The following is a 115,343-nucleotide window of genomic DNA, read 5'->3' on the forward strand; positions in this document are numbered from 1 at the left end:
GGAGTACCACCGTGTAACTCAATATCTCTTCTTTAAACAATGGTTGGAACTCAAGAAATATGCCAATGACCATCACATCGAAATCGTTGGTGACATGCCAATCTATGTAGCTGCTGACAGTGCAGATGTCTGGGCTCAGCCTCACTTCTTCAAGACAGATAAGCAAGGTCGTCCAGTTAAAGTTGCTGGCTGCCCACCAGATGAATTTTCAGAGACTGGCCAATTATGGGGTAACCCAATTTATAATTGGGATGCCATGGATCAAGATGGCTATGCTTGGTGGATTGAGCGTCTTCGCGAAAGCTTCAAGATTTACGACATTGTTCGGATCGACCACTTCCGTGGCTTTGAGTCTTATTGGGAAGTGCCAGCTGAGTCTGACACAGCGGCTACTGGTCACTGGGTCAAAGGTCCAGGTTATAAGCTGTTTGCCGCAGTGAAAGAAGCTTTAGGTGATTTGAACATCATTGCAGAAGACCTTGGATTCATGACGGATGAAGTCATTGAATTGCGTGAACGAACTGGCTTCCCAGGTATGAAGATTCTGCAATTCGCTTTCAATCCAGATGATGAAAGCATTGATAGTCCACACTTGGCTCCACATAACTCTGTGATGTACACTGGTACTCACGACAATAATACTGTATTGGGCTGGTATAAGGATGAGATCGATGATCCAACCCGTGAATACATGGCTCAGTATACCAACCGCAAAGAATACGAAACGGTGCCACATGCAATGCTTCGTACAATCTTTGCTTCCGTTAGCTACATGGCTATCGCAACGATGCAAGATCTGCTAGAGCTAGATGGCTCTGCCCGCATGAACCTGCCTTCTACAATTGGCGGCAACTGGGCATGGCGGATGACAGCTGAAGAGCTAAACCCTATCGTAGAAGGTCAGCTTTATCATTTGACTAAGGTCTATCGTCGTCTGAATACGGACTTACTTTCATAAGACAATAAATTTCAATACTTTCTAATACTAGGAGAAATCATGTCAAACTTACAAACATATATCCAAAAAACTTATCAAAAGCAAATTGCTGATTGTAGTAATGAAGAGCTTTATCTGGCTCTCTTGAACTACACAAAATTAGCGAGCGCCCAAAAGCCAGTTAATACTGGTAAAAAGAAACTCTACTACATCTCTGCTGAGTTTCTGATTGGTAAACTCTTGTCAAACAACTTGATTAACTTGGGTCTTTATGACGATGTGAAGCATGAATTGGCAGCGGCAGGCAAAGACCTGATCGAAGTCGAAGAAGTAGAATTGGAACCATCTCTTGGTAATGGTGGTTTGGGCCGTTTGGCAGCCTGCTTCTTGGACTCTATCGCAACACTTGGATTGAACGGTGACGGTGTGGGCCTTAACTACCACTTCGGTCTTTTCCAACAAGTCCTTAAAAACAATGAGCAAACAACTATTCCAAACTTCTGGTTGACTGAGCAAAACTGGTTGGTTCGCTCAAGTCGTAGCTACCAAGTGCCATTTGCGCACTTCACCTTGACATCAACTCTTTACGATATTGATGTTCCTGGTTACAAGACAGCTACTAAAAACCGTTTGCGCTTGTTTGACTTGGATTCAGTTGATTCTTCCATCATCAAAGAGGGAATCGAATTTGACAAGACAGATATCGCTCACAACTTGACTCTTTTCCTGTATCCAGATGATAGCGACAAGCAAGGTGAATTGCTCCGTATCTTCCAACAATACTTCATGGTTTCAAACGGTGCACAATTGATCATCGATGAAGCGATCGAAAAAGGAAGCAACTTGCATGACCTTGCAGACTACGCAGTTGTACAAATCAACGATACTCACCCATCACTGGTTATTCCTGAGTTGATCCGTCTTTTGACTGCGCGTGGTATCGAGCTTGATGAAGCGATCTCAATCGTACGTAGCATGACTGCCTACACAAACCACACTATCCTTGCTGAAGCCCTTGAAAAATGGCCTCTTGAATTCTTGCAAGAAGTGGTTCCTCACTTGGTACCAATCATCGAAGAATTGGATCGTCGTGTCAAAGCAGAATACAAAGATCCAGCTGTTCAAATCATCGATGAGAGCGGCCGTGTTCACATGGCACACATGGATATCCACTATGGCTACAGCGTCAACGGGGTTGCAGCACTCCACACTGAAATCTTGAAGAACTCTGAGTTGAAAGCTTTCTACGATATTTATCCAGAGAAATTCAACAACAAGACAAACGGTATCACATTCCGTCGTTGGCTCATGCACGCTAACCCACGTTTGTCCAGCTACTTAGATGAACTTCTTGGTCGCGATTGGCACCATGATGCTGCTAAGTTGGAAGGTCTACTTGACTTTGCTGGCAAGCAAGAAGTGAAAGAAAAGCTGGAAGGCATTAAGTCTCACAACAAGCGTAAATTGGCTCGTCACTTGAAGGAAGCTCAAGGTGTAGAAATCAATCCAGATTCTATCTTTGATATCCAAATCAAGCGTCTACACGAGTACAAACGCCAACAAATGAATGCATTGTATGTCATCCACAAATACTTGGACATCAAGGCTGGTAACATTCCTGCTCGTCCAATCACTGTCTTCTTTGGTGGTAAGGCAGCGCCTGCTTACACAATTGCCCAAGACATCATTCACTTGATCCTTTGCTTGTCAGAAATCATCGCGAATGACCCGGCAGTGGCACCACACTTGCAAGTGGTTATGGTTGAGAACTATAACGTTACAGCATCAAGCTTCTTGATTGCAGCTGGTGATATTTCTGAGCAAATCTCACTTGCTTCTAAAGAAGCTTCAGGTACTGGTAACATGAAATTCATGCTCAACGGTGCTTTGACACTTGGTACCATGGACGGTGCTAACGTGGAAATCGCTGAGTTGGTTGGCAAAGACAACATCTACATCTTTGGTGAAGATTCGGAAACTGTTATCGATCTTTATGCAAAAGCAGCCTACAAATCAAGCGAATTTTACGCTCGTCCAGCTATCAAACCGTTGGTTGACTTTATCATCAGCGATGCTGTTCTTGCAGTAGGTAAGAAAGAACGCTTGGAACGTCTTTACAATGAATTGATCAACAAAGACTGGTTCATGACGCTTCTTGACTTGGAAGACTACATCAAAGTTAAAGAGCAAATGCTTGCTGACTACGAAGACCGCGATGCATGGTTGGATAAAGTGATCGTTAACATTGCAAAAGCTGGCTTCTTCTCAGCAGACCGTACAATCCAACAATACAATGATGAAGTATGGCATTTGGAGAACTAATTATTTAAAATAAGGGAAAAAGCCTAGACGGGACTGTCTTGGCTTTTTTCGTGTTAGAAGACTAGAGTAAGTAGCCTTGGAGGATAAGCTTTTCTGGTAGATAGAGCTTTTAAAATCGTAGCAGACCTTGTCTCTTGTCAGTCTTTTCTTTTGGGTGTATAATAAGAAAAAGTATTTCTTTACAGGAGGTTGTTATGAAAAAGAAACCGATTTATCTCTATGTCTTACTGGGGTTAGCAACAGCTGGCAGTTTATGGGGGCTTGTGTCGAAGTTCTCCTCTTCTAATGATGCAGTGGAATCCTTGCTTAAAGGCATGGAAGAGCCAGTAAAATCTCAGTTTGCAACTTATTTTAGCAAAAGCGCGGAACTGTCCGGTTCGCTACTAAGTAATGTTTTCTTTTATGCTAGCCTGCTCCTTTTGATAGCAGCATGGTTCTTCGTTTTTAAGAAAGACATCTTTAAAGCAAATCTTATTTACATCGCGAACGTTCTTATTGGCTTGATTGGAACAGCGTATGGTTATGTGGTAGCAAAAGGGATTGCAACTTCTTCCTTCTCGGATCCAACATTACTTTCAACTCAGATACTGGGGTTGAATATGAGTGTCGGCTTCTCTGTCGTTCTTAGCCTCATCTTCCTTTCGATTGTTGTCTTTAAGCTGATCAAGCAGCAAAAGGAAGCTGAAACTGTAGAAGTAGCTGAAGAAGAATAAGATTTGACAAATAACATTTACCTGCTACAATCTAGATGGGCAGATAAATGTTATTTTTTGGAATGGAGCAAATAAACATGAAAGTTTCCTTAGTTTATATCAGCTTGAGTGGCAATACAGAGAGTTTTGTCCGTCGTTTGAGTGACTATTTATTAGAGCAGCATCCGAGTCTAGAGATTGAGAAAATCCATATCAAAGACTTAGTGAAAGAGGGGCATCCGTTCTTTGAAATGGCCAATCCCTTCATCACTTTTCTACCGACCTATCTGGAAGGTGGTAATGGTGTGGATAATGGCGATGTCGAGATTCTTACGACAGATGTGGCCGATTTTATAGCTTATGGACAGAATGCTAGCAAGTGTTTGGGAGTTATCGGAAGTGGCAATCGTAACTTTAACAACCAGTACTGCCTGACTGCTAAGCAATACAGCCAACGTTTTGGTTTCCCCGTTTTAGCTGATTTTGAAATGCGTGGTATGTTAGGCGATATTAAAAAAGTAGCTGGCATTATCGAGGAATTGTACGAAATAAAAGCATAAATAAAAAGCCGTTCGATCAACATTTTTGATCGAACGGCTTTTGTTTCTATTCTTGACTTGCATGCTCGCTGGCGATCGTTTCGACCAGCTCTTTTGAATATAAAATTCCTAAACGGTATTTTTTGTTAATGTAAGCAATAAGGTCATTTTGGTTTTCACTAGTGGCCATTTTTTCTTGGAGTTCTTGTCGAAAATGATCACTTTTTAGGAGTTCCTGCTGCAGCAAAATCTGCAACTTTACCTTTTCTCTTTTGTTGTACAAAAAGAGAATGACCAAGCTAAGGACAACTAAAATATAAGCAGTTTCATTCATAAAATATCTCTTCCTAAGAAAACCTCCCAAAACTGGAAGGTTTGTGTAGGGTTACATTTTTTCTGGTGCTTCTACACCAAGCATGCGGAGAGCTTCCTTCAGCACAACAGCAGTAGTGTAGCTGAGAGCTAGACGGCTGTCGCGTTCAGGATTTTCATCCAAGATGCGAGTGTGAGCATAGTATTTATTGAAGGCTTGAGCTAGGCTGATCGCGTATTTGGCAATCAGAGATGGCTCAAAGTTATCAGCTGCACGTTTAACTACGCGAGCGAAGTCTTGGATCAGTTTGATAATTTCCCAGCTTTCAGCATCGTTGAGGTTGTAGTTGGCATCAAGACTTGGCTTGAAGTCTGCCTTGCGTAGGATAGACTGGATACGTGCATAGGCATATTGCACATACGGTCCAGTTTCACCTTCAAAGGAAACCATCGCTTCCAAATCAAAGTCGTAACCATTGCGGCGGTCAGTTTTAAGGTCGTAGAATTTAACGGCACCGACACCAACTGCATGGGCAACAGCTTCTTTGTTTTCCAGATTTGGATTCTTCTCTTCAATTTGAGCTTTTGCACGGCTGATTGCTTCTTGCAGAGTTGGTTCCAGAAGGATGATGTTTCCTTTACGTGTTGAAAGTTTTTGGCGGTTTTTCGTAACCAGACCAAAGTCCACGTGGATCATATCATCGCTCCAGTCAAATCCCATCTTCTTAAGGACGGCCTTGAGCTGACGGAAGTGGTTTGATTGTTCTTGACCAACGACATAAACATTCTTGACGAAGTTGTAAGTGCGTGCACGGTACATAGCAGTGGCAATATCACGGGTGATGTAAAGCGTAGCACCGTCTGATTTTTTAATCATAGCTGGTGGCAGGTTGACATCATCCAAGTCCACAATGCTAGCGCCTTTTGATTCTTTCAGGAGACCCTTGTCTTCCAGAATTTTCACGGCCTCGTCCATCTTGTCATTGTAGAAGGCTTCTCCGTTTAAGCTATCGAATTCAACGCCGAGCAATTCATAGATGCGGTTAAATTCAACCAGACTTTCGTCACGGAACCATTGCCAAAGTTCTGTTGCTTCTGGATCGCCATCTTCCAGTTTCTTGAACCAGAGGCGACCTTCTTCATCCAAGGCTGGGTCGTTTTCGATTTCGGCATTGATGCGAACGTAGAGTTGCAAGAGTTCATCGATTGGGTTAGCTTCAACGGCTTCCTTGTTGCCCCATTTCTTGTAGGCAACCATGAGGAGACCGAATTGCTTGCCCCAGTCACCTAAGTGGTTGATCTTGATGGTATTGTAGCCCATCTTGCGGAAGATATTGGACAAGGCATCACCGATAACGGTTGAACGCAAGTGACCGACAGAGAAAGGTTTTGCAATGTTAGGACTGGAAAGGTCGATGGTGATATTTCCGCCCTGACCCTCGTTCTGTTGACCATAGTCAGCGCCTTCCTTGATGACTTCTTTGATGACTTGATCAGAGATTTTAGCTTTGTTGAGGAAGAAGTTGACATAAGGTCCAGTTGCGACAACTTTCTCAAAGTGACTTGGGTCGATCTTTTCAGCAATATCTGCAGCGATAACTTGAGGAGCCTTGCGTTCTACTTTTGCAAGTGAGAAAGCTGGGAAGGCAATGTCTCCAAGATCGGAACTTTTCGGTTGCTCTAGTAGGTTAGAGATAGCGCTTTGGTCCAAGCTGTCAATAACTTTGGCCAACTCGCTAGCGATTAATTGTTTATTATCCATATTTGCTCCTTTGGGTCTTTTGTTACTATTCTATCATATTTTATGAGGAATCTTCAATTTTTTTGGTATAAGATAGATTTTTTGATATAATTGAGAGTATAAATATTCAGTCAATGAGGTCGAGTATGAGAAAAAGCGAGCGTCATCAGCTTATTAAATGGATGATCAAGGAAGAAAAGTTAGGAACACAAAAGGATATTCAAAAAAGACTGGAAGACGAGGGGATATTTGTAACCCAAACAACCCTCTCGCGGGACCTAAGAGAGATTGGCCTGACCAAGCTGAAGAAAGACGGGCAAGTCTACTATGTGCTGGCTCATGAAGCAGAGGAGTTGGACTTAGCTGGATTTTTGGCCAGTCATGTTCAGGCTGTTTCTAGAGCGGAGTTTACGCTGGTTTTCCGTACAGGACTGGGCGAAGCGACGGTCTTGGCAAATGTGGTAGATGGTTCTCTGGATAGTCGGATTTTAGGAACCGTTGCAGGGGCCAATACCTTGCTGGTGATTTGCCGGGATCAGGAAGCGGCTAGAGAAATCGAGACGAGTGTCAAAGAAGGCATGGAATAGCCAAAAAGCTTAGAATTGACGGAGAGGTTTGAGACAGAAGTCCTGACCTCGTTTGTTTTTAGAAAGGATAGAGATGGCAGTAGAAAAGTTATCGCCAGGCATGCAGCAGTATTTGGATATCAAAAAGGACTATCCAGATGCTTTCTTGCTCTTTCGGATGGGGGATTTCTATGAGTTGTTTTATGATGATGCGGTCAATGCCGCCCAGATTTTAGAGATTTCTCTCACCAGCCGCAATAAAAATGCAGAAAATCCCATTCCCATGGCTGGAGTTCCCTATCATTCGGCACAGCAATATATTGATGTTTTGGTCGAATCAGGCTATAAGGTAGCGATTGCGGAGCAGATGGAAGATCCCAAGGAAGCCAAGGGAGTTGTTAAGCGGGAGGTCGTTCAGGTTATCACGCCGGGAACGGTGGTGGACTCCAGTAAGCCGGACTCTGCTAATAACTTTCTGGTGGCTCTGGATTACTCAGACGGCCTCTATGGTCTGGCTTATATGGACTTGGTGACTGGTGAGTTTCAGGTGACCAGTTTGGAGGACTTTGCCCTGGTCTGCGGGGAAATTCGCAATTTGAAAGCTAGGGAAGTTGTGTTGGGCTATGCCTTGCCAGAAGCTGAGGAGCAGGTCTTGGCTGGACAGATGAACCTCTTACTGTCCTATGTACAGACGGCCTTGGACGATGTCCAGCTGCTGGGCGAGGAGCTGTCTCCTATGGAGCGTCAGGCAGCAGGGAAATTGCTGGAGTATGTGCACCGGACCCAGATGAGGGAACTCAGCCATTTGAAGAAGGCCCAGCATTATGAAATTAAGGACTTTCTGCAAATGGATTATGCCACTAAGGCGAGTCTGGATTTGACAGAAAATGCTCGTTCAGGCAAGAAGCACGGCAGTCTTTATTGGCTGATGGACGAGACCAAGACGGCCATGGGCAGTCGCATGCTGCGCTCTTGGATCCAGCGTCCGCTGATTGATGAAGCGCGAATTAGCCAGCGGCAGAATGTCGTCGAGGTTTTTCTGGATCATTTCTTTGAGCGGAGTGATTTGACGGAGAGCCTCAAGGGAGTCTATGATATCGAGCGGCTGGCTAGTCGAGTTTCTTTTGGTAAGACCAATCCCAAGGATCTGCTGCAGCTGGCAGCTACATTGGGCAACGTGCCTCAGATTAAGGCTATTCTGCAAGGGATCGACAGTCCGCATCTAGCTCGTTTGATTGAGGGCTTGGATCCTATTCCAGAGTTGGCGGGCTTGATTAGCTCGGCCATTTCGCCAGATGCACCTCATATCATCACCGAGGGCAATATCATTCGGACAGGTTTTGATGAGACCTTGGATCAATATCGGCTTGTGCTGAGGGAGGGGACCGGGTGGATTGCGGAGCTGGAAGTCAAAGAACGTGCCAACAGCGGCATCAGCAATCTGAAGATTGATTACAATAAAAAAGATGGTTACTATTTCCACGTGACCAATTCCCAGCTGGCTCATGTGCCTAGCCATTTCTTCCGCAAGGCGACCCTGAAAAATTCGGAGCGTTTCGGAACGGAGGAGCTGGCACGAATTGAGGGAGAGATGTTGGAGGCGCGTGAAAAATCTGCTAATCTGGAATACGAAATTTTCATGCGGATTCGCGAGGAAGCTGGCAAATACATCCAGCGCTTGCAGGCCTTGGCACAAACGCTGGCAGCTGTGGATGTCCTGCAGAGTTTTGCTGCGGTGGCAGAACAGCAGCATTTGGTGCGTCCCGTCTTTACTGCGGAGCGCCGTCTGCAGATTGAAAAAGGCCGCCATCCTGTTGTGGAAAAGGTGATGGGTGCCCAAAGCTACATTCCAAATAGTATTCTGCTGGACCAGGAAACGGACATCCAGCTGATTACTGGGCCTAATATGAGTGGGAAATCGACCTATATGCGCCAGCTGGCTATCATCGTTATTATGGCGCAGATGGGCTCTTATGTGCCCGCCCAGTCTGCCAGTCTGCCAGTATTTGACGCGATTTTCACTCGCATCGGTGCAGCGGATGATCTGGTGTCTGGCCAGTCCACCTTTATGGTGGAGATGATGGAGGCCAATCGGGCCATTCGACAGGCCAGCGATCGTTCGCTCATTCTCTTTGATGAGCTGGGGCGTGGAACGGCGACTTATGATGGGATGGCGCTGGCTCAAGCCATTATCGAGCATATTCATCATTATACTGGGGCCAAAACCCTCTTTGCCACCCACTATCACGAGCTGACAGCCTTGGAGGATAGTCTGGAGCATTTGGAAAATGTCCATGTGGCAACCTTGGAAAAGGACGGGCAGGTGACTTTCCTGCATAAGATTGAGCCGGGTCCGGCTGACAAGTCCTACGGAATCCATGTAGCGAAGATTGCCGGACTTCCTGAGAAATTACTGGAGCGGGCGGATAGCATTTTGAGCCATTTGGAGAGTCAGAATAAAGGACTTGACTCAGAGCTTCCTGATGGAAGCCTACAAAAGCAGCCGCAAGTGGCGGAGCAGATGTCTCTTTTTGCAGAAGGATCGGAAAATCCAGTCCTGACTGAACTACGAGACTTGGACATCTACAATATGACTCCCCTGGAAGTCATGGCGGCGGTAGCCGAGCTCAAGAAGAAGTTGTAAAAACAAAGAGGCTGGGACAAAAGTCCTAGCCTCTCAATTGTCTTTGGATTGTCGAGCAAGACGCAGTGGTTGAGTGGGCTCTACTACGCTGATTTCATCAGCTTTTACAGCCCTACTCAACTGTGCGGAGGTGGGACGACGAAATCGAATTCTAACGAATTACCGATTTCTGTCCCACTCTCTTTTTATTCTCACGATTTGCTAGACAAACCGCTATTGATTTTTTGAATGTTGCGGTAAGTGCGGTAGTAGATGGCACCTGAAATAATCAGATAAATGAGGGTGAATTCCCCGACGGCAGTCAGTGTCAGGCTGAGTATTTTTTCTCTTGGGAAAAATCCAGCTAGATTAGCCAAAAGTGCAAAGGTCAGAATCATCACACCATAGTGGCTGATGATGGAGCGCAGAATGCTCCAGTCTCTTTGGAAGAAGCTTCCGCTCCATCTGAAAATAGCTCCCATGATAAACCAGATAAGCATGCAGTAGAGCATGATGAGAGAAACATGGACATGCTGGCTCAAAAAGAAGTGGCCGATAGGCGAGCGAGGATGAAGCGGTAGATAAGCTGGATTGTAAAAATAAGAAACAATCATGGAGAAGAAGAGACCGATGAAAATCCCTCCAATTCCTCCGAAAAAGAGTTCTTTAAGACGAGTTTTCATAATTGCAACCTTTCTTTAATGGATTTGAGATAACGGCGGGACGAGTAAGTCTGATCACCGTTTTTCAGAAATATTTGAATCAGACCATTTGGAGTCAGCTTGAGGTGGCTGATTTGTCGGCTGTTGATAATCTCTGACTGAGAAATCTGCAGGAAATACTCCGGCAGGACCTGCAGCAACTGATAAAGAGCTTGTTGAGCTCGATAGCCGTCTTTTGCTGTTCGAACCTGAACCTGACGATTTTCTGTATAGACTCGATGAATTTCCTTAGCATCCAGCAAATAGATTTCGTCCTCTTTCTTGACATGAATCTTGTCTTCTTTGCCTAGATGTTGAGCAAAGTGGACCAATTCCTGGATGCTTTCTGTCATGAGGCGAGCCTCAATGCTGACGGAGTCTTCGGTGACTTGAGAATCGATTCTTAGCTTAACTTTCATAACTTCCTCCTTTCACCTTTATTAAACCGCAACTTGGCAGCGAAAACAAGCCCTTTTGTCTATGTGGCAGCTATTTGTGTCTATATGGTTTGTCTTGTGAGCAGAGCGGGCAAGATAAGTCTGCCCTCTGCTAGAAAGAGCCCAATGTGTTATAATAGATAGCAGAACAAATACGGAGAAAAAGATGTCAAAAATTATCGAACTTCCAGAAATTCTAGCCAATCAGATTGCGGCAGGTGAGGTCATTGAGCGGCCTAGCAGCGTGGTCAAGGAGCTAGTGGAAAATTCAATTGATGCGGGTGCTAGTCAGATTACCATCGAAATCGAGGAGGCCGGACTCAAGAGCATTCAGGTGACGGATAATGGCGAGGGCATAGACCACGAAGATGTCCCTCTGGCCCTCCGCCGCCATGCTACCAGTAAAATCAAGAAGCAGGCGGATCTCTTTCGGATTCGGACATTGGGTTTCCGAGGCGAGGCCATTCCTTCCATTGCTTCTGTCTCGCGTTTTACCATTGAGACAGCGACGGAAGCTGGCCAGCACGGGACTCTGCTGGTTGCGCAGGGTGGCGAGATAGAAAAGCACGAACCTACCAGCAGTCCGGTGGGAACGAAAATCAAGGTAGAAGATCTCTTCTTTAATACTCCAGCCCGGCTCAAGTATATGAAGAGCCAGCAGGCTGAGCTATCCCACATCGTTGATGTGATTAATCGGCTTAGTCTGGCCCATCCGGAAGTGGCTTTCACCCTTATCAGCGACGGCCGCGAAATGACACGGACTGCCGGCAGTGGTAATCTGCGTCAGGCTATTGCAGGAATCTATGGTTTGGCAACAGCTAAGAAAATGGTGGAAATCTCTGCTTCAGATTTGGACTTTGAAGTGAGCGGCTATGTCAGCCTGCCTGAGTTGACTCGTGCGAATCGGAATTATATTACGATTCTCATCAACGGCCGCTACATTAAGAATTTCCTGCTCAATCGAGCTATTTTGGACGGCTACGGCAGCAAGCTGATGGTAGGTCGCTTTCCACTAGCGGTCATCAATATTCAGATTGACCCCTATCTAGCCGATGTCAATGTCCATCCGACCAAGCAAGAGGTGCGCATTTCTAAAGAACGCGAACTCATGGCCTTGATTTCGCAAGCCATTGCGACTAGTCTCAAGGAGCAGGACCTTATCCCAGATGCTTTGGAAAATCTAGCCAAATCAACTGTTAAGCGTGCGACTAAGCCCGAACAGACTAGTCTTCCCCTTAAAGAAAATCGCCTCTACTACGATAAGGAGCAGAATGACTTCTTCCTCAAGCCGCAGGTGGCCGAGCAGCAACTATCCTTTGAAGAATTAGCAAAGCCTGTTCATCAAGCGACAGATGAAAAAGCAGAACCGCAACCGACTTCGGTCAAATTTGCAGAGAGAAAGCCAGTTAGCTATGACCAACTAGACCATCCAGAGCTTGACCAGGCTAGTCTGGAGCGGGCTGTGGATAAGTTGGAGCAGGAAGAGAAATCAAGCTTCCCAGAGTTAGAATATTTCGGTCAGATGCATGGTACTTATCTCTTTGCTCAGGGCAAGGGCGGTCTTTATATTATTGACCAGCATGCTGCCCAAGAGCGGGTCAAGTATGAGTATTATCGGGAGAAGATTGGGGATGTGGACAATAGCCAGCAGCAGCTTTTAGTGCCCTATATCTTTGAATTTCCAGCGGACGATATGCTGCGAATCAAGCAGCGGATGGAGCTATTAGAAGATGCTGGTATATTTTTAGAAGAGTATGGAGCCAATCAGTTTATCCTCCGTGAGCACCCCATTTGGTTTAAGGAAGAGGAGATTGAGGCAGGCATCTATGAGATGTGTGATATGCTGCTCTTGACCAAGGAAGTTTCCATCAAGAAATATCGAGCAGAGCTGGCCATTATGATGAGCTGCAAACGCTCCATCAAGGCCAATCACAGTCTGGATGACTATTCTGCGCGTGACTTGCTCTTTCAGCTGTCCCAGTGTGACAATCCCTATAACTGCCCACACGGCCGGCCGGTCTTGGTCAACTTTACCAAGTCGGATATGGAAAAAATGTTCCGCCGCATTCAGGAAAATCATACTAGCCTACGGGAGTTGGGGAAATACTAAACTTTATAGAAGATAAAACAGCCCTAGTCATAGAACTAGAGCTGTTTTGAATTTTTGAGCTGAACTTGTGTCCCAGCAAGTAAATCAGCTGGATGGCGTTTGTCCTTGCGAAGCAGTCCCATCAGCAGAAAGATCAAGAAGAGAATCCCTGCTGAAGTTGACAAGAAAATTGACAGGGCATCTGCTTGATAAGCACTACGGATAGCTCCCATATGTCCCAGCTGCCAAGGGAAAAACTTGATAGCAGAGCGCAAAAGGCTGTGGGAAAGGCTCCTATGTTTGTAAACCAACTGTAAACCTGCCCAACGCTTGCCAAAACTTCCTTTTCTATAGTCTAACCAAGCAAAGATAATAGTTAGAGACAGGACTGAGGTAGAAAAAGCCAGAAGTTGGCTCTGGACTTCAGTGAATGCAGGAATGCCTCCTAAAACCAGATAGTAAAAACCCATAGCCAGTAAAAAAAGAGCAATGAGGTAGCCCGAGATGAAAAGCCAGTCTCCAAACAGCTCTTTTAGACGAGTTTTGACTGGTAAGGGATTATCAGTTTTTAGTTTCATCTTGAGCATCTTCTTTCTTAGAATCCTCATCAAGGCCTATAACCTTGTCCAGATACTTTTCCTTCATCTTTAGCGCCTTGTTAATAGCCATTGCGGATGCGACTAGGAGGAAAAAAGTTAACCAGACCAGGCCAGTGAATTTTGCTGGAAAGATAGAACCTGCGGAAAAGAGATAAATAGCCAAGGCTAATACAAAAATATACAAAACATGCCAGAAGCCATAAGATTTTACTTGCTTATAGTAGCGATCTTTTTCGTCTTCTGAGAGGACGGGTTTTATTTCCGGCTTGTTGCTGTCTTCTAAAAGCAGATAATCTGTCGTCACCTGGAAAATCTTGCTCAGCTCTACAATTTTTTCCAGCTCTGGCAACGCTTGGCCAGACTCCCACTTAGAAATGCTCTGGCGAGAGACATTGATTTGTTCAGCCAGTTTTTCTTGTGACCAGCTTTTTTCTTTTCTTAGTTCAAATAATTTATCAGAGAGTTTCATAATCGCAGCCTCCTTTTCTTTGCTAACTCTATCCTAACAGCTTTTAGTTATCTTGAGAATACAGCTTCCTGTACATTTTGTCAACCGCTGGTTGCACTTCTGTTTGCAGTTTCCAGGCAGAAAATATGATATACTAGATAGGCAAAATGATACAAAAAGAAGGAAGATTATGTACGAATATTTTAAAGGAATCATCAGTAAAATCACAGCCAAGTACATTGTATTGGAAGTCAACTCGATCGGCTATATTCTTCATGTGGCCAATCCTTATGCATACTCAAGTCTAGTCAATCAAGAAACGCAAATTTATGTGCATCAGGTTGTCCGTGAGGATGCGCAGCTGCTTTATGGCTTTCGCTCAGAAGAGGAGAAGCAACTATTTCTCAGCTTGATTTCAGTCTCAGGTATTGGGCCAGTGTCTGCCCTGGCTATTATTGCGGCTGATGATAATGCTGGCTTGGTACAAGCTATTGAGCAGAAAAACATCACCTACCTGACCAAGTTTCCTAAAATTGGCAAGAAAACAGCCCAGCAGATGGTGTTGGACTTAGAAGGCAAGGTAGTGGCGGCGGATGGACCGGCAGCAAGCAAGGCGCCCGTCCAGACTGTGGATAATCAGGAGCTGGAAGAAGCCATGGAAGCCATGTTGGCATTGGGCTACAAAGCTGCTGAGCTCAAGAAAATCAAGAAATTCTTTGAAGGAACGACGGATACAGCTGAAAACTATATCAAGTCTGCTCTCAAGATGTTAGTGAAATAGGAGAAAGTTATGACTAAACGCTGCGGCTGGGTAAAAATGAACAACCCCTTGTATGTAGCCTATCATGATGATGAGTGGGGTAAGCCCCTCCATGATGATCAGAAATTATTTGAATTGCTTTGCATGGAGACCTATCAGGCTGGACTTTCTTGGGAGACCATTCTCAATAAACGCCAAGCTTTTCGAGAAGCTTTTCATTTCTATGATGCCCAGAAAATTGCCCAGATGACGGATGCAGACTTGGATGCTCTTTTGGACAATCCTAATATCGTCCGCAACAAGATGAAAATTTATGCGACTAGGGCTAATGCCCAAGCTTTTCTGGCTGTTCAAAAGCAGTTTGGCTCTTTTAACGACTATATCTGGTCCTTTGTCGATTTCAAAACGATTGACAATCAAATTACGAACTACAAGGAAGCTCCGACGAAGACAGAGCTGTCAGAAAGCATGTCCAAGGCACTGAAAAAGCAAGGCTTCAAATTTGTCGGTCCCGTTTGTGTCTATTCATTCCTAGAAGCCGCTGGTCTTATCAATGACCATGAAAAGAATTGTGATTGGAAGTAGAACAATGAAAACAAGAAAATTTCTCCTTATTTTTATCACCCTCTATACTATTTTATTTCTAGGTAGAGGCTTGCAGCTGATTGGAATAAATTGGCTGATTTACCCAGTTTATTTCCTTTTATTTATCTTAGGAATCTTAGCTTATCGTGAAGAATTAAAGGAGCAGTTGGCCTTGATTCTGACCAAGAAGAAGGAATTTCTAAAAACGATCTCTTTATATATGGTCTTCGTTTTCCTCCTGTCCATTGCCTGCAACCTGCTTTCAGCTTTGATTAAACAGAGTCTGGGCTTGCCGCTGCAGGGGCAGAATGAAGCCAGTATTCAAGGTGCCTTGTTGAAAAATCCATTTTTAATCTTGGTTATCGGTTGCTTTATCGGGCCAATCGTTGAAGAGTTTTTCTTCCGTCGCTTTTTCCTAGGCACTTTCTTGGCAAAATTCTCTAACTGGCTCGGTATTGTCTTAACAACCTTTCTATTTGCCACCCTTCATATGCACAGCTGGGCCTTATCAGAGTGGGTGACAGCTATTTCCTATATTGCCGGAGGTCTTCTTCTCTCGCTCCTGTATCTGAGAAAGGACAAAAATATCTGGTATCCAATTGCCCTTCATTGCTGTAACAATATCATTGCTTTTGTGATTACAATTTTTTTAATGTAGCAGTAGAGTGGTAAGTAAATAAAGCGAAAGTCTAGTGGCTACTTTTTAACTATTTTGAAGATTTTTAATAAAGGAAATGAAGGATGGACAATAGAGCTTTAGTATATTTGGCAGAGAATCGTATCTTGGAGACGGAGCGCCTTCTCCTACGTCCCATGACCATGGATGATTTGTTGGATTATCATGAGTATACTTCAGATGGAGAATTATTGAAATATGATTATCCAGAGCACCAAAGCATAGAAGAGAGCCGAGAGAGTCTTGTTTTATATAATTTAAGTGCTCCTTTGGGTCGCTACGGTATCGAGTTGAAATCTGAAGGCAAATTAATTGGCAATATCTCTCTTCGAATAGATACGGAACAAGAAACGGCGGAAATAGGCTATACAGTCAATGCTAACTATCACAGAAAAGGTTACGCAAATGAAGCAGCCTTAGTCTTAAAAGAATTGGCTCAGAACATGCCGGGGGTAAAGATATTTCTTGTCCACACGACTAAGCCCAATCTTGCTAGTCAAGGAGTTTTAGAAAAAATTGGGATGACCCTGATCTGGGAAAAGGAAGGATTGAGCCTTCGCGGAGAGCCGACCATCCGTCTCCGCTATGAAAGTCAGTTAAAGAATGACGAAAAAAAGGCCTAGACAAGATAGTTGTCTAAGCCTTTTCTGTAGAGTGCGGATATTTTCACTCCTCTTCTTGCATCCAAATCTTTTCCTTGGTAAAGATGCGTAGCTCGAAGAAGAGCATAAAGAGGGTGGAGATGAGGAAGCCAGCCATAAAGATATGGTGTAAGTAAGCAGAGACACCAATGTAAACCAAGATAGACAAAAGGTAGAGGATGACTAAATAATGCCATTTTTTAGCCTTGCTGTCTTCGAGGGCCTTTTTCTCCAAACGCTCGTCCTCCTTGATGAGCTGGTCCAAGCTGAGATCAAACTCCCGACTGATAGCAATGAGATTGCCAATATCAGGGATCCCTTTTCCACTTTCCCAGCGGGCAATGGCAGAGCGGGAAACCCTGAGTCTTTCTGCTAAGGCTTCCTGAGTGAGTTGATGTTGTTGACGAATGTCCTTGAGAACTTGAGAGATTTTCATGATGATTCCCTTTCTAACGAAATGAATAAATTACTTTTTACATCCTTTTCATGTTTATTATAAAAAGAAAAAGTTTCTTTGCCAATAGCATCTGCCTAACAATCCAGTTATTCTCCATAACAAACAGATTTTCAAAAGTTATCCACAGGATGTTGACAACTTTGTCAATCAAGTTGACAGCTCTTTTTATTTCTTGAAATGAAAATCAACTTTTTTACCCTTTTTTGTGATAAAATAAAGCCAATTCCGAATAGTAAGGTAGGAGGTTCTATGAAAGCAGAAATTATTGCTGTGGGCACCGAGATTCTGACAGGTCAGATTGTCAATACCAATGCCCAATTTTTATCTGAAAAACTTGCGAGTCTGGGGATTGATGTCTATTTTCAGACGGCAGTGGGGGACAACGAAAATCGTCTCCTCTCCGTCCTAGAAATTGCCAAAGAGCGCAGTGATTTAATTATCCTGACAGGAGGCTTGGGGCCAACAGAGGATGATTTGACTAAGCAGACCTTGGCTAAGTTTGTAGGTCGAGATTTGAGCTTCGACCCAGCGGCTGTGGAAAAGTTGGATCGTTTTTTTTGCCAGCCGACCAGACTATGCCCGAACGCCCAACAATGAGCGCCAGGCCCAGCTGGTGACAGGTTCGACTCCGCTACCAAATGCGACAGGTCTGGCCGTTGGTGGTTTACTAGAGGTTGATGGAGTGACCTATGTTGTCCTGCCAGGTCCGCCTAGCGAGCTTAAGCCTATGGTCAATAACGAGCTGGTTCCCCTCTTATCCACAGGCCAGAAATTGTATTCACGAGTGCTCCGTTTCTTCGGTATTGGCGAGAGTCAGTTGGTGACTATTTTGGCTGAGATGATTGATCAACAGAGTGATCCGACCATTGCACCTTATGCAAAGACGGGCGAAGTGACTCTGCGCTTGTCCACCAAGGCTTTGAGTCAGGCAGAAGCGGATGTTAAGTTTGAGGCTGTGGAAAAGTCTATTTTGGCACATCAGACTTTTGAGGGACAGTCTTTGTCCGAGATTTTCTACGGTTATGGAGATGACAATTCCTTGGCTCAAGTGGCTTTTGATTTGCTCAAGAGTCAAGCCAAGACGATTTCGGCGGCGGAGAGTTTGACAGCTGGCCTCTTTCAAGCAACCTTGGCGGATTTTGCTGGTGCATCCTCTATTTTTTCAGGTGGCTTTGTCACCTACAGCATGGAGGAAAAGAGCCGGATGCTGGATATTCCGTTGGGAGATCTGGAGAAGCACGGCGTTGTTTCGGCTTTTACGGCTGGGAAAATGGCAGAGCAGGCTAGAAAGCTGACTCGGAGCGACTTGGCTGTCAGTCTGACAGGTGTGGCAGGCCCAGATTCGCTGGAAGGCCATCCAGCTGGGACAGTTTTTATCGGCTTAGCGAGTGAATCAGGAACGGAAACCATTAAGGTAAATATTGCTGGACGTAGCCGACGGGATGTGCGGAAGATTGCCGTCATGTACGCCTTCAACCTCGTACGAAAAACTTTATTAAAGCGCTGATTTTTGGTATAATGAACAGATGGCCAAAAGACATTTTAGAAAAAAATAGGAGAAATAAATGGCAAAAAAACAGAAAAATTTGGATGAAATCACAAAGAAATTTGGAGATGAACGCCAAAAAGCTTTGGATAACGCTCTGAAGAATATTGAAAAAGACTTCGGTAAGGGAGCTATTATGCGTCTGGGCGAGCGAGCGGAGCAAAAGGTTCAAGTCATGAGTTCAGGCTCTCTGGCTTTGGATATTGCTCTCGGTGCGGGTGGCTATCCTAAGGGACGGATTATTGAGATTTACGGTCCAGAGTCTTCTGGTAAGACAACCGTTGCTCTTCATGCCGTTGCTCAGGCTCAAAAAGAAGGCGGCATCGCAGCCTTTATTGATGCAGAGCACGCTTTGGACCCGTCATACGCTGCAGCTTTGGGCGTAAACATTGATGAATTGCTGCTGTCACAACCAGACTCAGGGGAGCAAGGTCTTGAAATTGCAGGAAAATTGATTGACTCTGGTGCAGTTGATTTGGTCGTTATCGACTCAGTTGCAGCCCTGGTGCCACGTGCAGAAATCGATGGCGATATCGGTGACAGCCACGTCGGCTTGCAGGCTCGGATGATGAGCCAGGCGATGCGCAAATTGTCTGCTTCTATCAACAAAACCAAGACGATTGCCATCTTTATCAACCAACTTCGTGAAAAAGTTGGTGTTATGTTTGGAAATCCTGAAACAACACCAGGTGGACGTGCTTTGAAGTTCTACGCATCTGTTCGTCTGGATGTCCGTGGCAATACCCAAATCAAGGGTACGGGTGATGCGAAGGATACCAATGTCGGTAAGGAAACTAAAATCAAGGTTGTGAAAAACAAGGTGGCTCCACCATTCAAGGAAGCCTTTGTGGAAATCATGTATGGAGAAGGTATTTCTAAGACAGGCGAGCTGATTAAGATTGCGACTGACTTGGATATCATCAAAAAAGCGGGTGCTTGGTATTCTTACAATGATGAAAAAATCGGCCAAGGTTCTGAAAATGCGAAGAAATACTTGACTGATCATCCAGAAGTCTTTGACGAAATCGACCGTCAAGTCCGTGTACGTTACGGCTTGATTGAAGATGATGAGCCAGCAGAAGCAGTGAAGGGTAAGGCTGAGGCTCCTCTTGAAAAATTAGAAGAAGTGACTCTTGATCTAGACGATGCCTTTGATATTGAGGAATAATTTTTCAAAATAGGTCGCAAGACCGATGGTTTTTGTGGTATAATATACTACGATAGTAGTATCGTGTAGCGAAAGGAGTACTTGCATGATCACAATTTATACGGTTTCAAGTTGTACTAGCTGCAAAAAAGCAAAGACCTGGCTAAACGCCCATCAATTGACTTACAAGGAGCAAAACCTTGGTAAGGAAGGAATTACCAAAGAAGAAATTCTTGATATTTTAGCAAAAACTGAAAATGGCATTGCCAGCATTGTATCTTCAAAAAACCGTTATGCAAAAGGACTCGGTGTTGATATTGAAGATTTGAGTGTAAACGAAGTCATTGACATCATCATGGAAACACCGCGGATTCTGAAAAGTCCGATTTTGGTGGATGACAAGCGTCTCCAAGTTGGTTACAAGGAAGATGATATCCGTGCCTTCTTACCTCGTGCAGTGCGCAATGTTGAGAATACAGAAGCTCGCTTACGAGCAGCTCTATAATTAGATAAGGAAAGGCGCCTTTTAGGCTGCCTTTTTTCTGTATCATTACCTAAAAATGATTGACAAGCGGTTAAACTATGATACAATATCTCTGAGGAGGACGGAACGTGAAGAAATTTTTACTAATTTTTGGCTTAGCAGCTGTGATATTGACTGGCTGCGCTCATAAGAAAGCGGACAAGCCAAAGGGGAAAAAAGAGGAAATTACAACTAATCTTCCCATTATCAGTCAGGCTGAAAAGCAGGAAGTTATCACCAAAAAACTAGTTTTCCCCAAAGATGAGCAAGGAATTCAATCTAGTCAAATTATCACTTATCAAGGGAAACGTTTTATCAAGGTGATTATGGAGAGAATTACTCCAACGGATGATAGTATCAAAAATGCTATTAAAGAAGTGGGTCTGGAGGAGACTCAGCGGCTCTTGGATGAATCAATGCAAAAGGATACGGACTATACTCAAGCAAAAACTGTTGCGGGTTTCACCGGAACCGTTCAGATTCTTAATGAAAATGAAATGAAAATCACGTCAACTTATGATTTTGACAATTTGGATATTGAAAAGGCACTCACTTTAAATTATTTTAAAAACAGCAATCTAAAAGAAATGACAAAGATGCCACCTGAAGAATATATCAATAATTTATTGATGAACGGGGCTGAGGAGCAACAGTAAGGAAGCTTCTTGTCAATCATAGAAAACCAAAAAGGAGAAAGAAATGAAAAAATCAGTAGTACTTTTAATGGCTAGTTTGGCGGTGTTGACAGCTTGTGGACAACAATCACATAGTGGAAAAGCTGGTAGCAACCAGTCTGTCCAAAGCAAGGCAAAAGATAAATCGGTTACCAAGTCTTATCAGTTAAATCAAAAGGTACAAGGCCTTGATCAAACGATGACCTTGACAGTTACCTACGCGGGCAAGAAGTATGAAAAAGTGAATATTGCTATTTCACAAAATTTGCCAGAAGAAGCTAAGTCTGCCTTAGCTGGTCAAGACTTGTCCTCTCTGCAAGAAGAGGTGAGCAAGAGCTTTAAGCAAAGTTCAGGAGTGGATAAACTTGAACAAGTAAAAGGTATTCAAGTGAATGTTAAAGTGACCGAAAAAGGCACTGTTGATATTGATTTTATTATCGATCCGACAAATCTTGATTATGATGCGGCTTCTAAAGTACCGACCTATGGGCCAATCTTTAGCCAAATGAAGTCTCAGACTCCAGAAGAATTTATCAAGTCCTTCCAAGATGAAGGGGGCAAGGAAATTAGCAATCCGTCCTAATATTTTCGATGAAAACTAGTCTTTGAAAAGGGCTAGTTTTTTGATGGGAAGGAGCGGTAAATAGTTGAAAAAATGTCGAAAAAGTAGAAAATTTACATGGATTAAGTTTGTGAAACTGCTGTAACTATGCTATAATGATGGTATTCTTAAAGAAAGAGGGTGTAATTGTGGGATTTACAGACGAAACTGTACGTTTTAATCTTGATGATTCAAACAAAAAAGAAATTAGCGAGACTTTGACCGATGTCTACAAGTCACTCAATGATAAGGGCTACAATCCAATCAATCAAATCGTAGGTTACGTGCTGAGTGGAGATCCTGCTTATGTGCCTCGTTATAATAATGCTCGAAATCAGATTCGTAAATATGAACGCGATGAAATCGTAGAGGAATTGGTGCGTTATTATCTGAAAGGGCAAGGCATTGACCTCTGATGAGAATTATGGGACTAGATGTTGGCTCGAAAACAGTGGGCGTCGCAATTAGCGATCCACTTGGCTTCACCGCTCAGGGACTTGAAATCATTCAGATTGATGAAGAGAAAGAGCAATTCGGTTTTGAGCGTTTGACGGAGCTTGTCGAGCAATATAAGGTGGACAAGTTTGTGCTTGGCCTTCCTAAAAATATGAACAATACCAGCGGTCCACGAGTGGAAGCGAGTAAGGCTTATGGTGAGAAGATTGCCCAGCTTTTCCAAATTCCGGTCGAGTATCAGGACGAGCGTCTGACGACAGTGGCTGCTGAGCGCATGCTGATTGAACAGGCAGATGTCAGCCGCAGCAAGCGCAAAAAAGTGATTGATAAATTGGCGGCTCAGCTAATTTTACAAAATTATTTAGATAGAAACTTTTAGAAAGAATTGAGGAAACAATTATGGCACACGATCATAATCATGACCACGAACAGGCACAGCCTGAATTGATTACCTTGGTAGATGAGCAAGGGAACGAGAATTTATTTGAAATTCTTCTGACCATTGATGGTAAGGAAGAGTTTGGAAAAAATTACGTACTTTTGGTACCAGTAAATGCTGAAGAAGATGAGAACGGCGAAGTTGAAATCCAAGCTTACTCATTTACAGAAAATGAAGACGGAACAGAAGGCGAATTGGAACCAATCCCAGAAGATTCTGATGCAGAGTGGGATATGATTGAAGAAGTCTTCAACAGCTTTATGGAGGAGTAAAAAGGTCCGGGGGACCTTTTTAGCCCGAGCTTGAAAACTAGAAAGCGAGAAAGGTCTGGGAGACCTTTTTAGCCCGAGCTTGGAAACCAGAAAGCGAGGGAGGTTCGGGGGACCTTTTTAGCCTGAGCATAGAAATTAGGAAGCCAGCCAGTTGGAGAACTTATCACGGCTTGGCCACAGCTAGTTTCTTTACGAAGAATAGAAAAGAGAGGGAAGCGAGTGGTGATTCACATTTGAAGTCCGCTTCGCTTCTCTTTTTATGTAGGAAAATGATGAATGAGATTGAAAAATGGTTGAATGGTCGTATTGGCCTAAATTTTCGTTCAGGTCTGGAACGGATGCAGAGAGCGGTAGATTTGCTGGGGAATCCTGAAGGGGCCTACCCCGTCATTCATGTGACGGGAACGAATGGCAAGGGCTCCACTATTGCTTTTATGCGGAATTTATTTGCCGATCAGGGAAAGAAAGTAGCCAGCTTTACATCGCCGCATATGGTCAGCGTTCATGACCGTATTTGTATCAATAGTCTGCCGATTTCGGATGCTGATTTTGTTCGCTTGGGGCGGCAGATTCAGGAGATGGAGAGAGAATTGGTCAAGACTCATGACCAGCTATCCTATTTTGAAATCTTGACCTTGCTAGCCTTTCTTTATTTCAGAGAGGAGAAGGTTGATCTGGCTCTCATCGAGGTGGGTATTGGTGGACTTTTGGATACGACCAATGTCTTGGATGGGCAAGTTGCAGTGGTCACATCGGTGGGCTTGGATCATCAGGAAACGCTGGGGCAGACGCTTACAGCGATTGCGGAGCAGAAGACTGGCATTTTCAAAAAAGGTCGTTCGGCAGTCATTGGCCCCTTGCCGGAGGAGGCTCGTCAGGTCTGTGAGCAGCGGGCAGCAAGTTTGGACTTGGATTTGTATGAATACGGGCGAGATTTTTCGTTTTCTGATGGCTCTTTTAAGAATCAAGATCTTCTTTTATCGCATTTGGTCTTGGGACTGCAGGGTGCTTACCAAGAAGAAAATGCAGCGCTGGCTTTGCAGGCTTCTCTGCTTTTTATGAAACAAATGGGCTGGGAAATTGATTTTTCTCTGCTTCCTTCGTCTTTGCGGAAGACCCATTGGGCGGGACGGCTAGAGGAAGTTCGTCCGAATATCTATCTGGACGGTGCCCATAATTTGCCAGCTCTGGCGCGTTTGGTCGAGTTTATCAAGGGACAGAAGGGCAAGACATGCAGCCTGCTGTTTGGAGCTTTGAAGCGCAAGGATTATAGCGGTATGCTGGCCTATTTGCAGGAGGCTCTGCCGGAGGTTCAGGTCACGGTGACCAGCTTTGACTACGGGGAATCTGTGGGGCAGGCAGAAGCTGCGGACTTTGACTATGTGGCGAATTATAGAGCCTTTATTGAGAATTTCAAACAAGAGCAGACGGCCGACCAAGTTCTTTTTGTAACGGGCTCACTTTATTTTATTGCAGAGGTTCGAGCCTACCTCCAGAGTGTATAAGTTGACCATAGAAAGCCCTGTTTGGTAAAATAGAAGTGGAACAAAGAAAGGAGAAACGATATGAAGGTTTCAAAAAAATTAGTTCTTTCAGCCCTTACGGCTATGACCGCTTTTGTATTGGTAGCTTGTGGCAATTCTGGTCAAAATCCATCTAATCAGGCAGCTCAATCTCAAGCGAGTTCCTCTGTTTCTCAGTCATCTGAGACAGTGTCATCAAATAGCAAGGCAAGTAGCAATACAAGCAATAGCGCAAATACTAGTAGTTCAGAGGTTTCTGCTTCCAGTCAAACGGCAGCTAGTGACTTAGATGGGACTTATAAGGCCACTCATGAAGGCGATGCCTTAACCCTAGAAGTTTCTGGAAATAAAGGAACCTTGACCAAAGTCGAGCGCGACGGTGAGCAGGAAATTGAACAGGTGCAGGTTGATCCAACTAATCAAACTATGATCGTTGGAGATGACGTTAAGCGTTATCGAGTAGAGGGAAAACAACTGACTCTGGAAGATTTATCGCAGGAAAACGATGATGACGACACAATCGTCTTCACCAAGCAATAATTTTCAAAAAGGAATATCCTACAAAAGGCTGGACAGATGCTCCAGCTTTTTGTGTATGTGGATAATGGAGTGCTAGGACTTCCTTTACCATTAGACTATGAGTCATTTTCTTTGAAAAAGTTTTGAAATTACTGCTAATTATTGTTATACTAGATGAAATATGAGACGAGGGAGGATTAGGATGAATCTGGGCAAGTTTCGTTTGCTGATGTCCAAGTATGGTTTCAGCATCATTATCATGTTACTGGAATTATTTCTTGTTTTTGCGGCCTTTTTCTATTTTAATCAATTGGTGCCTAATTGGTTGTCAGCCCTTGTCATTGTTTCTTTATATATTGGGACTATCTTGGCGATTGTCAATCGGAATATGCCTCCCGAAAGTAAGGTAACTTGGCTCTTGTTTGCAGTTGTGCCCGTTTTTGGCTTCTTGCTTTATCTGATGATTGGTGAGCGGCGCCTTTCCAAAAAAGAAATTCAGCAGCTGGAAAAAATGGACTCAATGAAGTTTCGAGAGGACAACAGCTATGACCTGCGAGTCGAGCTCAAGCAGGAAAATAAATCAGCCTTTGGCATTGTCAAGTCTTTGCTGAGTATGGATCATAATGCAGATGTCTACGATGGCACGGCTTCTCAGTATTTTCCCCTTGGTGAAGAGATGTTTGAGGCCATGCTGGATGATTTGCGCTCAGCCAAGAAATTCATTTTTCTGGAATTTTATATCATTGATCCAGGTGTGATGTGGAATCGTATCCTTGAGATTTTGGTAGATAAAGTCCAGCAAGGGGTTGAGGTCAAGTTGCTCTACGATGACATTGGCTGTATGGCGACTCTACCAGGAGATTATACGAAAAGGCTGCGCAAAATGGGAATTGATGCCCATAAGTTTAATAAAGTGATTCCGCGGATGACGGTAGCCTATAATAATCGTGATCACCGCAAGATTTTGGTGGTGGATGGGCAAGTCGGCTATACAGGCGGAATCAATCTGGCAGACGAGTATATCAACCATATCGTGCGCTTCGGGCATTGGAAAGATGGCGGTGTCCGTTTGGAAGGTCGAGCAGTGAAGGCTTTGACACGTCTTTTCCTAATGAATTGGTACATCAATCGCGGGGAAATTACGGATTTTGACCGTTATCATTTTGATAGCCAGCGAGTGGAAGGTAAGGGACTTTATATCCCTTACGGGAGCGGGCCTAAGCCAATTTACAAGGAACAGGTGGGCAAGGCTGTCTATCAGAATATCATCAATCAAGCCATCGATTATGTCTATATCACGACCCCTTATTTGATTATTGACTATGATTTGACAGAGGATATCAAAAATGCAGCCATGAGAGGGGTGGATGTTCGCATTGTGACGCCATTTATTCCTGATAAGAAGCTGATTCAGATAGTCACTCGTGGTGCTTATCCAGACTTGCTGGAGGCTGGTGTTAAGATTTACGAGTACACTCCTGGTTTTATCCACAGTAAGAACGTTATTTCGGATGATGAGTTAGCCGTGGTCGGAACTATTAATTTTGACTACCGTAGTCTGGTGCACCATTATGAAAATGCCGTTCTTATGTATCAGACAGAAACGATTGCAGATATTAAGCAGGATTTTGAAGACTTGTTTGATGTTTCCGAAGAAATCTCCCTTAAAACCCTCCAAAATAGCTGGTACCAGCGTTTACTGAAAGAAATCATGCAATTATTTGCTCCGCTACTTTAAAGAGAGTGGGACAGAAATCGGTAATTCGTTAGAATTCGATTTCGTCGTCCCACCTCCGCACAGTTGAGTAGGGCTGTAAAAGCTGATGAAATCAGCGTAGTAGAGCCCACTCAACCACTGCGTCTTGCTCGATAATCCAAAGACAATTGAGAGGCTAGGACTTTTGTCCCAGCCCCTTTTTTCTGTCTTTTGCTGAGACATTAGCTACAAATCCTGCTTTCTTGTGATTACTGCCTTTATTTTACGAATAGTAAATAGGGGACAGAGAATTAGAGGAGAATTATAGATGGAAATAGCAAAAATAATTTATCGGCTTCCTTGTCCAGAAAAGCGGCTAGTTTACCTAAGATTCCGCGATTTGGAGCGCTTGGCAAAGAAGAGACAGGAGGAGAAAGGGGGGCCAAGATAAGGCTGACAGAAAGAGTGCTTTTTGATATACTATAGAGTATGGAAATCAAGGAGAACTTTTATGAACGATAGAAATCAACAGGAAAACGTGGAAATTTTAGTATCTATGTCCGCAGAAACCTGGCAAAATACGAGTGAGAGACGACGGTTAGAGAAAATAATCGAGCCAGTTCCTTCTTTACAACTATTTTTTTGGAGCGTTTTGGTCAGTTTGACCAGTGTCATCAATCCTCTACTAACCAACTTAGCCACCAATTTGCAATCTCAAAATCTATATGCTGGCTGGGCCTTGACTCAAGGAGAAGTTGCCTATGCAAATATTTATGGAACTAGCGGTCTTCTCTACTACTTGGTGAGCTGGTTGGGGAATTTATTTTTGGGTCAGCTATTATTTTTACTTTTCCAAGTAGTGGCTTTGACCTTGGCAGGAATATATCTCTTCCAGACAATTTCACAAATAACGGTTAGAAGTGGTCTAGCTCGCCAGATTACAATCCTGTTTTATTTATTTGTACTAACACTGGGATTTGGCGGAACTTATTCTATTATTTTTGCTTTTCCATTTATCTTTCGGAGTTTGTACCATCTTGTGAAGTACTTACAAGGGCGTGTCCGCGATGAGTCTTTTATTCGTTTTGGGATGGTTGGAGCCTTGGCTTTTCTAATCGAGCCAGCTTTTAGTCTGCTCTTTTACTCATTGACGACGCTGTTCTTGCTCTTGTACAATATCGCTGACAAGCGAAAAGCGCGTGGTTTTTATCAGTTGCTGGCAGGTCTATTAGGTTTTTCTTTAGTCTTTTATCCACTGGGCTACTATACGGTTTTGAATGGTTCCTTTGGTGTGGCGATTAGCCAAGTGACTTATGTTCTAGAGGCTTTTCGTCTCAATAGCAGCTATTTATTAGATCATTTGCTCTATTATGGTTTGCTCTTCCTAGGTTTAGGTTTTCTGACAGCGCTGATGACGGCTTTTGCTTTCAAAGAAGAGCCAACCGCTGCGCGTGGCATGCGCTTTATTGGGCTACTAGGCCTCCCTATCAGCTTTGTTGGAGTTTTAGGTCTACCAGAGAAGGGTGCTTATCAATTGTTGACAACTCTGCCTTTTGCCCTACTATTACTAGCCTTGTGGCTAGATACAGGTGGAGACAGGGATGGACATGAAAGACGCCACCGTAAGCCTACCCAGACTTCTAGCTGGAATCGTTATTTGGGTAAGCAACTCTTTCTACCTTTGCTTGTGATGCTTTATCTCGGAGCTTATCCGTTTGTAAATGAGTATATTCTATCCAACGGAGTTTCAGCAGAGAGAAATCTGGCTGCCCAACATATTCGTGAAAACAGCACTAGCAAGGATAGCATTTATGCTTGGGACAATACAGCAAGCCTCTATCAACGAGCGCAACGTTTATCAACTATTTCTCTACTGAGCCCGTCGCTCTATACAGGAACGGAAGAGAATCGTATTTTCTTGCGCAACGCTTTAAACGAGGCGAGTCCGAAGTTTATTTTAGTCAATAAAGATGTGCAACTCTTTTCAGATATAAAAAAGAAAATTTCTCAAGATTATGAAGAAGTGGACCTAGAACTCAATCACTTCAAGCTTTATCAAAGCAAGTAATCAAATCAATATGTTGTGTGTAAAATAAAAAAATGACATTTTTGCCACAACATATTGATTTTTTGTTTTGGAGTGATATAATGTTTGGTAGATGATTAATTGAGAAGAGGAAGTGTTTGTGATGATTTTAAGAGAAGCAAAATTTGATACAGCGCCTACCATCTACGTTGAGAAGCGAGACGGCCGGAGAGTAGCTTTTGATGTGACTAAGATCTATAAGGCTATGGTGCGGGCAGTTCAGGAAGTCGGTCCGCTGAATCCGATGTTGGAAGCTAAGCTCGAAACCATTACAGACCGTGTTGTGGCAGAAATCAGCAGCCGCTTCGCTAAGTATGTCAAAATCTATGAGATTCAGAACATCGTTGAGCATGAACTTTTGAATGCCAAGGAATATGCCATTGCGGAGAATTACATCACTTACCGCACCCAACGGGATTTTGAGCGCTCAAAAGCGACGGATATCAACTTTACCATTGACAAACTCCTCAACAAAGATCGTACGGTGGTTAATGAGAATGCTAATAAGGACAGCGATGTTTTCAATACCCAACGGGATTTGACCGCAGGGATTGTTGGTAAGTCCATTGGGCTTAAGATGTTGCCGCCTCATGTGGCCAATGCCCACCAGAAGGGGGACATCCACTACCATGATTTGGACTACAGCCCTTATACACCGATGACTAACTGCTGTCTGATTGATTTTGACGGCATGCTGAAAAATGGCTTCAAGATTGGAAATGCAGAAGTAGAAAGCCCCAAGTCTATCCAGACCGCGACAGCGCAAATCTCGCAGATTATTGCCAATGTAGCTTCCAGCCAGTATGGTGGCTGTTCGGCCGACCGAATTGACCAAGTCTTGGCGCCCTATGCTGAGCTTAATTATCAAAAGCACCTCAAGGATGCAGAGCAATGGGTTTTGCCGGATAAGCAGGAAGAGTATGCCTGGGCGAAGACCAAGAAGGACATCTACGATGCCATGCAGTCGCTGGAGTATGAGATTAATACTCTCTTTACCTCAAATGGTCAGACTCCGTTTACTTCGCTGGGCTTTGGTCTGGGCACCAATCGTTTTGAGCGGGAAATTCAGAAGGCCATTCTCAATATCCGTATTAAGGGATTGGGAAGCGAGCACCGCACAGCGATTTTCCCTAAGCTGATTTTCACCCTTAAGCGTGGGCTTAATCTTGAGCCAGGAACGCCTAACTACGACATCAAAGAACTGGCTCTGGAGTGTGCCACTAAGCGCATGTATCCAGATGTGCTTTCCTATGACAAGATTATCGACTTGACTGGATCGTTCAAGGTGCCGATGGGCTGCCGTTCTTTCCTGCAGGGCTGGAAGGATGAAAATGGGCAGGAAGTCAACTCTGGCCGTATGAATCTAGGTGTCGTTACTGTCAATCTGCCGCGGATTGCGCTTGAATCCGAGGGGGATTTGGACAAATTCTGGGAAATCTTTAACGAGCGGATGAATATCGCTGAAGATGCTTTGGTCTACCGTGTGGAGCGGACCAAGGAAGCCAGTCCAGCCAATGCACCGATTCTCTATCAGTATGGGGCTTTTGGCAAACGATTGGGCAAGTATGATCAGGTTGACCAGCTCTTTACTCACCGTCGTGCGACGGTTTCCCTAGGTTATATCGGTCTGTATGAAGTGGCAGCAGTCTTTTATGGCGGTAATTGGGAGACCAATCCAGAAGCCAAGGACTTTACGATTGCTATCGTCAAAGATATGAAGCGCCGGGTGGAAGAATGGTCAGAGCAGTACGACTATCACTTCTCTGTTTACTCGACACCATCTGAAAGCCTGACCGACCGGTTCTGCCGTTTGGATACAGAGAAGTTTGGGGTCGTTCCGGATATTACTGACAAGGAATACTATACTAACTCCTTCCACTACGATGTTCGGAAGAATCCAACGCCTTTTGAAAAGCTGGACTTTGAGAAGATTTATCCTGAAGTGGGAGCCTCAGGCGGATTTATCCACTACTGTGAATATCCTGTTCTTCAGCAAAATCCAAAGGCACTGGAAGCTGTCTGGGACTATGCCTATGACCGAGTTGGTTACTTAGGTACAAATACGCCGATTGACCGCTGTTACAAGTGTAACTTTGAGGGAGATTTCACGCCGACCGAGCGGGGCTTCACCTGTCCAAACTGTGGCAACAGCGATCCCAAGACGGTTGACGTAGTCAAGCGGACCTGCGGTTACTTAGGGAATCCGCAAGCCCGTCCGATGGTCAATGGCCGACACAAGGAAATATCAGCTCGGGTCAAGCACATGAATGGCTCAACTATTAAGTACGAAGGAAATTAAGATGGGAAAGTATCAATTGGACGACAAAGGAAAGGCTCAGGTGCAGCGTTTCCATGAAAAGCATTCGCGGGGAGGCAATGGCAAAAAAGAGCGATTGGCCAAACTGCGTCAGCAATTTTTAGAAAAGAACAAGAAATAATAGAAAGAAGTCAGAGTGGGGCGCAAGGCGATCTCACTCTCTTCGTATCAGGAGGTACTATGGAGCTGAGACGACCGAAACTAGAAGACAAGGAAAAGATTTTAGAGATGCTGGCTGACTTTGAAGCAGCTGGTAGCCGACAGGACGGCTTCTTTGGAGGAGCGGATTTTGTTTATGAGGACTGGCTGGAGACCATTCAGCTAGCTGAGGCAGGTCTAGGCTTGCCGCAAGGTTTTGTGCCTTACATCCAACTGGTCTCTTTTGCTGCGGATGGTCAGGCTGTGGGCTTTCTCAATCTGCGCTTACGGCTCAATGACCATTTGCTCCAAGAAGGCGGGCATATCGGTTATAGTATCCGTCCCTCTGCGCGTGGGAAAGGATTGGCAAAAGAGCAGTTGCGACAAGGCTTGCAAGTAGCCAAAAGTAAAAATATCAAACGTGCTTTAGTGACTTGCGATAGTGACAATGCTGCCAGTCGAGCAGTGATTTTGGCTAATGGCGGAGCTTTAGAGGATATTCGAGCTGGTAAAGAGCGTTATTGGATTGATTTAGATTGAGGATAGTTTATGAAGTTACGACGACCAACTTTGGAAGATAAAGATGCGATTTTAGAGATGATTGCGGAGTTCGATGCAGCAAAATCCTATATGCACGGTGGCATGGGCTCAACTTGGAAGCGAGCAAAGGATTATGAGGATTGGTTGCGAATTGTAGAGCAGCAGGAGGATACTGAGAATCTGCCAGCAGGTTGGGTTCCCGCCATCCAATTTTTATCCTTTGATGAGACTGGCTTGCCTCTGGGTTTTTTAGCTCTGCGCTTGTCTTTGAATGACAAATTATTTGTGGAGGGCGGGCATATTGGCTATTCTATCCGGCCTAGTCAACGCAGAAAGGGATTGGCTAAGTTGCAGCTAGAGCTCGGGCTAGCAGAGGCTCGCAAGCAAGGATTGGAACGAGTGCTGATTACCTGCGATGAAGACAACGAAGCCAGCCGACGCACCATTCTCTCTGCTGGCGGTGTTTACGAAAATACAATCGACAGAAGTCAGCGCTACTGGATTGATATCAATTAAGGAGGGAACATGGATCTAAGACGACCAACTTTGGAAGATAAAGACGCAATTTTAGAGATGATTGCTGAGTTCGATGCTGCAAAATCCTATATGCACGGTGGCATGGGCTCTGCTTGGAAGCAAGCAAAGGATTATGAGGATTGGTTGCGAATTGTAGAGCAGCAGGAGGATGCTGCCAACCTACCAGTAGGCTGGGTTCCTGCCATCAAATTTTTATCCTTTGATGAGACAGGCTTGCCTCTGGGCTTTTTAGCCCTGCGCTTGTCCTTGAATGACAAATTATTTGTGGAGGGTGGGCATATTGGCTATTCTATCCGGCCTAGTCAACGCAGAAAGGGTTTGGCTAAGTTGCAGCTAGAGCTAGGACTTGCAGAGGCTCGAAAGCAAGGACTGGAACGAGTGCTGATTACCTGCGATGAAGACAACGAAGCCAGCCGACGCACCATTCTCTCTGCTGGCGGTGTTTACGAAAATACAATCGACAGAAGTCAGCGCTACTGGATAGATTTGGAGGATGACGATGAACAATCCCAAACCTCAAGAATGGAAAAGTGAGGAGCTGAGCAAGGGACGCATCATTGACTATAAGGCCTTTAACTTTGTGGATGGCGAAGGCGTCCGCAATTCCCTCTATGTCAGTGGCTGTATGTTTCACTGTGAGGGCTGCTATAATGCAGCAACTTGGTCCTTCAACGCTGGCATTCCTTATACCCAAGAGTTGGAGGAGCAGATTATGAAAGACTTGGCGGAGCCCTATGTGCAGGGGCTGACCCTCCTAGGCGGTGAGCCTTTTCTCAATACAGGCATCCTCCTGCCCTTGGTCAAGCGGATTCGGAGAGAGCTGCCGGACAAGGATATCTGGTCTTGGACGGGCTACACTTGGGAAGAGATGATGTTGGAAACGGAGGACAAGCTGGAGCTGCTGAGTCTGATTGACATCTTGGTGGACGGCCGTTTTGATATCACGAAGAAAAATCTCATGCTACAATTTCGTGGTTCTTCCAATCAGCGCATCATTGATGTGCAGAAGTCCCTTCAGTCTGGCCAGGTAGTCATCTGGGACAAGCTCAATGATGGTTTGCAGGCCTATGAGCAAGTGGATCGAGATGGCTTGTTATAATCGTCTAGATTGGAGCAAAACTTTCAGTATAAAAATAGGACATTTTGTTCAACGTTGTCTACAATTTTTAAAGATGCTTACTTATGATGAAAGTGGCTCTCAGAGTTCATGAGCCAAGCTCTATTTTCCTTATCAGAAAAGGCGGTGCCAATGCCTTGGTATCGCTTTATTTTTCTGTGTTTTGGCTTGAATTCGATTTCAAAGTTGAAGTCGTTGACAAAAGAATAGGATTTTTTTACAATTATGTAATATTCTTAAGAATTTCTTAAAAAGCCATGTTTTTATGCTATAATAGACTAGAGTAATTTCGCACAGAAAGTAGTAAGGTGAATGTATCAGAGAGCAAAAAAGTCTAAAAAGAAAAACGATCGATTAAAAATAGTGAATAGCACCCTCTTGGGTGTTTATACTTTGTTAGCAGCCTTCTTGATTTTCACAATTTTCCGCTATCATTTTCTAGCTTTTCGATATGTGAATATCTTAGTGACAGTCCTCATCCTAGCAGTGGCAGTCCTATTAGGATTCCTGATTTTCAAGGGTAAGGCAGGAAAGACCACCAGTGCTATTCTAATAGTAGCCCTGCTTGTGGGGTCAGTGTCTATGTATGCTGTAAAGGGTTTAGTCGACTTGTCGGCTGGCGTTAATTCCACTTCTAACTACTCTGAGTATGAAATGAGTATCGTGGTGCCGGCAGATAGTGATGTTAAGAACCTCAAGCAGTTGACAAATGTCTTAGCACCATCAGGCAATGACCAAGACAATGTCCAAGCGCTGATGAAAAATATCAGTCAGACACAAGGGCATGAGCTAACAGTGGATACAGCATCTTCTTATCTCGCTGCCTATAAATCGTTAACTTCTGGTGAAGTCAAGGCTATGGTCTTGAATAGTGTCTTTGAAGATACGATTCGTGGCGAAGATCCTGACTATGCTTCTAAGATTAAAAAAATCTATACTTACAAGATAAGCAAGAAGATTGATACAGCTATTGGCAAGCAAGATCCAAATGCAGAAGTCTTTAATATCTATGTCAGTGGTATTGACACTTATGGACCGATTTCTTCTGTGTCACGCTCGGATGTCAACATTATCATGACAGTCAACCGTAAGACCAAGAAAGTCTTGTTGACAACGACACCACGCGATGCCTATGTTCCGATTGCGGATGGTGGCCTTAATCAGCCGGATAAGCTGACTCATGCGGGTATTTATGGCGTGGACGCTTCAGTTCATACCTTGGAAAATCTCTACGGCATTGATTTAAACTACTATGTCCGGCTAAATTTCACTTCCTTCCTCAAGTTGATTGATTTGCTGGGTGGGATTGATATTGAGAACGACCAAGACTTTACCAGCCTGCACGGTAATTACCATTTCCCTGTAGGTAAGGTCCATCTTAACTCTGACCAAGCTCTAGGCTTCGTCCGTGAGCGGTATTCTTTAAATGGTGGAGATAATGATCGTGGTAAGAACCAAGAAAAGGTTATTGCAGCGGTCATTAAGAAACTGACCTCGACAGATGCACTGAAGAATTACAATGCCATTCTTTCAGGACTGCAGGATTCTGTTCAGACCGATATGAGTTTGGAAACAATGATGAATCTGATCAATACTCAGTTGGAGTCAGGCGGAAATTATAACGTGACTTCTCAGGCCTTGACCGGAACTGGAAATACAGGTCTGCCTTCTCATGCGATGCCAGAAGCCAATCTCTACATGATGGAAATTGATCAAAATAGCTTGGCAGCAGCCAAAGCAGCGATCCAAGAAGTGATGGAAGGGAAGTAAAGCATGATTGATATTCACTCGCATATCATTTTTGATGTGGATGACGGTCCTAAGACACTAGAGGATAGCCGACGTCTGCTCGAAGAAAGCTATCGTCAGGGCGTTCGCACCATTATTTCTACTTCTCATCGCCGAAAGGGCATGTTTGAAACGCCTGAAGAAAAGATTGCAGCAAACTTCAAGCAAGTGCAGGACTTGGCCAAGCAAGTTGCTGACGACTTGACCGTGCTATATGGAGCGGAGATTTACTATACTAGTGATATTTTGCAAAAGCTAGACGAGGGAACATTTCCCAGTCTAGGTGCCACTAAGTATGTCTTAATCGAGTTTAGTATGAATACACCCTACAAGGATATTCATTCCGCCTTGGGCAATGTTATTCGCCTTGGAATGACTCCGGTAGTGGCACATATTGAGCGTTATCACTGTCTGGAAAATGACGAAGACAGGGTCAGCGAATTGATCAATATGGGCTGCTATATGCAGGTCAATAGTTCAAATGTTTTGAAGCCTAAGCTCTTTGGTGATCGTTATAAATTTATGAAAAAGCGTGTTCAGTTCTTTCTAGAACGGGACTTAGTTCATTTCGTTGCTAGCGACATGCACAATCTTGATGACAGACCACCTTATATGCAAAAGGCCTATCAGATTGTCGCGAAAAAATATGGTGCTGAGCGTGCGGAAGAACTCTTTAAGACAAACCAAGAAATCTTATTAAGTAACGAGTTTATTTAATCAATCAAACTCTGGAGAAAGTAAATACATGAATCAAGAAAATCAAATGATCGAAATCGATGTGTTGTCTCTGTTGAAGACAATTTGGAAACGGAAATTTTTAATTATCTTAACTGCCTTATTGACAGGTATTTTAGCCCTAGGTTATAGCGTTTTTATTGCCAAGCCTGCTTATAAGAGTACGACGCGTATCTACGTTGTCAATCGTCAGCAGGGCGAAAATCCTACCTTGACAAACCAAGACTTGCAGGCCGGTTCTTATCTGGTAAAAGACTACAAGGAAATTATCCTGTCTCAAGACGTTTTGGCATCTGTCATTTCAGAATTGAAACTGTCAGGTTCGCCATCTGACTTGGCATCTAAGGTAACTGTGACCGTACCGACAGATACTCGGATTGTGTCAATCACGGTTACGCATGCAGATCCGGCAGAAGCAAGCCGTATTGCCAATACCTTACGTGAAGTTGCTGCTGAGAAAATCATCGCTGTTACCAAGGTATCCGACGTTACAACTCTGGAAGAAGCAGAAACACCGAAAACACCGTCTTCTCCAAACATTCGTCGCAATACTATCATTGGAGTGCTTGCGGGTGGTGTCTTGATGGTCCTTGTAGTAGTGAGCGTGGAAATCCTTGATGACCGTGTCAAGAAGCCAGAAGATATCGAAGAAACCCTAGGAATGACCCTGCTTGGTGTCATCCCAGATATGAGTAAGGTAGGTTAGGAGATACAATGCCAATTCTAGAGTTAGCAAAAAAGAAAAAACTTTCTATTTCACGGGTAGAGGAGTATTACAATGCTCTTCGGACCAATATCCAACTTAGTGGTGAAGATATCAAGGTGATTGCTGTTAGTTCTACCTTCCCAGGTGAGGGAAAGACGACAACTTCAACCAATCTTGCCCTGACCTTTGCCAAGGCGGGTCATAAGACACTTTTGATTGATGCAGATATCCGAAATTCAAAAATGCTAGGTGGAGTCTTTAAGAGCGGTGAGAAGGTTTCTGGCTTGACAGAGTATCTTGCGAGAAATACAGACCTATCTCAAGGACTGTGTGAAACGGATGAGGAAAATCTCTTCGTCATCACCTCAGGACAAGCGTCACCTAATCCAACGGCTCTTCTCCAGAGTGAACGATTTACCACTATGATGAGCGTCTTGCGCCGTCATTACGACTATATTATTGTGGATACGCCGCCTATTGGTATGGTGGTAGACGCAACCTTGATTGCTAAAGTTTGCGATGCTAGCCTTTTAGTCGTATCGACAAATGAAGTCAAACGGAAAATGGTTCAGAAATCTAAAATGCAGTTGGAACAATCATCCACACCATTCCTTGGCGTGGTCTTAAATAAATACAATGTCCAAGCAGACAAATATGGTTTCTATGGTTCCTATGGACACTATGGGGATAATTTGAGTAAAGAATAGAAAAAAATAAAGGGATATTATGGAATTAACACGATCACAAAAAAGAATTATTCTGATGATAGCAGATGCTGTTTTAATATATTTTAGTGGTTTTGTGGCATACTTCTTTTTATCTGAATATGTTTTGCTGTCAGATTTGAGTTTTGTACAAACCTTAACAATGACAGTAGTGCTCTATTTTTTAATTGGAATCAAAACGAAACTTTTTTCGATTATCAATCGTTACACGGACTATAAAACTCTCAGTACGATCAGTCTAACCTTGGTTGGTGCTTACTTTGTTATTTTCTTAGTAGAACTTGCGCTATCCTTGCATACAAGCTATCGTTTTTTATTGCTTAGTTGCATGTTCTCTATTTTGTTTACTATGTCCATTCGTCTTTGCTGGAGAATGTGGTTTAGTTTTAAAAACGGAACAACCTATACAGAGGTTGAAGAAAGCAAAGTAAGTAGAACGCTGGTGGTCGGAGCAGGGGATGGTGGAAGCCTATTTATTAAAACGGCTTTAAAAGAGTCACCTGAGTTAAAGATTGTTGCTGTTGTAGATAGTGATACAAGTAAGCAAGGCTCGTTTTTACATGGTGTCAAAGTTGTTGGTACGGATAGTCAAATCCCTGAAATTGTAGCAAATTATGAGATAAGTCAGATTGTCCTAGCAATTCCTTCTCTTAAACCAGATGAGTATGAACGGCTTTTTTCTCTTTGTAAAAAGACAGGTGCTAAAGTTAGTGCTATGCCAAAATATGAAGAAGTGGTTACCGGAAAGTTAAGAGTACATAAATTACGGGAAATTGATATTGCTGATTTATTGGGAAGAAAAGAAGTTAGGCTTGATCAAACGAGTTTGCAATCCAATATTGATGGTAAGACAATTTTGGTAACAGGAGCAGGAGGTTCAATTGGTTCAGAGCTTTGTCGTCAGATTGCTCGTTTTTCTCCTGCAAGATTACTACTTTTAGGTCATGGAGAAAATTCTATCTATTTAATTCATAAAGAATTACTTGCTCAATATGGAGATAAAGTCGAGATTGTGCCTCTTATCGCAGATATACAAGATCGAGAACGGATATTCCATATTATGCATGAGTATCAACCTGATCGTGTTTACCATGCGGCAGCTCATAAGCATGTCCCATTGATGGAATACAACCCAACTGAAGCAGTAAAAAACAATATTTATGGAACCAAAAATGTGGCTGAAGCTGCCAAAGCAGCTGGAGTTGCTAAATTTGTAATGGTTTCTACAGATAAGGCTGTGAATCCTCCAAACGTCATGGGAGCTACAAAACGTGTGGCTGAAATGATTGTTACAAGTTTGAATGAGGAAGGGAAGACCTTGTTTGCAGCGGTTCGCTTTGGGAATGTTTTAGGCAGTCGAGGTAGTGTAGTGCCTTTGTTCAAGGAGCAAATTGCGAACGGTGGTCCAATTACAGTCACAGATTTCCGAATGACACGGTATTTCATGACTATTCCTGAAGCAAGTCGTCTTGTTATTCAAGCGGGTGCGCTAATGCATGGTGGAGAAATTTTCGTGTTAGATATGGGTGAGCCAGTTAAAATTTTAGATTTAGCTAAAAAAATGATTACCTTAAGCGGTCACACGGAAGAGGAAATCCAAATTGTAGAAGCTGGAATTCGCCCAGGAGAGAAATTATATGAGGAATTGCTCTCTACTGAAGAGCGAGTTGACGAACAAATCTATGAAAAAATATTTGTAGGAAATGTTCAAGCTTTACCGAATTCAGAAGTAACAGCTTTCATTGATTCTATTTCTAAATTAGATGGAGCAGAATTGAAAGCTAAATTAATAAAATTTGCGCAACAGTAGGGGGGAGATAAAGTATGTATAAATTTATTAAACGCATTTTTGATATTATTTTATCCTTTTGCGGTATGATTGTACTATCACCTCTATTTCTTGTTCTGATTATAGCCATAAAGTTAGATTCAAGGGGACCAGTACTTTTTAAACAAAAACGTATAGGATTACACAAAAAACACTTTTTTATTTTAAAGTTTAGAACGATGCGGATTGACACACCTAAAGACACTCCCACTCATTTATTAGAAAATCCTGAACAATGGATTACGAAGGTTGGGAAATTCATGCGTAAAACATCTCTTGATGAATTGCCGCAAATTTGGAATATCTTTGTTGGAGACATGAGCATCATTGGCCCTCGGCCTGCCCTTTGGAATCAATATGATTTGATTGAGGAACGTGATAAATATGGTGCTAATGATGTGTTACCAGGATTAACTGGTTGGGCACAGATTAATGGTCGTGATGAACTACCAATCAAACGAAAAGCTGAACTTGATGGCTACTATGTAAAAAATATGTCCTTTGCTCTAGATTGTCGCTGTTTCTTTGGAACTATTCTAAGTGTTTTAAAAAGTGACGGTGTCGTTGAAGGAGGAACAGGACAGAAAAAGGAGGGATAGAGTGGAGAAATCTCAAGTTGCAGGAAAGAAAATTCTATTTTTTTCTCCTGCATTTTTTGGATATGAATATAAGATAGCTCAAAAAATGAGAAATCTTGGTGCAGAAGTTGATTATTATGATGTACGTTCTGTCTATGGGGCATTTGCAAGGGCATTATTAAAAGTATCTCCAGCACTATTTCATAAACGTTCTTTAAAGTATTATAAAAATATAATAGAACAGAATAGATTAAAGAATTATGATTATATAGTAATAATAAAGGGAGATATGACTCCGATTCCAATTCTTAAAGAAATGAGAAAAGTTTATGATCGGGCAAAGTTTGTTTTGTATTTATGGGATTCTATTGAGAACATCCCAAATATAAGTAGTAAATTCGACTATTTCGATAGATTGTTGACCTTTGATTTAAATGATGCCAAAGAGAACACGCAATTTATTTTTAGGCCTCTTTTTTATGGAGATGATTATATTTCTCATGATGTTTCTAGTAAAGCTAAGTATGATCTGGCATTTTTGGGGACGATACATTCTGATAGATATAAAATTCTTAAGAAAATAAATCAATTTTCTAAGGAAAATAATTTATCGGCTTTCTATTTTGCTTATTTACAGAGTAAATTTATTTATTATTATTATAAATTAACAAGAGCAGAATATTTTAATGTAAATCAGTACTTTTTTTCATTCAAAAAAATGGATAGCGTTTCAATAGCGAAAGTCATTTCAGAAAGTAATGTAATTATTGATATTGAGCATCCAAAGCAAACAGGTCTTACGATGCGTACTATTGAAATGATTGGTATGCAAAAAAAATTATTAACTACGAACTCAAGTATAAAGAATTATGATTTTTATAATAAACAAAATATTTATATCATAGATCGGAACGTTAGCAAGTTAGATATTGATTTTTTTAATACTCCTTATAAGCCTTTAGATAGACATATTTATAAAAAATACAGTTTGGAGCAATGGGTCTTAGATGTATTAGGAGAGGACGATGAGTAATAAATATACCATTTCAGAATTTATAACAACTGGCTTTTCATATGTTTTAACTAAACTATTTGATAGAAAAGCAAGATTAATACGCCGTCCGATATATATCCGTGGGAAGTCTGATTTGTTTTATAAAAAGGGCTTTACTACTGGGCATGGATGTCGTTTTGATTTAAAAGGTGACAATGAGATTCGATTAATATTTGGAGAAAATTGTGAACTTGGAGATGGTGTGCATATTGTTGCTCATGAAAAAGTTGTTATTGGAAATAATGTATTGATGGCATCAAAAATTTTTATAAGTGATACTAGTCACGGTGATTATTCCGATGAAAAACAAGACAGTCCATTAACGACTCCAAACAAAAGGCCATTAATTACCAATCCTGTAACTATAGGTGATAATGTTTGGCTTGGAGAAAATGTCGTAGTACTTCCTGGGGTTGAGATAGGTTCTGGAAGTATAGTAGGGGCTAATTCAGTAGTAAATAAAAGTATTCCTGAAAATTCAATAGCGGTGGGTTCACCTGCTAAAGTAATCAAAACGTTTGATTTCAGTAATAATCAATGGAAAAAAGTAGAGGTTGAATAAAAATGAAGATACTAGTCACGGGAGCAAACGGTTATTTGGGTAAAGGAGTTGTAAAGGTTCTCCTGGATCAAGGAGTGAACGTAATAGCTACGGATTTTCACAGTGATTTCATTGACCAACGAGCAACAATTAAATGTGTTGATTTATTTAAATTAACAAATCCATTTGAATTCTTTGAACAGCCAGATATTTTAGTTCATATGGCCTGGCGAGATGGATTTATCCATCACTCAGATAACCATTTACGAGACTTACCTGAACATTATGAGTTTATAAAAAAAATGGTAGAGGCAGGAGTGAAAAAAGTAGCAGTTTTAGGAAGTATGCACGAAGTTGGTTTTTTTGAAGGTTCAATAAATGAAACGACTCCAACAAATCCGCAAAGTTTATATGGAATTAGTAAGAACGCTTTAAGAAATGCAGTAGAATTACTTTGTAAAAAACATAGTATTATTTTCCAATGGTTGAGAGGATTTTATATTGTAGGTAATACGATTGATGGCAGTTCCATTTTTTCAAAAATTGTTCAAGCGAATGATAATCAACAAGAGGTATTTCCATTTACAATGGGGTTGAACCAGTTCGATTTTATTGATTATGATGATTTTTGTGTTGGAGTTGCACAGACAGTATTACAGGATAACATTGTAGGTATCATTAATATATGTTCAGGGAGCCCTGAAAAGTTAGCTGATAGAGTAGAACGATTTATACAAGAGAATAACTTTAATATTAAATTGCAATATGGAGCATTTCCTGATAGACCATATGATTCAAAGGCTGTCTGGGGAGATGTGAGTAAGTTAACGAAAATTTTAGAACAAAGTAAATAGTTTTTTAAGTATCGCTTATTTGGATGGCACATTGAAAAATACTCTATTTTTCTTAATATTATGTTTTTTAGTGAAATGTTTTTAAATGAAATAAGCTTAATAAAAATTGATTCACCTCTTTATATTAACGTAAAGAGATCATAGTTTTTTTAGAGTTATCAATTTTTCATATTTGTTCGTGATAAAGAGATTGAGTGAATAATTATAAAATAGTATAAGTCAATTATAAGAAAGTAGTATGTAAATGAAAAAAATTTGTATCATTACTATGGGGAACATATATCTTGTCCCATATTTACAAACCTATCTGTCTCAAATAAATCATCCGGTTTCAATTATTTATTGGGATAGAGCTAATTTAAATGAGACTTATAAAGATAATGATATATATAGGTTTCAGCATAAATTCGCAACTAAAACTGATAAAATATTAGGATATTGTAGGTATCGGAAGTTTATTAAAAAAATTTTATTAGACCAAGAATTTGATGTCGTGATATTATTGCAAACTTTGAGCGCTTTGTTGTTACATGATATTTTATTAAAAAAGTTTAAACATCAGTTTATAGTTGATATTCGAGATTATACTTATGAAGATAATAAAATAATTTTTGCGATAGAAAAGAAATTATTAAGCAATTCTGCCATGAATATTGTTTCTTCAGAAGGTTTTTTGAAATTTTTACCTAAAGATATAGATTATGAAATTGCTCATAATATTCGCAAGTGGCCAAATGAGGCTTTAGAGCGCATTAAAAATAGAAAAAAAAATAAGAGCAAGTTACATATTGTTTTTGTGGGATATGTTAATTATCAAGAGCAGCACAAAAAGTTACTTTTAAAATTAAAAAATGACTCTAGATTTGAAATTAGTTTTATTGGTACTCGAGCACAAGAACTTGAAGATTTTTGCGAAGAAAACCAAATAGAAAATGTCAGATTAATAGGAACGTTTCAATCGGAAGATACTTTGAAGTTTTATGAAGATGCTGATTTTGTAAATAACTTATATGGGAATAATACTCCAGTGTTGGATTATGCTTTATCTAATAAACTGTACTATGCTGCAATTTTGAATATACCTATATTGGTCTGTGAAAATACTTTTATGGAAGAGATTTCAAATACGTATAATTTTGGAATAACTGTGGATCTAGATTTAGAAGAAAATTTAGGAGACTTTTTATTTTTAAAGTATAGTGAGATTGATTGGAATAATTTATCTAATGGTTGTGAGAGTTTTTTAAAGGAAGTTAATAAACAACAAAATAGATTCGAGAGAAATCTTTCTAGATTACTAAATTAAGGGAGAAAAATGGCAAAAATTTTACATACAATTCCAGCATTAGATGGGGGAGGAGCAGATAGGGTTATTTTTGACTATACTGTTAGAATGATTCCTGATCTGGAATTTGATTTTATTGTACACTCGGAAGATAAAGGAATTCTCGAGGAAGAACTACTAAATAAAGGATGTCAAATATTTCATGTTCCTTCATTAAAAACGAGTGGCTTATTCAAATATATAAAATCTCTTTATAGAATTATGAGAAATAATCAATACGATATTATTCATGTTTCACAAGGATACTGGGGATTTGCTTTTATTATTATTGCTTTTGTTTTAGGTATTAAAATTCGAATAGCTCACGCTCATATGGCTTATGTTCCAGAAAATAGATACCAGACTATAAAACGGAAGATCTTTTCTGCCTTAACTCGTTTGTTTGCTACAGATTTGTTTGCTTGTGGGATAGATTCTGCTTGTTGGATGTGGGGAGAAAAGAATTATAAAAATAATAATATCCACATAATGAGTAATGCTATTGATGGAACAAAATTTATATTTAATTCAAAATTACGTCAGAAATTACGTCAGGAATGGAAGGTTGAGTCTAATTTTGTAATCGGAAATGTGGGAAGATTAGAGTGTCAAAAAAATCAGCTTTTCTTAGTTAATTTATTTAGTGAAATTTTAAAAATTGCTCCACATAGTAGATTAATGCTTATTGGGCGTGGAAGTCTAGAATCTCAGCTAAGAGAGAAAGTCCATGAGTTAGGCATTGATGATTTTGTAATTTTTACAGGAGTTAGAGATGATGTACATAAGTTACTTAATTTAATGGATGTATTTGTCTTACCGTCTCTTTTTGAAGGTTTTCCAATTACTCTTATAGAAGCACAAATGAACGGTTTGCCCATTGTTGTCTCTAGCAACATTACAAATGAGTCAAAATTTTCTGAATTATATACGTCTTTGCCTCTAAATATAGATCTTAAAGAATGGGCGAAAGAGATAGTTGGATTTAATGATACCAGAGTGGCAGTAGATAAAACAATCCAAATGCAGAGGGATGTAAATTATTTAGCTCCAATACAAAAATCATGGTATGTGAGGAGGCTAGAAAGTCTTGAAAAAAAATCAAATAAATAGCAATCTAAAAATTTCAGTAAAAGATTTACTTTTTTTAATAAGTTATTTGTTTTTCATGACAATATTCTTTTATTGGGCATATCAAAATTTTTTTAGCTCATATATTTCAAGTTATGAATATATAATATCTCCCTGGATTTTTGGATCCTTACTCTTAAATATTATTGGTTACATATTAATTTTTAAGACTCCCTTGACAGAGCCCTCATTATGGTATGTACTATCCTCTTATTTGTTCATGTTTGGACATATATTTTTGAAAATCTTTAATTTAGAAACATCTTTAATTTGGAATCCGGCTATTTACTTTTCACCAACTGAAATGTTTAAAGGCTCACTATATGCTCTTCAAAGCATAACTTGTATTTGTTTTGGTTATTTTGTGCATCTTTCATTTAATAAGAGAATTGAAGTCAATTTCAACGAAAATTCAAAAAAAGAAACGGATATAAAAATGTTTAATGTAGGTTTCATAATATTTTGGATAGGTTTTGTGTGTGCCCTTATAAATTCTTATGTTGTAGTTACTTCTACTTATAATGCAGGGACGTATGTTGCTTATGCAGATGTTGCGGGTTCTACAGGGCTATTAGATGATTTCAGTTATCTGGTTATTCCAGGCTCTTTATATATTTTATGTAGTAGAAAATGGAACAGACAAACTGCAAAGTTATTTACTTATTGTATTTGTACGTTCTTTTTAATAATAATGATTTTCAGTGGTAGTAGAAAGAGTCAATTATTTTCTATTTTGACAGTTTTGCTATGTTATAATAGTTTGCATGGGAAGAATAAATATAAAGTTTCATCAGCATTTATAAATAGTATTTTGGTATTTCTTTTCTTGAATTTAATATATATTATAAGAGAATACAGGACAAATTTAACTTCAATAATTCCTGAGTTTTTTTCTAGCCTAATATCTCTAGAATTTCTAAGAAAAATTTTTGGTGAAACTTTTGCAGAGACGGGCTTAAGTATGTATTCAGTTGTTTCTGTATTAAAGTATGTGCCAAGTGTTTTTCAATATGAATATGGTTTGACATTTATTCGTAGTGTGTTATCTATTTTCCCATTAGGTAGTCTATTTCCAACATTTTTTAATGCAGGTTATTCTACTGTATTAATTAATCGCTATACGGGTATTCCTGTTGGTTCGAGTCTCATTGGAGATTTTTATTGGAATTTTGGCATTATAGGTGCATTAGTTATAAGTTTTTTCTTTGGCCAGTTACTTGGAAAAATTGGGGATATTAAGTATAAATTTAAGGATAGACTCCCAATGTATTTCTCATTACTATTTATAATTTTTTTATGTATTCGAGCAGGATTGATGGATATCATGAGACCGTTAGTAATCATTACAGTTATCCCAGTTGTTGTGGATGGTTTTTTTAGCGCACAATACAGAAAGTAGGAAAATATGAAGATTTTATTACATGGTGCAACAGATTTTGGTTCGTCTAATTTTGGGGATTTTCTTTATGGGGAAATTTACTACTCATTTATTAAACAAGTATTACCAAATGCACAGATATCGTTTTATAATCCGTCGGATTATTTTAAAAAATATATTAGTAATTATGATTTTTCGAAAAATGATTCGAGAAGTGCAGACTTGCTAATCTACTTTTCAGGTGGATATTTTGGTGAAGGGCATAATGCAAGATTAAAACATAATTTGATGCAGTTTGTAAGGTTTATGCCAGTTGGTTTGAGTAGCTTAATAAAAAAAAGAGATATAATTATATCTGGAATTGGAGCCGGTCCAAACACTAATCCTATTCTGACACAATCAATAAAAGCTGTCTGTAAAAAGGCAAAATTAGTGACTGTACGAGACAATGAATCAAAAATAGCTTTAGAAAAACTAGGTGTTGATTCAGTAATTGAAGGGGCAGATTCTATATTATCATTTGACTATTCTCAAATTGCAGAAAAGACAGAGCAAATTGATAGGATTATTACTGAATCGGAGGGGAGAAGATTGGTTTTTGTACATTACAATCATTCAGATGAGGCCCTTGAAAAATTTGCTAGTCTAGTTAATAGATTGACGCAAGATACAAATGAGTATCACTTTGTTATTGGTTCAGATCAAATTTTAAGAGATGAAGATGAAAAATTAGGTCGTTTTAAAAAATTAGTAAAGACAGATTTTTCGCACTTTAGATATGATTCGCCTTTTGAATTACTTTATTTATTACAAAAAGTTGATAATGTAGTAACCTGTAAGTTACATGTTGGTGTACTTGCAACTCTTTTTCAAAAATCAGTAATTTGTATTGCAGAGCATCCAACGAAATCAAAAAGATATTACAATCGTATTGGATATCCTGACAATTGTATTTCACTTTATGATTCATCCGAAGAGGAAATTTATAAGCTGTTTAAGAAAATGAGTAAAGAGGTTGTGACGATACCTAATCAAGAGATTACTAAAGCAAAATTACACTATGATTTATTAGAAGAGAAGTTATTAGAGTATGAGCGCTAAAAAAAGTAAATTGTTAAAAAACACTTTATATTTATACATTTTAACATTTGTTAAAATGATATTTCCTATTATAACCCTACCGTATTTGACTAGAGTATTATCAATTGATAATTATGGATTAGTTGCGTATGTTAAGTCTTATAATGCATATGTTCAACTTATCATTGATTTCGGTTTTATTTTATCTGCAACGAAGCTAATTGTAAGATTTAAGAATGATTACTCTAAAGTCGGAAGAGTTACTGGTAATGTTTTGGTAGAAAAGGCAATACTTGTATTATTAGGTATAATTTCTACAATATTTCTCACGGAATATTTAGAACTATTAGGTTCAAATAAGTTGTTTGTTTGGTTATTTTTCTTATCTTCAGTAACGACAATTCTTATTCCTGATTTTCTTTTTAGAGGATTAGAACGAATGGAATATGTAACAATTCCATTTTTAATATCAAAAACATTGGTGTTGATATTAACGTTTGTTAAAGTAAAAGGAGATGCGGATTTGTTGTATATTCCAATATTAGAAATACTAGGAAATATAATTGCTGCTTCAATATCATTTTACTTTATTTTTAGAATTAGAATTGGCATTTCATTTGACAATTACAAAATTTGGATTGCTGACTTAAAAGATTCTTCTATCTATTTCTTCTCTAATTTTGCTACGACTATTTTTGGAACACTTACAACGCTTATAGTGGGAGTTTATCTAGGAAAAATAGAAATTGCTTATTGGAGTATTTGTATGCAGATAGTTGCGGCAGTCAAATCATTGTATAATCCGATTGTCAATAGTATATACCCTTATATGTTATCGGTCGCAGACTTGTCTTTGGTAAGAAAAATTTCCATGTTATTTGCAATTCCAATTTTTTTTGGAAGTGTAGTAATATTATTTTGGGGAGAGGCTATCATGGTGCTTATTGGCGGTACAAATTTTTACCAAGCTGGTGAGGTTTTGAAAATGTTATTGCCAGTATTTATAGCTAGTTTTTATTCAATGTTGATTGGTTGGCCGGTTCTTGGTACACGAGGTATGGAAAAGGAAACGACAGTGACTACGATGAAGTCTGCTGTATTGCAAATAGCGGGAATTGCTTTATTGATCTCTATTAATCAATTTGAGTTAACAACTCTTGCAATTTGTTGCAGTATTTCAGAGGTGTATTTGTTAATATCTAGATTATTTTTACTAGGTAAGTTGAAAAGTGGAGATAGACGATGAAAAAAATCATGTTAGTTTTTGGTACACGTCCAGAAGCGATAAAGATGTGCCCATTAGTAAATGAGTTGAAAAAGCAAGGTGAAATAGAAACTCTTGTTTGTGTGACGGGTCAACACAAAGAAATGGTGAGCCCTGTTTTAGAACTGTTTGGTGTTAAACCAGACTATGATTTGGAGATTATGAAGGTAAATCAAACTTTATTTTCCATTACAACGAGTATTCTAGATAAAATAAAACCTGTTTTAGAAAATGAACGACCAGACATTGTACTTGTACATGGTGATACTACTACTACTTATGCAGCAGCTTTAGCAGCCTTTTATCTAGGAATTAAAGTGGGGCATGTAGAGGCAGGATTACGCACCTACAATTTACAAAGTCCTTTTCCAGAGGAGTTCAATCGTCAGTCGACATCAATTATCGCAAACTGTCATTTTGCACCGACTGAATTGGCAAGAGAAAATCTCGAAAAAGAAGGACGCGACAATGTATATGTTACTGGGAATACAGTGATTGATGCGCTTAAAACGACGGTTAGAGAGGATTATTCACATCCTGTCTTAGATTGGGTTGCTGGAAGTCGTTTGATCCTTCTTACTGCTCATAGACGAGAAAATCTTGGAGAACCTATGAAACATATGTTTCGGGCTGTCAAGCGTGTTTTAAATGAACATACAGATGTCAAGGTTGTTTATCCAATTCATAAAAATCCTTTAGTCAGAGAAACAGCAGCTGAGATTTTTGGAGATATTGAGCGTATTCAGATTATAGAACCACTAGATGTCCTTGATTTTCATAATTTCATGAACCGTAGCTACATGATTCTAACAGATTCTGGCGGAGTTCAAGAAGAGGCTCCGTCTTTGGGTAAGCCTGTTTTGGTTATGCGTGATACTACAGAAAGACCAGAAGGTGTGGCAGCGGGGACTTTAAAGCTAGTAGGAACAGAAGAAGAAACGATTTATCAGAACTTTAAGTTACTTTTAGAAAAAGATAACGAATATCAAAAAATGAGTAAAGCTAGCAATCCTTATGGAGATGGAACAGCTTGTAAACAGATTGTAGATATTTTAAAACGGATATAGTTTTCCCAAATGTCAAAAATATTCCCTGAAATGTCATTTTCTAGTGACCTACTCTACCTTTTGGCTCTTAAATGATACCAGATACGTTTCTTGCCCCTAATCCTCTCCTTTTTGCGTTAAACTAGTGTTAAAGTAAAAAGATTGGAGTTATAATGGAAATTCAAGAAATTTATAATCAATTCAGAGATTACTATGGGGAGCTTGAGGATGAGTATGCTCATTGTCAAAGGACGAGTCTGGAGTGGGAAAGCCTGCATTTGCGCTATCTGATTTACTATTTGATGCGCTATGGTATTGGGGAGATGAAGTTTTTTAATGCCTATCATTATCGGGCAGCTTATCGCTGGTATTTGCAGTCCTTGATGCTGGGCTCTGCCTGATATTTAGAGAGTGGGACAGAAATCGGTAATTGCTTAGAATTCGATTTCGTCGTCCCACCTCCGCACAGTTGAGTAGGACTGTAAAAGCTGATGAAATCAGCGTAGTAGAGCCCACTCAACCACTGCGTCTTGCTCGACAACCCAAAGACAATTGAGAGGCTAGGACTTTTGTCCCAGACTCTTTTTTATTCCCTTGGGGGAATAATTTATGATAAAATATAAGTAATATGGAGGTTGGCAAAATGGAGAAAAGATCTGGAACCAAGCGACAAGTAGCGTTAAGCAACCGTGCCTTTATCCTTGCCCTGCTGGGAGCGGTATTTGTATCAGCGACTGTCATTTTATTCTTCCAAAGCATCATGGGGCTGCCTAAGGGAAGCGGTAGGAATGCTGCTAAAGATGCTCCCAAATCCTCCTCGGTTGCAGGAAAGAATACCGACTCGAAAACGGTGCGCATCATGGCTAATGGCGATCTTTTGTATCATGATGGGCTTTATATGAGTGCCCAAAAGGCTGATGGTAGCTATGATTTTTCGGAAAATTTCACCTATGTCAAGGACTGGCTCCAGCAAGGAGATTTGGTCTTGGGAGATTTTGAAGGGACCATACGCTCAGACTATCCTTTGGGAGGCTATCCTCTTTTCAATGCTCCGGAGGCTGTTGTGCCCGCCATCAAAGATGCCGGCTACCAAGTGGTGGATCTGGCCCATAATCACATCCTAGACTCAGGGCTTGAGGGAGTCTTTACGACTGCCAAAGCCTTTGAAAATCACGGAATTAGCCCAGTCGGCGTCTATACTCACAAAAACAGGGACAAATCGCCCATCCTGATCAAAGAGATAAAAGGCATCAAGATTGCTATTCTGGCTTACTCCTATGGTTTTAATGGCCTGGAGTCCAATCTCAGTCAGAAGGAGATTGATCATCACCTATCAACCTTTGATGAGGAGAAGATGAAAGCGGAGATTGAGCAGGCGGAGAAAGAAGCGAACATTACAGTAGTCATGCCACAGACGGGGATCGAATACCAGCTGGAGCCAAATGAGGAGCAGGTCGAGCTCTATCACAAGATGGTGGACTGGGGAGCGGACATCATTTTTGGGGGGCATCCGCACGTAGTGCAGCCTTCAGAAATTCTTGAAAAAGATGGTCAGAAGAAGCTAATTATCTACTCTATGGGGAATTTTATCTCCAATCAGCGGATTGAAACCATGGCTGGTGTGGATACGGCTGAGTGGACCGAGCGTGGCGTCTTGATGGATGTGACCATTGAAAAGACGGATAAGGAGACCATTATCAAAAAAGCTCAGGCACATCCAAGCTGGGTCAGTCGTGTGGAAAAGGGAACTTATTCGCCAGAGGGTTATCCGCTTTACACTTATCAAACCCTTATCTTAGAAGACTTCATTGAGGGTGGAAAATATCGCAATCAGCTGGATCAGGCGACCAAAGATCGGATTGATACGGCCTATAAGGAAATGAAAGAGCATGTGCATCTGAATTGGAAATAAGCACAGAAAAGGACACTTCCTTTTGTTTCTTTGCTTTTCTTTGATGAGAAACGAACTATTATAGCGCCCACGAGCAAAATAGTTTCATTATCAAAGAGATTTATATATAATATAGGATACAAAAGGGGACAGGTATGTACAGCGTAATAGAAATGTATGGCGATTATGAGCCCTGGTGGTTTTTAGACGGTTGGGAGGACGATATCATTGAAAAAAGGTATTTCGATGATTATTACACCGCCCTCAAATACTATAAACACCGCTGGCTAGAGATGTCTGAAGCATCTCCATTTTATAAAAGCCGCAGTGATCTTATGACGATTTTCTGGGATCCGGCCGATCAACGTTGGTGTGAGGAGTGCAATGAAGATATTCAGCAATACCACTCCCTGCTTTTGTTAGAAAATGAACGCAAGATCCCCAAGAGCAAGTATCGTCCAGGCTACCGCAAGCAAAATGCCACTGAAAAACACCGTATTTGCAAAATAAAAGTGCGGGCTAGGTAGAATAAAAGTCAAAGAATGGAGAAAATTTCTTCATTCTTTTTTTATTTTTTCTCTTTTTGTGCGAATAGTAAGGTGAGGAGGACTTATGGTTCAAAAAATTGCAAAGGAAATGATTCAATTGGCCAGACAGGAAGCGGCCCAAGATATCTATCTGATTCCCAAGAGCTCTTGCTATGAGCTCTATATGCGGGTGGGAGATGAACGGCGTTTTATTCAAACCTATGATTTTGATTTACTGTCGTCAGTCATCAGCCATTTTAAATTTGTCTCGGGGATGAATGTCGGGGAGAAGAGGCGCAGTCAGCTAGGCTCCTGCGATTATGATTGTGGAGAGGCCACGGTTTCGCTCCGTCTGTCGACTGTCGGGGATTATCGTGGCTACGAGAGTCTGGTGATTCGGCTCTTACACGATGAGGAGCGTGAGCTGCGTTTTTGGTTTGATAATCTGCCTGATCTTCGTGAAAAAGTAAATTCTCGGGGCCTTTATCTGTTTTCAGGGCCGGTTGGCAGTGGAAAGACGACGCTGATGCACCAGCTGGCTCAGATGAGATTTGGCCAACAACAGGTCATGTCTATCGAAGACCCTGTGGAAATCAAGCAGGAAAACATGCTCCAGCTTCAGCTGAATGAAACCATCGGGATGACCTACGACAGCCTTATCAAATTGTCTCTGCGCCACCGACCGGACCTTTTGATTATAGGGGAAATCCGCGACCAAGAAACGGCTCGTGCGGTGGTAAGGGCTAGTTTGACAGGGGCCACGGTCTTTTCAACCATCCATGCCAAGAGCATTCGCGGAGTGTATGAGCGCCTGTTAGAGCTGGGTGTCAGTGAGGACGAGCTGCGCATGGTGTTACAGGGCGTCTGTTACCAGCGCTTAATCGGGGGAGGAGGTGTGATCGACTTTGTCAACCAAGACTATCAACAGCATGAAGCCAGTCTCTGGAACCAGCAGATTGACCAGCTTTTTGCAGATGGACATATCACAGCTGATCAAAGGCAGGCGGAAAAAATTATCTACGCCTAAGCAAAAGAAGATTATCGAGCTGTTCCGCAATCTCTTTACCAGCGGTTTTCATCTGGCAGAGATTGTCGATTTTCTACGGCGGAGTGCCCTTTTAGAAGAGGTCTATGTCGCAGAAATGCGTTCGGGTTTGGCTGCCGGCCAGTCGTTTTCCCAGATTATGAAGCGTTTGGGCTTTTCAGATAATGTGGTCACCCAGCTATCTTTGTCAGAGTTGCATGGAAATCTAAATCTGAGTTTGGGTAAAATCGAGGATTATCTGGAAAATCTATCCAAGGTTCGTAAGAAATTGATTGAGGTGGGGACTTATCCCTTGATGCTGCTTGGGTTTTTGGTGCTGATTATGCTAGGCTTGCGTAATTATCTCTTGCCCCAGCTGGATAGTCAAAATATGGCTACTCAGTTCATTCATCACCTACCGCAAATCTTCTTGGGAGGCGTTCTGGTGAATTGCTTGCTGATTTGCGGTGGCTGGTTCTATTTTCGCAAGAGCTCTAAGATGAGATTTTTCAGTCGTTTGGCCAAGTTTCCTTTTGTTGGCACCCTAGTACGAGCCTATCTGACGGCCTACTATGCGCGTGAATGGGGAAATATGATTGGGCAAGGGCTGGAATTAAGCCAGATCTTTCTCATCATGCAGGACCAGCCTTCTCAGCTCTTTCAGGAGCTGGGACGAGACTTGGAGACGGCTCTAGGTGCAGGTCAGGGCTATGCCGAGAAGGTCGGTACCTACCCCTTCTTTAAGAAAGAGCTGGCCTTAATCATCGAATACGGCGAGGTCAAGTCCAAGTTGGGTGACGAATTGGAACTGTATGCCGAAAAGACTTGGGAAGAGTTTTTCCTGAGAATCAATCGTGCCATGAATTTGATTCAGCCTCTCGTCTTTGTCTTTGTCGCCCTCGTGATCGTTTTACTTTATGCAGCTATGTTGCTGCCAATTTATCAGAATATGGAGATTCAATTATGAAAAAATTAAAAACTTTGAAGGTTAAAGCTTTCACTCTGGTGGAAATGTTAGTCGTTCTTTTAATCATCAGCGTCTTGATGCTCTTGTTTGTTCCGAATTTGACTAGGCAGAAGGATACTGTTTCAGATACGGGCAATGCGGCCGTAGTCAAGGTGGTAGAAAGTCAGGCTGAGCTTTATGAATTGAAGAATGTTAATGAAAAAGCCACTCTAGGGAAATTGGTTGCTGATGGTCGGATTACCGATAAGCAGGTAGCATCCTATAAGGCTTACTATGGAAAAAACAGCAGTGAACCTCGTGCAGTTGCGGATTAAGGCTTTTACGCTGCTGGAAAGTCTCCTAGCCTTATTTGTAGTCAGTTTCATTTTATTAGGTCTGTCTGGCTCTGTTCAGGCTGGTTTTAATCAGGTGCAGGAGCAGCTGTTTTTCATGGAATTTGAGCATCTTTATCAGGAGAGCCAAAAGCTGAGTCTAGCTGGGCATGAAAAGATCAAATTGACCATTTCGGAGCGTAAGATTTCCAATGGCTACCAGCAGGTGGAGTTTCCCAAGACCTTACAGGAGCATGCTCCTCAGACTATTCAGTTTGACCAGGCTGGCGGGAATTCTTCGCTCAGCAAGATTGTTTTTCAAACGGAGGATAAAAAGGTTGTTTACCAGCTTTATATGGGCAATGGAAAGTTTAAAAAGACGACGAATGGAGGCTAGTATTTTGCTGGAGGCTCTGGTGGCAATGGCGGTTTTTGCGGCTATTGCCAGCCTCCTGCTTGGCCAGATTAGCCAGTCGCGGAAGGAACAGACTCGATTATTGCAGGAGGAGGAAGTCCTACGGGTTACTCGGATGGCCATGCAGACGGGACAGGAAAATCTGACGGTCAACGGCATCACAGTCCGCCAGACCAAGACCGACCAGCAATTAACCGTCTACCACCAAGAGGAGAAGGTGCTCAGTGTTAAAAAACGTTAAAATTAAAGCTTTTACACTCTTAGAGACTCTAGTCGCCCTGCTGGTCTTGAGCGGTGGTATGCTAGTCTTTCAGTCGATGACCAAGCTTCTGGCTTTTGAACTGCGACATCAACAGGAAAATAAGCAGCAGGAATGGCTCTTATTTGTCGATCAGTTGGAGACGGAGCTATCGCGCAGCCAATTTGACCGAGTCGAAAACGACAAAATCTATGTCAAACAGGATGGTAAAAATATAGCTTTGGGCAAGTCTCGGAGTGATGATTTCCGCAAGACGGATTCTTCGGGGCGTGGCTATCAACCCATGATCTATGGACTCAAAGCTGCTCCGGTCAGTCAGGAGGGGGACCTTGTTCGCTTTCGCTTCCGGTTTGAAAATAATTTAGAAAGAGAGTACATCTATCGTGTTCAAGATAAAAGTTAAGGCAGGCATCTTGCTTTATGCCCTCTTTATGGCAGCAGTCTTTAGCTTGCTCTTGCAATTTTATCTGAATCGGCAGGTGGCCAATCAGCGTCTCTTTCAAGCCAATCGGGAGCGGGCAGAAGCCTATGCCTTGGCTGTTTTGACCAAGGAGACTGCCACAGAGGAGAACGGGCAGTTAGCCTTTGACAAAGGGAGCACCCATTATCGCAGGCAGGGAAATATGCTGGAAGTCAGCAGCCAACTCGCCAATCAGAAGAGCTATTCTTTCTATTTTGAGAGCAAAAAGGAGTCAGAGAAGGAGGACAAGGAAGCTAAAGACTCCAAAGATACTAAAAAAAGTAAAGCGCCCTCTCCTTCAACCGACAAGAGAAGCGACTAATATAAATGTAAAAGATTTGTAATCCGATAGCCCTTGGAAAGAGGGCTTCTTTTTGGTATCATAAGACAACGGAGGATGCCATGAAATTTGAAAAAATAGAACGAGCTTTTCATCTACTTTTAGAAAACGTGCAAAATATCCAAAATGTGCTGGGGACAAATTTCTATGATGCCTTGATTGAGCAGAATGGGATTTATCTGGACGGAGATACAGACTTACAAGAAATTCTGAAAAACAATGACAAGCTTCGTGCCTTGCATTTGACCAAGGAGGAGTGGCGTCGGGCTTATCAGTTTATTTTTATGAAGGCTTCTCAGACAGAGCCACTCCAAGCTAATCACCAGTTCACACCGGATTCGGTCGGCTTTTTGCTGAGTTTTTTGATTGACCAGTTGGCCCGAGACGAGAGAGTTGATTTGCTAGAGATCGGTAGTGGGACAGGCAATTTGGCGGAGACTCTGCTCAACCACACGCAAAAGAATATGGATTATCTGGGCCTAGAAATTGACGATTTGCTGATTGATTTGTCTGCCAGCATTGCCGAAGTTATGAATTCTAAGGCACACTTTGCTCAAGGAGATGCGGTGCGGCCTCAGGTTCTGAAAGAAAGCGACTTGATTGTCAGTGATTTGCCAGTGGGCTATTATCCAGATGATGCCGTGGCAGCTCGTTATGAGGTTGCCAGTCCAGACGAGCATACTTACGCCCATCATCTCTTGATGGAGCAATCGCTAAAATATTTGAAGCCGGGAGGCTATGCTATCTTTCTCGCACCAAATAATCTGCTGACGAGTCCTCAAAGTCACCTGCTTAAAAAATGGCTACTGTCTAGCGCTCAGCTTTTGGCAATGATTTCCCTGCCAGAGAAGATTTTCGCGAGCCGACAGAATGCTAAGACGATATTTGTCCTGAGAAAACAAGGCGAATCAGTCATCCAGCCGTTTATCTACCCTTTGCAGGACTTGCAAAGTCAGGATGAAATCTTAAAGTTTCGTGAAAGTTTTCAAAACTGGGTCAAAGTTAGTGAAATTCGAACAAATTTCTGATATAATAGTTTGAAAACGCTTAAAGAGGTGACGAGATGTCAAAAACTATTTCTATTAATGCCGGAAGTTCAAGTTTAAAATGGCAACTTTATTCAATGCCAGAGGAAAAGGTGCTAGCTAAAGGTTTGATTGAGCGGATTGGTCTCAAAGATTCAATCTCTACGGTTAAATTTGATGGTCGTTCTGAACGCCAAACCTTAGATATTGCTGACCATACACAAGCTGTGAAAATTTTATTGGACGATTTGAAACGATTTGAAATTATTCAATCTTACGATGAAATCACAGGTGTTGGGCACCGTGTCGTAGCTGGAGGCGAGTATTTCAAAGAATCAGCTCTTGTGACCGACGATGTGTTGGAAAAGATTGAAGAGTTGTCTCTGCTAGCTCCTTTACACAATCCTGCTAATGCTGACGGTATCCGTGCTTTCAGGCAACTTCTTCCAGACATTACCAGTGTGGCTGTTTTTGATACATCTTTCCACACAACCATGCCAGAAAAAGCTTATCGCTATCCATTGCCAACCAAGTATTACACTGAAAATAAGGTTCGTAAATACGGAGCGCACGGAACTAGCCATGAGTATGTAGCCCACGAAGCTGCGAAACTTTTGGGTAAACCGATTGAAGAATTGAAACTCATCACTTGCCACATCGGAAACGGTGCTTCTATCACAGCAGTTGATAAGGGGCGCTCAGTGGATACTTCTATGGGCTTCACTCCTCTTGGTGGGGTTATGATGGGAACACGTACGGGTGACATCGATCCAGCGATTATTCCATACTTGATGCAGCATACAGATGATTTCAACACGCCAGAAGATATCAGTCGAATTCTGAACCGTGAATCTGGACTGTTGGGTGTTTCAGAGAAATCAAGCGATATGCGTGATATTCATGAAGCTATGCGTGCAGGTGATGAAAAGGCACAATTGGCAAATGAAATTTTTGTGGATCGCATTCAAAAATACATTGGTCAGTATTTAGCTATTTTAAATGGAGCAGATGCCATTATCTTTACAGCTGGTATTGGTGAAAACTCTGTGACCATCCGTCGCATGGTTATCGAAGGAATTTCTTGGTTTGGCTGCGATGTTGATCCAGAGAAGAATTTCTTTGGTGCCACAGGAGATATTTCAACAGAAGCTGCTAAAGTCAGAGTTCTGGTTATCCCGACAGATGAAGAGTTAGTCATTGCGCGTGATGTAGAACGCTTTAAAAATCAATAATCAAAAGCTCGGCCTAGCTGAGCTTTTTCTTGTGACTTTGTGATCATTCTTTGGTCAGATAGGATGATTCAAAACGAGGTGGAGGTGCTAGTAGTCAAAGATGGACTGGGGAGCAATTTGGCATAAGGCAGATGACCTATCAAGATAAGATTGCTGCTTGTTGATATCTGGCATGCTAAGTTGCTAGATAGAGGAGAAGAAAAAGACGATGTCCGGTAGGGAATCGTCTTTTTGGGGAAAATCTGTTTTTTGAAAGAATTGTGGCTAGTTGTCGATGTGGAGTATAAGTCTTTGGGACTTTATTATCCGGTTAGCTATCTTTTTTAGACTTGTTTCTATGCTGTTTGATTTCTGCTTCAAAACTCTCTGACGGTGCTTCCATGCTGATGGTTTCTAGGGTGAACGGATGAGTCAATGTCAAGCGGTGGGCATGGAGCATGAGGCGGCCTTGGGGTTGAGAATGGTAGAGAGGATCGCCGATAATGGGATGGCCGTGATGGGCGAGATGGACACGAATTTGGTGAGTCCGTCCGGTTTTCAATTGACATTTGACCAGAGTCGTGTTGCCAAAGTCCTTAAGTCGGGTTACATGAGTTTCGGCGTAGAGTCCTTTTTTCGGATCAACGAGGCGTTTCCGTCGGTCATGGCGGTCGCGTCCAATTTTATCTTTATAAACGATAGTCTTGCTGGGAAATTTTCCTTGAGCAAGGGCCCAATATTCGCGGGAGATTTCTTTGTTTTCCAAGAGTCGGTTGAGAATGGGGAGGACAAAGGGATTTTTAGCAAACAGGATGGCGCCACTGGTTTCTTTGTCCAGCCGGTGGACGACATAGCAGGTCTGTCCGACATAGCTTGACACATGATTGAGCAGAGCGACTTCTGTCGGCTCATTGCCGTGACTTTTCATGCCGTTTGGCTTGTTGACGATGATGAGATGCTCGTCTTGATAGAGCTCCTTGACCAGATGAGGTTGGCCAGGGGGGAGTTCTTTTTCTGGATAATCCTCTTTGTCAAAGGTCAGTTGAATGCTGTCACCAGGCTTGACCAAAGTTTGCCAATGGATGGACTCACCGTTAACCAAAATGTGTTTCTTGGTTCGGAGAAAGTGCCGAATCTTTCGTGGGATGAGCAGCTGGTCTTCTAGTAATTCTTTGACGGTCATCGGAGGCAGGCTTGCGGGGATGGTAATAGTAAATTTCATGTTTTCATTGTAGCAAAAACTAGCCCATTTGGAAATGCTTCGTTGGAAAGAGGAAAGGAGCTCTGCTATTTCCTTAAAGAAAGCTAAAAGGAGTAGAAAGTAGCGGAGTCGTGCCTTGTGTCTGCATGGATAAGGTGATAAAATATGTTTTATGAAGAAATTAAATGATATATTTGAAAAATTAGTCAATTTGTTTAAAACGGATCAGCCTGAGAAGAAGGTTGCTGAGGAGTTGGAGGGCGAGACGCCTGAGCCTAGCTATAGCCGGTCTGGTAAGAATCGGAAGAAGCCCCTGTCTCAACATCCTTTCCGTCGCTTTTGGCGCAGGTTTCATCTGACCAAGATATTCTTGATTCTCGGCTTGACCTTTGGTCTGGTAGTTGGTGGCTATCTTTTTTATGTAGCTAAGACGACTAATGTCAAAGATTTGCAGAATGCTCTTAAAGCCACGACCTTGATCTATGATAAGGATGGAAATGAAGCGGGCAGCTTGTCTGGGCAAAAGGGAACCTATGTCGAATTGGATGCGATTAGTCAGGACTTGCAGAACGCTGTGATTGCGACAGAAGACCGATCCTTTTATAAGAATGGCGGGATTAACTATAGTCGCTTCTTTCTGGCCATTTTGACTGCGGGGCGTTCGGGTGGTGGCTCGACTATCACGCAGCAGTTGGCCAAAAATGCCTATCTTTCTCAGGATCAGACCATTGAGCGGAAGGCCAAGGAATTTTTCCTAGCTTTAGAGATTAACAAAAAGTACAGCAAGCAGGAAATCCTGACCATGTATCTCAATAATTCTTATTTTGGAAATGGCGTTTGGGGAGTGGAAGATGCCAGCAAGAAATACTTTGGTGTATCTGCCAGCCAGCTCAGCTTGGATCAATCAGCGGTTCTAGCTGGTATGCTCAAAGGACCAGAGCTATATAATCCCCTGTATTCAGTCGAAAATGCAACCAACCGTCGTGACACCGTTCTTCAAAATATGGTGGCGGCAGGTTACATTGATCAGGCGACGGCGGATCAGGCTGCGACGGTTGGTATTGGAGGCCAGCTAGTCGATGCCTACGAAGGCAAGTCAGAAGACTACCGCTACCCATCTTATTTTGATGCTGTTATCAATGAAGCGGTCAATGATTACGGTCTGACGGAAGAAGAAATCGTTAACAACGGCTATCGGATTTACACTGAATTGGACCAAAATTACCAAGCCAGCATGCAGGTTATTTATAGCAATGTTGATCTCTTCCCGCTGGCTGAGGACGGGACGCGGGCCGAGTCAGGAAGCGTAGCGCTGGATCCTAAGACGGGTGGTGTTCGGGCTCTGGTTGGCCGTGTCAACAGTGCTGATGGCTCTGCTTTTAGGACGTTCAACTATGCGACTCAGTCTGCTCGTAGTCCAGGCTCAACCATCAAGCCTTTGGTGGCCTACAGCCCAGCTATAGCAGCCGGCTGGTCAACGGATAAGGAGCTAGATAATAGTCGGACAGTTTTTGGTGACTATAAGGTCAATAACTACGGCAATATCCAAAGTTCACCGACGGTTCCGATGTATCAAGCCTTGGCTGAATCGCTCAATATCCCCGCGGTTTCAACAGTGGATGAATTAGGCGTGAACAAGGCCTTTGAATACGGCAAAAAGTTTGGGCTTAATATGGACAAGGTAGAACAGAATCTAGGTGTGGCTCTGGGAAGCGGCGTGACGACCAATCCACTTCAGATGGCTCAAGCCTATTCAGTCTTTGCGAATGATGGAGTTATGAATGATGCCCATCTTATCACCAAGATAGAAAATGCTAGTGGTCAGGTTGTTAAAACCCACCGGCAGACTTCTACCCGCGTTCTCAATCGCTCAACCACAGAAAAGATGACCAGTATGATGCTGGGAACTTTCTCAAACGGAACGGGAGTCTATGCAGCTCCGTATGGCTATACAATGGCTGGAAAGACAGGAACGACAGAGACTGACTTTAACCCTGATTTGTCAGGAGACCAGTGGGTCATCGGCTACACACCAGATGTAGTTATCAGCCAATGGCTGGGCTTCCCTAAGACGGATGAAACTCACTATCTGACTGGTACAAGTGCCAATGAAGCTTCGGCTATTTTCCGCAATGTAGCCAACACCATCCTGCCTTATACGGAAGGAACTTCCTTCTCGGGTGAGAAAAATGCCTATGCTGAAAATGGGATTTCCCCGGTCGATACCTACGGAACTGGTCAAACGAATACGACTAGCGAAAATAAAGACTTCCTGAAAGATGTCCAGGAGCGGGCGCAAAACCTGGTAGATGATGCCAAGAAAGCTATCGATGAGTCTGGGATTACTGAAAAAGCCAAAAATCTCTGGGATACCATTACTGGCTGGTTCCATTAATCATCTAAACGGCTTGTCAAAGAAGTAGAAAACTGCTATAATAGAGGAATGGAGGCGTCATGGCATTAAAAAAAGCGAGTCTAGCGTGTACAGTTTGTGGGTCACGAAACTACTCAATCAAACTTAGTAGCACTCCAAAACCTACGCGTCTAGAAGTGAATAAATATTGTAAACACTGCAGTAAATATACACTGCATAAAGAAACCAGATAGGAGATAGTTGTGAAATTCATTAAAGATGTTTTCGTTTTGCTACGAGATACAACTTGGCCTACCCGTAAAGAAAGATGGACTGATTTCCTTTCCGTAATGGAATACACAGCATTCTTTGCTGTTGTCATCTATATTTTTGATAAGGTAGTTGCCAGCGGTCTCTTCCGCATAATCAACATGTTTTCATAAGAAAGATAGAGTTGCTTAGGCAACTCTATTTGTCTGTAAAATATTTACCAAAATGCTTTGTAATTTTAGATTTTATGGTATAATAGGGCTAGATATCAAGCAGAAGCCCTAGGCTTTTTTATTTAGGAAAGGACAAAACATGGACAGTTTTGATAAAGGCTGGTTTGTACTGCAAACCTACTCAGGCTATGAAAATAAGGTAAAGGAAAATCTCTTGCAACGTGCCCAGACCTATAATATGCTGGAAAATATCCTGCGCGTGGAAATTCCGACTCAGACCGTACAAGTCGAGAAAAACGGCAAGAGCAAGGAAGTCGAAGAGAACCGCTTCCCAGGTTATGTCTTGGTTGAGATGGTCATGACGGACGAAGCTTGGTTTGTCGTGCGGAACACACCAAACGTAACTGGATTTGTAGGTTCACACGGAAACCGTTCGAAACCAACTCCGCTCTTGGAAGAAGAAATCCGCAGCATTCTGATTTCTATGGGACAAACGGTTCAAGAGTTTGACTTGGATGTCAAAGTGGGCGATACAGTTCGCATCATTGAAGGTGCCTTTGCTAACTATACTGGTAAAATCACGGAAATTGACAATAATAAGGTCAAGATGATTATCTCTATGTTTGGAAATGACACGGTGGCCGAAGTCAACCTCAGCCAAATTGCTGAATTATAATTTTTGAATGCATGAAAAGGAGTCGGAAAGCATTTTCCGCTCTTTTTTGTTAGCAGCGCTGAGATTTTAGATAAAAGCTGGTCATTCTGGGATCATTGCAATTCATTAAACTTGACAAATGACGTAAAAAACAAGCAAAAAAAGCCTGATTTTTCAGGCTTTTAGTTAGTATAAAGTCGGATTTAAACCGATAAAAAAGGCGGTAGACGGATTTGAACCGACGATCAAGCTTTTGCAGAGCCGTGCCTTACCACTTGGCTATACCGCCGCAACTCTTACTATTCTATCGTAAAACAGCCTATTCGTCAAGAGTCTGACCCGACTTAAGTGAGAATTTCTTGAAGGAATCCTAATAGATAAACTGGATTAAGGAGAGAAAATACTGCCCAAATACTTGTCAAAAGCTAGAAAATTTGATATGATAGTAGATGCCGTTTAAACGGTAGAAATACTCATTTTAGATGAATTGTGGAGCCGTTGCCGATTGGTAGCTCTGCGAGCTGAAATCTAAAAGAGGAAAAAAACAAAAAGGAGAATTTACTCATGGCAGTAATTTCAATGAAACAACTTCTTGAGGCTGGTGTTCACTTTGGTCACCAAACTCGTCGCTGGAACCCTAAGATGGCTAAGTACATCTTCACTGAGCGTAACGGTATCCACGTTATCGACCTTCAACAAACTGTAAAATACGCAGATCAAGCTTATGACTTCATGCGTGATGCAGCTGCAAACGATGCAGTTATCTTGTTTGTTGGTACTAAAAAGCAAGCTGCTGAAGCTGTAAAAGAAGAAGCAGAACGTGCTGGTCAATACTACATCAACCACCGTTGGTTGGGTGGAACTCTTACAAACTGGACAACTATCCAAAAACGTGTTGCTCGTTTGAAAGAAATCAAACGTATGGAAGAAGAAGGAATCTTCGAAGTTCTTCCTAAGAAAGAAGTAGCACTTTTGAACAAACAACGTGCTCGTCTTGAAAAATTCTTGGGTGGTATCGAAGATATGCCTCGCATCCCAGATGTAATGTACATCGTTGACCCTCATAAAGAGCAAATCGCTGTTAAGGAAGCTAAGAAACTTGGTATTCCAGTAGTTGCGATGGTTGACACAAACACTGATCCAGACGATATCGATGTGATTATCCCTGCTAACGACGACGCTATCCGTGCCGTTAAATTGATCACTGCGAAAATGGCTGATGCTGTTATCGAAGGCCGTCAAGGTGAGGACGCTGTAGCGACTGTTGAAGCAGAATTTGCTGCAACTGAAACTCAAGCAGACTCAATCGAAGAAATCGTTGAAGTTGTAGAAGGCGACAACGCATAATTTTCATAAGTCAATTAACCTAAAGGGGCGGGGCTCAGCCCGGCCCCTTTATTTAAAAATAGTAAACATAGGAGAAGAAAAATGGCAGAAATTACAGCTAAGCTTGTAAAAGAATTGCGCGAAAAATCTGGTGCTGGTGTCATGGACGCTAAGAAAGCATTGGTTGAAACAGATGGTGACATCGAAAAAGCGATTGAATTGCTTCGCGAAAAAGGTATGGCAAAAGCAGCTAAGAAGGCTGACCGTGTTGCCGCTGAAGGTTTGACAGGCGTTTATGTGGATGGTAACGTTGCAGCTATCGTTGAAGTCAACGCTGAAACTGACTTTGTTGCGAAAAACGCTCAATTTGTTGAATTGGTAAATGCTACTGCAAAAGTTATCGCAGAAGGCAAGCCAGCGAACAACGAAGAAGCATTTGCATTGACAATGCCTTCAGGTGAAACTCTTGAAGCTGCATACGTATCTGCAACTGCGACTATCGGAGAAAAAATCTCATTCCGTCGTTTTGCTTTGGTTGAAAAGACTGATGCTCAACACTTCGGTGCTTACCAACACAATGGTGGCCGTATCGGTGTTGTTTCAGTGATTGACGGTGGTGATGACGCTCTTGCGAAACAAATTTCTATGCATATCGCAGCGATGAAACCAACTGTTCTTTCATACAAAGAATTGGATGAGCAATTTGTTAAAGATGAATTGGCACAATTAAACCACGCGATCGATCAAGACAATGAAAGCCGCGCTATGGTTGACAAGCCAGCACTTCCACACTTGAAATATGGTTCAAAAGCTCAGTTGACTGACGAAGTGATTGCACAAGCTGAAGCTGACATCAAAGCTGAATTGGCTGCTGAAGGCAAACCAGAAAAAATCTGGGACAAGATCATCCCAGGTAAAATGGATCGCTTCTTGCTTGACAACACTAAAGTTGACCAAGCTTATACACTTCTTGCACAAGTGTACATCATGGATGACAGCAAGACAGTTGAAGCTTACCTTGAATCAGTGAATGCTTCAGTAGTTGAGTTTGTTCGCTTTGAAGTTGGTGAAGGTATTGAAAAAGCAGCTAACGACTTCGAATCAGAAGTTGCAGCAACAATGGCAGCTGCTCTTGGCCAAAACTAATCTAAGTTTATAACAAAAAAAGATTGAAAAGAAATTATTTCTTTTCAATCTTTTTTATTATGCTTGCCTGAATAGTTCTTCTTTTAAATTGAGAAGAATTGACCTACGAGATAGGTGACAGCCATGGTCAAAAGTCCGATAGTGAGGTTACGGATCATGGCATTTTTAATGGGTGCCTGTCCCAATTTTGCACTAGTATAGCCGGTTCCCAAGAGGGAAAGAGCTACAACAAGGACGGTCGCTGGAATCCTATAGGCAGCCGGAAGCAGAACGATGGTCAGCATAGGGAAGATTGCACCTATGGCAAAGGCTAGAAAGCTGGATATAGCTGCATGCCAAGGATTAGTGAACTCTTCGACCTCAATGCCGTACTTTTCCTCGACCAAGGCCTTGAGCGGATCCTGCAAGAAGGCACGATTGGTCAAGAGTTGGGCAGAAGTCTCGCACTCACCGTTTTGGACGTAGGAGGCGTAGAGCGACTGTCTGGCAATATCTGGATTTTTTTCCAAGAGTTCTCGCTCTCTAGCTACTGCAGCCTCCTCAGTGTCCTTCTGAGTGGAAACGGATACATACTCCCCGCCTGCCATAGAAAATGCACCTGCAAAGACAGCAGCCAGACCAGATAGAAAGATAATCCAAACATCTTCCGTCGCACTGGCCACCCCGATGACCACCCCTGCGATAGAAATAATACCGTCGTTGGCCCCCAAAACCCCAGCCCGCAAAATATTCAGGCGTCCACTAAAATTTTTGTCAATCTTATGTTCTTCCATTCTAAAACTTTTCTCTTTTCTTTTTATTTATAATCATTATAAATAAAAAGAACGACGATAGCAAGTGAAAGTCGGAAAATGAGAAAAGTCCGACGATTTAAGGGAAAATTCCTATCAAAAAAGGAGCCGTTTTAAACGACTCCTCAGATTGAAGACAAACATTCCAAATGGTGTTTGTCTTTTTCTGTTTGTCAGGCTAATATTTCATCTTTTGATAGAATAATGGTCATTTGAACAAAATAAAAAGGCTTGTCCACCCTCATTTTTACTAGTTTTTTAAGATTCAAACACGCCAAAGTAAGCCCAACCTTATCTTCCATTTTGGACTTTCCTTTCTCTCTGGTGTATCTCAAGTTATGATATTCCTTAGCAGTCCCAAAGAGTCGCTCAATTGTTTCCTTGCGCTTCTTATAAAGCTCCTTCATCCCTCTTTTGTGGCGAATCTCTTCACAAAATTCAAGGTCATCTTTCCATACATGTCTTGTGATGACTTTCTGCTGATTCTGGCTCTGGGTACAAACTGATGATAGGGGACAGGCGACACATACTTTTGGATCACTCTTATACTCACGGTAGCCTGCTCGGGTCGTCGTGCGATAGGTTAACACTTGGTTCTCTGGGCAGAGGTAACAGTCATAGAAGGCATCATAAACAAAATCACCGGGCCTTAAGTTCCCTTTTACACCCTTGGGGCGGGTATAGGGAAAGACAGGGATGATGTTTCGCTCTAATAAATAATGAGCAATAGCTGGGGTCTTATAGCCTGAGTCCGCAATAATGTAGCGTGGGGAGAAAGCTTCTATCTTTGAAAAAAGGGCAGGGAAAGCCTGACTATCGTGTACATTTCCTGCTTCAACACTATAAGCTAGTGCCCAACCATGCTTGTCACAAGCTACCTGGGCAGAATAGGCAAATACTTCCTTGTGTTGACCCTTGTGGAACCAGCCACTCTCTGGGTCTGTCCTTGAGATTTTCTTTTCTTTAGCCTCGCTTTCTTTTGCGGGCTTTAAGGACTTTTTTTCATGTTTCCTCCTATCTAAATCAATCTCAACTTCCAATTGCTCACTCATAAATTTAGCTTGTTGGGCAACCATTTTCTTACGATATTTGTGACTGTTAGCTGCCGCTTTGATGTGAGTACCATCCACAAATAGTTCCGAAGGATCAATTAAGCCAGCACATAAAGCTTGATGGAGCACTCGCGAAAATATCTCTGAAATTAATTCTTTATCTTGAAAACGACGACTGTAATTCTTTCCATAGGTGGTAAAATGAGGGACCTTGTCATCCAAGCTTAGTCCAAGAAACCAACGATAAGCTACATTTACTTCAATATCTTTAATGGTTTGGCGCATGGAGCGAATGCCATAAAAACATTGAATCAAAGGGATTTTGACTAACATGACAGGATCGAGACTAGGACGACCATTATCTGGACTATAGGTGTCTTCTACCAAGTCATAGATAAAATCAAAATCAAGCTTTGAATCCACTTGGCGAAGAAAGTGATCCTCTGGGACCAATTCGTCGATCGTATAGAAGCCATATTGGCAGCGATGATAATCAGGTTTTTCTTTGTGAAACATAGAGAATACCTCACAATTCTTCTCACCTCTATTATACGACTTTACAAAAAGAAAAGCCCTTAGAAAAGTGTCTTCTAAGGACTTTGTCTTCAATCTGAGGAGCCGTTTTAAACGACTCCTTTCTTTGTAATCACGATAATGTTGTAGCCAACTGATTATTTCACCACAATATTAACCAGTTTATTTGGCACACTAATGACTTTCACGATTTCTTTACCAGCGATTTCAGACTTGATTTTCTCATCTGCCAGAGCGATTTCCTGCAATTCCTCACGGCTCAAGTCCTTTGCTACGACTAGTTTAGCACGAACTTTACCCTTGATTTGAACTACGATTTCGACCTCTGCCTCGACCAGTTTACTCTCATCATAAGTTGGCCAAGCTACATAGGAAATGCTCTCGCCAGTTTGAGCGACTGCCTGCCAGAGTTCTTCAGCCAAGTGCGGTGCAAAAGGCGCCAGCAATTGAATAAAGCCTTTAGCGTATTCGACATAGAGCTTCTCTTCCTTGTTAGCTGCATTGACAAAGATCATGAGCTGGGCAATGGCTGTGTTAAACTTGAGCTCCTCAATCTGCTCTGTGACAGACTTGACTGTTTCGTTGTATACCTTGTCGAGAGCACCATTGTTATCCGCAACGATTTCTTTACTTGTAATCAAACGGTAGACACGATCCAGGAACTTACGGCTACCTTCCAGACCTTCTTCTGACCAAGCGATGGATGCATCCAACGGCCCCATGAACATTTCATAGACACGAAGTGTATCGGCACCATATTGCTCCACTACATCGTCTGGGTTGACCACATTCTTCAGAGACTTAGACATCTTAGCTGGTGCCTGCTCTAGTTCTTCTCCAGTTTCGATATTGAAGAAAGAACCATCGCGTTTTTCCACCTTGTCTGTCGCCACTAGAGCACCGCGACTATCACGGTAGCTTGTTCCCAGAATCATTCCTTGGTTAAAGAGTTTTTGGAAAGGCTCTTTGGTCGGAACCACTCCGATATCATAGAGGAACTTGTGCCAGAAGCGGGCGTAGAGCAGGTGGAGCACAGCGTGCTCTGCGCCACCGATATAAATATCAACTGGCAGCCAGGCCTTGAGCAAGTCTTCGTCTGCTAATTTCTCATTGTTGTGTGGGTCAATGTAACGCAGGTAATACCAGCTAGAACCAGCCCATTGTGGCATGGTGTTGGTTTCGCGGCGTCCTTTGACACCATCTTCCCGAGTCACTTCCAGCCAGTCAGTCAGATTGGCCAGAGGACTTTCACCGGTACCAGAAGGGCGGATATCCTTGGTTACAGGCAAGACGAGCGGCAATTCATTTTCAGGAACAGCCGTTGAGGTGCCATCTTCCCAATGAATAATTGGAATCGGCTCACCCCAGTAGCGTTGACGGCTAAAGAGCCAGTCGCGCAGGCGATAAGTGACTTTTTCATTTCCGACACCTTCCGCTTCCAGCCAAGCAACCATCTTGTCAATAGCGGCAGCCTTGTCCAAGCCATCTAGGAAGCCAGAGTTAATATGCGGACCGTCTTCTGTGTAAGCAGCTTCTGCAACATTGCCACCCTCTAGAACCGGAATAATCTCTAAATCAAACTGCTTAGCAAACTCCCAGTCGCGCTCGTCGTGTGCAGGAACAGCCATGATGGCACCTGTTCCGTAGCTTGCAAGCACATAGTCGGCAATCCAGATGGGGATTTCCTTGCCATTGACAGGATTGATGGCATAAGCTCCTGTCCAGACACCGGTCTTCTCCTTGGCTAAATCAGTCCGAGCAAGGTCGGATTTGAGGCTGGCTGCATGTTTGTAGTCTGCTACTGCTTGGGCTTGTTCTGCACTTGTAATGGCATCGACGAGAGCATGCTCCGGAGCTAAAACAGCATAGGTCGCACCAAAAAGAGTGTCCGGACGAGTCGTAAAGACAGTGAAGTCCTTGTCTGTGTCCTTAATCTTGAAGGTTACATTGGCACCGGTTGATTTCCCGATCCAGTTGCGCTGCATGTCCTTGATAGACTCAGTCCAGTCCAGCTCCTCCAAGTCATTGAGCAAACGTTCTGCATAAGCTGTGATTTTCAGCATCCACTGACGCATAGGTTTGCGGACAACTGGATAACCACCGCGCTCAGATGTGCCGTCTGGCAGGACTTCCTCATTGGCAATAGCCGTTCCCAGCTCTTCAACCCAGTTTACTGGCACTTCAGCTTCATAAGCCAGGCCTTTTTCGTAGAGCTTGGTGAAAATCCACTGGGTCCACTTGTAGTAGTTAGGGTCAGTCGTGTTAACTTCCCGATCCCAGTCGTAAGAAAAACCAAGCGCATTTATTTGGCGTTTGAAGTTGGCAATGTTTTCTGCTGTAAAGTCAGCCGGGTCATTGCCTGTATCCATAGCGTACTGCTCGGCTGGCAGACCAAAGGCATCCCAACCCATTGGGTGAAGGACATTGTAGCCTTGCGCGCGCTTGTAGCGGCTGAGGATATCCGTCGCTGTGTAGCCTTCAGGGTGTCCTACGTGCAGACCAGCTCCTGATGGATAAGGAAACATATCCAGCGCATAAAAGTTAGGCTTGTCCTTGTCCGTACCTGTCTTGAATGTATGGTGCTCAGCCCAGTATTTCTGCCACTTGGGCTCGATTTCTTTGTGATTGTAAGTTGCCATAATCATTTACTCTCCAACGATCTTTTCTGTGTTCTAGACACGTTTCTATCTATTATACCATTTTCAAGGGATTTTGAAAGTAACCGACGAAGGAGAATGAAGAAAATCTTTGCGGCTTGACCTTGACTTATTTTTAAAAACAAATAGAATGAAAGCAAGTTTAAAAAAGTGAGGTTGAGGATGACAAGAAAGACTTTATTTCAGATTATTGAGCCCCATCAAAAGGAAAATGCGATTGAAAAATCCTATGATGTGCTTATGTTCCTGACTATTATTGTCAGCCTGATCCCCCTGACCACCAAAAGTCACACAGGAATCTTCATGTGGTTGGATTTTGTGTCAACGATTATTTTTGTTATTGACTACGTGCTTAGACTCGTTACTGCCGATTATAAATTGGAAAAAGGGAAGCTCTCTTTTTTCCTCTATCCTTTTACCTTTCTGGCGCTGGCTGATTTGCTCTGCATTTTGCCTTCCCTCTTTTTGTTGAATAATAGTTTGCGGCTCTTTTGGCTCTTGGCTACATCTTCATTTCTGCCCTTATCATTTTTAATGTCGAGCCTAGTACATTTCCTAATTTTTTTGACGCCCTCTACTGGGCAACTATCTCCTTGACGACGGTTGGTTATGGTGATATTTATGCAGTTTCAACGACTGGAAAAATTATTACCATGATTTCTTCCTTTTTAGGAATCGCCATTGTGGCTCTGCCCGCTGGTATCATCACAGCCGGTTATATGAAAGAAATAAAAGAACTATAAAAACCTGTTCGGGAAGGCTCTAATGCCTTCCTGAGCAGGTTTTTTGATTGATTAATTATTATTGAAGTTGTTACCAAATCACCACGCGCTCTTCTGGGCTACGCCACATGCCGTCTCCTTCTTGGACATCAAAGGTCGTAAAGAAGTCGTCAAAGTTAGGCAGTTGGACATTGGTCCGAAGTTTAGCGGGCGCATGGACATCGACGCTGGCTAGAAGCTTCATGTACTCTTCGCGCCCCTTCATCCGCCAGATGCGGGCAAAGTTGGTGAAGAATTCCTCCGCAGAGAAATCGTCTTCTTTCTTGGCTGCTTCAAGAGCTGCTGCAATACCGCCCAAGTCCGCTACATTTTCTGAAACGGTCAGCTTACCATTGACCTTAGCACCGTAAGAATCTAGACCTTCGAACTGGTCAATGACTTTCTGAGTCCGCTCAGTAAAGGCTTGGTAGTCATGCTCCGTCCACCAGTTGTTGAGGCTGCCGTTTTCATCAAAGGAAGCGCCGTTGGTATCAAAGGCATGGGAAATCTCATGGGCAATAACCGCACCGATACCGCCATAATTGGCTGAAGAAGACTGGTGCAGGTCATAGAAAGGTGCCTGCAGGATAGCCGCTGGAAAGACAATCAGGTTTTTCTGAGGATTGTAGTAGGCATTGACCATGTGGGCTGGCATTCCCCATTCTTTGTAATCCACGGGCTGGTTCCACTTGCTCCAACCATACTCAATTTCCACTTGTCGCAGTTTTTGAGCATTTTCGAAGAGGCTGAGATTTTCATCCACAAGCTTGTCTGCATAGCGCTCAGGCAGCTCCTCTGGGTAGCCGATATAAGGCTTGATGACATTGAGTTTGACAATGGCCTTGTCCCGAGTTTCTGGTGTCAGCCAGTCATTGCTTGCGAGGCGTTCCTTGTAGACTTGGATCATGTTGGCTACCTTCTGCTCCACATCGGCCTTGGCTTCAGGGGAGAATTTTTGACCAGCATACCAGAGCCCGATGGCTTGATTGAAAGGCGCTTGAGCTAGGTAAAAGGCGGCTTTTTTCTTGTCTTGCGCCTGAGGTGTTCCAGATAGGGCGCGACGATAAGCGCCTGCTAGGACACGGATTTCGTCAGTCAAGTAGGCTTCAGCTGACGCGATAGCGTTAAAGATAAGCACGGCCTTGAGCAGGGGCCAAGCCTCTTCGCAGTAGAATTGGTCGGCAGCCTGCCAGAAACGCTCCTCCGGTACGATAATCTGGTCAGGAATTTGCCCGATGAGTTGGGTGAAGATGGCATCTAAAGGTAGATTCGGTGCTAAGGCCTTGAAGTCTTCCCACTTGTAAGGGTGGTAAAGCTTGGCATATTCTGAGCTTTCCTCCCGTGACAGAACGACTTTGGCGATTCGAGCATCCAGTTCTAAAACCTTATCCAGCAAATCTTGGATTTCTTCTGCTGAAAATTCGAATTTTTGCAGCAAAGCTTCGGAAGACTCACGCCATTTTTTCAAGAGCTTGTCCTTTTGAGGATGCCCATCGGCATAGTAGGTTGTGTCTGGGAGAATAGTACCTGGTGCATCTGCCCAAAGGACATTAATACGGGCGTCCATAAAGTCAGGCGCCACACCAAAAGGAAAGAAATTGGGCTTGCCAGCCAGCTCAAACTCGGCAATCTTTGTGGTAAATTCTGCAAAGGAGTTGAGTGCTTGGTATTCTGCAATCAAAGGCAAAACAGGCTTGACACCGAGTTCTTCCCGCTTGTCATAGTCAGCAGCTAAACGATGGTACTTGATAAAGTTTTGCAAAATAGCATCATCAGGAACTTTCTCACCCCGCAGCCATTGATCAGTAGTGGAGAGCATCAGCTTTTCAATCTCATCTGACAAATCTGTGAAGCCGCCGGTTACAGGCTTGTCATCTGGGATAACCGCTGTTTTGGCCCATTCACCATTAATGGCATCATAAAAATCATCTTGTAAACGTGTCATCTTGTTCTCACTTTCATGCTTTTGATATAACCTTATCAAAATTAGCTCCTTTTTTCAAATATTTCTTATATTGATTTTAAGGATTTTTTAAAAATTAACTTGACTTAATTTTCATTTTAATGTATATTAAAACAAAAGAGGTGTAACAATGATTGAAATGAAAAATTTAAGTGTCAGTTATCAAGGACAACTGGCCTTAGAACCAACTTCTTTAACAATAAAAGGACCAACTATCACAGGGATTATCGGACCAAACGGGGCTGGAAAGTCAACTCTCATAAAAGGTATGTTAGGAATTGTTGAGAGTGAGGGGCAGACCTTTCTAGATAGAAAACCCATGAAGCAAGAATTAAGCAAGATTGCTTATGTAGAGCAGAAAATTCACATTGACTATAATTTTCCTATAAAGGTCAAGGAGTGTGTATCTTTGGGCCTGTATCCTAAGATCAAGCTCTTTCAACGCCTCAAAGCGTCTGACTGGGAAAAGGTTGCTCGGGCTTTGAAAATCGTTGGTTTAGAAGATTTTGCTGAGCGGCAGATTAGCCAGTTATCTGGTGGGCAATTCCAGCGGGTCTTGATTGCCCGTTGCTTGGTTCAGGAGGCGGACTATATTTTCCTAGATGAGCCTTTTGTTGGGATTGACTCGGTCAGTGAAGAGATTATCATGGCGACCCTCCGCCAGCTAAGAAAAGCCGGAAAGACGATTTTGATTGTCCACCATGACTTGAGCAAGGTGGTCGCTTATTTTGATCAGGTCTTGCTACTTAACAAAAAAGTCGTCGCTTTCGGATCAACCGAGAGTACCTTCACCAAAGAAAATATGCAGAAGACCTACGGTTCTCAGCTCTTTATGAATGGAGGTGACTAGGATGATTCAGGAATTTATTCAAGGCTTACATGATTTTCATTTCCTGCAAAATGCGTTGATTACGGCCATTGTGATTGGAGTGGTGGCCGGTGCCGTTGGGTGCTTTATCATCTTGCGGGGCATGTCGCTCATGGGGGATGCCATCTCTCACGCGGTGCTGCCCGGTGTGGCTCTGTCTTATATTTTGGGGATTAATTTCTTCATCGGTGCCATTACCTTTGGCTTACTAGCTTCTATTATTATCACCTACATCAAGGGCAATTCCATTATCAAGAGTGACACGGCTATCGGGATTACTTTTTCTTCCTTCTTGGCTCTGGGGATCATTTTGATTAGCGTTGCCAAGAGTTCGACCGACCTCTTCCATATTCTCTTTGGGAATATCTTGGCGGTACAAGACCTTGATATGTGGATTAGTATTGGCGTGGGTATTTTGGTGCTGCTGGTCATTAGTATTTTCTTCAAGCAACTTTTGTTGACCTCCTTTGATCCACTTTTAGCCAAGGCTATGGGAATGAAGGTGAATTTTTACCACTATTTGCTGATGATTCTATTGACTCTGGTATCTGTCACAGCCATGCAAAGTGTCGGAACGATTCTGATTGTGGCCATGCTGATTACACCAGCTGCAACGGCCTATCTCTATGCCAAGAGTCTCAAGACCATGATTTTATTGTCATCTGCCTTGGGGGCTGGTGCATCTGTTTTAGGTCTCTTCATCGGTTATAGTTTTAATGTTGCAGCAGGTTCTAGTATCGTTCTAACCTCTGCCCTGATCTTTTTGGTTTCATTTTTTATCGCACCAAAACAGCGGTATTTAAAAAGAAAAGTAAAATAATATATTTATGGAGGATTTCCAATGAAAAAATGTCGTTTCTTAGTTCTGCTTTTGCTGGCTTTTGTCGGCCTAGCAGCCTGCTCTAGTCAAAAAAGCAGTACCGAGACTGGTTCTTCAAAATTGAATGTTGTTGCAACCAACTCGATTATTGCGGATATTACAAAGAATATCGCTGGCGATAAGATCAATTTGCACAGTATCGTACCTGTCGGCCAAGACCCACATGAATACGAGCCTCTGCCTGAAGATGTCAAAAAGACTTCCCAAGCGGATCTGATCTTCTACAATGGGATCAACCTTGAAACAGGTGGTAATGCTTGGTTCACAAAATTAGTAGAAAATGCTAAGAAGAAAGAAAACAAGGACTATTATGCTGTCAGCGAAGGTGTGGACGTGATTTACTTGGAAGGCCAAAGTGAAAAAGGGAAAGAAGACCCTCATGCTTGGCTCAACTTGGAAAATGGGATTATCTATGCTCAAAACATTGCTAAGCGTTTGAGCGAAAAAGACCCAGCTAACAAAGAAACTTACGAGAAAAATCTTAAAGCTTATGTGGAAAAACTAAGCGCTTTGGACAAGGAAGCCAAAGAGAAATTCAACAACATTCCTGAAGAAAAGAAAATGATTGTAACCAGCGAAGGTTGCTTCAAATACTTCTCTAAGGCCTACAATGTGCCATCTGCCTATATTTGGGAAATCAACACTGAAGAAGAAGGGACTCCAGACCAAATTAAAACTTTGGTTGAAAAACTACGCAAGACGAAAGTGCCATCTCTCTTTGTGGAATCAAGTGTAGACGACCGTCCGATGAAGACTGTTTCTAAAGACACTAATATCCCAATCTACGCTAAAATCTTCACTGACTCTGTTGCAGAAAAAGGAGAAGAAGGAGATAGCTATTACAGCATGATGAAATACAACTTAGAAAAGATCGCAGAAGGTCTGTCTAAATAATAATAAGAGGTTAGGAAGATAAAATCCTAACCTCTTTATTTCTGAAAGGCAAGCTTCATATGGAGTCGCTCTCAAATTTTCGGTCAAATTATTCGAAAAAAATCACTATTCGCAGTACAATGGAGTTATCAAACATGAATGGAGACTTCCTATGACAACTTTTCTCGGAAATCCTGTAACCTTTACGGGTCAGCAATTGCAAGTCGGCGACACAGCCCATGATTTTAGCCTGACAGCTACTGACCTTTCAAAGAAAACTCTGGCTGACTTTGCTGGTAAAAAGAAAGTCCTCAGCATCGTGCCGTCTATCGATACTGGCGTTTGCTCAACTCAGACTCGTCGTTTCAATCAAGAACTGGCTGATTTGGACAATACTGTTGTAATCACGATTTCAGTTGACTTACCTTTTGCTCAAGGAAAGTGGTGTGCTGCTGAAGGTATCGAAAATGCTGTCATGCTATCTGACTACTTCGACCATTCTTTCGGTCGCGACTATGCTGTCCTCATCAATGAATGGCACCTGTTGGCCCGTGCAGTTCTTGTCTTGGACGAAAACAACACTGTGACCTATACTGAATATGTCGACAACATCAACACCGAGCCAGATTATGATGCAGCCATTGCAGCAGTCAAAAGTCTGTAAAGAATTATACTTTTCCAAAAAATGCACTTAATTCTTCATAAGAGTTGAGTGTATTTTTGTCTTCTTGACTAAAAAATTTGGAAAATACAAAAAGACAAACATCAATTTTTGACGTTTGTCTACGATTTGAAAGAGCCATCTAGGCTCTTTTAATTATTCTGAAGTTAATTCTTTCTGGGCTTCCTTGCCTTGGTCCAGCAAGGCTTGGATAATCTTTTGATCACGCAGTTTGACAGAGTTGTTGATGGTCTCTGCAGATTGGATGACCGCTGCTTCTAGCAGAGCGCGTTTTTCCCGTCCTTTATCAATGGCTTCGATAATGCCTTGGTTTTGAGCAACGAGGCTTTCTGCTAGCTTAGTTACAGACTCAACAGCGATAGTAGGGCTTTGGGAAATCCGCTCCAGCTGAGGAATGACTTCCTTGCTCGTTTCGGCGAGCATTTGCAGGGCAGCGTTATTCGCATTAGAGATAGCGTCAGCTACCTGACCGGACTTCATGGATTGCTGGAGAATGCCTAACTGGGCGATAGACAGTTTCATCGTTGGAATGGTATTGCGGCGGAGCATTCCAAGTTTTTGGCGCATATCAGAGGAAACCTTGACTAGGTTACGCATTTGAGGCGTTGTCGCCCAAGCCACATAGAGACGGCTGACATATTCAGTGTGTTGCTGCTCTAAGGTATTGACCACCTCTGTCATTCGGGCTAATTCTTGCGATTTAACTTGGTAGTCAAGGGTTGTCATATCTAACTGAGCAACTTCAGCCTGTAGCTTGAGCGCTCGATTGCCAGCTTCTCGCTGAGACGCTTCGATAAAAGAAATAACTCCGACAAGATTTTCAATCGATTTGGTATTGTCTTCAATCAGCATTTCAGCAGAAACAATATTGCGAGCCAAAACATCTTCTTGTTTGACGACGGTTGCAGCCATGCCATCCATTTTCTGCTCAATATTTTGTGAATCGAAATAGAATTCTTGAAGAGTGTTTTTGCTCTGTTTGAAGAGTTTTTCCAGGAAATTAGGCTTCTTGTCCAATTCTGCTACTTGAGCATCCTTGTATTTTGCGACAAAGCCATTGAGTTCTTTGTTGGTGTTTTTTAAGAGCTCATCTACCTGGGGAATTTGTAATTTTTTCTGCTCGGCTAAGATACGATTGACAGTACCGTTGACCTCTTCTACAGCAGATTGGCCAAAGTCCAGCAAGGCATTTTGGTCCGACACGAAATTATCCACAAGCTGCGGAGCCTTAGCCGTAATCGCACTCTGTTGCTCAGGAGTCAGCTTTTCTAGAAAAGTTAGCTGGCCATTTTCTTGAGTCGTGTTGGATTCGATGATTTCTGTTGTTTTGTCGCTTTTACTGATGGCATTGTTGGCAATTTTATCAATGTCAAAGTTAAATTCTTGGCTCATAGTTTCTCCTTTGGTTTATCTAGCTTAAAAGCCGGTGTCTGTTTGCTTTTCCTTGTCTAAGATGCGTAGGCTAATGTCAAAATCCCTCAAATCAGCTTCATTTAATTGGCGCAGCGCCTCGTCTAGGTCCAAGTCAAACTGCTCGATAGCTGCTTTGGCCTTGGCTAGCCGCTCCTCAGCATTGTAAAAATCTTTGGGAGACGCTTTGATTTTGAGGTAGCCTTCTAAAATATCTTCGTAGTGCTCCATCTGGGACTGATGGATGGCAGTCAATTCTTCCTTATTGTTGCTTTCGGATTGAGAGATTTTTTGAAGAATGGCCTCGTGGTCAATCTGAATATTGTGAACCGTAGCGACCAATTCTGGGGCTAGCTCTTCTAGACTAGTTTTCTTAGGCTGCGCTTCTTTTTGCCTTTTCTCTCGTTCAATTTTTTGCAGTTGTTTATCAATTTCCTCGGTTACAGTAGTAATTTTAGTCTGAATGCGCTGGTAGACAGATGCAGGAATTTCATCTCGCAATTCCTTAGCAACGTTTTTGATATAGGTGAGTTGGGGAAGAATTTGCAGGGCCAAATCTTGGTAGTCTTCCTTCTTGCCGTATTCTTGGTAGCTTTCTAATTCTTTAATACGGCGGTCAGCCTGACCAATCTCTGCCTTTAAATCTTCAATACGGCCAATGCTGGCTTGTTTAGCTTCAATACGAACTCTTTTCTGTCTTTGGTAGCGATAGATTCCGTAGCCAATACCTCCCAAAATAGCAATGGGGATCAGATAGCTGGCTATCACTCCAGAACCAAAAATAATTGCAAGTATCCAAATCCAGCTAAACCATTCCGGCTGCTGGTTAGAATAATTCTTTCTTCTCGACATAAACCTTTCTCTTTCTTCTCAATATGATATCTCTATTTTAACATAAAAGCTAGTTTTTGAAGGAGAAAGATTGATATATTCAGCCGCACTTTTAGATTTGATGAGAATGTTTGCTTCATCAAGAAAGAGCTTTGCTTCCTTTCCTGAAAGCAAGCGTAAGAGTTCTTTTTTATCACAAGTGGGCAAGCAAGAATCGCAAGGGATCCCCTGCGATTCGTGTTTTATCAGTCCATTTCTGGGAAAAGTTTGGCCAGTATTTTAGGGGTGATGCTTTGTCCCGGTCCCTCAGCGCAATAGGTATGCATATACATAGAGGGATTGAAGTTGAGCTCGATGCAGGTACAGTTAGGATTTTCTTGTGTAGAAATAGCAGAGCTGTCAGGGATGATTAGGTCAACGCCACAAGCCCAAGCTCCCATAGCCTTTGCCATGTCCGCAGCAAGTTCCTTATAAGACGGGTGCATACTTTCAGTCACATCAATCGAGTCTCCGCCAGTAGAAATGTTGGAATTACGCCGCAAGTCAACCTTGACTCCAGCAGGCAAGATATCGTCTGGTCCGTAGCCTTGCTGGTCCAGCATGAGCAGTTCAATGTCCCCCAGTTCAATGATTTCGAGCGGTGAACGATGGTTGCGCCCGCGCAGAGGATTGTCATTTTTGATGGCAACCAATTCTCTCACGGTGTGTTGACCGTCTCCAACGACATTAGCTGCCACGCGCAAGAGGACTGCCTCACATTGACCGTCTAAGACAAAGAAGCGGTATTCCGTTCCAGCGATAAATTCCTCCACCAAGACGGCAGCGTCTTCTGAAAAAGCAATCTCCAAAGCCTTGTGATAAGATTCCAGACTAGCTGGTTCTTGGAAGATAGAGATGCCCAGTCCGAAGTTGGTTGACTTGGGTTTGACGACAATTTGTCGGTCCTTAATCAAAGGGTAATAGGCCAGTCCTTCTTCAAGAGAAGAAAACTCCGCCCCAGCCGGAACAGGAAAATCAGCTGCTGCCAAAATCTTTTTGGTGACTGTTTTATTGGCCATGGCTAGAGGGATGACATAGTTATCCTTGGAGGTCATGTTTCCGTTTTTGACATACTCCACATGCTGACCGTGCCAAAGCTTGAGAAATTGGTCATTTTCATCTAAGATTTCGAGATGGAGTCCTTTCTGGAGAGCGTCAAACATAAGCATTTGAGTGGACAGCTCCATCTTTTCGTAGCCCTTGAGGGCGTAGGGTGCAGTCCAGGCGTAATCTCGATATTCCCGTGCTTTTGCCAGTCCAAATGCTGAGAGGGAGTTCTTCTCAATATGAGGCAATAATTGCCCTGCCAGAGTCAGTTTGGGCTCAGTCAGCGTAGCTCTGACTTGCGCTAGCAATTGACGGTAGGCCTCAGGGAGATTGAAATGTTGGATCACATTTTCCATAGCTTGGAGAATAGCAGAGCTGTCGGCCTCTGCAGGTAGGGGCGTCAAGGGGTGAGACAAAGCAACGGCATCGTTGAGAGCATGAGCCGCTTGTAGCTGTGTATCACTATCTGTCACATCATCCAGCCACAATAGAGCCAAGAGAAAGAGATGGACCGTGTCCAAGGTTTCTTGACTGATGCCCAAAACGTCGAAAGGATTGAGGTCGAAACAGCGCAGTTCCAAGTAAGTAATGCCTTGTTCCAGATAGTCTCGATTTCGTTTTTGACCGCGAAAGCGCACAGGCGAGTAAAATTCCTTTTCTGCACTGAGGTCGCCAGACTCGACATAGGCTTCGATGTCCGAGACATAGCTTTCCAGCGAGCGAAATGACACATGGATATGCTCGTCATTGACGTAGCCGTGATGGCTATTGCGGAGTGAGCGAACAGGAGCCTCAACTGACTCATCGTAAAAGCCAGCTTCTGCCAGTGGAGCCGCACCATAAAGATAGGTCAAGAACCAGCGGAAACGGAGGAAATTACGAGCCAATTTGAGATAGAGAGCATTTTTAAAATCCTTGAAGGAAGAAAAGTTGCTAGCCTCAAAGAGGGCCGTCATCAAATCTTTTCCTAGCTCGATATTGTAATGAATGCCGGAAATGGTCTGGAGGCGTTTGCCATATTTTTCCGCTAAACCTTGCCGATAATGGAGTTCGTAGGCATTTTCTAGGTGGGCAATTTCAATCTCGTCTTCTCGGAGTTGGGGAGGCATGGACAAGGGCCACATGAGTTCATCTTGGGGAATGGAGCGTCCAGCTACATCGGTGATGGCACCCAGCAGGCGGCGGGCCTCCTGAGTTGAAGAGGCGATGGGCGTAATCAATTCGAGCTGCTGCTCGCTAAAATCCGTCTGGATATAGGGATGAAAACTCCGAGAACCCAGAGAGCTGGGGTGGGGAGTTGAAGCCAGTGTCCCTGCCTCTGTCACGCGCAGGGATTCTCTTTCCAGTCCAAAAGTCGCCTGTAAGATCGGGCTGGCAGGGTCGAGCTTTTCAAGTAAACGATCAATAGTCATCATGTTTTTCCGTCCTTAGTATAGTACTTTCAGTCTATTATAAAAAAGGCTAGAAAATAACTATTCGCTACGTTTTTGATGAATTCCCGAACTTTTATTCCCATTTGTTGGATATATTTCGTGAAAATAGAAAATTTTAAAAAGAATTATTCGCTTTCAAAAGTGAAAATCCAAATTTAAAAGACACCTGATCTTGAAAAAAATTCAAAATTTTCTTATAATAAAGTGTAAGATACGTTTGCAGGTGAAACTCCTGCCTTGTAGATTAAGAAAGGAAGAGCTCTCGTAGCTCAGACGAAATTATGACATCAGTTGTTGTTGTAGGAACCCAATGGGGAGATGAAGGAAAAGGGAAAATTACGGATTTCCTTTCGGCCAATGCTGAAGTGATTGCCCGCTACCAAGGCGGTGACAATGCTGGACATACGATTGTGATTGACGGGAAAAAATATAAATTGCACTTGATTCCGTCAGGAATTTTCTTCCCAGAAAAGATCTCAGTGATCGGAAATGGGATGGTGGTCAATCCTAAATCTCTGGTCAAGGAGTTGGCTTATCTGCACGAAGAAGGTGTTACCACAGATAATTTGCGCATTTCAGATCGTGCCCATGTCATCCTGCCTTACCATATCGAGCTGGATCGCCTGCAAGAGGAAGCTAAGGGCGACAATAAGATTGGTACCACGATCAAGGGAATCGGTCCTGCCTACATGGACAAGGCTGCGCGTGTTGGTATCCGCATCGCTGACCTTTTGGATAAAGACATTTTCAGAGAGCGCTTGGAGCGGAATCTAGCTGAGAAAAACCGCCTCTTTGAGAAATTGTATGATAGCCAAGCGATGAGCGTTGACGATATTTTTGAAGAATATTATGAATACGGTCAGCAAATCAAGCAGTATGTGACTGACACATCTGTCATCCTCAATGATGCGCTGGATCAAGGCAAGCGTGTCCTCTTTGAAGGGGCACAAGGCGTTATGCTGGATATTGACCAAGGGACCTATCCATTTGTAACCTCGTCTAATCCAGTTGCTGGTGGGGTAACGATCGGTTCAGGTGTTGGTCCAAGCAAGATTGACAAGGTAGTTGGTGTCTGCAAGGCCTATACGAGCCGTGTCGGTGATGGACCATTCCCAACAGAGCTGTTTGATGAAGTGGGCGACCGTATCCGCGAAGTAGGCCATGAATACGGTACAACGACGGGCCGTCCGCGTCGGGTGGGCTGGTTTGACTCCGTTGTGATGCGCCACAGCCGCCGCGTATCAGGCATTACCAATCTTTCCCTCAACTCTATTGACGTTTTGAGTGGTCTGGATACAGTCAAAATCTGTGTGGCCTATGACTTAGATGGGGAGCGAATCGACCATTATCCAGCAAGTTTGGAGCAGCTCAAGCGCTGCAAGCCAATCTATGAAGAATTGCCAGGTTGGTCAGAAGACATCACTGGTGTCCGCAGTCTAGAAGACCTGCCAGAAAATGCCCGCAATTATGTTCGCCGTGTCAGCGAACTGGTTGGAGTCCGCATTTCGACTTTCTCAGTCGGACCAGGTCGCGAGCAAACTAATATCTTGGAAAGTGTTTGGTCAAGTTTATAAGCAAGCGAAGACAAGAGAGTGGGACAGAAATCGGTAATTCGTTAGAATTCGATTTCGTCGTCCCACCTCCACACAGTTGAGTAGGGCTGTAAAAGCTGATGAAATCAGCGTAGTAGAGCCCACTCAACCACTGCGTCTTGCTCGACAATCCAAAGACAATTGAGAGGCTAGGGCTTTTGTCCCAGCCTCTTTTTGAAAGCAGAAAGAGGAAAAAATGTATCAAACGATTTTATTTGACCTAGACGGTACCTTGACCAATTCAGAACTAGGGATTACCAACTCAGTGGCCTATGCCTTAGGAAAATATGGGATTCAAGTGCCAGACAAGAAGGCATTGAGGGTTTTCATCGGTCCGCCCTTGCAGGATTCTTTTGAGCGCTTTTATGGATTTTCTAAGGAAGAATGTTTAAAGGCCATTGACTACTATCATGAGTACTTTTCTGAAAAAGGCCTTTATGAAAATGAGGTCTATCCAGGTATACCTGACTTGCTAGCTTCTCTGAAACAGGCTGGCAAACAGTTGATTGTAGCTACGTCAAAACCTGAAGAATTTTCCATTCAGATTCTCAAGTATTTTGGCTTGTATGACTATTTTGACTTTGTTGCTGGTGCGACCATGGATAGAAAACGTAGTAAAAAAAGCGATGTTATCCAGTATGCCTTAGAGCAAAATGGGATTACAGATTTGGCGCATACCATCATGATTGGAGACAGGGAGCACGATGTGCTTGGCGCTCAAGCGCAAAAGCTTGATTCTATCGGTGTCCTTTATGGCTTTGGTAGCAGGGAAGAGCTAGAAGAAGCTGGAGCGACTTATATTGTCCAAGAAGTTGGAGAAATTGCTAAAATTATCAATACTCAAAAAGCTTAAGCTTTATTTAAGATAGGCCAGCTATACTAGAAGCATAAACAAAGACCTCCTAACTTTGTTTAAACCTCCTAAACTTTTTCATAATAATCTCCCATAAGAGTCGCCCAATCGGCGGCTTTTTTGTGAGTCATGAGCCGCCTGTGGTATAATGAACAAAGAAACTAAAAGGAAGAGGGAAGAGATGGATTACACGATAGAGGAAAAAGAAATATTTATGAGGGAGGCGCTGAAGGAGGCGGAGATTGCCCTCGCCAATGATGAAATACCGATTGGTTGTGTCTTGGTCAAGGATGGTCAGATTATCGGACGTGGACATAATGCGCGTGAGGAGCTGCAGCGGGCGGTCATGCATGCGGAAATCATGGCGATTGAGGAGGCCAATCAGCGTGAAAATAGCTGGCGTCTGCTGGATACGACGCTTTTTGTCACGATTGAGCCCTGCGTCATGTGTAGCGGCGCCATCGGACTGGCTCGGATTCCAAAGGTGATCTATGGGGCGAAAAACCAGAAATTCGGGGCTGGGGGTAGTCTCTACGATATCCTGACGGATGAGCGGTTGAATCATCGTGTAGAGGTTGAAAGTGGCCTTTTAGAAGAAGAATGTGCGGCGATTATGCAGAACTTTTTCAGAAATCGCAGGAAAAAGTAAAGAAAATTAGCCAAAAAAGAAAGTTTGTGTTATACTAATTAGTGGAGCAACAGTTCTGCGTGAAGCGGGTCAGGGGAGGAATCCAGCAGCCCTAAGCGAAGTGAACTGTGTGCTCTTTTTCTATGCCTCTTAACGAATCAACTCCGAAGGAGGAAGATAAGTTTAGAGGCATTGACGCAGTTCGAGCAAAGCGAGAACTACGTTCCGATATTTAACGAATCAAGACTGAAAGTCGCAGATGAATCTTAGAGCAATGGATGGGAGTGGAACAGAACTTTTGTTCGTAGTTCCACCCCCGCAAGGCTGATTAGGCTTTCTTCTAAGCTTGAAAAGCGAAAGAAGAGCCAATCAGCTACTGCGTTGAATTGCTTGACTAATATTTAGTTAAGGTGGGAATACGTTAATCCTTGTAAACCGAATCAAGTCCAAAGGACGCTGAAACTCTCAACCTACCCATGAAATTGAGGACAGGGATTTTGTGGTAAAAATAGCAGATTGCGCAAACGATTGCGTTCGCTTCTAGTCAAGGATTTGCAAAATTGTAAAAAAATTAACAAAATTTTATATTAAAGCGTTTTCATTGAAGGAATTACTTGCTAAAAAAGTATGAAAGCGATATGATAGAGTGGAAGAAAAAATGGAGGATTATCATGTCACATATTAAATTTGATTATTCAAAAGTTTTAGACAAATTTGTTGCCCCACATGAAGTGGAATACATGCAAGCACAAGTAACAGCTGCAGACGAATTGATTCGTAAAGGAACTGGTGCTGGTAGCGACTTTTTGGGTTGGTTGGACCTTCCTGAAAATTATGACCGCGAAGAATTCGACCGCATCTTGAAAGCTGCTGAGCAAATCAAATCAGATAGCGATGTCTTGGTTGTAATCGGTATTGGTGGATCTTACCTTGGTGCCAAAGCAGCCATCGACTTCTTGAACCACCACTTTGCGAACTTGCAAACAAAAGAAGAACGCAAAGCTCCACAAATCCTTTACGCTGGAAACTCAATCTCATCTACTTACCTTGCTGACTTGGTAGAGTACGTAGCTGACAAAGACTTCTCAGTAAACGTGATTTCTAAATCTGGTACAACAACTGAACCAGCGATTGCCTTCCGTGTCTTTAAAGAACTCTTGGTTAAGAAATACGGTCAAGAAGAAGCCAACAAACGTATCTACGCAACAACTGACCGCCAAAAAGGTGCTGTTAAGGTTGAAGCAGATGCGAATGGTTGGGAAACATTTGTGGTTCCAGATGACATCGGTGGACGTTTCTCAGTATTGACAGCCGTTGGTTTGCTTCCAATCGCTGCATCAGGTGCTGACATCAAAGCCCTTATGGAAGGTGCGAATGCAGCTCGTAAAGATTACACTTCAGATAAACTTTCAGAAAACGAAGCTTACCAATATGCAGCCGTTCGTAACATCCTTTACCGCAAAGGCTATGCAACTGAAATCTTAGTAAACTACGAGCCATCACTTCAATACTTCTCAGAATGGTGGAAACAATTGGCTGGTGAGTCAGAAGGGAAAGACCAAAAAGGGATTTACCCAACTTCAGCAAACTTCTCAACTGACTTGCACTCACTTGGTCAATTTATCCAAGAAGGAACTCGCATCATGTTTGAAACAGTTGTCCGTGTTGACAAACCACGCAAGAATGTGATCATTCCTACTTTGGAAGAAGACCTTGACGGACTTGGTTACCTTCAAGGAAAAGACGTTGACTTTGTAAACAAAAAAGCAACTGACGGTGTCCTTCTTGCCCACACAGATGGTGATGTACCAAACATGTACGTGACTCTTCCAGAGCAAGACGCCTTCACTCTTGGTTACACTATCTACTTCTTCGAATTGGCCATCGCTCTTTCAGGTTACTTGAATGCGATCAACCCATTTGACCAACCAGGTGTTGAAGCCTACAAACGCAACATGTTTGCCCTTCTTGGAAAACCAGGATTTGAAGAATTGAGCAAAGAACTCAACGCACGTTTGTAATATAGAACGGAACCTCCCTTTGGGGAGGTTTTTTGCTGTTTTAGAGTTCAACTTCTACCATGATTTGTTTGCCAGCCTGTTATCTGGGTTTTTCACTTACTTGTCGATTTAGCAATGTTTTTCCTTTCCCTGATTATATGTTATAATCAGAGAAGATGCAGTAGCAATGTGATAGACTTTTATCTAGAAAGTTGAACTTGCTGCTATTTTGATGGCTCTGGAAAAGCAGAGGACAAAGATTGGAAAGGAGTCCTGATGAAGTTATTATTGGTGGAAAAAGTGAAATAAAAATGGTCATATATAGTTGGTTTTGTGGGCACGGACGAGAGTTCGTGCCTTTTTGCTTGTGTGCTTTCAAGCTAAGCCCGTTCAAAATATGATATACTGGAATACAGTTATATTAGCATGACAAGTTTCACGCTAGGCTATTATCTTTAAACAGTTAAGTACACAAGATAGAAATTCTGATAGTTTGCGTAGCTATTTGACTGGTATGGTTATAGAAAATAGAATGGCAGCATTCAGCGAAGAGGTATTGTGAACTGTTAATAAAGTCATCTTTTCAATGATAGAAGAGTCAATAGATGAGGAGGAGTTATGGGAAAGAGAAATCTGGAAGCTTTGAGGCAGAAACATCAATCAAAATTCAAGAAGGCCCAAACGAAAAAGCCAGCAAATAGCCAATCATCCTTTCTATCCAAATGGAAAACCAAGGAAGACAAACATATCAAACCATCTGCTGGACTGAAAGAAGTGCAGGGAGGACCAAAAGAAAATCATGCTCGTCCATCTGTTTCGCCTCCATCACAAGCGGCCTTTCCAATAGAGAGCTCAAGCAATGAGCCGTCTGCCGTCTCTTCAATAGAGGACAAAACCAGCTATGGGGCTAAACCAAGTCCTCAAGACCAGCCGGTGTTTTCTGAGCAGTTAGCAGGAGCTCAGCAGGTAAAAGAGCCTCTGTCGCTTCTGTCACAGAATTTGTTGGAATTAAAGCAGAGAGAGCTGAAGCGTCTCATTTCTAGCTTAGAATCACTGAAAGCTAAAAAACAAAACCAAATCCTTCGTGGAAATCAAGATAGCCAGCCGGTGTCAGGCTTTGTAACTGAACCAAAGCAGACAAAGCTTTCTCCGCGAATATCCTCTAATGAGCTTACTAGAGAGGTAGATAAAGTAGAGTTTAAGAAGAAAAAACGAGGATTCTTTTCTAAGATATGGGTGATGGTACTTTCTAGTTTGGGGATTTTGACTTTTTTGGCTGAGACTGGAAAAACATGGCTAGAGATGGAAAAGGCAAGAGATAAAGAAAAAGCTGCAGCTATTTCTCGTATGTTAGACTCATATATAAAGGATCAAGATTTAAAATCTGCTAATCGTCCAGAATGGATTGCTAAAAAAGAGGAGTATCAGTTTCATATTAGCTATGATGATGTCACTTCTTTGTTCTCAGATTTCACTTCATCGGTTCCAAATCTGACCACGGTCGACGAGGTGGTTGCAAAGTTAGGGAAAGCTGAATCCGGTAGGGAAACGAACCAAGATGACCTAATCAAGACAATAGATTTAAACTATTCACAAGCAGGGACAGAGGCGAAAGTTAACCTCTCTTTTAAAAGCTATCTTGGTCCTTCTGAAACTCTTAAGTTGGAATCCCTAAAATGTACGCATCTCAGTAGTACGCAACTGCCTAACCGAAATGCTCAGCTCACTCGTCAAGATCTTTCTGGTATAGAGAAAGGAAAGACCTATCAAGAGATTGTCAGTCAGTTGGGACTTCCAGAGCGCCTCGATTGGCATGGGGGAATCTTGAGCTATACGACTTTATCGATTTCTTATCGTTTGGAGGATGGTCAAGAGGTTAGTTTTTCTTTTGAAAAAGATGACACTCAGAGCTATCGACTGAAAGACAGCTCAGGTTTGGGAAGTGAAGCGGGAGATACAGGTGCTCAGTAGCGCTTGCCTAGCAGGAGAATTAACCGTTTGTAGAAAGGGAATGAGCAATCAAGTATTTAGTTGATAGGTGAAAAGGTGAAAGATAGAAATTTAGAAGCATTGAGGCGGGAGCACAAATCCAAGTTTAAAGCTAGAAACACTTCGTCGGTCAGGAATCAGCGGGAAAGGGGAGGAGCTACCCTCGAACAGACAAAGGAAGAAGCAAGGAGAGAAAAGCGGCGAACAGAGTCAACAGGCAAACCTAATGGCCAGCTTTTAGCAAAGTCTGTGCTATCTCGTTATGCCTCACTCTTAGTGATTGCCGCAGGTCTAGTGGGACTGATTAGCTTCTTGATGATGTATATGCGACCAACTTTTAAGTCAGAAGGAAATCAATCAGCTATATCGTCTGTTCATACTGTTCCGACAGAATCAGAAAATAAGATAGAGATCCTGACGGAGAGTAGTTCACCTTTTATTGAAGATAATCGAGAGGTAGATTTTCCATTCGAAGAGATATTCGAGTTGATTAAAACCATGAACCAACCTAATGTGTCTCCAGAGGATATCGTTAAGAAGTATGGAAAAGCCAGTTCTGGGAGTGAGGATAATAGCGTGAAGGGCAGTAAATTGATGACACTTTCCTACAATTTGGTAGGAAGAAAAGGAGTTGTTGATATGCACCTTAGGAATGCTGGAGGGGGAATGGAGCTTTCTACAGTATCAGCCACTTTCTTCCAGAATGCTGGGGAATCGATTACGAAGACAGTTGATGATTATCGGTCGCTTATTCCTCAAAGTAAGCGAGAAGGAATGGAAGTCAAGCAAGCCATAGAAGAACTGGGGATGCCTAAGAGTATTTATGCTCATAAAACGCTTAAAAAGCAAGTTGATTTTTTTAGTATGAGCTATCCAACTAAGGAAAAGATGTCAGTTTCTTTGTATTTTGACGAAGTGAATGGAACTTACCGCCTCACCAGTATGATGACAAGTACGGTCTGAGAGCCTAGACTGAGAGCACGGAATTTTTTCTTAACATAGACAGGGATAGAAGAATGGGAAAAAGAGATAAGGAAGGCCAATTTCATCTGAATAAAGTTCAAGAGTCTAAATAGCTACTAGCTGCTAATAAAGTCACAACTGCATAGCTGAATTGTGTTATAATAGAGAAATAAAAGAGATAGGAGAGGGACTATCCTCTCCCAACAAAGAATAGAAAGAACAAAGAGGTGACACCATGTCTGCTACGAAAATGAACGCTCAAGAAATTATCAAATTTATCGCTGATGCCAAGAAAAAAACTCCGGTCAAGGTGACCTTTGATGGAGAATTGCACGGTTCGATTCCTTGGTCTGTTGTGAAGTTAGGCAATGTTCTTTTTGGGGATTGGGAGGAAATCAAGCCACTCCTAGTGAACTTAGAGGAAAATAAGACCTATGTCGTAGAGCAGGATGCCCGCAACTCTGCAGTGCCGCTTTTGGATAAGCGTGACATCAATGCCCGCATTGAGCCGGGCGCTATTATTCGCGACCAAGTTGAAATTGGTGATAATGCTGTCATCATGATGGGGGCGGTTATCAATATCGGTGCAGAAATCGGTGCTGGTACCATGATTGATATGGGTGCTATTTTGGGCGGCCGAGCGATTGTCGGCAAAAACAGCCACGTCGGTGCTGGTGCAGTTCTGGCGGGAGTCATTGAGCCTGCTAGTGCTGAGCCAGTTCGGGTCGGAGATAACGTGCTGATTGGTGCCAATGCGGTTGTGATTGAAGGTGTACAAATTGGCAGTGGTTCCGTTGTTGCGGCTGGTGCGATTGTGACCCAGGATGTTCCGGAAAACGTAGTAGTTGCTGGCGTTCCAGCACGAGTTATCAAGACCATTGACGAGAAGACCCAGCAGAAGACAGCTCTGGAAGACGCTCTGCGTACTCTTTAAAAATAGCATAAATTTGAATTGATTGGGTGCGGCCCAACGCTCTGACTGGTCTGACAAGATTTTAAAGGAAAGAAAAATGCTTGATTATCTGAACATTCGCCGTGATTTACACCAGATACCAGAAATCGGTCTGGAAGAATACAAGACTCATGCCTACCTGATGCAGGTCATTGATGGCCTGACAGCTGGCCTAGACTTTGTGGAAATTCGGACTTGGCGGACGGGTATTTTGGTCTTTATCAAAGGAAGTTCACCGGATAAGACGATTGGCTGGCGGACAGATATTGATGGTCTTCCGATTGTGGAGGATACAGGACTGGACTTTGCCAGCACTCATGAAGGTCGGATGCATGCCTGTGGACACGATATGCACATGACGGTCGCTCTAGGCCTGCTGGAACAAGCTGTGAGCGCTCAGCCTACCCATAATCTGCTCTTTCTCTTTCAGCCTGCTGAGGAAAATGAAGCTGGCGGTATGCTTATGTACGAAGACGGTGCGTTTGGCGACTGGCTGCCAGATGAGTTTTACGGCCTCCATGTGCGGCCAGATCTCAAAGTTGGCGATATTGCCACTAATAGAGGAACTCTTTTTGCTGGCACCTGTGAAGTCAAGCTGACCTTTAAGGGGAAGGGAGGCCATGCGGCTTTTCCTCATGAGGCCAATGATGCTTTGGTGGCAGCTAGCTACTTTATCACCCAGGTGCAGACCATTGTCAGCCGCAATGTCGATCCTATCGAGGGGACAGTTGTGACCTTTGGTTCGCTCCATGCTGGCACGACCAACAATGTCATCGCAGAAACAGCCTTTCTGCATGGTACCATTCGGACTCTGACTCAGGAGATGAACCTCTTGACTCAGAAGCGCTTGCGGGAAATAGCAGAGGGCATAGCTCAAAGTTTCGGTCTGGAATTGGACTTGGAGCTTAAACAAGGTGGTTACCTACCTGTAGAAAACCATCATGGTCTAGCAGACGAATTGATGGACTTTTTTCAGAAGGAAGAAGGAGTTCAACTGATTGATATTGCGCCGGCTATGACAGGCGAGGATTTTGGCTATCTGCTCAGCAAGGTCAAGGGCGTCATGTTCTGGCTGGGAGTGGACAGTCCCTATGCCCTCCATCATCCAAAGATGACACCGGATGAGGCAGCACTGCCCTTTGCTATTGAAAAGATTTGGAAATTCCTAGATTATAAAATCAACGAAAGATAAGAAAAAGGTGGACGACCTGCATGAAAAAAGAGCTGAGACAAACTGTACTAAAGCAAATGAAAAAACTGTCGGGAAAAGAAAAAGAGCAGGCAGATAGCTGGCTGACCCAGCACTTGCTCAGTTCAGCAGCTTATCAAGAAGCTCAGGTCATCGCTACTTATCTTTCTATGCCGCATGAAGTCTCAACTGCATCCTTTATCGAGCAGGCTCAGTTGGACGGCAAGCGGGTTTTAGTGCCCAAAACCTATGGCCAGGGTCGGATGATATTTGTGGACTATGATGAAAGTCGCCTACAAAAAAGCTCTTTTGGTCTGCTGGAGCCAATAAGTGAAGAGGCTGTGGAGAAGACGGAGATTGATCTGATTCATGTGCCGGGTGTGGTCTTTAATTCTCAAGGCTTTCGGATTGGTTACGGAGGCGGCTACTATGACCGCTATCTGGCTGATTATGAAGGAGCATCCATCAGCACTATTTATGCAGTCCAACAGGCAGAATTTACACCAGCCCAACATGATGTCGCAGTAAAGGAGTTACTCATTTATGAAACAAATCTTTGATAGAGACTATCCTGTGACAAGTATCCTGCTTATCCTAACGAGCCTTGTTTTTGCCTTGATGTTTCTTTCTTACAGTTTTCAATACAGCAGTTCCGAAGCCTTGTATCATTTTGGAGCCGTGCACGGTTATACTATTCAAGCGATGCCGGAGCAGTTTTGGCGGGTTTTTGCTGCTATTTTTATCCATATTGGTTTGGAGCATTTTGTGGTCAATATGCTGACGCTCTACTTTCTTGGTCGACAGATTGAGGCTATCTTTGGCTCTTGGAAATTTTTGATACTCTACCTAATGTCAGGCGTGATGGGGAATTTATTTGTGGTCTATTTTTCACCCAATAGCCTGGCAGCCGGGGCGTCTACTGCTCTTTTCGGCCTTTTTGCTTCCGTTGTTGTGCTTCGTTTTGCTACGCGAAACTATTATCTGCAGCAGCTGGGTCAGTCCTATATGAGCCTGCTGGCTGTCAATCTGGTCATGAGTTTTTTACCGGGAATTAGTCTTGCAGGCCACTTGGGCGGTCTAGTTGGCGGAGCTTTAGGGGCTGTGATCTTACCGGTTTCGGGAGAGCGCTACGCTTTTAGCAAGTCTCAACGTTTTTTAGCACTGGCAGTCTACTTTGGATTAGCAGCTATTCTGATTTTTCTGACTTTTCAACGACCAATTTTTTAAGAAATGAACCCCAATTACCGCTTTAAAAAGCGGTATTCTTTTTATAAATATGATTTTTATAAAGCAAGGAATTTTACTTTAAAGTGGCATAATATGGATAAATCAGGAATAAACTAGTAATATTTCTATCTCTACTTTTTCATTAATGTATGTTTTCTCTATTTTCTATCTGTAAAAGGTATAAAAAAACATTTTTGTAAGCGCTTGCAAAAAGATCTAAAAAGGACTATACTAGAACTATAAACATCAGGGGTATTCCCTAAAAATAAAAAGGAGTTCATAATGAAGAAGACAATCTTTAAAATTGCTATTTCATTAATGGCAATCATGCTCTTACCTATCCAAGCTGTGCAAGCCTGCTGTGGCTTCATTATTGGTCGGCATTTGACCAAGGATGGATCAACACTTTTTGGTCGTACAGAAGACTATCCTTACTACCCGAATGGTGGCAAGCACAACAAAAACTATGTTGTTGTGGAAGCCAAAAAATATAAGGAAGGCGACCAGATTGTGGATGAGTCCAACGGTTTCACCTATCCACGTGCATCCAGCGAAATGAAATATACTGCAACCTATGATTCTGCGCGTGGTGATGGTAGTAACGGCGCTTTTGGAGAACATGGCTTTAATGAAGCGGGTGTTTCTATGTCGTCCACAGTCACAGCAATTCCAAATAAAAAGGTTCTTGAAAAAGATCCTCTGAAAGCAGATGGCTTGGCCGAAGCTGCTATGTTAGATGTGATTTTGCCTCGTGCCAAAACAGCTCGTGAAGCAATCGAGTTGCTTGGAAAAGTCATTCAAGAAAAGGGCTCTGCTGAAGGGAATACAGTGGTTGTTGCCGATCAAAAAGAGACTTGGTACATGGAAATCTTGTCTGGTCACCAATACGTAGCCGTGAAAGTGCCTGAAGATAAGTACGCAGTATTTGCTAATACTTATTATCTTGGCCATGTAGATTTGAAGGACAAAGAAAATGTTATTGCTTCTGAAGATGTAGAGAAAGTAGCCAAAGAAGCAGGAAACTACAAGACAGATAAAGATGGCAATTTCCACATTGCTAAATCATACGGACCAGAAAAATATGCAGAAGGCGACCGTTCTCGTACGTATGCAGGAATCACACTTCTTGATCCAAAATCTAAAATTACTTACGAAGATGAGGAGTACGAGCTTTTCCGCTCTCCAACAGATCCAAACAAGAAATTCACTCTTGAAGATGCCTTTGCTTTGCAACGGAACCGCTTTGAACATTTGAATGGCCGTTTCGTACCGGATGATCAAATTGGCGTTAAGAAACAAGGTGATGATGGGGCTAATGATGCTGTTCGGAAAGATCAGTACAAATACGCTTTAGGTAATGAGAATGTTATCGATGCTCATGTCTACCAAATTGATCCGAAACTGCCAAAATCTTTCGGTGGTAAAGTTTGGCTCGGTTTGGGACCATCACGCAATACACCATACGTGCCTTTCTACGGTAACGTTCAGGATACTTACAAGGCCTTCAAGCCACAGACAGCTACTTATGATCCAAACTCATGGTACTGGACAGTATGGCACATTGACCAAATGGCTATCAAGAATCAAGATATCTTTGGTAAGAGTGTTCAAGACCATTGGAAGATGATGGAAAAACAATTTATCGCTGATCAAGAGAAAAAAGATATTGAGAACTATTCGCTGAAAGATCAACCAGATGCTGCGAAGGCCGCTGAAGGTAAAGTAACTAAAGATTCTCTTGAAATGTCAGATCGACTTTTCCAACACTTCAAGGACTATGAAAAGATGATGGAAAAACGTTTAGAAGCTGCTGGACGTAAGTCTGATCCTTATCGTGCTTCACAACCAGACGATAAACAAGATCCATCAACACCTGAAAAACCGGATACTCCGAAGCCACCACAAAAACCACAAATTACGGATGATGCAAATAAAACTATCATTCCAGCACCAGATTATACTGCGGCTCCTCCAACACATGATATTCCTGCCAATGCAGAAGGCAATCCAAACAATCGCTTTGGCTATGCAGCTAAAGCAAATGTGCAAGTTTTTGGACAACCATCTGTTCGTACTGAAGTGCCTCAAGTACAAAACCAGACTCCTCAAGCACCAAGTCAGGCTCCACAAATAACAGTTGCGAATGCAGAAGGCAATCCAAATAACCGCTTTGGATATGCGGCCAATTCTGATAATGGCAAAAATTTCAAGAATGTGGAAACTTTTGTTAATACCAAATGATTTCCCAATCAAAACAACAAGTGAAAAACACCTAGTAAATCTAGGTGTTTTTCTGTATAGTGTTAAAAGCTATTGCATCAGCTAATCTATTACTTGAGCGCTTCTATTATTTTTTCGTTTTCTTATCTAATTTTTTGCCTAAATCGATAATGTATTGTTTCAAATCGTCTTTGACTTGAGGGTGTTTGAGGGCATAATCGATAGAAGTTTTCATGAAGCCAAACTTGTCGCCGACATCATAGCGGTCGCCTTTGAATTCACGGGCAAAGACGCGCTGAGTTTTGTTGAGGGTATCGATGGCATCAGTCAGTTGAATTTCATTGCCCGCACCAGGAGTTTGTTTCTCCAAGATTTCAAAAATTTCTGGTGTTAGCAGGTAGCGTCCGATAATCGCCAAATCACTTGGCGCATCCTCTGGTGCTGGTTTTTCAACAAATTTTTCAACGCTGTAGAGGCCATTGACGCCTTCGCCTTGCGGTGCAATAACGCCATAAGCAGAGACTTCTTCGTGAGGAACCTGCATAACTGCAATTGTAGACGCGTGGGTTGCTGCGTAGTCATCCATGAGTTGTTTGGTGAGTGGCACTGCCTTGTCATTGGTAATGTCCATCAAATCATCACCTAGCATGACCACAAAAGGTTCATTTCCGACGAAGGCCTTGGCTTGAAGTACGGCGTCCCCGAGTCCACGTGGGTGACTCTGACGGATGAAATGCAAGCCAATACCAGTGGTCTCATCCACCAACTTGAGCAAGTCGTTCTTGCCCTTTTCCTTGAGGTTGTATTCTAGTTCAAAGTTGGAGTCAAAGTGGTCCTCGATGGAGCGTTTTGACTTCCCTGTGACAACCAGAATGTCTTTGATTCCAGATTTGAGAGCTTCTTCGACGATAAACTGAATAGTTGGTTTGTCAACGATTGGCAGCATTTCTTTGGCCAGTGCCTTAGTGGCTGGCAAGAAGCGAGTTCCGAGACCGGCTGCAGGGATGACTGCTTTTCTGACTTTTGACATAAATTTCTCCTTTATAAAAAATACTGTAAATTAAGACCACTCATTTTCAGCTTTGAATTCATTGCTCATCATATCATGAATGGCATCTTTGATATCATGGCCGTCATAGATAACCTTGTAGATGGCCTGAGTGATAGGCATATAGACACCGAGCTCCTGAGCCAGTTCGTAGGCAGCCTTGGTCGTAGAGATTCCTTCGATAACCATGCCCATATTAGCTTCAATATCAGCCAATTTTTCGCCACGCCCCAGCGCATCTCCAGCCCGCCAGTTGCGAGAGTGGACAGAAGTTCCTGTGACAATCAAGTCGCCGACACCAGAAAGACCGCTGTAAGTCAGAGGGTTGGCTCCCAGTTTGACACCCAGTCGGGTAATTTCAGCCAGACCGCGTGTGATGATGGCAGCTTTGGCATTGTCACCATAGCCCAGTCCGTGGAGAGCTCCGGCTCCAACTGCGATGATATTTTTCAGAGCACCTGCTGTTTCTACGCCGACGACATCGGTATTGGTGTAGAGGCGAAAATAGTGGTTGCTGAAGAGTTCCTGCACATATTTAGCGGTTTCAAGATCCTTAGATGCTGCGGTAATCAGGGTAATATCGCGGACGATAGTTTCTTCAGCGTGGCTAGGTCCTGAAACAACGACAATCTCGCTGCGCAAGTCAGCAGGGATTTCCTCTTCCAGAATAGTCGAAATCCGTTGGTGGCTGTTAGGTTCCAGTCCCTTAGATGCATGCATGATTTTCACCTTGTGATCCAAGGTTTGCGCAACCTGTTTGGCTACCAGACGGGTCACCTTGGTCGGCACGACAAAAAGCACAGCATCAACGTTTTCTAGAGCATCTTTTAAGTCATGATAAGCCTTAATTTCCTCGCTTAGAACAACATCTTTGAAATAGCGTTTGTTTGTATGCTGATTATTGATCTCGTCAATCTGCTCTGCAATATTGCCCCAAATCCGGACTTCATGGCCATTATCATTGAGGACTTGCGACAGAGCCGTTCCCCACGAACCAGGACCAACCACAGCAATTCGTTGTTTATCCATCTTTTCTCCTTGTACGAGGCCTACAAAAGGACTCAATCAATTTTAGAGTTATTTATTATATTGTACCATATAATAACTGAAATTTCTTACTTGACATTGTTTTTATCTATGATATAGTAAGGAAGCTAAACAAAGTTAAAAATCTACGAGGAGGAATTATGTTCAGAAAAGCTTTATCAGCCTATAAATTATTTATCTTTCTATCTCTTCTGATGACATCGCTGATGCTAGCTAGCTCGCTGTTGCAGCCCCTGTATCTCAAAGATGTCTTGAATGCTCTTTTGTCAGGAAATCGGGAAGAAATCTATCGTTTGGGGGCTTGGTTACTGGGCTTTGGTCTAGTCGGCTTACTTGCTGGCGGGGCAAATGTGACCCTGGCAGCCTATATTGCGCAAGGTGTGTCGTCAGATTTACGGGAAAAAACCTTTCGGAAAATCCAGACTTTCTCTTATGCCAATATTGAACAGTTCAATGCAGGGAATCTAGTCGTCCGCATGACCAATGACATCAACCAAGTACAAAATTTGGTCATGATGATATTTCAGATTTTATTTCGCCTGCCTATTCTATTTTTAGGTTCCTTTATTTTGGCGGTGGTGACCATTCCTTCCTTGTGGTGGGTGATTGTCTTGATGGTCTTTTTGGTCTTCTTTTTGACAGGAGTGATGATGGGCTTAATGGGTCCACGCTTTGCTAAATTCCAAGTTCTCTTAGAAAAGATCAATGCGATTGCCAAAGAAAATCTGCGTGGCGTCCGTGTCGTCAAATCTTTCGTGCAGGAGAGAGAGCAGTATCAGAAATTTACGCAAGTTTCAGATGAACTTTTGGAGCAAAATCTCTTTATTGGCTATGCCTTTTCGATCGTTCAACCAATGATGATGATCGTCGGCTATGGGGCTGTCTATCTGACCATGTGGCTCTTGTCTAGCATGATACAGATGGATCCAGGCTTGGTTAACTCGATTGTTTCTTTCATTTCTTATTTGAATCAAATCATGTTTACCATCATCATGGTTGGCTTTTTGGGCAATACCGTTACGCGTGCCATGGTATCGATTCGGCGGATCAAGGAGGTCTTGGATACAGAGCCAGCGATGACCTTCAAGCATGAAGTTGAAGAAGATCTGGAAGGTAGTCTGGTCTTTGACCATGTGACCTTTACCTATCCGACAGATACAGAGCCCATGCTCAAGGATATTAGCTTTGAAGTCAAACCAGGAGAGATGATTGGTGTTGTCGGAGCGACAGGAGCAGGAAAATCAACTCTGGCTCAGCTCATTCCACGCCTTTTTGATCCTCAGGAAGGCTCCATCAAAATTGGTGGCAAGGACTTGCGAGACATTAGTGAAGCTTCGTTGAGAAAAAATGTCTCTATCGTTCTGCAAAAAGCTATTTTATTTAAGGGGACGATTGCGGACAATCTGCGTCAAGGAAAGCAAAATGCTAGCCTGCCAGAATTAGAACAGGCGGCGCGAATTGCTCAGGCAAGCGAGTTTATCAATCGCATGGAAGATACCTACAACAGCCAGGTCGAAGAACGGGGAAATAATTTCTCTGGCGGACAAAAGCAGAGAATGTCCATCGCGCGTGGTGTCGTCAGCAACCCTAATATTCTTATCCTAGATGACTCGACTTCAGCGCTGGATGCCAAGTCCGAAAAGCTGGTCCAAGAGGCGCTGAACAAGGATTTGAAGGGAACAACGACCATCATCATTGCCCAGAAGATTAGCTCCGTGGTTCATGCGGACAAGATTTTGGTGCTAGATCAAGGACGCTTGATTGGCCAAGGTAGACACGCAGACTTGGTTGCTACAAATGATGTCTACCGAGAAATTTATGAGACTCAAAAAGGAAAGGAGGACTAATATGAAGACAGCAAAATTTTTCTGGCAATATTTTAAACAGTATAAACTGGCCTTTTTGGTCGTCATGATTATGATTGTCATCTCTACGGTTTTACAGGTTCTATTTCCGATTTTTACTGGTCTCGCCATTAGTGAGTTAGTGGAGCTGGGTAGTGCTTTTGCGAGTGGCAAGCTTGCTTCAGGCGATGTTTCTGCCTTTGCTGCTTTTCAAGGAATCATGTGGAATTTAGCGCTGGCTTTCATCTTCCTTTCGCTATCGAGCTTGATTTACATGCTGCTGATGAGTCGGATCATTTCCTACTCAACCAATGAAATGCGCAAGGGGCTCTTTGGAAAATTAGCTCGCTTGACCGTTTCCTTCTTTGACCGCCATCAAGATGGAGATATCTTGTCGCGTTTTACCAGCGATTTAGATAATATCTTGCAGGCTTTAAACGAGAGCCTAGTCCAAGTGATGAGCAATATCGCTCTCTACATCGGCCTGATTATCATCATGTTTATGCGGCATGCGACCTTGGCTTGGGTGACGATTGCCAGTACGCCAGTAGCCATCATTGTTTTGGTGTCTATCGTCAAGCTGGCTCGCAAGTACACAGACTTGCAGCAAAAAGAAGTCGGTCAGCTCAATGCTTATATGGATGAGACGATTTCCGGCCAGAAGGTAGTCATTGTGCAGGGAATGCAAGAAGAAGTCATCAAAGGCTTTGTCCAGCAAAATGATAAGGTTCGGTCAGCTACTTTCAAAGGACGCGCTTTTGCTGGCTTGCTCTTTCCTGTCATGAACGGAATGAGCCTGATCAATACGGCTATCGTGATTTTTGTAGGTTCAGCCATTATGCTCAATGATCCTAATGTGAAGACCTCAGTAGCCATTGGTCTGATTTCAACCTTTACACAGTTTTCTCAACAATACTATCAGCCTATCATTCAGGTTGCGGCAAGCTGGGGAAGCCTGCAGCTGGCTTTCACTGGTGCGGATCGGATTCAGGAAATGTTTGATGCGCCTGAGGAAGTGCGCCCTCAGAATGCACCAGCCTTTACCGAGCTGAAAGAAGGCGTCGAGATAAAGCATGTGGATTTCTCTTATGTAGAAGGAAAGCCGATTTTGAAAGATGTTTCCATTTCGGCTCCAAAAGGTAAAATGATTGCCGTTGTAGGACCGACAGGATCAGGAAAGACGACCATTATGAACCTGATCAATCGTTTTTACGATGTGGATAAGGGCAGTATCGAATTTGACGGGCGCGATATCCGAGACTATGACTTGGATAGCTTGCGCAGTCATGTAGGTATCGTTTTGCAAGATTCTGTCTTGTTCAGCGGAACCATTCGAGATAATATCCGATTTGGAGTACCGGATGCAAGTCAGGAGATGGTTGAAATCGCTGCGCGTGCTACCCATATTCACGAGTATATTGAAAGCTTGCCTGATAAATACGACACAATCGTAGATGATGATCAAAACATCTTTTCAACAGGTCAAAAGCAATTGATTTCAATTGCTCGAACCCTTTTGACCGATCCTCAAGTGCTGATCTTGGATGAAGCCACCTCTAATGTTGATACGGTAACCGAGAGCAAGATCCAGAGCGCGATGGAGGCCATTGTGGCAGGACGGACCAGCTTTGTCATCGCTCACCGCTTAAAGACCATATTGAATGCAGACCAGATTATTGTCTTAAAAGATGGGGAAGTCATTGAAAGAGGCAATCATCATGAATTGCTGCATCTAGGCGGCTTCTATTCTGAGCTTTACCACAATCAATTTGTGTTTGAATAGATACATACAGAAACGGAGGTATTTCATGAGGATACCTTCGTTTTTTGTTTTTGATATTCATTTATCTCGCCCTAAAAATCAGAAGCTAAAAAGTCTGTCGTTTATCCTCTGATTGATTAGAGGATTCAAGAAACGTTTTGCTTTTTCGCTTGATTATAATATAATAAACGTAAGTGAACTGTTAATAAGTATAGGTGTCTAGGAGATGGGAATGAGATCGAGTAAGGGAAAAAAGAGGATTCAGACTTGCCAGAAATGCGCTCTCTGGTCTATTTTTGTGCTGGTAATCTGTTGCCTTACTTTTATTTATTCTAAGGCTAGCATGCCCGACAGTAGTCAAATTAAAATCGGGGCGACCTATATGACCATGAACAATGATTTTTATCAAACCTTGAATGCTGAATTGGAGAAAAAAACCAATCAACAGGGGAGTCGGCTCTATGTTCGTGATTCGGAATTGGATGAGAAAAAGCAGAGTCAGCAAATTGCTTATTTTATCAAAGAGAAAGTGGATGTCATCGTCATCAACCCAGTAAAGAGTGATAGTCCAGATATTATCAGGGCTTTGAATGCTGCTAAAAAAGCTGGCATCCGCATTATCGTGGTAGATGCGCCGATGAGCAAGCAAGTAGCCGTTGATACGACTATCGTGTCGGATAACTATCAAGCGGGAGTTTTGATTGCTAAAGATATGATGGGTCGGCTTTCCGAGGCGAATATTCTCTTGCTTGAACACCAGAATGCCATCTCAGCCATGGATCGGCTACAGGGCTTTCTGGATACGATCAAGGGACATCCAAGCTATCGAATCGTTTCTCAGTTGGAGACTTTGGGACAGACCGAAGAAAGCATGCCCCAGGTCAAAAATGCCTTGGATAATGGTTTGGAATTTAACGTTGTCATGGCTCTTAATGATCGTGCTGCAATCGGTGCCTTGGCAGCAATCAAAGATCAAGGTGTCGCAGAAAAAATTTATATCTATGGGGTTGACGGCTCTCCAGATATTAAGAATTTTTTAGCCAATACGAATGACATTCAAGGAACAGTGGCCCAATCGCCTATTCAGATGGGACGAAAGGTGGCAGAAGTGATTGAGCTGCTGCGGGAAAAGAAATCCTGTGACAGCCAGTATCTGATACCAGTCCGCTTGATAAACAAGGACAATATCAGCGAGTATACAGTTACAGGGTGGCAGTAATGAAACCAAACAAAAGCATTTTTTACAGTAAAATAGCTCTGATGGTCATCAATTTTATAGCCATTGTCTATAATGCTTCGATTTACCTTTTCGCAACTAATTATGCCGTGACAAGAGGCTTCAGTCACTCGCTTTTAGAGCGCTTGGATGCCATCCCAGGATCTCCTAGTTTCATTTTTCTGATTTCCATCATCTTTTATGCCTGCCTATTGCTGGTGATGTACTATCGGGAAAAGCACCCCAATCAGCTATCCGTTTACGATAAAGTGACCATGATTGAGATTTTACTGATGCTGGTCATCTTTACTGCCCTGCATTCGTCTTACAATGGGTTGATTCTTCTCGTTTTTGCAGATATTTTCTATGGCTCCAAAGAGTTCAATGCCTCCAAGGACAAAAAATATTGGTTTTCCTTTATTATCTTGAGTTTCAGTATGTTGCTATTGTCAAACTACGACCTGCTGTCGCTCTTTGTCAAACTGCCTTCATTGGATACCTATATTCGTTTTTATCCAGAATCTATACGTTTGCTGCTGCTTTTTGGTAAGAACTTTCTTTTCTCCCTCAATATTGTTGTTTTTATGATTTCCTTGCTCTTTTATATCATGCCGGCGATTACAGAGCGGCACCGGATTGAGGAGGAACTTCGCATGGCTTCCCAGGCCAATCGGGAGTTGAACAGCTATCTAGCCTTATCAGAAAAAATTGCTGAAGACCGAGAAAGAAAGCGGATTGCTCGTGAGATTCATGATACACTGGGCCATGCTTTGACGGGTATCTCAGCGGGAATTGATGCCATCAAGGTACTAGTAGATATTGATACCGAGCGGGCCAAGGAGCAGCTCAATAATGTCTCGGTCGTCGTTCGTGACGGGATTCGGGATGTTCGAGGTTCTCTCAATAAAATGCGGCCGGGAACTTTGGAGAATAATAGTTTGAAAGAAGCTTTGTTAAAGATTATCCGAGAGTATGAAGCCATTTCCAACTTGGATATCCATTTTCTTTATGAATGGGATACGATCGATTTAGATATTGCCAAAGAAGATATTGTGTTTCGCATCGTGCAGGAATCAATTACCAATTCTGTGCGTCACGGGCACGCCAAGACCGTTTGGATTGAGTTGTTAGAAAAAGAAAATTATATTATGACCATTCGAGATGATGGTGTAGGTTTTGATGAATTGCATTATGGCTATGGCTTGAAGCAAATGCAGGAACGGTTGGCTATTATCGGTGGGAAGGTTCATTTTGAAAATCGAGATGGCTTTTATACCTACATTGAAATCCCCAAAATAGGAGGTTGGAATGATTAAAGTTTTAATTGCAGACGATCAGGCCTTGATTCGTGAGTCTCTGCAAATCATCCTGTCCGCTCATGCTGACATCGAGGTAGTCGGGACAGTTGGAGATGGCAAGGAAGTTTTGGAAAAGCTTCATCGGGTACGTCCAGATGTAATTTTGATGGATATCCGTATGCCGATCATGGACGGTGTACTCTGTACCAAGGCTGTCAAGGAACAGTATCCGGATGTTAAGATTATCATTCTGACGACCTTTGATGACGATGAATTTATCTTTTCCGCTCTCAAATACGGCGCGTCTGGCTATATTCTCAAAGGGGTTTCGACAGAAGAGCTCCACGAAGCCATTCAGACAGTCTATCGAGGCGGAGCTATGATTAATCCTAATATTGCCACCAAGGTCTTCAAAATCTTTTCACAGATGGCCCAGTCCAACTTTGCTATCACGGTGTCAGAGGAAAATGTAGAGGACATGAGCCGGACGGAGTGGAAGATTATCCAGCAGATTGGCTTTGGGATTTCTAATAAGGAGATTGCAGCTAAGCTTTATCTGTCGGAAGGGACCGTGCGCAACTACTTATCAGGGATTCTATCTAAACTGAATCTGCGCGACCGGACTCAGCTGGCTATCTGGGCCGTGCAGACCGGAGTCACCCAGCGAGACTTTAGCAAGGGAAGTGATAAATGAAGTGGCGACTTAGACATTTGGTTGTTCTTGTTTTGGTTCTTGTTTCAGGCATTTTAAGCTTTGCTCTCTGGTCGTCTAGTCATGAAAAAGTCCTACGCATCGGTGTCTATGCGGGCTCTAGCTGGGATGTTCCAAATAGTCGTGAAAACAAGGCCTTGGACAGCCTGATTAAAAAATTTGAAAAGACACATCCCCATGTCAAGGTCGTCTACGAAAGCGGGATTCCCAAGAAGGATTATGCCGACTGGCTGGCAGAGCAAGTCTTAAAGGGCGAACAGCCGGATCTCTTTATGGTACCGGAAAACGACTTTAGTATGTTGGCCTCGGCTGGTGCCCTCAAATCCTTGGATACCCTCCTAACAGATGATGAACGGACAGCCTTTTATCCCGTCGCTTATAAAGCTGGACAATATCAGGGAGTCAGCTATGCTCTTCCAGTCGAGAGCAATCCTATCATGATGTGTGTCAATAAAGACTTACTTGAAAAAGAAGGAATTAGCATTCCTGAGTCAGGCTGGACTTTGGCGGATTTCTATGAGATTTGCAAGAAAGTAACCAAAGATACCAATGGCGATGGCGTGGTAGATCAGTACGGTATTACAGATTATACGTGGCAGCAGGCTCTGGTAGCTTACGGCGGCCATCTGACCGATAAATCCGGTATCAATGTAGACAGCCCAGAGATGCATCAAGCCTTGGCCTTTATGAGCAAGCTGGACATGCTCAGCCAGCACTATAAGGTGATTCCTCATGACTTTGATGAGGGGCGGGTGGCCTTCTATCCTATGAGTCTGGCCCAGTATCGGACCTACAAGCCTTATCCTTATCATGTTGCCAAATATTCTAGCTTTTCTTGGACCTGTATCCCGATGCCGACAGCCAATAGCAAGGTGATGGGAACGCAGGTCAAGACTTCCCTCTTTGGCATGTCTTCCAACACTAAGCAAGAGAAGCTGGCTTGGGAATTTATGCTCTTGCTGTCACAAGACAAAGAAAGCCAGCAGACCTTGTTTGAAAAATCGCAGGGAACTTCAGTCTTGCCCTCTGTCGTGAAAAGTCAGCAAACCAGAAAAATCTTGCAAGCAGATGACTTCGGCTTGGATTCTCTGACTTCTGAGAGGCTAGATAGTATGATGGAGCGTTCTATCATAGATATTGGACAAGAAGTCGACCGGCAGACCTTGGAAAGACTTGACTATTTGATTAAGGAAGCTCTGGGAAATCAAGAAATTGACAGTGCCCTCCCAAGTATTCAAAAAGAAATTGAAAGCAGATAAGTGTCTGCTTTCTTTTTTATTTCTAAGTTAAGTCAGAAAACAAGTCACGGGTGACTAGACCAATATGACATTTGTCACATCTAAACTCACATTTGTCATCTTTTCAAAGTGACATTTGACAATAGGGAAGCGATTTCATTTTGTGTACAATAGAATCAAGAAAATAAGGAGGCAGGAAAGATGAAATATCTTGTACTGGTCAGTCATGGGGGGCTAGCTGAAGGCGTACAAAGCTCCTTGAAGATGTTTGCTGGAGATAAAACAGACCAAATCATAGCCGTGGGTTTGAAAGAGGGGAAATCAGTCGATGATTTTGCTCTTGATTTCCGCCAAGCCTTGGCAGGTTTAGAAGCAGAGGATACTGTCTTGGTTTTGGCCGATATTGTAGGAGGCAGTCCATTGACCACAGCGGCTAGTGTCTTAGCAGAATTAGGCAAATTAGATTCGGCAGTCATTCTTGGAGGACTGAATCTGACAATGGGGCTCACTGGACTTGTGATGAAGGACATGCTGGAAGGCAAAGACCTCGCTCAGACGATTCTTTCAGAAGCGACGGCAGCCTTACAGGAGTTTGAAGTATCATCAGACGATGATGAGGAAGACGACGACATTTAAAAAGTTATTCATTTACTAACTTAGATAGGAGATTCAAAATGGTAGTAACATTTGTACGGATTGACGACCGCATGATCCACGGTCAAACTGTCACTCGTTGGGCTAAGGAATATCCTTGCGATGGGCTGATTGCAGTCAATGATGCAGCGGCCAGCAACAAAGTTTTGATCCAAGCCTACAAAGGGGCTTCTGACAAGAAAACTTTCGTTTGGACCAAGGAAGCCTTCAAGGAAAAATCTGGCAAGGTAACCGAATCTGACAGCCGTTATTTCTTGATTACCAAAAATCCGATTGATATGAAAGAAATCTTAGTGGACCAAGGCTATGTGCCAGGCGATGTCAAAGAAATCATCGTTGGACCAGCCAATGACCGTCCAGGAGCTGTTAAGCTGGGCAACAACCAGTCCATCACACAAGAAGAAGCGGAAGCGATTGAAGCGATTGAAAAAGCAGGCTACAAGGTAAAATTCCAGCTGCTTCCAGATGTTTCCATCGGTTACTGGAGCGATTTCAAATCTAAATTTGGTTTTTGAACAGGGGCAGAAGTTAAGCAGGACAAGGTTTTGGACTTTCGATAACCTTGCGGAGCAAGGTCTGTTTGAGGGATTTGGAACTCAGCTCCTGCTACTGCTCGATCTTACTTAAAGGAGAAAGATTATGACAATTTCTTGGTTGCAAGCCGCAATCCTCGGTATCTTTGCTAGTTTATCCTCTATGCCGGGTATGGGTGGCTCAAGTATTGGTAACTATACACTTGGACGTCCGCTTGTCGGAGGACTCGTCTGTGGTTTGATTTTAGGAGATGTGAGCCTCGGGATTATCTGTGGTGTAGCCATGCAGTTGGTGTATATCGCACTGGTAACCCCTGGCGGTACTGTTTCTGCCGATGTCCGTGCAGTTTCTTATATCGGTATTCCTTTGGCAATGGTTGCGATCAAGTCACAAGGGATTTCAGATGCTCAGCAGGCTGCTGACTTTGCAAAATCAATGGGTGTGCTGGTTGGTACACTAGGAACTGTTCTCTTCTACGGAACAGCGACAATGAACTTGGTATGGCAACACATGGGCTGGAAAGCAGTCGAACAGGGAGAATACAAAAAATTGTATGCAGTTGACTGGTATCTGCCATGGGTTTCCCACTTCCTCTTCTCTTTCTTGCCAACACTGATTCTTTGCCGTTACGGTGCTGATGCTGTTACAGCTCTGAAAGATGCCCTCCCAATGGATGGTCTACCAATGAAAACCCTCTTCACAGTAGGTTCTCTCCTCCCATGTGTCGGTATTGCGATTCTCTTGAAACAAATCGTTGAAAAGGTGACAGACTTTGTCCCATTCTTCGTTGGTTTTACCTTGGCTGCCTCACTTGGCCTCAACCTTGTGTCTAGTGCAGTTGTATCACTGATCTTTGCCCTGCTCTTCTATGAAGTACAGATGGCGAAAAATGTCAAAGCTAGTGCTGTGGCAGTAGGTGATTTTGACGATGATGACGAGGAGGATATCTAAGATGGCAACTAAAAAAATATCTAAAAAAACACTGACCAAATCATTCCACCACTGGTACTATGGTCACTTGACCTGCTTCTCTCAAGAGCACATGCAGACTTTTGGTTACTTGACTTCTATGCTACCAATCGTGGAAGAATTGTACGATACAAAAGAAGAACAAGCACGCTCTATGCACACTTATACAGCCTTCTTCAACACAGAACCTCAGCTGGGTACTTTGGTCGTTGGGATCACAGCTGGTTTGGAAGAAGCGCGTGCCAATGGTGCAGAAGCAGTAAATGACGAAACCATCAACGGACTTCGGGCTGGCTTGATGGGGCCGGTTGCCGGTATTGGTGACTCTCTGATCGTTGGAACCTTGATTCCAGTTATTTTGGGGATCTCAATGGGGCTTTCAAATGGAGGCTCACCTGTCGGTGCTATCTTCTATATCCTAGTTTGGAATCTGCTGGCTTATTTCGGTATGCGTTTCGCTTACTTTAAAGGCTATGAATTGGGAGATAAGGCCGTTGAATTCCTAGTAGGAGAACAAGGACAAGCTATCCGTAAATCTGTTGGGATTGTCGGCGGAATGGTTATCGGTGCTGTTGCAGCAACTTGGGTACCTATCAAAACTGCCTTCCAATTGATCAATCCAGGTGAAAAAGAGCCTTACCTTGTCTTACAAGATAAATTAGATGGTGTTTATCCAGGTCTCTTAACAGCTGTCTTTATCGTATTTTGCTGGTGGCTCATGGCCAAGAAGAACCTTTCTCCAATCAAAGTGATGCTCATTCTAGTTGTTATCGCCTTCCTTGGAGTACTGGCTGGCTTCTTTAACCCAGGTCTCCAATATTAAGAAAAAGAGGGAAAATCATGACAGAACAAGAATTGATTCAAGGCTATGAAACAGAAATTCAATACCAGAAGCATATGATTGAAAATCTCGGACGCTGGTTTAGTCTTTTCTTTACCATTGCCAGTATCGGTTTTGTCCTGATTTATCTCTTTCATCGAACCAATCTGCTTCTTTTCATCGTAGGAGTCATCTTAGCTATTTTGGGAATTCTTGTCATGCTGGTCTTTGGCTATGGCATCTACAAGGGTAGACTAAATCTGCAAAAAGTGATTGATGATTTTGAAGAGAAACTGAAGTTAGCTCAATAATGTTTCCAATTAATTTCCCCAAAAACTTTGTCATTCGGCAAAGTTTTTTCTTGACTATTTCTGACCAAGTGATAAAATAATAACTATAGATTAGCACTCGGTGTCGTAGAGTGCTAAAATTCAATCTTTGGAGGAAAAAGATGTTAAAACCATTAGGTGACCGTGTGGTCTTAAAAGTAGAAGAAAAAGAACAGAAAGTTGGTGGCTTTGTCATTGCTGGTGCAGGACAAGACGCGACAAAAGAAGCAAAAGTCATCGCAGTTGGCCAAGGAATCCGTACATTGAACGGAGAGCTGGTTGCACCAAGTGTCAAGCCAGGTGATAAGGTTTTAGTTGAAAGCCATGCTGGCATTGAAGTCAAAGATCAAGATGAGAAATTCTTGGTTGTTGGGGAAGCCAACATTCTTGCAATTGTGGAGTAAAAATCTAAGAAAGAGGTTTAAAGATGGCAAAAGATATTAAATTTTCATCAGATGCACGCAGTGCAATGGTTCGTGGTGTGGATATTCTAGCAGATACTGTCAAGGTAACCTTGGGCCCTAAAGGTCGCAATGTTGTTTTGGAAAAATCTTTTGGTTCACCCCTCATCACCAATGACGGTGTGACAATTGCCAAGGAAATCGAGCTGGAAGACCATTTTGAAAATATGGGCGCTAAGCTGGTGTCAGAAGTGGCTTCAAAAACCAATGATATCGCTGGAGACGGAACAACGACTGCTACTGTATTGACCCAAGCTATCGTTCGTGAAGGAATCAAAAACGTGACTGCGGGTGCCAACCCAATTGGTATCCGCCGCGGGATTGAAGCAGCAGTTGCAACAGCTGTTGAAGCCCTGAAAGAAACGGCGATTCCAGTTTCTAACAAGGAAGCGATTGCTCAGGTTGCTGCCGTGTCTTCTCGTAGCGAAAAAGTCGGTGAGTACATTTCTGAAGCTATGGAAAAAGTTGGCAACGATGGCGTTATCACTATCGAAGAGTCCAAAGGGATGGAAACAGAGCTGGATGTCGTAGAAGGAATGCAGTTTGACCGTGGCTACCTGTCTCAATACATGGTGACGGATAGTGAAAAAATGGTGGCTGATCTGGACAACCCTTATATCTTGATTACAGACAAGAAAATTTCTAACATTCAAGAGATTCTGCCATTGTTGGAAAGTATTTTGAAAACCAACCGTCCGCTCTTGATTATTGCGGATGATGTGGATGGTGAAGCTCTGCCAACACTGGTTCTTAACAAGATTCGTGGCACCTTCAATGTAGTGGCTGTTAAAGCACCAGGTTTCGGTGACCGTCGAAAGGCTATGTTGGAAGACATTGCAATCTTGACTGGTGGTACAGTGATTACAGAAGACCTTGGTCTGGAGCTCAAAGATGCGACCATTGAAGCGCTTGGACAAGCTTCTAAAGTAACTGTTGACAAGGATAGCACTGTGATTGTGGAAGGCTCTGGTAATCCAGAAGCTATTGCCAATCGTGTGGCCGTTATCAAATCTCAAATCGAAAGTACAACTTCTGAGTTTGATAAAGAAAAGCTACAAGAACGTCTGGCTAAATTGTCCGGTGGTGTGGCGGTGATTAAGGTCGGTGCGGCAACCGAAACCGAACTTAAAGAAATGAAACTCCGCATCGAAGATGCCCTTAACGCGACTCGTGCCGCAGTAGAAGAAGGAATCGTGTCAGGTGGTGGTACAGCCTTTGTTAGCGTATTGGATGCAGTAGCTGCTCTCGAATTAACAGGTGATGAAGCAACAGGTCGTAACATCGTCCTCCGTGCCTTGGAAGAGCCTGTCCGTCAAATCGCTTTGAATGCAGGATTTGAAGGCTCTATCATCATTGACCGCCTGAAAAACTCTGAAGCAGGTACAGGCTTTAATGCTGCGACTGGCGAATGGGTGAACATGATTGAAGCTGGAATCATTGACCCAGTTAAGGTAACGCGCTCAGCCCTGCAAAATGCCGCTTCAGTTGCTAGCTTGATTTTGACAACAGAAGCTGTTGTGGCTAATAAGCCAGAACCTGCGCCAGCAGCACCAGCTATGGACCCAAGTATGATGGGCGGCATGATGTAAGGCACATCAAAGAAAGTACAACTTTTTTGAAATCAATAAAGTAAAAAAGACTTCAAACTATTGATCAAAAACAATGGTTTGAAGCCTTTTTATTGTGCTATTAATGAGACAAAAACTTGTAAAATAATGAAAAAGCCTTAGATTCCAAGGCTTTTTAGTCATACTTTCTATGCCCCCTGCATGAATTTGTAAGAACTTTTCATATTGAAAATAAACAAAAATGTTGAAATATAGCTGATTTTAGGGAAATACTTTTAGGTATTTTCAATGTCAGGATTTAAAAATGGGGCAAAAGTGGGGCAAAAACAAATTAACGAAAAAAATATCGAGTTCGTGCATCAAGTAAATGATAAATTGCAAGAATAAGTGCAACATTTACTCGAACTCATCCTCTAGAGCTTCACTAGCAGTTCTGTAAGCTAAACATTTTCGTGGTCGGTGATTGATATCATATAAAGCCTTGGTTCCCAAAGCTTTTTAATGTTATAAACTCATTAAAATAACTCCCAGTTAGATTTGGAATATTTTTTATTCTGTGTCATATAAAAATAAATAAAATGAATGGCTATAGCTAGAGCTAAAATGGTTGTTATACTCACTACTATTATAGGATTAGAAGCAAAGATTAAAGAGAGAATAAAGGCAGCCAGATAGAGTGTCGCTTGGACACAGTAGTAACTTTTCGAATAGCGAAGATAGTGTTTGTTATAGGGCCCATTTACTAGGACAGCAGCTTGAAAGAGGCCAAATCCGATATAAGAGAAGCTGGTTGCAAAGAGACGATTAGCTTCAGGATTCTGAAGAAAACTCATCGATACAATCATCATCATAAGTCCAATGAAAATAGGATAGTGACTGTAAATTAGAAATAGTCCCTTTTGATTAGATTTTTCATCAATAGCATGGTCGAATTGACCAAAATAAAACAAGAACAGAGAAATCATAATAATGAAATAAAGAACCGAATAAATCGAGAAATTCTCGATTGTAAAGAAGTTAGCTAGATTCGTAATCATCTCTCCAAACGTAATAATGACAAGAAGGGAGATGCGCTCGATTAAATGGGGAAGATTTACCTGGTAATGCTTATCTTTATTAAGCAAGATACTTGGCGTAATAAATGTTAGCAGAATACTAGCATAAAGGATATAGACTCCAATGTAAATAGGAAGAAGAGCTGCTAGATAGATTTCTAAACTTCGTAGACCTGTTATCCATAGAAAACCTTTGATACTTTCCCTATGAACATTATCGGTTGATTTTTTAAAAAACTCAACCAAATATTGAAAAAATAAGGTAAGGGTTAATGTACCAATAGCCCAACAGAGATAATGAAAATATTGTTGCCAATCAGGTCCAATCATATTGGCTATAAAGAGTAAAAGTCCCATTTTGATAAACATGATTACCATGTTAAATAAAGAGTTCTTTCCATAGCGATTGGTATAATCGGTTTGAATCATCCAGGAATCGATGAGAAACAAAATAGCAATGAAAAAATCAAGGAAAGAATTCCAAGTCAAAATACCGTTATGAAGATGGTCGATTAAAGTAGTTACTTTTGAAATTGCAAAAACAAAAACTAAGTCATAAAAAAGTTCTGAAAATTCTACACGTTTATGTTTAATAAGAGTTGTCATCTTAAGACCTTTCTATTTTAGAAGTACAATTTATTATAACAGAAAATGGTAATGAGAGAAAAGGAGATGCTTAAATAACTTTATGTGGCGCGAATTGTCAAAACCTTGGAGCACATTTTCACGTACCAGCTTACAGGCGGAGTGTTTGGTGATTGATAATGAAGAATAAGATTTTACAATAGAAAAGCGAGGATATCCTCGCTTTTTTTATTTAATCTAATAGCTCCTTATTTTCAATTAAGAGCTCTAGTGGAGATTTATCTCTTGCTTCAATAAAACCAGGTTCATATTGGGTATGAAGTGTTCTTTTCTGAGAAGTTGGATCAATATACAACTCTTTTCCATCTTCTGTGTATAGTTGGTTGCCTCTTGTTAGGTAAAGTAAATCCTCTAAGTACTGTCCATCAGTATGTAGGAAATGCTCGATGTATTTGACAGCTTTTAAGATTTCACTTACTTTATCAGAGTATTCATTAGATTCAAGAACACTCTTTTCTAACTCAATCTCTTTACTCGTTCCAAAGAGTTGGGTTGGAGTTGCATTAAAATATTCTGCTATCTTATCCAAATTTGCAAAGGTAGGATAGCTTTTTTGTTTTTCGTAATCAGAGATGGACTGTTTACCGATTCCTAATTACCTCAGTCTCTTCAGTCTGTTAATTTTTTTTCGAAAATTTCTCTTTAATACTAGCTTTCAATTTATCAAATTTTTCACGACGAGCTTCTTTTTTATCCGCAATTAAGCGAGCTTTAGCTTGATGCTCTAAATCTTCTTGAATTTTGAGAGCTGACTCTATCTCTGCCGCAACAGTAGCGACATCCCATCTAGCAATGTCAACCTGATACTTTTCAAAAATAGCATTTAAAACAGATTCATCATTTTCTTGTACAAGTGCAATAATAGCTACTTCGCCATTAGTCAACTTTTTACTAACGGTTGTAATTAATGCCGAATTGATCAATTCTTTGTCTGAACCAACGGAGGCGCCAATTGCTCCACCAGTAGCAAAACCAAAGAGAACACCTAGTGGTCCACCTAAAATTCCGATTAAACTACCAATTAATCCGCCTTCGAAATAATCATCTCCTAGGGAATTCATCAAATCAAAGCTATCTTTGACGTTAACAACACCATTTTCAGCTTTTACAATTGAAGCCTGAGCTAATTTTGTATTTTCAGTTTGAACAAACTGTTTTAATTCTGAAAAGGCCTGAAAGGCTTCACTTTCAATATGAAAAATTGAGACAACAACATTTTCCATGGGCTTACACTCCTTTATTACTTTATAGAGATAGAATAAAATCTCCTATATTTAGTAGTACAAACTACTGCTACACAAGGTGAATTGTAGCATACAATAATCTTTTATGCAATATACAATATATTACAAAAAGATTAAATTTTTATTTAAAAACTTATATTCTATAAATTAGGCAATTTTAAAATTTTGATTAAAAAGAAAGATTTAGATAGAGCTGTTGGTAGACTTAGGAAATTTTAAGAACATGCATTAGTTAAATTAAATGGTTCTTTTCAATTAAGTTTTAACTTCTATCTGGTAAGTAAAAGGAAAAATAATACCCGTGGTGCTAGTTAAACTCAAAATACAAGAAAAGCCTAAAAGGACTATACTGTAAGTGACAAAACAAAACAGGAGGATAGTCCAAATGAGCCACTTACATTAGTCCTGTGAAATACAGAACTAAATCCTTCACTTAAATTACTTGTCTAACTTTTTGGGGTCAGTACAAACAGTGCTTTTTTTGTTGAAATCGCAAAGAATCTAAGCTTTCTTTTTGCAGATAACATTCGCTCTTTTATTTTCGGTATGATTGAGTCGATGCCCCGTTCTCGACCGGTTATTATTGCAACTTATCGAATGCTAGAGCACTATGCCATCACTTTTTGGAAGAATACTTGGAGCAATTCTACGCAGAATGGAATGCGAAAAAGTGATAATTAAAGAGACAAAAAAGCTGAGAATATGATTTCCCAGCTTTTTTGAATGCGATAGAAATAGCAACTAGACTATTTACGAAAGACCCCAATAATGTAGGTGAAGCCAGTAACTAAAAATGCAAAGGCAATGACATAAACGACAAAGACACCTGTAGCCACTGGATTGAACAGAATCACTAGACCTAGTAAAAATTCAAGCAAGGCTACCCACGTGATATTGCTACCAATAATAGGGAAAATCAATCCTAGACGATTGCCTTTAAAGAAAGCAATAATGGCTTCTACAATTAACCAAATTCCTACAATGGTCGGAATGACGACCGGCAGGGTCAAAAAGCCATAAGCAACGAGGTAAAGAGCTAAGAGAAGACTAACAAATCCTTGGAAAAGATAAACAGGTGAGCGAAGCTCTTTTGGTGCAGAGAAATAGCCTAAAATAGCTGCTATAGAAGAAACCAGTAAACCAAATGCAATCCACCAGCTGTAAGCAACAAGATTAGCTACTGGGTTTGTAAATAGGAAAAGTCCTAAAAGGACAAAAACAACTCCTGCAAGGAATAGCAGTAAACGATTAGAAAATTTCATTTCAATACCCCCCTATATAGTTATATAGTATAGTATAGTTTGCTAATAAAACTATTGTACTTATTTTTATAGAAAATGTCAATAAAATAAATAAACAATTTGGAAGTTTCAGTCTGACTTACAAAAAGAAAATCGCCCTCATACAGCAAATTATTTTCATCCAAAGAACAACAGATGACAGAAGAGAAATATTTACATACAGAAAAGGACTATCTGGATTTACTTTTAGCAGTAAAGAGAAAATTTGATTACCAACGTTCAATTGTTCCTTATATTGTCTATTTTCTATTAAAAACAGGCATGAGGTTTGGAGAGTTAATAGCGTTAACTTGGAATGAGGTTGATTTTGACAGAGGATTGTTAAAAACATACAGGAGGTATAATACTCTCTCTCATAAGTTTGTTCCACCAAAAAATAAAACGTCTATTCGGATGGTTCCAATAGACGAGGAGTGTATCAAAATTTTGCGCCTTTTACAAACGGAGCAAGAAAGGGCAAACATGGAGTTAGGAATCAAAAATCGATATCGGATGATTTTTCAACATTTTGGATATATTCATTCAGTCCCAGATATCGCAAGTGTCAATAAAGCTTTGAGTGTTCTCTTAAATGAGTTGGACATTTATCCAATTATCACGACAAAAGGAGCACGTCATACCTATGGGAGCTACCTCTGGCACAAAGGATTTGACCTTGGAGTTATCGCAAAAATTCTAGGGCATAGAGATATTTCAATGTTGGTAGAAGTGTACGGACACACTTTAGAAGAGAAAATTTTTGAAGAATTTAATCAAATAAGAGATATTTGGAAAGATTGCTCATAAAAAAATGTGGGGCAGAAAGTGGGGCAAAATGATTTCAGAGCAAGCAAAAAAGCCTACAGAGTAGGCTTTCTTAGTCATACTTTCTATGCCCCCTGCAGGGCTCGAACCTGCGACCCATAGATTAAGAGTCTACTGCTCTACCAACTGAGCTAAGGAGGCAAGAGAAAAAGCTGTATTGGTGCCGGACCTTCACGATTTGTATTGAACCCGCGCAATTAAGCAGGTGGGCAACTCGCTCTAACTGAAGCTGCTTCCGCGTGACACGGCTTGCACGCTGTTAGAAGTCTTTTGTTTCCCTAATAATACAAAAAATAGTCGGTCAACACTTAAGTGTGAAGTCGTACACCACAGCGTTTCTATAATTATAATACCATAAATTTTGAAAAATTCAAGAGAAAAATGTGATTTTTTGCAAACGATGCCATCATTTTTTTAAGTCATCAATCTTATTCTTGGTCAATCCAAGGGCTCGCTCGTATTTGCCATTTTCATTGGGAGTGAAATAATTGGCGTCTTTTATCTTATCGGGCAGGTAGTCC

The 115,343-nt window shown here is 42.3% G+C and carries 111 protein-coding genes, 2 tRNA genes, 1 other RNA gene and 3 pseudogenes (2 of these 117 running past the window's edge); 93 read left to right on the plus strand and 24 right to left on the minus strand.

Annotation, left to right across the window (positions count from 1 at the left end; all coding sequences use genetic code 11):
* The 4 genes from malQ to nrdI all read left to right on the plus strand — a co-directional run.
* A protein-coding gene (gene malQ / locus HBA50_RS00585; protein WP_045500156.1) for a 4-alpha-glucanotransferase crosses the window boundary here: on the plus strand, positions 1-958 show its 3' portion. 551 nt of this gene lie to the left of the window's left edge; 958 of the gene's 1,509 nt are visible here — the last part of the coding sequence; its start codon lies beyond the left edge, outside the window; the stop codon is at positions 956-958.
* A 39-nt stretch (positions 959-997) separates the two neighbouring features.
* Positions 998-3,259 carry a glycogen/starch/alpha-glucan family phosphorylase gene (glgP, locus tag HBA50_RS00590; RefSeq protein WP_045500159.1) on the plus strand — a complete coding sequence of 754 codons (2,262 nt, stop codon included), beginning with the start codon at positions 998-1,000 and terminating at the stop codon, positions 3,257-3,259.
* 194 nt (positions 3,260-3,453) lie between these two features.
* Positions 3,454-3,972 (plus strand): ABC transporter permease, encoded by a 519-nt coding sequence (locus HBA50_RS00595; RefSeq protein ID WP_045500162.1) that lies wholly within the window; start codon positions 3,454-3,456, stop codon positions 3,970-3,972.
* Between the two features lie 62 nt (positions 3,973-4,034).
* On the plus strand, positions 4,035-4,511 hold the full coding sequence (gene nrdI / locus HBA50_RS00600; protein ID WP_045500935.1) for a class Ib ribonucleoside-diphosphate reductase assembly flavoprotein NrdI: 477 nt from the start codon (positions 4,035-4,037) through the stop codon (positions 4,509-4,511).
* Positions 4,512-4,557: 46 nt separating this feature from the next.
* Here nrdI and HBA50_RS00605 read toward each other — a convergent pair whose 3' ends face one another.
* Together HBA50_RS00605 and argS are read right to left on the minus strand one after the other, a co-directional pair.
* Positions 4,558-4,824: a hypothetical protein gene (locus tag HBA50_RS00605; RefSeq protein ID WP_045500165.1), complete on the minus strand. Its 267-nt coding sequence runs from the start codon at positions 4,822-4,824 to the stop codon at positions 4,558-4,560.
* Between the two features lie 51 nt (positions 4,825-4,875).
* Positions 4,876-6,564, minus strand: a complete 1,689-nt coding sequence (argS, locus tag HBA50_RS00610; protein WP_045500168.1) for an arginine--tRNA ligase — start codon at positions 6,562-6,564, stop codon at positions 4,876-4,878.
* 125 nt (positions 6,565-6,689) lie between these two features.
* Between argS and argR the strand changes: the two genes are divergently transcribed.
* Both argR and mutS read left to right on the plus strand, forming a co-directional pair.
* Positions 6,690-7,130, plus strand: coding sequence for an arginine repressor (argR, locus tag HBA50_RS00615; protein WP_045500171.1), 441 nt, complete (start codon positions 6,690-6,692; stop codon positions 7,128-7,130).
* 73 nt (positions 7,131-7,203) lie between these two features.
* Entirely contained in the window at positions 7,204-9,753 is a 2,550-nt protein-coding gene (gene mutS, locus HBA50_RS00620) for a DNA mismatch repair protein MutS (RefSeq protein ID WP_045500174.1), read from the plus strand.
* Between the two features lie 191 nt (positions 9,754-9,944).
* Here mutS and HBA50_RS00630 read toward each other — a convergent pair whose 3' ends face one another.
* Positions 9,945-10,415, minus strand: a complete 471-nt coding sequence (locus tag HBA50_RS00630) for a DUF3021 family protein (RefSeq protein ID WP_045500176.1) — start codon at positions 10,413-10,415, stop codon at positions 9,945-9,947.
* Positions 10,412-10,852, minus strand: coding sequence for a LytTR family DNA-binding domain-containing protein (locus HBA50_RS00635; RefSeq protein ID WP_045500179.1), 441 nt, complete (start codon positions 10,850-10,852; stop codon positions 10,412-10,414). Before HBA50_RS00635 ends, HBA50_RS00630 begins: the two co-directional genes overlap by 4 nt.
* A 184-nt stretch (positions 10,853-11,036) precedes the next feature.
* On the opposite strand from HBA50_RS00635, the gene mutL reads away from it, so the two are divergent.
* The gene (gene mutL, locus HBA50_RS00640; protein WP_045500183.1) at positions 11,037-12,980 is read left to right on the plus strand and encodes a DNA mismatch repair endonuclease MutL; all 1,944 of its coding nucleotides are present in this window, start codon (positions 11,037-11,039) and stop codon (positions 12,978-12,980) included.
* A gap of 35 nt (positions 12,981-13,015) precedes the next feature.
* On the opposite strand, the gene HBA50_RS00645 is transcribed toward mutL, so the two are convergent.
* Together HBA50_RS00645 and HBA50_RS00650 are read right to left on the minus strand one after the other, a co-directional pair.
* Complete coding sequence (locus HBA50_RS00645) at positions 13,016-13,537, minus strand: RDD family protein (protein WP_045500186.1); 522 nt, start codon at positions 13,535-13,537, stop codon at positions 13,016-13,018.
* Positions 13,521-14,027 carry a helix-turn-helix domain-containing protein gene (locus tag HBA50_RS00650; protein ID WP_045500189.1) on the minus strand — a complete coding sequence of 169 codons (507 nt, stop codon included), beginning with the start codon at positions 14,025-14,027 and terminating at the stop codon, positions 13,521-13,523. The genes HBA50_RS00645 and HBA50_RS00650 overlap by 17 nt, the downstream gene beginning before the upstream one ends.
* Before the next feature lie 169 nt (positions 14,028-14,196).
* On the opposite strand from HBA50_RS00650, the gene ruvA reads away from it, so the two are divergent.
* The 4 genes from ruvA (at position 14,197) to HBA50_RS00670 (ending at position 16,650) form a co-directional block, all read left to right on the plus strand.
* Complete coding sequence (gene ruvA, locus HBA50_RS00655; RefSeq protein ID WP_045500192.1) at positions 14,197-14,787, plus strand: Holliday junction branch migration protein RuvA; 591 nt, start codon at positions 14,197-14,199, stop codon at positions 14,785-14,787.
* Between the two features lie 9 nt (positions 14,788-14,796).
* Positions 14,797-15,351, plus strand: a complete 555-nt coding sequence (locus tag HBA50_RS00660) for a DNA-3-methyladenine glycosylase I (protein ID WP_045500195.1) — start codon at positions 14,797-14,799, stop codon at positions 15,349-15,351.
* 4 nt (positions 15,352-15,355) lie between these two features.
* Positions 15,356-16,009, plus strand: a complete 654-nt coding sequence (locus tag HBA50_RS00665; protein ID WP_045500198.1) for a CPBP family intramembrane glutamic endopeptidase — start codon at positions 15,356-15,358, stop codon at positions 16,007-16,009.
* An 83-nt stretch (positions 16,010-16,092) separates the two neighbouring features.
* A complete protein-coding gene (locus tag HBA50_RS00670) occupies positions 16,093-16,650 on the plus strand; it encodes a GNAT family N-acetyltransferase (protein ID WP_045500201.1) in 558 nt (185 codons plus the stop codon).
* Between the two features lie 43 nt (positions 16,651-16,693).
* Here the strand turns inward: HBA50_RS00670 and HBA50_RS00675 are convergent, their stop codons facing one another.
* Positions 16,694-17,104, minus strand: a complete 411-nt coding sequence (locus HBA50_RS00675; protein WP_045500205.1) for a helix-turn-helix domain-containing protein — start codon at positions 17,102-17,104, stop codon at positions 16,694-16,696.
* 270 nt (positions 17,105-17,374) lie between these two features.
* Between HBA50_RS00675 and HBA50_RS00680 the strand changes: the two are divergent.
* From HBA50_RS00680 to HBA50_RS00905, 45 genes and pseudogenes are all read left to right on the plus strand, one after another.
* Positions 17,375-18,632 (plus strand): annotated as a pseudogene (locus tag HBA50_RS00680) (competence/damage-inducible protein A).
* Between the two features lie 58 nt (positions 18,633-18,690).
* A complete protein-coding gene (gene recA, locus HBA50_RS00685) occupies positions 18,691-19,839 on the plus strand; it encodes a recombinase RecA (RefSeq protein ID WP_045500211.1) in 1,149 nt (382 codons plus the stop codon).
* 85 nt (positions 19,840-19,924) lie between these two features.
* A complete protein-coding gene (gene spx / locus HBA50_RS00690) occupies positions 19,925-20,323 on the plus strand; it encodes a transcriptional regulator Spx (RefSeq protein ID WP_005591493.1) in 399 nt (132 codons plus the stop codon).
* Between the two features lie 107 nt (positions 20,324-20,430).
* Positions 20,431-20,997, plus strand: a complete 567-nt coding sequence (locus HBA50_RS00695) for an SP0191 family lipoprotein (RefSeq protein WP_005591494.1) — start codon at positions 20,431-20,433, stop codon at positions 20,995-20,997.
* Between the two features lie 43 nt (positions 20,998-21,040).
* The gene (locus tag HBA50_RS00700; RefSeq protein WP_045500214.1) at positions 21,041-21,598 is read left to right on the plus strand and encodes an SP0191 family lipoprotein; all 558 of its coding nucleotides are present in this window, start codon (positions 21,041-21,043) and stop codon (positions 21,596-21,598) included.
* A gap of 167 nt (positions 21,599-21,765) precedes the next feature.
* Complete coding sequence (locus HBA50_RS00705) at positions 21,766-22,032, plus strand: IreB family regulatory phosphoprotein (protein WP_005592119.1); 267 nt, start codon at positions 21,766-21,768, stop codon at positions 22,030-22,032.
* Positions 22,032-22,451 carry a Holliday junction resolvase RuvX gene (gene ruvX, locus HBA50_RS00710; RefSeq protein WP_005591497.1) on the plus strand — a complete coding sequence of 140 codons (420 nt, stop codon included), beginning with the start codon at positions 22,032-22,034 and terminating at the stop codon, positions 22,449-22,451. The genes HBA50_RS00705 and ruvX overlap by 1 nt, the downstream gene beginning before the upstream one ends.
* Before the next feature lie 20 nt (positions 22,452-22,471).
* Positions 22,472-22,783, plus strand: a complete 312-nt coding sequence (locus HBA50_RS00715; RefSeq protein ID WP_005591498.1) for a DUF1292 domain-containing protein — start codon at positions 22,472-22,474, stop codon at positions 22,781-22,783.
* A gap of 272 nt (positions 22,784-23,055) precedes the next feature.
* Positions 23,056-24,288, plus strand: a complete 1,233-nt coding sequence (locus tag HBA50_RS00720; RefSeq protein WP_045500217.1) for a bifunctional folylpolyglutamate synthase/dihydrofolate synthase — start codon at positions 23,056-23,058, stop codon at positions 24,286-24,288.
* Between the two features lie 60 nt (positions 24,289-24,348).
* Positions 24,349-24,846: an SP_0198 family lipoprotein gene (locus HBA50_RS00725; RefSeq protein WP_045500220.1), complete on the plus strand. Its 498-nt coding sequence runs from the start codon at positions 24,349-24,351 to the stop codon at positions 24,844-24,846.
* 181 nt (positions 24,847-25,027) lie between these two features.
* Positions 25,028-26,563, plus strand: a complete 1,536-nt coding sequence (cls, locus tag HBA50_RS00730) for a cardiolipin synthase (protein ID WP_045500223.1) — start codon at positions 25,028-25,030, stop codon at positions 26,561-26,563.
* A gap of 469 nt (positions 26,564-27,032) precedes the next feature.
* The gene (locus tag HBA50_RS00735) at positions 27,033-28,589 is read left to right on the plus strand and encodes a hypothetical protein (protein WP_045500226.1); all 1,557 of its coding nucleotides are present in this window, start codon (positions 27,033-27,035) and stop codon (positions 28,587-28,589) included.
* Between the two features lie 121 nt (positions 28,590-28,710).
* Entirely contained in the window at positions 28,711-30,906 is a 2,196-nt protein-coding gene (gene nrdD, locus HBA50_RS00740) for an anaerobic ribonucleoside-triphosphate reductase (protein ID WP_045500228.1), read from the plus strand.
* A gap of 1 nt (position 30,907) precedes the next feature.
* Entirely contained in the window at positions 30,908-31,045 is a 138-nt protein-coding gene (locus tag HBA50_RS00745) for a hypothetical protein (RefSeq protein WP_005592063.1), read from the plus strand.
* A gap of 59 nt (positions 31,046-31,104) precedes the next feature.
* On the plus strand, positions 31,105-31,602 hold the full coding sequence (locus HBA50_RS00750) for a GNAT family N-acetyltransferase (RefSeq protein WP_045500230.1): 498 nt from the start codon (positions 31,105-31,107) through the stop codon (positions 31,600-31,602).
* Positions 31,603-31,611: 9 nt separating this feature from the next.
* Positions 31,612-32,118, plus strand: a complete 507-nt coding sequence (locus HBA50_RS00755; RefSeq protein ID WP_045500232.1) for a GNAT family N-acetyltransferase — start codon at positions 31,612-31,614, stop codon at positions 32,116-32,118.
* A 9-nt stretch (positions 32,119-32,127) separates the two neighbouring features.
* The gene (locus tag HBA50_RS00760; protein ID WP_045500233.1) at positions 32,128-32,673 is read left to right on the plus strand and encodes a GNAT family N-acetyltransferase; all 546 of its coding nucleotides are present in this window, start codon (positions 32,128-32,130) and stop codon (positions 32,671-32,673) included.
* Positions 32,639-33,238, plus strand: a complete 600-nt coding sequence (nrdG, locus tag HBA50_RS00765; RefSeq protein WP_015605938.1) for an anaerobic ribonucleoside-triphosphate reductase activating protein — start codon at positions 32,639-32,641, stop codon at positions 33,236-33,238. The genes HBA50_RS00760 and nrdG overlap by 35 nt, the downstream gene beginning before the upstream one ends.
* 330 nt (positions 33,239-33,568) lie before the next feature.
* A complete protein-coding gene (gene cpsA / locus HBA50_RS00770; RefSeq protein ID WP_045500241.1) occupies positions 33,569-35,026 on the plus strand; it encodes an LCP family glycopolymer transferase CpsA in 1,458 nt (485 codons plus the stop codon).
* 3 nt (positions 35,027-35,029) lie between these two features.
* Positions 35,030-35,761, plus strand: a complete 732-nt coding sequence (gene cps4B / locus HBA50_RS00775; protein ID WP_045500243.1) for a capsular polysaccharide biosynthesis protein Cps4B — start codon at positions 35,030-35,032, stop codon at positions 35,759-35,761.
* Positions 35,762-35,789: 28 nt separating this feature from the next.
* The gene (locus HBA50_RS00780) at positions 35,790-36,485 is read left to right on the plus strand and encodes a CspC family polysaccharide chain length determinant protein (RefSeq protein WP_005591513.1); all 696 of its coding nucleotides are present in this window, start codon (positions 35,790-35,792) and stop codon (positions 36,483-36,485) included.
* Between the two features lie 8 nt (positions 36,486-36,493).
* Complete coding sequence (locus HBA50_RS00785; protein WP_045500246.1) at positions 36,494-37,192, plus strand: tyrosine-protein kinase; 699 nt, start codon at positions 36,494-36,496, stop codon at positions 37,190-37,192.
* A 19-nt stretch (positions 37,193-37,211) separates the two neighbouring features.
* Positions 37,212-39,020, plus strand: coding sequence for a polysaccharide biosynthesis protein (locus HBA50_RS00790; protein ID WP_045500248.1), 1,809 nt, complete (start codon positions 37,212-37,214; stop codon positions 39,018-39,020).
* A gap of 14 nt (positions 39,021-39,034) precedes the next feature.
* Entirely contained in the window at positions 39,035-39,637 is a 603-nt protein-coding gene (locus HBA50_RS00795; RefSeq protein WP_045500250.1) for a sugar transferase, read from the plus strand.
* Between the two features lies 1 nt (position 39,638).
* On the plus strand, positions 39,639-40,649 hold the full coding sequence (locus HBA50_RS00800) for a WaaS/CpsH family glycosyltransferase (RefSeq protein ID WP_045500253.1): 1,011 nt from the start codon (positions 39,639-39,641) through the stop codon (positions 40,647-40,649).
* Positions 40,642-41,232 (plus strand): DapH/DapD/GlmU-related protein, encoded by a 591-nt coding sequence (locus tag HBA50_RS00805; RefSeq protein WP_045500256.1) that lies wholly within the window; start codon positions 40,642-40,644, stop codon positions 41,230-41,232. Before HBA50_RS00800 ends, HBA50_RS00805 begins: the two co-directional genes overlap by 8 nt.
* Before the next feature lie 2 nt (positions 41,233-41,234).
* Complete coding sequence (locus HBA50_RS00810; RefSeq protein WP_045500259.1) at positions 41,235-42,065, plus strand: NAD-dependent epimerase/dehydratase family protein; 831 nt, start codon at positions 41,235-41,237, stop codon at positions 42,063-42,065.
* A gap of 244 nt (positions 42,066-42,309) precedes the next feature.
* Positions 42,310-43,371, plus strand: a complete 1,062-nt coding sequence (locus tag HBA50_RS00815) for a glycosyltransferase family protein (RefSeq protein ID WP_080940889.1) — start codon at positions 42,310-42,312, stop codon at positions 43,369-43,371.
* 9 nt (positions 43,372-43,380) lie between these two features.
* The gene (locus HBA50_RS00820) at positions 43,381-44,499 is read left to right on the plus strand and encodes a glycosyltransferase (protein WP_052687629.1); all 1,119 of its coding nucleotides are present in this window, start codon (positions 43,381-43,383) and stop codon (positions 44,497-44,499) included.
* A complete protein-coding gene (locus tag HBA50_RS00825; RefSeq protein ID WP_045500264.1) occupies positions 44,477-45,916 on the plus strand; it encodes an O-antigen polymerase in 1,440 nt (479 codons plus the stop codon). The genes HBA50_RS00820 and HBA50_RS00825 overlap by 23 nt, the downstream gene beginning before the upstream one ends.
* A 6-nt stretch (positions 45,917-45,922) precedes the next feature.
* Positions 45,923-46,996, plus strand: a complete 1,074-nt coding sequence (locus tag HBA50_RS00830) for a polysaccharide pyruvyl transferase family protein (protein ID WP_045500267.1) — start codon at positions 45,923-45,925, stop codon at positions 46,994-46,996.
* On the plus strand, positions 46,986-48,221 hold the full coding sequence (locus tag HBA50_RS00835) for an oligosaccharide flippase family protein (protein WP_045500270.1): 1,236 nt from the start codon (positions 46,986-46,988) through the stop codon (positions 48,219-48,221). The genes HBA50_RS00830 and HBA50_RS00835 overlap by 11 nt, the downstream gene beginning before the upstream one ends.
* A complete protein-coding gene (gene wecB, locus HBA50_RS00840; RefSeq protein ID WP_045500273.1) occupies positions 48,218-49,306 on the plus strand; it encodes a non-hydrolyzing UDP-N-acetylglucosamine 2-epimerase in 1,089 nt (362 codons plus the stop codon). Before HBA50_RS00835 ends, wecB begins: the two co-directional genes overlap by 4 nt.
* 152 nt (positions 49,307-49,458) lie before the next feature.
* Positions 49,459-49,686, plus strand: coding sequence for a sigma(X)-activator ComW (gene comW / locus HBA50_RS00845; protein ID WP_045500276.1), 228 nt, complete (start codon positions 49,459-49,461; stop codon positions 49,684-49,686).
* Between the two features lie 242 nt (positions 49,687-49,928).
* Entirely contained in the window at positions 49,929-51,197 is a 1,269-nt protein-coding gene (locus HBA50_RS00855; RefSeq protein ID WP_045500279.1) for a CapA family protein, read from the plus strand.
* A 134-nt stretch (positions 51,198-51,331) separates the two neighbouring features.
* Positions 51,332-51,703: a DUF1033 family protein gene (locus tag HBA50_RS00860; protein WP_045500282.1), complete on the plus strand. Its 372-nt coding sequence runs from the start codon at positions 51,332-51,334 to the stop codon at positions 51,701-51,703.
* Positions 51,704-51,788: 85 nt separating this feature from the next.
* Positions 51,789-52,730, plus strand: coding sequence for a competence type IV pilus ATPase ComGA (gene comGA / locus HBA50_RS00865; RefSeq protein WP_045500284.1), 942 nt, complete (start codon positions 51,789-51,791; stop codon positions 52,728-52,730).
* Complete coding sequence (comGB, locus tag HBA50_RS00870) at positions 52,678-53,694, plus strand: competence type IV pilus assembly protein ComGB (protein ID WP_045500287.1); 1,017 nt, start codon at positions 52,678-52,680, stop codon at positions 53,692-53,694. The genes comGA and comGB overlap by 53 nt, the downstream gene beginning before the upstream one ends.
* A complete protein-coding gene (gene comGC / locus HBA50_RS00875; RefSeq protein ID WP_045500288.1) occupies positions 53,691-54,008 on the plus strand; it encodes a competence type IV pilus major pilin ComGC in 318 nt (105 codons plus the stop codon). Before comGB ends, comGC begins: the two co-directional genes overlap by 4 nt.
* The gene (gene comGD, locus HBA50_RS00880; RefSeq protein WP_045500291.1) at positions 53,968-54,402 is read left to right on the plus strand and encodes a competence type IV pilus minor pilin ComGD; all 435 of its coding nucleotides are present in this window, start codon (positions 53,968-53,970) and stop codon (positions 54,400-54,402) included. The genes comGC and comGD overlap by 41 nt, the downstream gene beginning before the upstream one ends.
* Positions 54,368-54,661 (plus strand): competence type IV pilus minor pilin ComGE, encoded by a 294-nt coding sequence (comGE, locus tag HBA50_RS00885; protein WP_200893262.1) that lies wholly within the window; start codon positions 54,368-54,370, stop codon positions 54,659-54,661. The genes comGD and comGE overlap by 35 nt, the downstream gene beginning before the upstream one ends.
* Positions 54,645-55,082 (plus strand): competence type IV pilus minor pilin ComGF, encoded by a 438-nt coding sequence (comGF, locus tag HBA50_RS00890; RefSeq protein WP_045500297.1) that lies wholly within the window; start codon positions 54,645-54,647, stop codon positions 55,080-55,082. Before comGE ends, comGF begins: the two co-directional genes overlap by 17 nt.
* Positions 55,063-55,461, plus strand: a complete 399-nt coding sequence (gene comGG / locus HBA50_RS00895) for a competence type IV pilus minor pilin ComGG (RefSeq protein ID WP_045500299.1) — start codon at positions 55,063-55,065, stop codon at positions 55,459-55,461. Before comGF ends, comGG begins: the two co-directional genes overlap by 20 nt.
* A gap of 80 nt (positions 55,462-55,541) precedes the next feature.
* Positions 55,542-56,507 (plus strand): class I SAM-dependent methyltransferase, encoded by a 966-nt coding sequence (locus HBA50_RS00900; RefSeq protein ID WP_045500301.1) that lies wholly within the window; start codon positions 55,542-55,544, stop codon positions 56,505-56,507.
* Positions 56,508-56,542: 35 nt separating this feature from the next.
* Complete coding sequence (locus tag HBA50_RS00905; RefSeq protein WP_045500304.1) at positions 56,543-57,736, plus strand: acetate kinase; 1,194 nt, start codon at positions 56,543-56,545, stop codon at positions 57,734-57,736.
* 310 nt (positions 57,737-58,046) lie between these two features.
* Here HBA50_RS00905 and HBA50_RS00910 read toward each other — a convergent pair whose 3' ends face one another.
* Entirely contained in the window at positions 58,047-58,937 is an 891-nt protein-coding gene (locus HBA50_RS00910) for an RluA family pseudouridine synthase (protein ID WP_045500311.1), read from the minus strand.
* Positions 58,938-59,088: 151 nt separating this feature from the next.
* On the opposite strand from HBA50_RS00910, the gene pbp2a reads away from it, so the two are divergent.
* From pbp2a to nusG, 4 genes are all read left to right on the plus strand, one after another.
* Positions 59,089-61,311 carry a penicillin-binding protein PBP2A gene (gene pbp2a, locus HBA50_RS00915; RefSeq protein ID WP_045500313.1) on the plus strand — a complete coding sequence of 741 codons (2,223 nt, stop codon included), beginning with the start codon at positions 59,089-59,091 and terminating at the stop codon, positions 61,309-61,311.
* A gap of 59 nt (positions 61,312-61,370) precedes the next feature.
* Entirely contained in the window at positions 61,371-61,523 is a 153-nt protein-coding gene (rpmG, locus tag HBA50_RS00920) for a 50S ribosomal protein L33 (RefSeq protein WP_015605910.1), read from the plus strand.
* 9 nt (positions 61,524-61,532) lie between these two features.
* On the plus strand, positions 61,533-61,712 hold the full coding sequence (gene secE, locus HBA50_RS00925) for a preprotein translocase subunit SecE (RefSeq protein WP_005592084.1): 180 nt from the start codon (positions 61,533-61,535) through the stop codon (positions 61,710-61,712).
* A 139-nt stretch (positions 61,713-61,851) separates the two neighbouring features.
* Positions 61,852-62,388: a transcription termination/antitermination protein NusG gene (gene nusG, locus HBA50_RS00930; protein WP_045500316.1), complete on the plus strand. Its 537-nt coding sequence runs from the start codon at positions 61,852-61,854 to the stop codon at positions 62,386-62,388.
* A gap of 197 nt (positions 62,389-62,585) precedes the next feature.
* Here the strand turns inward: nusG and HBA50_RS00935 are convergent.
* Positions 62,586-62,656 (minus strand) — tRNA-Cys (locus HBA50_RS00935).
* A gap of 275 nt (positions 62,657-62,931) precedes the next feature.
* On the opposite strand from HBA50_RS00935, the gene rpsB reads away from it, so the two are divergent.
* Positions 62,932-63,714, plus strand: coding sequence for a 30S ribosomal protein S2 (gene rpsB, locus HBA50_RS00940; protein WP_015605907.1), 783 nt, complete (start codon positions 62,932-62,934; stop codon positions 63,712-63,714).
* Positions 63,715-63,795: 81 nt separating this feature from the next.
* Positions 63,796-64,839, plus strand: coding sequence for a translation elongation factor Ts (tsf, locus tag HBA50_RS00945; protein ID WP_005591546.1), 1,044 nt, complete (start codon positions 63,796-63,798; stop codon positions 64,837-64,839).
* A gap of 83 nt (positions 64,840-64,922) precedes the next feature.
* Here tsf and HBA50_RS00950 read toward each other — a convergent pair whose 3' ends face one another.
* From HBA50_RS00950 to leuS, 3 genes are all read right to left on the minus strand, one after another.
* Positions 64,923-65,612: a VIT1/CCC1 transporter family protein gene (locus HBA50_RS00950; RefSeq protein ID WP_045500318.1), complete on the minus strand. Its 690-nt coding sequence runs from the start codon at positions 65,610-65,612 to the stop codon at positions 64,923-64,925.
* Positions 65,613-65,803: 191 nt separating this feature from the next.
* On the minus strand, positions 65,804-67,198 hold the full coding sequence (locus HBA50_RS00955; protein WP_045496874.1) for an IS1182 family transposase: 1,395 nt from the start codon (positions 67,196-67,198) through the stop codon (positions 65,804-65,806).
* Between the two features lie 155 nt (positions 67,199-67,353).
* Positions 67,354-69,855, minus strand: a complete 2,502-nt coding sequence (gene leuS, locus HBA50_RS00960; RefSeq protein ID WP_045500938.1) for a leucine--tRNA ligase — start codon at positions 69,853-69,855, stop codon at positions 67,354-67,356.
* Positions 69,856-70,035: 180 nt separating this feature from the next.
* On the opposite strand from leuS, the pseudogene HBA50_RS00965 reads away from it, so the two are divergent.
* A pseudogene (locus HBA50_RS00965) lies at positions 70,036-70,616 on the plus strand (potassium channel family protein).
* Between the two features lie 70 nt (positions 70,617-70,686).
* Here the strand turns inward: HBA50_RS00965 and HBA50_RS00970 are convergent.
* Positions 70,687-72,579: a M13 family metallopeptidase gene (locus HBA50_RS00970; RefSeq protein WP_045500321.1), complete on the minus strand. Its 1,893-nt coding sequence runs from the start codon at positions 72,577-72,579 to the stop codon at positions 70,687-70,689.
* 148 nt (positions 72,580-72,727) lie between these two features.
* Between HBA50_RS00970 and HBA50_RS00975 the strand changes: the two genes are divergently transcribed.
* The 4 genes from HBA50_RS00975 to tpx all read left to right on the plus strand — a co-directional run bounded on the left by HBA50_RS00975 (position 72,728) and on the right by tpx (position 75,882).
* Positions 72,728-73,447, plus strand: a complete 720-nt coding sequence (locus HBA50_RS00975) for a metal ABC transporter ATP-binding protein (protein ID WP_045500322.1) — start codon at positions 72,728-72,730, stop codon at positions 73,445-73,447.
* 1 nt (position 73,448) lies between these two features.
* Positions 73,449-74,285 carry a metal ABC transporter permease gene (locus tag HBA50_RS00980; protein WP_045500324.1) on the plus strand — a complete coding sequence of 279 codons (837 nt, stop codon included), beginning with the start codon at positions 73,449-73,451 and terminating at the stop codon, positions 74,283-74,285.
* A 21-nt stretch (positions 74,286-74,306) separates the two neighbouring features.
* Complete coding sequence (gene scbA, locus HBA50_RS00985) at positions 74,307-75,239, plus strand: metal ABC transporter substrate-binding lipoprotein/adhesin ScbA (RefSeq protein WP_045500328.1); 933 nt, start codon at positions 74,307-74,309, stop codon at positions 75,237-75,239.
* Between the two features lie 151 nt (positions 75,240-75,390).
* Positions 75,391-75,882 (plus strand): thiol peroxidase, encoded by a 492-nt coding sequence (gene tpx, locus HBA50_RS00990; protein ID WP_045500331.1) that lies wholly within the window; start codon positions 75,391-75,393, stop codon positions 75,880-75,882.
* 153 nt (positions 75,883-76,035) lie between these two features.
* Here the strand turns inward: tpx and HBA50_RS00995 are convergent, their stop codons facing one another.
* The 3 genes from HBA50_RS00995 to gshAB all read right to left on the minus strand — a co-directional run bounded on the left by HBA50_RS00995 (position 76,036) and on the right by gshAB (position 80,639).
* Entirely contained in the window at positions 76,036-77,292 is a 1,257-nt protein-coding gene (locus HBA50_RS00995) for a toxic anion resistance protein (RefSeq protein ID WP_045500334.1), read from the minus strand.
* A gap of 24 nt (positions 77,293-77,316) precedes the next feature.
* Entirely contained in the window at positions 77,317-78,162 is an 846-nt protein-coding gene (locus HBA50_RS01000; RefSeq protein ID WP_045500337.1) for a membrane protein, read from the minus strand.
* Between the two features lie 224 nt (positions 78,163-78,386).
* Complete coding sequence (gene gshAB, locus HBA50_RS01005) at positions 78,387-80,639, minus strand: bifunctional glutamate--cysteine ligase GshA/glutathione synthetase GshB (protein WP_045500939.1); 2,253 nt, start codon at positions 80,637-80,639, stop codon at positions 78,387-78,389.
* A 302-nt stretch (positions 80,640-80,941) separates the two neighbouring features.
* Between gshAB and HBA50_RS01010 the strand changes: the two genes are divergently transcribed.
* The 12 genes from HBA50_RS01010 to abpB all read left to right on the plus strand — a co-directional run bounded on the left by HBA50_RS01010 (position 80,942) and on the right by abpB (position 94,294).
* The gene (locus tag HBA50_RS01010; protein WP_045500340.1) at positions 80,942-82,234 is read left to right on the plus strand and encodes an adenylosuccinate synthase; all 1,293 of its coding nucleotides are present in this window, start codon (positions 80,942-80,944) and stop codon (positions 82,232-82,234) included.
* Positions 82,235-82,448: 214 nt separating this feature from the next.
* Positions 82,449-83,105: an HAD family hydrolase gene (locus tag HBA50_RS01015; protein WP_045500343.1), complete on the plus strand. Its 657-nt coding sequence runs from the start codon at positions 82,449-82,451 to the stop codon at positions 83,103-83,105.
* Between the two features lie 181 nt (positions 83,106-83,286).
* Entirely contained in the window at positions 83,287-83,754 is a 468-nt protein-coding gene (tadA, locus tag HBA50_RS01020) for a tRNA adenosine(34) deaminase TadA (protein WP_179856637.1), read from the plus strand.
* A 38-nt stretch (positions 83,755-83,792) separates the two neighbouring features.
* Positions 83,793-83,878, plus strand: an RNA gene (gene ffs / locus HBA50_RS01025) — signal recognition particle sRNA small type.
* 526 nt (positions 83,879-84,404) lie between these two features.
* Complete coding sequence (locus tag HBA50_RS01030; RefSeq protein WP_000018248.1) at positions 84,405-85,754, plus strand: glucose-6-phosphate isomerase; 1,350 nt, start codon at positions 84,405-84,407, stop codon at positions 85,752-85,754.
* 597 nt (positions 85,755-86,351) lie between these two features.
* Positions 86,352-87,704 (plus strand): hypothetical protein, encoded by a 1,353-nt coding sequence (locus HBA50_RS01035; protein ID WP_045500354.1) that lies wholly within the window; start codon positions 86,352-86,354, stop codon positions 87,702-87,704.
* Between the two features lie 75 nt (positions 87,705-87,779).
* Positions 87,780-88,685 (plus strand): hypothetical protein, encoded by a 906-nt coding sequence (locus HBA50_RS01040; protein ID WP_235285279.1) that lies wholly within the window; start codon positions 87,780-87,782, stop codon positions 88,683-88,685.
* A 235-nt stretch (positions 88,686-88,920) separates the two neighbouring features.
* Positions 88,921-89,619, plus strand: a complete 699-nt coding sequence (gene dapD, locus HBA50_RS01045; protein ID WP_002917803.1) for a 2,3,4,5-tetrahydropyridine-2,6-dicarboxylate N-acetyltransferase — start codon at positions 88,921-88,923, stop codon at positions 89,617-89,619.
* Between the two features lie 76 nt (positions 89,620-89,695).
* The gene (locus HBA50_RS01050) at positions 89,696-90,829 is read left to right on the plus strand and encodes an N-acetyldiaminopimelate deacetylase (RefSeq protein ID WP_045500358.1); all 1,134 of its coding nucleotides are present in this window, start codon (positions 89,696-89,698) and stop codon (positions 90,827-90,829) included.
* Between the two features lie 20 nt (positions 90,830-90,849).
* On the plus strand, positions 90,850-91,386 hold the full coding sequence (locus HBA50_RS01055) for a 5-formyltetrahydrofolate cyclo-ligase (RefSeq protein ID WP_045500367.1): 537 nt from the start codon (positions 90,850-90,852) through the stop codon (positions 91,384-91,386).
* Positions 91,370-92,053, plus strand: coding sequence for a rhomboid family intramembrane serine protease (locus tag HBA50_RS01060; protein ID WP_045500370.1), 684 nt, complete (start codon positions 91,370-91,372; stop codon positions 92,051-92,053). Before HBA50_RS01055 ends, HBA50_RS01060 begins: the two co-directional genes overlap by 17 nt.
* Positions 92,054-92,335: 282 nt before the next feature.
* A complete protein-coding gene (abpB, locus tag HBA50_RS01065; protein ID WP_045500372.1) occupies positions 92,336-94,294 on the plus strand; it encodes a C69 family dipeptidase AbpB in 1,959 nt (652 codons plus the stop codon).
* A gap of 106 nt (positions 94,295-94,400) precedes the next feature.
* Here abpB and galU read toward each other — a convergent pair whose 3' ends face one another.
* Together galU and HBA50_RS01075 are read right to left on the minus strand one after the other, a co-directional pair.
* The gene (galU, locus tag HBA50_RS01070; protein WP_015605882.1) at positions 94,401-95,303 is read right to left on the minus strand and encodes a UTP--glucose-1-phosphate uridylyltransferase GalU; all 903 of its coding nucleotides are present in this window, start codon (positions 95,301-95,303) and stop codon (positions 94,401-94,403) included.
* A gap of 30 nt (positions 95,304-95,333) precedes the next feature.
* Positions 95,334-96,350: an NAD(P)H-dependent glycerol-3-phosphate dehydrogenase gene (locus tag HBA50_RS01075; protein WP_045500375.1), complete on the minus strand. Its 1,017-nt coding sequence runs from the start codon at positions 96,348-96,350 to the stop codon at positions 95,334-95,336.
* Positions 96,351-96,508: 158 nt separating this feature from the next.
* Between HBA50_RS01075 and HBA50_RS01080 the strand changes: the two genes are divergently transcribed.
* The 13 genes from HBA50_RS01080 to groL all read left to right on the plus strand — a co-directional run bounded on the left by HBA50_RS01080 (position 96,509) and on the right by groL (position 109,794).
* Positions 96,509-98,215 (plus strand): ABC transporter ATP-binding protein, encoded by a 1,707-nt coding sequence (locus HBA50_RS01080; RefSeq protein WP_045500377.1) that lies wholly within the window; start codon positions 96,509-96,511, stop codon positions 98,213-98,215.
* A gap of 1 nt (position 98,216) precedes the next feature.
* Positions 98,217-99,995 (plus strand): ABC transporter ATP-binding protein, encoded by a 1,779-nt coding sequence (locus HBA50_RS01085; RefSeq protein WP_045500380.1) that lies wholly within the window; start codon positions 98,217-98,219, stop codon positions 99,993-99,995.
* A gap of 211 nt (positions 99,996-100,206) precedes the next feature.
* On the plus strand, positions 100,207-101,193 hold the full coding sequence (locus HBA50_RS01090) for a substrate-binding domain-containing protein (RefSeq protein ID WP_045500382.1): 987 nt from the start codon (positions 100,207-100,209) through the stop codon (positions 101,191-101,193).
* Positions 101,193-102,506, plus strand: coding sequence for a sensor histidine kinase (locus tag HBA50_RS01095; RefSeq protein WP_045500385.1), 1,314 nt, complete (start codon positions 101,193-101,195; stop codon positions 102,504-102,506). The genes HBA50_RS01090 and HBA50_RS01095 overlap by 1 nt, the downstream gene beginning before the upstream one ends.
* A complete protein-coding gene (locus HBA50_RS01100; protein ID WP_045500388.1) occupies positions 102,499-103,182 on the plus strand; it encodes a response regulator transcription factor in 684 nt (227 codons plus the stop codon). Before HBA50_RS01095 ends, HBA50_RS01100 begins: the two co-directional genes overlap by 8 nt.
* Positions 103,179-104,459, plus strand: a complete 1,281-nt coding sequence (locus tag HBA50_RS01105) for an ABC transporter substrate-binding protein (protein ID WP_045500390.1) — start codon at positions 103,179-103,181, stop codon at positions 104,457-104,459. Before HBA50_RS01100 ends, HBA50_RS01105 begins: the two co-directional genes overlap by 4 nt.
* A 180-nt stretch (positions 104,460-104,639) precedes the next feature.
* Positions 104,640-105,074 carry a PTS sugar transporter subunit IIA gene (locus tag HBA50_RS01110; RefSeq protein ID WP_045500392.1) on the plus strand — a complete coding sequence of 145 codons (435 nt, stop codon included), beginning with the start codon at positions 104,640-104,642 and terminating at the stop codon, positions 105,072-105,074.
* A gap of 38 nt (positions 105,075-105,112) precedes the next feature.
* Positions 105,113-105,607, plus strand: coding sequence for a PTS sugar transporter subunit IIB (locus HBA50_RS01115; RefSeq protein WP_045500394.1), 495 nt, complete (start codon positions 105,113-105,115; stop codon positions 105,605-105,607).
* A 124-nt stretch (positions 105,608-105,731) separates the two neighbouring features.
* Complete coding sequence (locus HBA50_RS01120; protein ID WP_005591586.1) at positions 105,732-106,577, plus strand: PTS mannose/fructose/sorbose/N-acetylgalactosamine transporter subunit IIC; 846 nt, start codon at positions 105,732-105,734, stop codon at positions 106,575-106,577.
* A 1-nt stretch (position 106,578) separates the two neighbouring features.
* The gene (locus HBA50_RS01125) at positions 106,579-107,418 is read left to right on the plus strand and encodes a PTS system mannose/fructose/sorbose family transporter subunit IID (RefSeq protein WP_045500397.1); all 840 of its coding nucleotides are present in this window, start codon (positions 106,579-106,581) and stop codon (positions 107,416-107,418) included.
* Between the two features lie 17 nt (positions 107,419-107,435).
* On the plus strand, positions 107,436-107,726 hold the full coding sequence (locus tag HBA50_RS01130; protein ID WP_005591588.1) for a hypothetical protein: 291 nt from the start codon (positions 107,436-107,438) through the stop codon (positions 107,724-107,726).
* 140 nt (positions 107,727-107,866) lie between these two features.
* Positions 107,867-108,148 carry a co-chaperone GroES gene (groES, locus tag HBA50_RS01135; protein WP_005591589.1) on the plus strand — a complete coding sequence of 94 codons (282 nt, stop codon included), beginning with the start codon at positions 107,867-107,869 and terminating at the stop codon, positions 108,146-108,148.
* Positions 108,149-108,171: 23 nt separating this feature from the next.
* On the plus strand, positions 108,172-109,794 hold the full coding sequence (gene groL / locus HBA50_RS01140) for a chaperonin GroEL (RefSeq protein ID WP_045500401.1): 1,623 nt from the start codon (positions 108,172-108,174) through the stop codon (positions 109,792-109,794).
* A 494-nt stretch (positions 109,795-110,288) separates the two neighbouring features.
* On the opposite strand, the gene HBA50_RS01145 is transcribed toward groL, so the two are convergent.
* From HBA50_RS01145 to HBA50_RS01160, 4 genes are all read right to left on the minus strand, one after another.
* Positions 110,289-111,434: a low temperature requirement protein A gene (locus HBA50_RS01145; RefSeq protein WP_045500403.1), complete on the minus strand. Its 1,146-nt coding sequence runs from the start codon at positions 111,432-111,434 to the stop codon at positions 110,289-110,291.
* 211 nt (positions 111,435-111,645) lie between these two features.
* Positions 111,646-112,062 carry a helix-turn-helix domain-containing protein gene (locus tag HBA50_RS01150; RefSeq protein WP_071788307.1) on the minus strand — a complete coding sequence of 139 codons (417 nt, stop codon included), beginning with the start codon at positions 112,060-112,062 and terminating at the stop codon, positions 111,646-111,648.
* A 28-nt stretch (positions 112,063-112,090) separates the two neighbouring features.
* Positions 112,091-112,696, minus strand: coding sequence for a DUF1269 domain-containing protein (locus tag HBA50_RS01155; protein WP_000432802.1), 606 nt, complete (start codon positions 112,694-112,696; stop codon positions 112,091-112,093).
* 767 nt (positions 112,697-113,463) lie between these two features.
* Positions 113,464-113,979, minus strand: a complete 516-nt coding sequence (locus tag HBA50_RS01160; RefSeq protein ID WP_045500407.1) for a DUF308 domain-containing protein — start codon at positions 113,977-113,979, stop codon at positions 113,464-113,466.
* Positions 113,980-114,126: 147 nt separating this feature from the next.
* Here HBA50_RS01160 and HBA50_RS01165 point away from each other — a divergent pair.
* Positions 114,127-114,804, plus strand: a pseudogene (locus tag HBA50_RS01165) (site-specific integrase); the annotation flags it as partial.
* A gap of 86 nt (positions 114,805-114,890) precedes the next feature.
* On the opposite strand, the gene HBA50_RS01170 reads toward HBA50_RS01165, so the two are convergent.
* A tRNA-Lys gene (locus tag HBA50_RS01170) sits at positions 114,891-114,963 on the minus strand.
* A 265-nt stretch (positions 114,964-115,228) separates the two neighbouring features.
* Positions 115,229-115,343, minus strand: partial view of a replication-associated recombination protein A gene (locus HBA50_RS01180; protein ID WP_045500409.1) — the 3' end only. 1,154 nt of this gene lie beyond the right edge of the window; 115 of the gene's 1,269 nt are visible here — the last part of the coding sequence; the start codon falls outside the window, past its right edge; it ends in the stop codon at positions 115,229-115,231.

Origin of the sequence: Streptococcus cristatus ATCC 51100 (assembly GCF_011612585.1) — a bacterium.
GTDB classification, from domain to species: Bacteria; Bacillota; Bacilli; order Lactobacillales; family Streptococcaceae; genus Streptococcus; species Streptococcus cristatus_H.

What these genes read in the sequence shown, in the direction of transcription:
- glgP (WP_045500159.1), top strand. Translation starts at nt 998, where the DNA reads ATGTCAAACTTACAAACATATATCCAAAAAACTTATCAAAAGCAAATT.
- HBA50_RS00595 (WP_045500162.1), top strand. Translation starts at nt 3,454, where the DNA reads ATGAAAAAGAAACCGATTTATCTCTATGTCTTACTGGGGTTAGCAACA.
- nrdI (WP_045500935.1), top strand. Translation starts at nt 4,035, where the DNA reads ATGGAGCAAATAAACATGAAAGTTTCCTTAGTTTATATCAGCTTGAGT.
- HBA50_RS00605 (WP_045500165.1), bottom strand. Translation starts at nt 4,824, where the DNA reads ATGAATGAAACTGCTTATATTTTAGTTGTCCTTAGCTTGGTCATTCTC.
- argS (WP_045500168.1), bottom strand. Translation starts at nt 6,564, where the DNA reads ATGGATAATAAACAATTAATCGCTAGCGAGTTGGCCAAAGTTATTGAC.
- argR (WP_045500171.1), top strand. Translation starts at nt 6,690, where the DNA reads ATGAGAAAAAGCGAGCGTCATCAGCTTATTAAATGGATGATCAAGGAA.
- mutS (WP_045500174.1), top strand. Translation starts at nt 7,204, where the DNA reads ATGGCAGTAGAAAAGTTATCGCCAGGCATGCAGCAGTATTTGGATATC.
- HBA50_RS00630 (WP_045500176.1), bottom strand. Translation starts at nt 10,415, where the DNA reads ATGAAAACTCGTCTTAAAGAACTCTTTTTCGGAGGAATTGGAGGGATT.
- HBA50_RS00635 (WP_045500179.1), bottom strand. Translation starts at nt 10,852, where the DNA reads ATGAAAGTTAAGCTAAGAATCGATTCTCAAGTCACCGAAGACTCCGTC.
- mutL (WP_045500183.1), top strand. Translation starts at nt 11,037, where the DNA reads ATGTCAAAAATTATCGAACTTCCAGAAATTCTAGCCAATCAGATTGCG.
- HBA50_RS00645 (WP_045500186.1), bottom strand. Translation starts at nt 13,537, where the DNA reads ATGAAACTAAAAACTGATAATCCCTTACCAGTCAAAACTCGTCTAAAA.
- HBA50_RS00650 (WP_045500189.1), bottom strand. Translation starts at nt 14,027, where the DNA reads ATGAAACTCTCTGATAAATTATTTGAACTAAGAAAAGAAAAAAGCTGG.
- ruvA (WP_045500192.1), top strand. Translation starts at nt 14,197, where the DNA reads ATGTACGAATATTTTAAAGGAATCATCAGTAAAATCACAGCCAAGTAC.
- HBA50_RS00660 (WP_045500195.1), top strand. Translation starts at nt 14,797, where the DNA reads ATGACTAAACGCTGCGGCTGGGTAAAAATGAACAACCCCTTGTATGTA.
- HBA50_RS00665 (WP_045500198.1), top strand. Translation starts at nt 15,356, where the DNA reads ATGAAAACAAGAAAATTTCTCCTTATTTTTATCACCCTCTATACTATT.
- HBA50_RS00670 (WP_045500201.1), top strand. Translation starts at nt 16,093, where the DNA reads ATGGACAATAGAGCTTTAGTATATTTGGCAGAGAATCGTATCTTGGAG.
- HBA50_RS00675 (WP_045500205.1), bottom strand. Translation starts at nt 17,104, where the DNA reads ATGAAAATCTCTCAAGTTCTCAAGGACATTCGTCAACAACATCAACTC.
- recA (WP_045500211.1), top strand. Translation starts at nt 18,691, where the DNA reads ATGGCAAAAAAACAGAAAAATTTGGATGAAATCACAAAGAAATTTGGA.
- spx (WP_005591493.1), top strand. Translation starts at nt 19,925, where the DNA reads ATGATCACAATTTATACGGTTTCAAGTTGTACTAGCTGCAAAAAAGCA.
- HBA50_RS00700 (WP_045500214.1), top strand. Translation starts at nt 21,041, where the DNA reads ATGAAAAAATCAGTAGTACTTTTAATGGCTAGTTTGGCGGTGTTGACA.
- ruvX (WP_005591497.1), top strand. Translation starts at nt 22,032, where the DNA reads ATGAGAATTATGGGACTAGATGTTGGCTCGAAAACAGTGGGCGTCGCA.
- HBA50_RS00715 (WP_005591498.1), top strand. Translation starts at nt 22,472, where the DNA reads ATGGCACACGATCATAATCATGACCACGAACAGGCACAGCCTGAATTG.
- HBA50_RS00720 (WP_045500217.1), top strand. Translation starts at nt 23,056, where the DNA reads ATGAATGAGATTGAAAAATGGTTGAATGGTCGTATTGGCCTAAATTTT.
- HBA50_RS00725 (WP_045500220.1), top strand. Translation starts at nt 24,349, where the DNA reads ATGAAGGTTTCAAAAAAATTAGTTCTTTCAGCCCTTACGGCTATGACC.
- cls (WP_045500223.1), top strand. Translation starts at nt 25,028, where the DNA reads ATGAATCTGGGCAAGTTTCGTTTGCTGATGTCCAAGTATGGTTTCAGC.
- HBA50_RS00735 (WP_045500226.1), top strand. Translation starts at nt 27,033, where the DNA reads ATGAACGATAGAAATCAACAGGAAAACGTGGAAATTTTAGTATCTATG.
- nrdD (WP_045500228.1), top strand. Translation starts at nt 28,711, where the DNA reads ATGATTTTAAGAGAAGCAAAATTTGATACAGCGCCTACCATCTACGTT.
- HBA50_RS00745 (WP_005592063.1), top strand. Translation starts at nt 30,908, where the DNA reads ATGGGAAAGTATCAATTGGACGACAAAGGAAAGGCTCAGGTGCAGCGT.
- HBA50_RS00750 (WP_045500230.1), top strand. Translation starts at nt 31,105, where the DNA reads ATGGAGCTGAGACGACCGAAACTAGAAGACAAGGAAAAGATTTTAGAG.
- HBA50_RS00755 (WP_045500232.1), top strand. Translation starts at nt 31,612, where the DNA reads ATGAAGTTACGACGACCAACTTTGGAAGATAAAGATGCGATTTTAGAG.
- HBA50_RS00760 (WP_045500233.1), top strand. Translation starts at nt 32,128, where the DNA reads ATGGATCTAAGACGACCAACTTTGGAAGATAAAGACGCAATTTTAGAG.
- nrdG (WP_015605938.1), top strand. Translation starts at nt 32,639, where the DNA reads ATGAACAATCCCAAACCTCAAGAATGGAAAAGTGAGGAGCTGAGCAAG.
- cpsA (WP_045500241.1), top strand. Translation starts at nt 33,569, where the DNA reads ATGTATCAGAGAGCAAAAAAGTCTAAAAAGAAAAACGATCGATTAAAA.
- cps4B (WP_045500243.1), top strand. Translation starts at nt 35,030, where the DNA reads ATGATTGATATTCACTCGCATATCATTTTTGATGTGGATGACGGTCCT.
- HBA50_RS00780 (WP_005591513.1), top strand. Translation starts at nt 35,790, where the DNA reads ATGAATCAAGAAAATCAAATGATCGAAATCGATGTGTTGTCTCTGTTG.
- HBA50_RS00785 (WP_045500246.1), top strand. Translation starts at nt 36,494, where the DNA reads ATGCCAATTCTAGAGTTAGCAAAAAAGAAAAAACTTTCTATTTCACGG.
- HBA50_RS00790 (WP_045500248.1), top strand. Translation starts at nt 37,212, where the DNA reads ATGGAATTAACACGATCACAAAAAAGAATTATTCTGATGATAGCAGAT.
- HBA50_RS00795 (WP_045500250.1), top strand. Translation starts at nt 39,035, where the DNA reads ATGTATAAATTTATTAAACGCATTTTTGATATTATTTTATCCTTTTGC.
- HBA50_RS00805 (WP_045500256.1), top strand. Translation starts at nt 40,642, where the DNA reads ATGAGTAATAAATATACCATTTCAGAATTTATAACAACTGGCTTTTCA.
- HBA50_RS00810 (WP_045500259.1), top strand. Translation starts at nt 41,235, where the DNA reads ATGAAGATACTAGTCACGGGAGCAAACGGTTATTTGGGTAAAGGAGTT.
- HBA50_RS00815 (WP_080940889.1), top strand. Translation starts at nt 42,310, where the DNA reads ATGAAAAAAATTTGTATCATTACTATGGGGAACATATATCTTGTCCCA.
- HBA50_RS00820 (WP_052687629.1), top strand. Translation starts at nt 43,381, where the DNA reads ATGGCAAAAATTTTACATACAATTCCAGCATTAGATGGGGGAGGAGCA.
- HBA50_RS00830 (WP_045500267.1), top strand. Translation starts at nt 45,923, where the DNA reads ATGAAGATTTTATTACATGGTGCAACAGATTTTGGTTCGTCTAATTTT.
- HBA50_RS00835 (WP_045500270.1), top strand. Translation starts at nt 46,986, where the DNA reads ATGAGCGCTAAAAAAAGTAAATTGTTAAAAAACACTTTATATTTATAC.
- wecB (WP_045500273.1), top strand. Translation starts at nt 48,218, where the DNA reads ATGAAAAAAATCATGTTAGTTTTTGGTACACGTCCAGAAGCGATAAAG.
- comW (WP_045500276.1), top strand. Translation starts at nt 49,459, where the DNA reads ATGGAAATTCAAGAAATTTATAATCAATTCAGAGATTACTATGGGGAG.
- HBA50_RS00855 (WP_045500279.1), top strand. Translation starts at nt 49,929, where the DNA reads ATGGAGAAAAGATCTGGAACCAAGCGACAAGTAGCGTTAAGCAACCGT.
- HBA50_RS00860 (WP_045500282.1), top strand. Translation starts at nt 51,332, where the DNA reads ATGTACAGCGTAATAGAAATGTATGGCGATTATGAGCCCTGGTGGTTT.
- comGA (WP_045500284.1), top strand. Translation starts at nt 51,789, where the DNA reads ATGGTTCAAAAAATTGCAAAGGAAATGATTCAATTGGCCAGACAGGAA.
- comGB (WP_045500287.1), top strand. Translation starts at nt 52,678, where the DNA reads ATGGACATATCACAGCTGATCAAAGGCAGGCGGAAAAAATTATCTACG.
- comGC (WP_045500288.1), top strand. Translation starts at nt 53,691, where the DNA reads ATGAAAAAATTAAAAACTTTGAAGGTTAAAGCTTTCACTCTGGTGGAA.
- comGD (WP_045500291.1), top strand. Translation starts at nt 53,968, where the DNA reads ATGGAAAAAACAGCAGTGAACCTCGTGCAGTTGCGGATTAAGGCTTTT.
- comGE (WP_200893262.1), top strand. Translation starts at nt 54,368, where the DNA reads ATGGAAAGTTTAAAAAGACGACGAATGGAGGCTAGTATTTTGCTGGAG.
- HBA50_RS00900 (WP_045500301.1), top strand. Translation starts at nt 55,542, where the DNA reads ATGAAATTTGAAAAAATAGAACGAGCTTTTCATCTACTTTTAGAAAAC.
- HBA50_RS00905 (WP_045500304.1), top strand. Translation starts at nt 56,543, where the DNA reads ATGTCAAAAACTATTTCTATTAATGCCGGAAGTTCAAGTTTAAAATGG.
- HBA50_RS00910 (WP_045500311.1), bottom strand. Translation starts at nt 58,937, where the DNA reads ATGAAATTTACTATTACCATCCCCGCAAGCCTGCCTCCGATGACCGTC.
- pbp2a (WP_045500313.1), top strand. Translation starts at nt 59,089, where the DNA reads ATGAAGAAATTAAATGATATATTTGAAAAATTAGTCAATTTGTTTAAA.
- rpmG (WP_015605910.1), top strand. Translation starts at nt 61,371, where the DNA reads ATGGCATTAAAAAAAGCGAGTCTAGCGTGTACAGTTTGTGGGTCACGA.
- nusG (WP_045500316.1), top strand. Translation starts at nt 61,852, where the DNA reads ATGGACAGTTTTGATAAAGGCTGGTTTGTACTGCAAACCTACTCAGGC.
- rpsB (WP_015605907.1), top strand. Translation starts at nt 62,932, where the DNA reads ATGGCAGTAATTTCAATGAAACAACTTCTTGAGGCTGGTGTTCACTTT.
- tsf (WP_005591546.1), top strand. Translation starts at nt 63,796, where the DNA reads ATGGCAGAAATTACAGCTAAGCTTGTAAAAGAATTGCGCGAAAAATCT.
- HBA50_RS00950 (WP_045500318.1), bottom strand. Translation starts at nt 65,612, where the DNA reads ATGGAAGAACATAAGATTGACAAAAATTTTAGTGGACGCCTGAATATT.
- HBA50_RS00955 (WP_045496874.1), bottom strand. Translation starts at nt 67,198, where the DNA reads ATGTTTCACAAAGAAAAACCTGATTATCATCGCTGCCAATATGGCTTC.
- leuS (WP_045500938.1), bottom strand. Translation starts at nt 69,855, where the DNA reads ATGGCAACTTACAATCACAAAGAAATCGAGCCCAAGTGGCAGAAATAC.
- HBA50_RS00970 (WP_045500321.1), bottom strand. Translation starts at nt 72,579, where the DNA reads ATGACACGTTTACAAGATGATTTTTATGATGCCATTAATGGTGAATGG.
- HBA50_RS00975 (WP_045500322.1), top strand. Translation starts at nt 72,728, where the DNA reads ATGATTGAAATGAAAAATTTAAGTGTCAGTTATCAAGGACAACTGGCC.
- HBA50_RS00980 (WP_045500324.1), top strand. Translation starts at nt 73,449, where the DNA reads ATGATTCAGGAATTTATTCAAGGCTTACATGATTTTCATTTCCTGCAA.
- scbA (WP_045500328.1), top strand. Translation starts at nt 74,307, where the DNA reads ATGAAAAAATGTCGTTTCTTAGTTCTGCTTTTGCTGGCTTTTGTCGGC.
- tpx (WP_045500331.1), top strand. Translation starts at nt 75,391, where the DNA reads ATGACAACTTTTCTCGGAAATCCTGTAACCTTTACGGGTCAGCAATTG.
- HBA50_RS00995 (WP_045500334.1), bottom strand. Translation starts at nt 77,292, where the DNA reads ATGAGCCAAGAATTTAACTTTGACATTGATAAAATTGCCAACAATGCC.
- HBA50_RS01000 (WP_045500337.1), bottom strand. Translation starts at nt 78,162, where the DNA reads ATGTCGAGAAGAAAGAATTATTCTAACCAGCAGCCGGAATGGTTTAGC.
- gshAB (WP_045500939.1), bottom strand. Translation starts at nt 80,639, where the DNA reads ATGACTATTGATCGTTTACTTGAAAAGCTCGACCCTGCCAGCCCGATC.
- HBA50_RS01010 (WP_045500340.1), top strand. Translation starts at nt 80,942, where the DNA reads ATGACATCAGTTGTTGTTGTAGGAACCCAATGGGGAGATGAAGGAAAA.
- HBA50_RS01015 (WP_045500343.1), top strand. Translation starts at nt 82,449, where the DNA reads ATGTATCAAACGATTTTATTTGACCTAGACGGTACCTTGACCAATTCA.
- tadA (WP_179856637.1), top strand. Translation starts at nt 83,287, where the DNA reads ATGGATTACACGATAGAGGAAAAAGAAATATTTATGAGGGAGGCGCTG.
- HBA50_RS01030 (WP_000018248.1), top strand. Translation starts at nt 84,405, where the DNA reads ATGTCACATATTAAATTTGATTATTCAAAAGTTTTAGACAAATTTGTT.
- HBA50_RS01035 (WP_045500354.1), top strand. Translation starts at nt 86,352, where the DNA reads ATGGGAAAGAGAAATCTGGAAGCTTTGAGGCAGAAACATCAATCAAAA.
- dapD (WP_002917803.1), top strand. Translation starts at nt 88,921, where the DNA reads ATGTCTGCTACGAAAATGAACGCTCAAGAAATTATCAAATTTATCGCT.
- HBA50_RS01050 (WP_045500358.1), top strand. Translation starts at nt 89,696, where the DNA reads ATGCTTGATTATCTGAACATTCGCCGTGATTTACACCAGATACCAGAA.
- HBA50_RS01055 (WP_045500367.1), top strand. Translation starts at nt 90,850, where the DNA reads ATGAAAAAAGAGCTGAGACAAACTGTACTAAAGCAAATGAAAAAACTG.
- HBA50_RS01060 (WP_045500370.1), top strand. Translation starts at nt 91,370, where the DNA reads ATGAAACAAATCTTTGATAGAGACTATCCTGTGACAAGTATCCTGCTT.
- abpB (WP_045500372.1), top strand. Translation starts at nt 92,336, where the DNA reads ATGAAGAAGACAATCTTTAAAATTGCTATTTCATTAATGGCAATCATG.
- galU (WP_015605882.1), bottom strand. Translation starts at nt 95,303, where the DNA reads ATGTCAAAAGTCAGAAAAGCAGTCATCCCTGCAGCCGGTCTCGGAACT.
- HBA50_RS01075 (WP_045500375.1), bottom strand. Translation starts at nt 96,350, where the DNA reads ATGGATAAACAACGAATTGCTGTGGTTGGTCCTGGTTCGTGGGGAACG.
- HBA50_RS01080 (WP_045500377.1), top strand. Translation starts at nt 96,509, where the DNA reads ATGTTCAGAAAAGCTTTATCAGCCTATAAATTATTTATCTTTCTATCT.
- HBA50_RS01085 (WP_045500380.1), top strand. Translation starts at nt 98,217, where the DNA reads ATGAAGACAGCAAAATTTTTCTGGCAATATTTTAAACAGTATAAACTG.
- HBA50_RS01090 (WP_045500382.1), top strand. Translation starts at nt 100,207, where the DNA reads ATGAGATCGAGTAAGGGAAAAAAGAGGATTCAGACTTGCCAGAAATGC.
- HBA50_RS01095 (WP_045500385.1), top strand. Translation starts at nt 101,193, where the DNA reads ATGAAACCAAACAAAAGCATTTTTTACAGTAAAATAGCTCTGATGGTC.
- HBA50_RS01100 (WP_045500388.1), top strand. Translation starts at nt 102,499, where the DNA reads ATGATTAAAGTTTTAATTGCAGACGATCAGGCCTTGATTCGTGAGTCT.
- HBA50_RS01105 (WP_045500390.1), top strand. Translation starts at nt 103,179, where the DNA reads ATGAAGTGGCGACTTAGACATTTGGTTGTTCTTGTTTTGGTTCTTGTT.
- HBA50_RS01110 (WP_045500392.1), top strand. Translation starts at nt 104,640, where the DNA reads ATGAAATATCTTGTACTGGTCAGTCATGGGGGGCTAGCTGAAGGCGTA.
- HBA50_RS01115 (WP_045500394.1), top strand. Translation starts at nt 105,113, where the DNA reads ATGGTAGTAACATTTGTACGGATTGACGACCGCATGATCCACGGTCAA.
- HBA50_RS01120 (WP_005591586.1), top strand. Translation starts at nt 105,732, where the DNA reads ATGACAATTTCTTGGTTGCAAGCCGCAATCCTCGGTATCTTTGCTAGT.
- HBA50_RS01125 (WP_045500397.1), top strand. Translation starts at nt 106,579, where the DNA reads ATGGCAACTAAAAAAATATCTAAAAAAACACTGACCAAATCATTCCAC.
- HBA50_RS01130 (WP_005591588.1), top strand. Translation starts at nt 107,436, where the DNA reads ATGACAGAACAAGAATTGATTCAAGGCTATGAAACAGAAATTCAATAC.
- groES (WP_005591589.1), top strand. Translation starts at nt 107,867, where the DNA reads ATGTTAAAACCATTAGGTGACCGTGTGGTCTTAAAAGTAGAAGAAAAA.
- groL (WP_045500401.1), top strand. Translation starts at nt 108,172, where the DNA reads ATGGCAAAAGATATTAAATTTTCATCAGATGCACGCAGTGCAATGGTT.
- HBA50_RS01145 (WP_045500403.1), bottom strand. Translation starts at nt 111,434, where the DNA reads ATGACAACTCTTATTAAACATAAACGTGTAGAATTTTCAGAACTTTTT.
- HBA50_RS01155 (WP_000432802.1), bottom strand. Translation starts at nt 112,696, where the DNA reads ATGGAAAATGTTGTTGTCTCAATTTTTCATATTGAAAGTGAAGCCTTT.
- HBA50_RS01160 (WP_045500407.1), bottom strand. Translation starts at nt 113,979, where the DNA reads ATGAAATTTTCTAATCGTTTACTGCTATTCCTTGCAGGAGTTGTTTTT.